Consider the following 115,343-nt stretch of genomic DNA (forward strand, 5'->3'; position numbering starts at 1 on the left):
TTCAGCTTAGTTCAGGATTAAATTGATGGTTATGCGGATGCATGACGGTCAATAACAGAATTTGCCTGGCGGCCGTAGCGCGGTGGTCCCACCTGACCCCATGCCGAACTCAGAAGTGAAACGCCGTAGCGCCGATGGTAGTGTGGGGTCTCCCCATGCGAGAGTAGGGAACTGCCAGGCATCAAATAAAACAGAAAACCTCAGCCTGACGGCTGGGGTTTTTTGTTTATGTGGTATCAGGAAATTATCTGCACGAGCATGGGCATGCGACAAACGTGTCGGGAACACGTTTGAACGCCGTGTGCGGCGGCCCCGAAGGGGCGAGTATCAGGATGATACGAGTACTGTAGGAACTGCCAGGCATCAAATAAAACAAAAAACCTCAGCCTGACGGCTGGGGTTTTTTGTTTTTCCAGTAGTAACAATTTGCGAAAAGCTTAGCCTGCTCACAAAAAACACTGTAACAACTGCGCAACAAGAAACTTCACCTCACGAATTTTGTTTCTCCTGCTTTACTGGATCCTGGGTTATTACGCTCGTTCAGGAAGACAGGAAAATATAATGACTGAATCAACAAGTGAAGAGAGTATTGCGCTAACGGCTGCGGATACCCGTCGTCGCGTCTGGGCCATTGTCGGCGCCTCATCAGGGAATCTGGTTGAGTGGTTTGATTTTTATGTTTACTCATTCTGCTCGCTCTATTTCGCACACATCTTTTTTCCCACGGGAAATACCACTACCCAACTGCTGCAAACGGCGGGTGTCTTTGCCGCTGGTTTTCTGATGCGGCCGATTGGCGGCTGGCTGTTTGGCTATATCGCTGACAAACATGGACGTAAAAACTCCATGCTGATCTCCGTCTGCATGATGTGTTTTGGATCGTTGGTGATTGCCTGCCTGCCAGGATACGCCACCATCGGTACATGGGCTCCTGCGTTATTACTTCTGGCTCGCTTGTTTCAGGGCTTATCTGTGGGAGGAGAGTATGGAACCAGCGCGACATACATGAGTGAGGTGGCGGTTGAAGGTCGTAAAGGATTTTACGCCTCATTCCAGTATGTGACGCTCATTGGCGGGCAGCTTACTGCATTGCTAGTTGTGGTTATCCTGCAGCAAGTGCTGAGCGATGAGGATTTACGAAGCTGGGGATGGCGGATCCCATTCGCGATTGGCGCCGTACTGGCCATTGTTGCCCTTTATCTTCGTCGTTCGCTGGATGAAACGTCAGATAAAGCGACTCGGGCGCACAAAGATGCCGGAACGCTATCCGGGCTATGGAAGAACCGTAAAGCGTTCATTATGGTGCTCGGCTTTACTGCCGGCGGGTCTCTGGCTTTTTATACTTTCACCACTTATATGCAGAAGTATCTGGTAAATACGGCGGGGATGCATGCCAATACGGCCAGCGCGCTGATGACCTTTGCTCTGTTTATTTTCATGGTGATCCAGCCGTTCTTCGGTGCGCTATCGGATAAAATCGGACGGCGTAGCTCAATGCTATGTTTTGGCGGGTTAGCGGCGGTGCTGACTGTGCCTATCTTGACGGCTTTGCAAAATGTTAGCTCGCCGTATGCAGCCTTTGCACTGGTGATGGCGGCGATGATCATTGTCAGCTTTTACACTTCAATTAGCGGCATTCTGAAGGCTGAAATGTTCCCACCAGAAGTCCGTGCCCTGGGCGTTGGGCTCTCCTATGCGGTTGCTAATGCTCTGTTTGGCGGCTCTGCGGAATATGTCGCTCTGTCACTAAAATCGATCGGCAGTGAAACTATCTTCTTCTGGTATGTTTCCGGGATGGGAGCGCTGGCGTTTGTGGTTTCTTTGCTGCTGCACCGCAAAGGAAAAGGCATCAAACTCTAGAAAGAAAAAGCCCTGCAGTGCAGGGCTTAAACATTTAAAGAATGCGGCTTATCAATCGGTCGATACGGATACGACGCAGGCGGCGAATCAGCTTACGAACTTTCACCGGATATTCGGCGATGCTTTGCAGATCGCGATAATGTTGAACGACCGTCGTATGGGTGCGGATAAGCTCCAGCTCTCTGGTACGAATGCCTTCCAGCTCTCTTTTCGGATCGTGGATCAGCAGGGCATTCTCCAGGTCCAGACGCCAGGCGCGCGGGTTAAGGTTATTCCCGGTCAGCAGCATCCACTCGTTGTCCACCCACATTCCTTTCAGGTGATAGCTGTTATCCCCGTCTTTCCACAAACGCACAATCAGTTGCCCGGTATTCACATAATACTGCAGGCGGCTAAGGAAGCGGCGCAGGTTAATCTCGTAGAGGTAAGGCAGGGCACCGATAATCTTAAACGGCTGATCTTCGGGAATATAGAAATCGTTGGCCGTTTTGTCGCCAACGATAATCTCAACCTGTTTGCCATCTCGCAGTAGCTGAATGATATTACGCACCAGCACCGCAGGCAGGTTGAAATACGGCGTGCAGATAGTGAGCTTTTGCTCGGCACACGGCATAAGATGGAAGATGGTTTTATTCAGCAGGCTGGATTTCCCCAGCCCAACCAGCGGCGTAACCGACAGCTGATCGTTGTCCGCATCACCCTGGAAGATAAAGCTGGCATCCCGCAGCTCCTGACGGAACAGGCGAATGTCGTTTTTGATTTCCGGGCTTTTTGGGCGTTCGGCGACGTCCAGTCGATGAACCGCGCGGCCATTCACCAGATTCTGGTTCACCCAACCATACATAATGTCCGCTAACGAGCGATTGCGGATGACCTGATAGCGGTCATAACGATACTTATCATGCTGATGCAGATAGACATCATTGAGGCTGGCACCGCTGTAGAAAACGCTGTCATCAATGATAAAACCTTTGAAATGCAACACGCCAAGCGCTTCGCGAGTATTGACGGGAACGCCGTAGACCGGAATATTTACATCCGGAAACTGCTCTGCCATGCGGTGATACCAGTCCGCATTGGTGTTGGTTGCGGCAACACCAATACGTCCGCGCTGAGCACGGTGCCAGTCAACCAGCACGGTAACTTCCAGGTCCGGCCGCTGCTGTTTAGCCTGATAAAGCGCGGACAGGATCCCATTGCCGCCGTCATCCTGCTCAAGATACAGCGCAATGATGCAGATGCGTTGCGTTGCGCCCGCTATTTTTTTCAGCAGCGTTTCGCGGAAGTCCGCAGGGGAGAACAGGGTTTCTACATCATCAACTGATTGAGAAAGCTTCGGTAACTGGGCAAGGTGTTGTTGATGTTTATTACGTTTAAATTTAGACAACATCACAGTGCTTATCTTCTCTTTTCATTGGATGGCCTTCTGCAAAATCCAGACGTCAGAACCTGCTGATAATACCACTACTGCCACGCAAAGTGAGTATGTTTTCCAGTACGTTACTCACGAATCTGCGCTTTCGCCCAGTGGGAGCATCAGGCTCACAATGCCATCTTCCAGCTGAATATCGACGCTGAAACCCAGTTTACGGGCCAGAGCAATCATGCCCTGGTTATTCGGCATCGTGATGCCATTTAGCTGCTGAATACCGTGTTGTCTGGTGTAGTCGATGAGTTTAGCCAACAGGCGGCGGCCCAGCCCAAGCCCTTTCAGGTCGGAGCGTACCAGCACGGCAAACTCGGCATCCACGTTATCCGGATCGGAAATTGCGCGCGTGACGCCGAGGATCTCATCGCTGCCTTTCATTCGACGAACGGCAACAAACGCCATTTCCCGATCGTAGTCGATCTGCGTCATATTGGCTAAATCTTCGTGGGTAAATTCATTGATCTCGCTGAAATAGCGATAGTAGAGATCTTCTTTAGTTACCTGGGCAATAAAGCGCTGCAGCTGAGGTTCATCTTCGGGAAGGATCGGGCGGAACAGGCAGCGATCGCCATTTTTGAGCTGTACAATCTCTTCCAGTTGATGAGGATAAGGACGAACGGCCAGGCGGGAATCCGCATCTCCGGTAAATTCGGCTAACTCAAGTGTGACATCTAACAAAGTAAAGTCACTGCCGGAGGCTAACAGCGGGTGGATATCAAGCCGGACTATCTCCGGGCAATCGATGATCAGGTTAGAGACCCGCACCAGAACCTCGCTGATGCCGGCGATGTCCAGCGGGCGTAATGCGCTCCTGCTGCGGATCTTGCCGCTTTTAATCGCCTGAATAACAAGATAGCGGGCAAGATTCATGTTTAAAGGAGGGAGAGCCACGGCAGCCTGTCGCTCGGGCCGCCATTCTACGCCGCCTTCCCCCAGCATGATCAATGGGCCAAATACCGGGTCATGCTCAACGACAACCCGAAGCTCCTGTGCCCCCGCGCGGTTTGCCATACTTTGCACCAGCAGGCCATGAATCCGCGCCTGCGGCCAGGTCATTTTTACACGGTCAATAATGGCTTCTGCTGCCTGCTGAACCTCACTGGCCGTCCGTAAATAAAGCATTACCCCCTGAACTTCCGACTTATGGGGAATATCCGGTGAGCGAAGTTTTAACGCCACGGGATAGCCAATTTGCTCGGCGATGTGCACGGCTTCCGCACTGTCACTTGCAATCCATGTTGGCAGCGTCGTTAAGCCATAGGCTTCAAGCACGGGCCTGACTTCATGAGTATCGAGCGTGGTTGCTCCCTGATGCAGCGCCTGCTGGATCAGGTGGTGAGCTTCGCCGGTGTTAGCCGTCAGGTTAGCGGGTAGCGCGGGGATCTCGCGCAGCTGCTTCTGATTACGGCGATACTCCACCATATGCATAAACGCCGTTACCGCCCCTTCCGGGGTTCGGTAGGTCGGGATCCCGGCATCGCTAAACAGGCGTCTGGCCTCCTGGGAGGAAAACTCACCGCACCAGTTGGTAAAAATGGTCAGGTATTTCCCACGAGGGTGCCGCTGTAGCAAATCGATCAACGCGAGAGCGCTTGCGGTTCCGGGAGCGGCGGCGCTGGGAGAATGAATCACCATTAGAGCATCAAAATCATGGCTATCCAGCAATTTTTCTACGGCCAGCAGATAACGGCCGGGCGTTGCGTCATCACGGAGATCTATCGGATTTCCGGCTTCAACACCTGAAGGAAGCACTGCTGCAAGCGCCTTTGTAGTTTCTTCGCTTAACGTAGCCAGCTTGCCGTTTCGCAGCCATAGTTCATCCAGCGCCAGCGCCGCAGGAGCCGCCCCATTACTGACAATCATCAGACGTTCGCCGCGCAGAGGGCGCATATGGCTGAGGGTTTCAACGGCGGAAAACAGTTCATGCGTGTCCTGTACACGCAGTAAACCAGCCCGCTGAATTGCCGCATCCCAGGCGGCATCCAGGCCAGGATGCGTTTTCAGCAGGGTTTGGGCTTTGCTGCTGCGTCCGCTTTTGATAACCAGAATAGGTTTATTACGTGAGGCGCTTCGCGCGGCAGAGACAAAGCGACGGGCATCGCTAAGATGTTCAAGATAAAGCAAAATGGCGCTGGTTTTGGTATCTCTTGCGAGGTAATCAAGCAGCTCGTCCACGTCGATATCCAGGCTATCACCGAGGGCGATAAACCAGGAAAAGCCCATTTCACGTTGCTGCGCCCAGTCCAGAATGGTGTTTGAAACTGCAGCGGACTGGGAAATGAACGCCAGCTTTCCCTTTTGGATCGGCACCGGAGAAAAGCTGGCATTTAATCCCTGCCAGGGCGCTAAAAGACCAAGGCTATTGGGGCCTAGCAGACGAATTTGCCAGCGTGCCGCGCAGGCCAGCAATTCAGGCAGTTGCTCGGGGGGAGCTGATAAGATAATGCAGGCTTTGCAGCCTTTGCTTCCCAGCTCGTCTAGCAGCGTCAGGTTACGGCCTGAATGGGTACAGATAATCGCGAGGTCGGGCGCAAGCGGCAGGCTGGCGATATCCGGCCAGGCCAGCACCCCGCAAACGGCTTTATGGGTTGGCGTGACCGGCATGACCGGGCCGTTGAACCCGCCGGCAAGCAAATTACGCATCATTAAATAACCGGCGCGATCGGGCTTTGCCGAAGCGCCGATGACGGCAATCGATTTTGGACGCAGCAGCGCTTCCAGGCCTCGTTGACTCACGACTCTCTCCCCTGAGTGATGTTCAGGAGAGTCTAAACGTTTTCTTCAACTTCTGCTGTGACGCTGCCCTGATGATGCGGTTTCCCCGCCAGATAACGCTCACGGAAAAGGGTAAAGTGCTGCGTTAGCCCTTCAGATGCAGCGGTATCCCCCGCCAGTTCAAGCAGGGCTGCGGCGACTTCTGCGGTGCAGTACTGGCCCTCGGCGTGCGCTTCTCGCAGGCGATAAGCAGAGGTAATGCTCAGGTCAACGGAAATTACCGGCAGCGCGTCGAGGTAAGGGCTTTTACGGAACATTTTGCGCGCTTCGGTCCAGGTACCGTCAAGCATAATAAACAGCGGTGGTTTCCCGGTGACTGGCGGCGTGGTAAGAACTTCCCGCTCTCCGTTAGCATAGGAAGCGGGGAAAACGACCATCGGCTGATAGTTCGGATTAGCGACAAGTTCCAGCAGCGCCTCTGGCGGCTCCGTGCGTGACCATTGAAACGCCTCTGTGTCCGGCAAAACATCGGCGATTAGCCGGCCAGTGTTGCTGGGCTTCATGGGCTCAGTGTCGAACATGACCAGGCAAAAGCGGCTACGCGCATTTTGCGGCTGAAGCGTCTCGCACAGGCAGTTTTTCAGCGGCAACAGGCAACGCTGGCAGCGGCGAACGCGATTACCACGGGCAAGAAATGGGCGAGTTGCACGGGCCAGGCGAGCAGCACGAAGGCGGAGAACGGCGTTTTCTGTCATTAATTAAGGCGGCTTAGCTAAAAACGCTATTCTAACGTAGATATAAAAGAGGGGGCTAAAAAATGCCCCCGCAGGATCAGATATTTTCGTCCAGCCAGCTATCGAACGGGGCTTTTGGCATCGCGCCATTCAGCATGTCAACGACCTGGCCATTCTTGAAGATCATAATGGTTGGGATGCTGCGAATACGAAAACGGGCGCTGAGCTCCTGTTCAGCCTCGGTATTGACCTTAACAAAACGGACTTTGCCGCTGCGCTCTTCGGCTACATCCTCAAATATTGGTGCGAAGTTAACGCACGGCCCGCACCACGGAGCCCAAAAGTCCACCACGACCGGCAGTTCGTCTTTCAGGAGTTTATCCAGCGTAGCCGTAGTCGCATTGACGACTTCTCCGTCAAACAGTTCATGACCGCAGCGACCGCACTTTGCGCCGTCATCAATACGGTCGTCAGGAATGCGGTTAATGGCCTGGCAGTCGGCGCAAACGGTATTCATAACTAACCTCAAAGAGAATGGTTGAAAATCGGTGTCATGCACCGTGGATGTTTCAAATATGTTACATATTATCGGCGAAGATGGGGAGGCCAACAAAGTGATTTATTCGATGAGTACAATAGTTATTAGCTTTTAAGCAAAGTTAATGGCTAACCCATGCCACATCAGGTAATCTGCGCGCTTCGCGCTCAGCCAGGTGGAGGAAAAATGAACGACGAATTTAAAGGTAAAAGCGGCAAGGTCAAAGTGATGTATGTCCGCGGTGACGACGATAGCGAAAAACGCAGCCAAAACCCGCGTACCGGGAAAGGTGGTGGGCGTCCTGCCGGTGCGTCACGTGGTGAAGGCGGCGGTCGCCGTCCGGCTCGTCACGATGATAAACCTCGCGGCGGGCGCGATCGTAATGAACGTAGCGACAGAGGCGATCGCGGTGAAGCGGCGTCCCCATGGCGCACGGTTTCCCGTGCCCCGGTAGACACTTCACTGTCGGCTTCTGACAATGAAGGTGCAACAAAGCACATCGTTGATCCGGAAGTGATTCGTCGCCAGCGCGCCGAAGAAGCCCGTGTCTACGGTGAGAATGCTTGTCAGGCGCTGTTCCAGAGCCGCCCGGAAAGCATCGTGCGTGCCTGGTTTATCCAGAGCGTTACGCCTCGCTTTAAAGAAGCGCTGCGCTGGATGGCGGCTAACCGCAAGGCTTACCACGTTGTGGATGACGCCGAGCTGGCAAAAGCCTCCGGCACGGAACACCACGGTGGTGTTTGCTTCATTATTAAAAAGCGTAGCGGCATCAGCGTGCAGAGCTGGCTGAATAAAGCCGGGGAAGAAGACTGCGTACTGGCGCTGGAGGATGTGGGTAACCCTCACAACCTTGGCGGGATCATGCGTAGCTGTGCGCACTTCGGTGTGAAAGGTTTACTGATTCAGGATGCTTCTCTGCTGGAGTCCGGGGCGGCAATTCGTACCGCAGAAGGCGGTGCAGAGCACGTTGTGGCGATCAGCGGCGAGACGTTTGGTGATGGGCTGGAAGCTTTCCGTAAAGCAGGCTACACCATCGTGACGACCTCAAGCCATCAGGGTACTCCGCTGTATAAAGCTGAGCTACCTAAGAAAATGGTGCTGGTGCTGGGCCAGGAGCGCGATGGCGTTTCCGACACCACCTTTGAAAATGCTGATATGAGCGTAGCCATTGAAGGTACCGGCAATGTTGAAAGCCTCAATGTATCCGTAGCAACCGGCGTACTGCTGGGTGAATGGTGGCGCCAGAATAAGGCGTAACCCGTTCTCCTGTTATAAAAAAACCAGCTTAATCGCTGGTTTTTTTTCGTCCAGAACTTAGCCATTTGCCTGTGGCAGCTGTGGCATCCAGTCGATGGGCTTTTCCCCGCGCTCTACAATATATTCATTTGCCTTAACGAAATGCCCACAGCCCAGGAAACCGCGATGCGCCGAAAGCGGGGAAGGGTGTGGCGCGGTCAACACGTGGTGACGCTGGCGATCGATAATGCTGCCTTTGCGCTGAGCGTGAGCCCCCCACAGCAGAAACACCACGCCTTCACGGTGTTCATTAATGAGAGCGATAACCTTATCGGTAAACGTTTCCCAGCCAAATTTTGCGTGGGAATGCGCCTTGCTTGCCTCGACGGTCAGCACCGTGTTGAGCAGCAAAACGCCCTGGCGTGCCCAGCTTTCAAGATAGCCGTGGGCTGGGCGGGTAAAGCCCGGCACTGAGGCTTCCAGCTCTTTGTACATATTGACCAGGGAAGGTGGCGGTGCAATGCCCGGAAGCACGGAGAAAGAAAGCCCGTGCGCCTGCCCTGGGCCGTGATAGGGATCCTGGCCAAGGATAACGACTTTGACATCGCCCAGCTCGGTAAACCGAAAAGCGTTAAACACATCCTTCTGCGGGGGATAAACGGTCACGCCCGCAGCGCGCTCTGCGGCAACGGCGCTGAGCGTATTGATAAAGTAGGGCTGCTGTTTCTCTTCTGCCAGCACGTCGTGCCAGGTGAGGTGGGTAGTCATCTCGCTCTCCCGCGAATCTGTAATGTCCGCTAGCTTAACTGCTTCTGCCCCATGAGCAAAATAGTGCGTTGCATCAATGGGCTACGGTACTAAATAAAGTTGAAAATTTACAAAAATTTTAATGACACGCCGTACGTCTAAGTTGATGTAAAACAAATAAAACCAGTAAAACCCTTTTTTGTGGTGTGGATTTAATTGATTTAAATCAAAGAATCGCGCCTGGCGGGCTGATATAAGAACAACAAAGCAACAAAGGTTTTACCAATGAGCCAGAGAGCTGGCCCAAAGAATCAGCACATTACCCTAAGGGAGAAATAAAATGATTACTGGTATCCAAATTACAAAAGCGGCAAATGACGAACTTCTGAACTCTTTCTGGCTGCTCGACAATGAAAAAGGTGAAGCTCGCTGCGTATGCGCGAAAGCGGGTTTTGCAGAAGATGAAGTTGTTGCGGTCAGCAAACTGGGTCAGTTTGAATACCGTGAAATTCCGATGGAAGTAAAACCAGAAGTTCGCGTAGAAGGTGGTCAGCACCTGAACGTTAACGTTCTGCGTCGTGAAACGCTGGAAGATGCGGTTAAGCATCCGGAAAAATATCCGCAGCTGACAATTCGTGTTTCCGGCTATGCGGTTCGTTTTAACTCTCTGACCCCGGAACAGCAGCGCGACGTGATCACCCGTACTTTCACTGAAAGCCTGTAATTCAGTTCCCGCCGTAATAAATAAAGAGCGCCTTCTGGCGCTCTTTTACGTTAGTAAAAAATCCGCACCGCACAGTAAACCAGCATCAACGCCAGAATAATATTCAGCGAACGTCCAAAGCGTTGAAAGACCTTCTGGAACAGATGGCCAGCCAGCGCCCAGCAAAGATTCCCCAAACACCCTATTGCCGCCAGCACCACGCTCATTCCCACGATGCCGCTTATCTCCGCCGTATACGGCAAAACAAAGGTCGACAGGGCTGTGATGCCGTAAAGAATAATTTTTACGTTTAAGAACTGCAGGCCAAAGCTGCCCCAGAAGCCGACCGGCTGAGCTTCAGTCGTCGAGCCCGGCGGCTGGCTGGTGGCAATCTTCAGCGCCAGCCACAAAATGTAAACCGCGCCCACCCAGCTAAGCACGCGGGTAAACCTTGGATCGAGGCTGACGAGTGAGAAGGCGATGCCCGCGCACAGCAGCATGATAATCAGAAATCCAAGACTCATACCCGCCAGCACGCGGGTGCTTTCCCGCAGCCCGTGGCTGGTGGCGGTGCTTAACGCCAGAATATTGTTGGGCCCTGGCGTCAGGGCGGTAATGAGGGTGTACGTCCAAAACGCACTAAAGAAAATGGCGACCACTTGAGTTCTCCTGTGTTTTCGCTGAGAGTACGCAAAGCAGAAACTTTAAAAAAATGAATGTTTCTATACTCAGAGTTCGATGATTTCGATGTAATGGAGGCTGAATGGATTTACGTCGTTTTGTCACGTTAAAAACGGTGGTTGAGGAAGGCTCGTTCCTGCTGGCCTCCCAGAAGCTGTGCTGCACGCAGTCGACGGTCACTTTTCATATTCAGCAGCTTGAACAGGAGCTTTCGCTGCAGCTGTTTGAAAAAATTGGCCGACGGATGCGTTTAACCGAAAGCGGCAAAAAGCTCATGCCTCACGTCTATGAGCTGACGCGCGTCATCGATACCATCAGGCAGGCCGCCAGGCAGGGCTCTGAGCCAGAGGGTGAACTCAGGGTCGCAAGTGGTGAAACGCTGCTGGCGTACAAGATGCCGCGCGTGCTACAGCGTTTTAAGGAGAGGGCGCCTCGAGTCAAACTCTCTCTGCAGTCCTTGAACTGCTACACAATTCGCGACGCGCTTCTGGACGATCGAGTCGATCTCGGCGTGTTCTACCGCGTGGGGAATGACGAAGCGTTGCATATGCAGGCGATTAGTGAGCCTTCGCTGGTGTTGGTGGCGTCGCCGGCACGCCAGGAGATTGACTTCCGACATACGGACAGGCACATCCCGGTCAGTTTTGTGATCAACGAGCCGCAGTGCGTGTTCCGGCAGATCTTTGAAGAACAGTTGAGAAAGCGCAGGATCACGCTGGAAAACACCATTGAGCTATGGAGCATTGAAAGTATTAAGCAGTGCGTGGCCGCGAATCTCGGCGTGAGCTTTTTGCCTCGTTTTACCGTTGAGAAAGAGCTTTTGTCCGGGGAGCTAGTGGAGCTGCCGTTCAGCGAACCGTTGCTGACGATCAATGCGATCTGTGCGCATCATGCGGGGAAGGTGATCAGCCCGGCGATGAAGATTTTTATGGAATGCCTGCAGGAGAACGCTGAGTCGGGGCAATAAAAAACGCCGGGGTTTTCCCGGCGTGGATGTTATCCGTCGACTTTTGTCGATTCTGTCGCAGCAGCCGCACTTGGCTTGCGGCGCTTGCCGACGTTTTTCTTGTCACGGTGACGTACTTTAACGCGCGGCTTCTCTTTGTCTTTCTCTTTCTTCTTCTCTTCGCGCTTGGCCAGTACTTTCTTCGATGGCTTACCGGTCAGCTTCTCGCTTGGCGCGCGCGTGGTTGGGCGCAGCTCATCGAAGACGCGGGACTTCAGCGGCTCTTTCATGTAGCGGGTAATTTTACCCAGCAGCAGATGATCGTGTGCTTCAACCAGTGAAATCGCAGTACCTTTCATACCAGCACGACCGGTACGGCCGATACGGTGCAGGTAGATATCCGCGGTACGCGGCAGGTCAAAGTTGAATACGTGGCTAACGTCAGGAATATCGATCCCACGGGCAGCGACGTCGGTGGCAACCAGGACATTAACGCGGCCGTCGGTCAGACGTTTGATGGCTTCGTTACGCTTGGCCTGCACCATTTCGCCTTCGAGATAGCAGGTGTTGATGCCCGCTTCGCGCAGCCAGGCAACCAGCTCATGCACACGATCGCGCTTACGTACGAAGACGATAGAGCGGGTGGTATCAGGCTGGTTCAGCAAGTGAACCAACAATTTTGTTTTGTGCTCAACGTCATCAGCGCGGTAGTACCACTGATGGATCTTCTTGCGTTCACGGGTGGAAGGCGTGGCGGAAACCTCCACCGGATCTTCCAGCAGGCGCTCAGCAAAGTCTTTAACCGCGTTGCCTTCCAGGGTTGCGGAGAACAGCATGGTTTGCTTGCGCCAGCGGGTTTCTGCCGCGATGGTTTCAATATCCTGAGCAAAACCCATGTCCAGCATGCGGTCCGCTTCATCAAGGATCAGGGTTTCAACCGCGCGGCAGTCGAAGTTTTCTTCCTTAATGTATTGCAGCAGTCGGCCGGTGGTGGCGACCACAATATCCTGGTTCTCGCTGAAAACCTCAGCGTGGTTCATATATGCCACGCCGCCGGTGATGGTCGCAATATCCAGATGGGTATGCTTTGCCAGCTCACGCGCGTGGTCGGCAACCTGCATCGCCAGTTCACGGGTCGGCGTCACGATAAGAATTCGCGGCGGGCCGGATTTTTTACGTGGGAAGTCGACCAGATGCTGTAGCGCTGGCAGCAGGTAAGCTGCGGTTTTACCGGTACCCGTTGGTGCTGAACCCAGCACATCGCGCCCTTCAAGTGCAGGAGGAATGGCCGCAGCCTGGATTGCTGTCGGGCGAGTAAAGCCCTTCTCCTGGAGCGCGTCCAAAAGGCTTTCATCAAGTTCGAGTTCGGAAAAAGTGCTTACAGTCATGGTCTACCTCTATTTGGGACGCCGATTATAGACGTTATGCCCGCGATCTTCATCTGTTTGTGTCTTTCCGTGGTCGCTCGTTTCACTTATGCTACGGCGGTTTCTTTGCAAGGTAGATAAGATGTCGGATCAAAAAGCGGTATTACGTCGGGATGGTTTCACTTTCAAACAGTTCTTTGTGGCACACGATCGCTGCGCGATGAAAGTGGGGACCGATGGGACGCTACTTGGCGCGTGGGTGCCGGTGGTGAACGTGAAAAGCGTTCTGGATATTGGCACTGGCAGCGGATTGCTGGCGCTGATGCTGGCCCAAAGAACCGCCGATGACGTCACGATTGAAGCCGTTGAACTGGATCCGGTGGCCGCCGAACAGGCGGCAGAAAACGCGAAAGGCTGCCGCTGGGCTTCGCGTATTAACGTGCACTGTGCCGATATTCGTGAATGGGCGCAGCAGGCAACCCAGCGCTACTCGCTGATAGTCAGCAACCCACCCTTCTTTGAGCAGGGCAGCAACTGTGCGTCTGCGGAACGCGCTCAGGCTCGCTACACGACGACCCTGGATCATCAGGCACTCCTCAGCAGCGCTGAACAGTTGATCACCGAGGATGGTTTTTTCTGTGTGATTATGCCGGAAACCGCAGGTACGGCGTTCAGCGAGCTGGCGAAATCACAGGGCTGGCATGTACGCTATCGCACCGACGTGGCCGACAATGAAACCCGCCTGCCGCATCGGGTGATGCTCGCACTTTCCCCAACGGGCGGAGAATACTACAACGACCGCCTGGTGATTCGAGGGCCAGACCAGGCCTACTCTGAAGGCTATTGTAGTCTGACCCAGGATTTCTATCTGTTTATGTAAAGCGGCGAGAGTACGCTTGGGCCGGATTCAGCCAGCTGTTCCGGATAATCAAGCGTGTAGTGCAGGCCACGGCTCTCTTTACGCTGCATGGCGCAGCGCACGATAAGTTCGGCAACCTGCACCAGGTTTCTTAGCTCGAGAAGGTTGTTTGAAACCCGAAAGTTGGCATAGTACTCATCAATCTCCTGCTGCAGCATAGTAATCCTCCGCAGCGCTCGCTCGAGGCGACGGGTGGTACGCACGATGCCGACGTAATCCCACATAAATAGCCGCAGCTCATGCCAGTTGTGCTGGATGACGACCTGTTCATCAGGGTTGTCCACGCGGCTGTCGTCCCAGGCGGGCAGGTTTTTACTTTCACGGACATACGGCAAGCGCTTGAGAATATCTTCTGCGGCGGACCAGCCATAGACCAGGCATTCAAGCAGTGAATTTGACGCCATTCGGTTTGCGCCGTGCAGCCCGGTATAGGTTACTTCGCCGATAGCATACAGCCCGTCAACGTCGGTACGCCCATGCTCATCAACCATCACGCCACCGCAGGTATAATGTGCGGCAGGTACGATCGGCACTGAGTCTTTGGTTAAATCGATGCCCAACCCAAGCAGTTTTTCATAAATAGTAGGGAAGTGCTGGCGAACAAACGCTTCTGGCTTATGGCTGATATCGAGGTACATGCAGTCTGCACCCAGGCGTTTCATTTCGTGATCGATAGCTCTGGCGACGATATCTCGGGGGGCAAGCTCTGCGCGCTCATCAAATTCCGGCATGAATCGTGAGCCATCAGGGCGCTTCAGGTATGCGCCTTCCCCACGTAACGCTTCCGTAAGCAGGAAGTTTCTGGCCTGGGGATGGAACAGCGCAGTCGGGTGAAACTGGTTAAATTCAAGGTTGGCAACGCGGCAGCCCGCACGCCATGCCATAGCAATACCGTCACCAGAGGCTATATCCGGGTTGGTGGTGTATTGATAAACCTTCGAGGCGCCGCCGGTGGCTAAAACTACGGCCTTCGCCCGGCAGGTTTCGACCTTTTCAAGATTCCGGTTCCAGACCCAGGCTCCGACCACACGGCGTGTGCCCGGCAGGCCAATCTTGTCAGAGATAATTAAATCGACGGCGTTGCTGCGCTCGATGACCCGAATGTTTGGGTGATTAAGGGCTTTGCTGACCAGCGTGGTCTCAACTTCTTTGCCGGTTGCATCGGCTGCATGAAGAATACGGCGATGGCTATGGCCGCCTTCCCGCGTCAAATGGTAGCTCTCTTCACCATTGGCCAGGGTGTGGGTATCGAACATGACGCCCTGGTCAATCAGCCACTGAACGCAGTGCTTCGCATTGCTGGCGACAAACTCTACCGCATCGCGCTCACAGATTCCGGCTCCGGCAATCAGCGTATCGTCGATGTGGGAAGCAATGCTGTCGGTTTCATCGAAAACGGCGGCGATCCCCCCTTGAGCGTAAAAGGTAGAACCTTCGCTGATTGGACCTTTACTTAACACGATGACGTTGCTGGTTTCAGCCAGACGTAGCGCGAGAGAGAGGCCGGCAGCGCCGCTACCGACGATTAATACGTCACAGACCAGATCGCTATTTGAGTTCATGGTGTTTAATTTACTAAACAAGAATGGCCGCAGCATAGCACCGGGTGGCAATGTGAACACTCTTTTTTTGTTTGAGCGTTGTGTTAACTAAACAAAGCAGCCGATGAATCTCTCGGGGAGAGATGAGTCAAATTCTATAAATAAATCCCCCATAGGTGCGGTAAACGGCAGATTAAATGATGAAATACCTTGATTCATGCGATACTCTGCTCGCTAACTTTTTAAGCATTGATTCAGAAGAATCGGCGTTACCGTTTTGCGAAGCGGAACTTATAATGAAAAGATGCAATCCGCTAAACATGACAGAAAAACAAAGGCGTAACGGAACTTTGCTGGCCTCGGGCACTCCAACTCAAAGCTTGCTCAAAAATGCAGGGTTCGAGTGGCATTTCGATTACGCGTGGAAATTGGGTTTGGGGAGACATTACCTCGGATGAGCGAGCAGTTAACGGATCAGGTCCTCGTCGAACGGGTCCAAAAGGGAGATCAGAAATCATTTAACCTACTGGTGGTGCGCTACCAGCATAAGGTTGCGAGCCTGGTTTCCCGTTATGTACCTTCGGGTGATGTTCCCGACGTGGTGCAGGAATCTTTTATCAAAGCGTATCGCGCACTGGATTCATTCCGTGGCGATAGTGCCTTTTATACGTGGCTGTATCGCATTGCGGTCAACACGGCAAAAAATTATCTGGTTGCTCAGGGGCGCCGTCCACCTTCAAGTGATGTGGACGCTATCGATGCGGAAAACTACGAAAGTGGCAGCGCATTGAAAGAAATTTCGAACCCTGAGAACTTAATGTTGTCTGAGGAACTGAGACAGATAGTTTTCCGTACTATTGAGTCGCTCCCGGAAGATTTACGCATGGCAATCACGTTGCGGGAGTTGGATGGCCTGAGCTATGAAGAGATAGCCGCCATTATGGATTGCCCGGTAGGTACTGTGCGTTCTCGTATTTTCCGCGCAAGGGAAGCTATTGATAATAAAGTTCAACCGCTTATCAGGCGTTGACGATAGCGGATTACTGGAAGGGTATTTAGGCATGCAGAAAGAACAACTTTCCGCTTTAATGGATGGCGAATCTCTCGATAGCGAGCTGCTCAACCGTTTGTCTAACGACAGCGAACTGCAGCAAAGTTGGCAGAGCTACCATCTGATCCGCGACACGATGCGCGGAGATACCAGCGAAGTGCTTCATTTCGATATTTCTGCCAACGTGATGGCGGCTATCGCGAATGAACCAGTGCGTAACGTCGCGCCGCTCATTACTGAATCACAGCCGCAGCCTCAGCAATGGCAGAAAATGCCGTTCTGGCATAAGGTGCGTCCGTGGGCAAGCCAGCTGACGCAGATGGGCGTTGCCGCGTGCGTATCGCTTGCGGTTATTGTGGGCGTGCAGCACTATAACGGTCAATCTGACAGCTCAGCTCAGCCGGAAACGCCGGTGTTTAACACCTTGCCGATGATGGGCAAAGCCAGTCCGGTAAGCCTGGGCGTGCCGTCTGAGACCACGGCGAGCAACAGCAGTCAGCAAGTACAGGAACAGCGTCGTCGTATTAACGCTATGCTGCAGGATTATGAATTGCAGCGTCGTTTACACTCCGAGCAGCTCCAGTTTGAACAGGCGCAAACCCAGCAGGCTGCTGTGCAAGTGCCAGGAAACCAAACTTTAGGAACGCAATCGCAGTAATGAAGCAACTTTGGTGTGCCCTGTCTCTCGTGGCAGGCAGCCTGTTGTTCACCTCCAACGCCTCGGCGGACACTGTTTCGTCCGGGGCGTTGTTGCAGCAGATGAACCAGGCGAGTCAGTCCCTCAACTATGAGCTGGCGTTTATCAATATCAGCAAGCAAGGGATTGAGTCTCTTAGTTATCGCCACGCACGTCTTGATAATCGCCCGCTTGCTCAATTCCTGCAAATGGACGGCCCGCGTCGTGAGGTCGTGCAGCGCGGCAACGAAATCAGCTACTTTGAACCTGGGCTTGAGCCATTTACGCTCACCGGGGATTACATTGTCGATTCTCTGCCCTCCATCGTTTATACCGACTTTAAGCGCCTGACGCCGTACTACGACTTTATTTCTGTCGGGCGGACGCGTATTGCCGACAGGCTATGCGAAGTGATTCGCGTCGTGGCCCGCGATGGTACGCGCTACAACTATATTGTCTGGATCGATACCGAAACCAAGCTGCCGCTGCGCGTTGATTTACTGGACCGCGACGGCGAAACCCTTGAACAGTTCCGGGTTGTCTCTTTTTCCGTGGGCGATCAGGCGAGCGGCCTGATGCAGAATTTAGCGAAGGCGACATTACCGCCGCTGCTGTCCGTGCCGGGAGCAGAAAAAGCGAAGTTCTCTTGGGCGCCTTCATGGCTGCCGCAAGGGTTTAACGAGGTTTCGAGTAGCCGCAGGCCTCTGCCAACCGTCGGCGTGCCTATTGAATCTCGCCTCTATTCTGACGGCCTGTTCAGCTTCTCGGTGAATATTAGCCAGGCGCCGTCGCAGGGCACCAACGGTGAGCAGCTGGTACGCACCGGCCGCCGTACCGTGAGCACGGAAATTCGCGATAAAACCGAAATCACGGTTGTCGGCGAACTACCTCCGCAAACGGCAAAACGCATTGGCGATAGCATCAAGTTCAACGGAGCTGCGCAATGATCAAAGAGTGGGCAACGGTCGTCTCATGGCAAAACGGTGAAGCGTTGCTGCATTGTGATGTCAAAGCCTCTTGTAACAGCTGCGCTTCTCGCTCGGGATGCGGCACTCGCGTATTGAATAAGCTGGGGCCGCAGACCAGTCATCTTTTGACTGTTCCAAGCGAAAAGCCGCTGGTGGCGGGGCAAAAAGTGGAGCTGGGCATTGCTGAAGGTAGCCTGTTAGGTTCGGCTCTTCTGGTTTATATGTCGCCGCTGGTCGGGCTATTTTTGTGCTCCGGCCTGTTCCAGACTCTGTTTGGGACTAACCTGGCTGCGATGTGCGGTGCTTTGCTCGGCGGTGTTGGCGGCTTTCTGCTCGCGCGCGGTTTTTCCCAACATTTCAGCCGTCGTGAAAGCTGGCAACCGGTGATTCTTAGCGTTGCGCTTGGCCCGGATGCCCTGCGCGTCGACACCGCTTCGCCCCCGGCTGAAAATCAGTAAATTCCCTTCGACTGACCTCTCTTTGCACATCCTGCATATGGCTTACCGAAGCTTGCAGGATGAGCAGTTTCCTCACTTTCTGGTTGTAGTGTAGAATGCGGCGTTTCAGGCAGAAGACAGTCACTGACATCCTGCTCCGTACAGCGCGAAGCGCCGAGCTCACAGGCCATTTGTAAGGCATAAAACCTCTAACTATGAAGAATATACGTAACTTTTCTATTATTGCCCACATCGACCACGGTAAATCGACGCTGTCTGACCGTATCATCCAGATTTGCGGCGGCCTGTCCGACCGTGAAATGGCCGCGCAGGTCCTCGACTCCATGGATCTGGAACGCGAACGTGGTATCACCATCAAAGCGCAGAGCGTCACCCTCGACTATAAAGCCAGCGACGGTGAAACTTACCAGCTCAACTTCATCGATACCCCAGGGCACGTTGACTTCTCTTATGAAGTTTCCCGCTCGCTGGCGGCCTGTGAAGGCGCGCTGCTGGTGGTTGATGCCGGGCAGGGTGTTGAAGCTCAAACCCTGGCCAACTGCTACACCGCGATGGAAATGGATCTGGAAGTGGTTCCAGTTCTGAACAAAATTGACCTGCCGGCAGCCGATCCAGAACGCGTGGCCGAAGAAATTGAAGACATCGTGGGCATCGACGCCACCGATGCCGTGCGCTGCTCCGCGAAAACCGGCGTTGGCGTACCGGACGTATTAGAACGCCTGGTGCGTGATATCCCGCCACCGGAAGGTGACCCGGATGCGCCGCTGCAGGCGCTGATTATCGACTCCTGGTTCGATAACTATCTGGGCGTTGTTTCCCTGATCCGCGTGAAAAACGGCACCCTGCGTAAGGGCGACAAAGTCAAAGTCATGAGTACCGGGCAGGTGTACAACGCCGACCGCCTTGGCATCTTCACGCCGAAGCAAATTGACCGTACCGAGCTGAAGTGCGGGGAAGTAGGCTGGCTGGTCTGCGCAATTAAAGACATCATGGGCGCGCCGGTGGGCGATACCCTGACCCTGTCCCGTAATCCGGCGGATAAAGCGCTGCCAGGCTTCAAAAAAGTGAAGCCGCAGGTTTATGCAGGCCTGTTCCCGGTCAGCTCCGACGACTACGAAAACTTCCGTGATGCGCTCGGCAAACTTAGCCTGAACGACGCCTCCCTGTTCTACGAGCCAGAAAGCTCAACGGCGCTGGGCTTCGGCTTCCGCTGTGGCTTCCTGGGCCTGCTGCACATGGAGATCATTCAGGAGCGTCTGGAGCGTGAATACGATCTCGATCTGATCACCACCGCGCCGACCGTAGTTTACGAAGTGCAGACCACCAGCAAAGAGGTTATCTATGTCGACAGCCCGTCCAAGCTGCCGCCGTTAAACAACATTGAAGAGCTGCGTGAGCCAATCGCTGAATGTCACATGCTGCTGCCGCAGGAGTTCCTCGGGAACGTGATTACGCTGTGTATCGAAAAACGCGGCGTGCAGACCAATATGGTTTATCACGGCAACCAGGTTGCGCTGACCTATGAAATCCCAATGGCAGAAGTGGTGCTCGACTTCTTTGACCGTCTGAAGTCTACCTCCCGCGGCTATGCGTCGCTGGATTACAATTTCAAACGTTTCCAGGCTTCCAACATGGTGCGCGTTGATGTACTGATCAATGGCGATCGCGTTGATGCGCTGGCGCTTATCACACACAACGATAACGCGCCGTATCGCGGGCGTGAGCTGGTTGAGAAGATGAGAGAGCTTATCCCTCGCCAGCAGTTTGATATCGCGATTCAGGCGGCCATTGGCAACCACATCATCGCGCGTTCAACGGTGAAACAGCTGCGTAAAAACGTACTGGCAAAATGCTACGGCGGTGACGTGAGCCGTAAGAAAAAGCTGTTGCAGAAACAGAAAGACGGTAAGAAGCGTATGAAGCAGGTCGGTAACGTCGAGCTGCCTCAGGAAGCGTTCCTCGCCATTCTGCATGTCGGCAAAGACGGCAAATAATCTAAGGAGTTGGCATGGCGAATATGTTTGCTTTGATCCTCGTGGTAGCCACGTTGGTGACGGGCATTTTATGGTGTCTGGATAGGTTTATCTTTGCACCTAAGCGTCGTGAAAAACAGGCGGCAGCGCAGGCTGCCACCGGTGATGCACTGGACAAGAAAACGCTCAAAAAAGTGGGCCCGAAACCGGGCTGGCTGGAAACGGGCGCGTCCGTGTTCCCGGTGCTGGCTATCGTGCTGGTGGTGCGTTCATTTATTTATGAACCCTTCCAGATCCCTTCTGGTTCGATGATGCCGACGCTGTTAATCGGCGATTTTATTCTGGTAGAGAAGTTTGCCTACGGAATTAAAGATCCGATTTATCAGAAGACCTTAATTGCAACCGGGCACCCTAAACGCGGCGATATTGCGGTATTTAAATATCCTGAGGATCCACGCCTGGATTATATTAAGCGCGTTGTGGGGCTGCCGGGCGACCGCGTAAGCTACGATCCGCAGTCGAAAGAAGTCACGGTTCAGCCAAACTGCAGTTCCGGCCAGGCCTGTGACAATGCGCTGCCAATCACCTATTCCAACGTGGAAGCCAGTGATTTTGTGCAGACATTTTCCCGCCGCAACGGCAGCGAAGCGACCTCCGGTTTCTTCCAGATGCCGAAAGACCAGACCCGTGATGACGGCGTTCGTCTGAGCGAACGTAAAGAGACGCTCGGCGAAGTCACGCATAACATCCTGACGGTGCCTATTGCCCAGGATCAGGTAGGCATGTACTACCAGCAGTCCGGTCTGCCTTTGGCCACGTGGATTGTTCCACCGGGTCATTATTTCATGATGGGTGATAACCGCGACAATAGCGCAGATAGCCGCTATTGGGGCTTTGTTCCGGAGCAAAATCTGGTCGGTAAAGCGACAGCGATCTGGATGAGTTTCGAGAAACAAGAAGGTGAATGGCCAACGGGTGTTCGTTTGAACCGCATTGGCGGCATTCATTAAACAATTAATCCCACAAACTAACGACATCCCCTGTCGTTGTGTATAGAATATTCCCGCCTTTAAAGATTGGCTCCCGAAAGGGAGCCACGGCACACGAAACAGCGTTGGTTTCCTTTTTTCAGGTCTGTTCCGTGTGCTGAATAGTTGACGCATTCATTAATTTTGGTATCGCATGAATCCCATCGTAATAAATAGGCTGCAGCGGAAGCTGGGCTACACTTTTCAACATCAGGATCTGTTGCAACAGGCATTAACGCACCGCAGTGCCAGCAGCAAACACAACGAGCGTCTTGAGTTTCTGGGTGACTCCATTCTCAGTTATGTTATCGCGAATGCGCTGTATCACCGTTTTCCTCGCGTAGACGAGGGTGATATGAGCCGCATGCGCGCGACGCTGGTGCGTGGCAATACGCTGGCGGAAATCGCCCGTGAGTTTGAACTGGGCGAGTGCCTGCGCCTTGGGCCAGGTGAGCTGAAAAGTGGCGGCTTCCGTCGGGAGTCGATTCTTGCCGATACCGTGGAGGCGCTGATTGGTGGCGTCTTCCTCGACAGTGATATTCAGAACGTTGAGCGTCTGATTCTCTCGTGGTATCAGACCCGTCTCGACGAAATCAGTCCAGGCGACAAGCAAAAAGATCCGAAAACGCGCTTGCAGGAGTATCTGCAGGGCCGCCATCTGCCGCTGCCGTCCTATCTGGTGGTGCAGGTCCGTGGCGAAGCGCACGATCAGGAATTTACCATTCACTGTCAGGTGAGTGGCCTGCCTGAGCCTGTCGTAGGGACAGGTTCAAGCCGCCGTAAAGCGGAACAGGCTGCAGCTGAGCAGGCGCTGAAAAAGCTGGAGCTGGAATGAGCGAAGAAAAAACCTATTGCGGCTTTGCGGCCATCGTTGGCCGTCCGAACGTCGGCAAATCCACGCTGCTAAACCAGCTGCTTGGGCAGAAAGTCTCTATTACCTCGCGTAAGGCGCAGACCACGCGTCACCGTATCATGGGCATCCATACCGAAGGGCCGTATCAGGCGATTTACGTCGATACCCCAGGGCTGCACATGGAAGAAAAGCGCGCCATCAACCGTTTGATGAACCGTGCCGCGAGCAGCTCTATCGGTGACGTTGAGCTGGTCATTTTCGTTGTCGAAGGCACCCGCTGGACGCCGGATGACGAAATGGTGCTGAACAAACTGCGCGACAGCCGTGCGCCGGTGATTCTGGCCGTTAACAAGGTCGACAACGTTCAGGATAAAAGCATCCTGCTGCCGCACCTGCAGTTCCTCGGCAGCCAGATGAACTTCCTGGATATCGTGCCGATTTCTGCGGAAACCGGAATGAACGTCGATACCATCGCCGGGATCGTCCGTAAGCACCTCCCGGAAGCTCTTCATCACTTCCCGGAAGAGTACATTACCGACCGTTCCCAGCGCTTTATGGCGTCTGAAATCATCCGTGAAAAACTGATGCGTTTCCTGGGCGCTGAACTGCCGTACTCCGTGACCGTGGAAATTGAGCAGTTTGTGACTAACGAGCGCGGCGGCTACGACATTAACGGGCTGATCCTCGTTGAGCGTGAAGGGCAGAAGAAGATGGTGATTGGCAACAAAGGTGCCAAAATCAAAACCATCGGCATCGAAGCCCGTAAAGACATGGAAGAAATGTTCGAAGCCAAAGTGCACCTCGAACTGTGGGTTAAGGTGAAATCCGGCTGGGCCGACGACGAGCGTGCGCTGCGCAGCCTCGGTTATACCGACGACCTGAGCTAACCTAATGGAAGGCTGGCAACGGGCTTTTGTCCTGCATAGTCGCCCCTGGAGCGAAACCAGCCTTCTGCTCGACCTGTTCTCCGAAGAGTCCGGACGCGTCCGCCTGATAGCTAAAGGCGCGCGCTCCAAACGTTCTAATCTGAAAGGCACTTTACAGCCTTTTACCCCTCTGCTGGTTCGCTGGGGCGGCCGTGGCGAAGTTAAAACGCTGCGCAGCGCCGAAGCGGTCTCTCTGGCACTCCCCCTTAGCGGTATCACGCTCTACAGTGGCTTGTACGTGAATGAGCTGGTGGCTCGCGTTCTTGAGCAAGAAACCCGCTTTTCCGAGCTGTTCTTTGATTATCTCCACTGTATTCAGGCTTTAGCCGGAGCCATCGGCACGCCGGAGCCTGCGCTGCGCCGTTTTGAGCTGGCGCTGCTGGGGCATCTGGGTTACGGCGTGGACTTCCTGCACTGTGCCGGCAGCGGGGAGAGCGTGGACGACACCATGACCTACACTTATCGCGAAGAAAAAGGCTTCATTGCCAGCGTGGTGATTGGTAACAGCAGCTTTACCGGCCGCCAGCTCAGAGCACTTGCCGAACGCGAATTTCCGGACGCCGACACGCTGCGTGCCGCCAAACGCTTCACCCGCATGGCCCTCAAGCCTTATCTGCAGGGCAAGCCCCTCAAAAGCCGCGAGCTGTTCCGCCAGTTTGTGCCTAAAAAAACGCCACCTAAACCTTCGGATAGCTCACAGTAATCACAGAACGTAGCCAGGCTTTCCCCGGCAGGTGTACACTGCCCGGCATCTGTCTGCGAACTCTGAGGATTGTCATGGCTGAATTACTGTTAGGCGTCAACATCGATCACATCGCTACCCTGCGCAATGCGCGCGGTACGGCGTACCCGGATCCGGTTCAGGCCGCGTTTATCGCGGAGCAGGCGGGAGCCGACGGCATTACCGTGCACCTGCGCGAAGATCGCCGCCATATCACCGACCGTGACGTTCGCGTCCTGCGTGAAACCCTCGATACTCGCATGAACCTTGAAATGGCGGTCACCGAAGAGATGATCGGTATTGCCTGCCAGACGAAACCTCATTTCTGCTGCCTGGTGCCGGAAAAGCGTCAGGAAGTGACCACCGAAGGCGGCCTTGACGTCGCCGGTCAGTTAGACAAAATGCGCGATGCCTGCCAGCGTCTGGCCGATGCGGGCATTCTGGTGTCCTTGTTTATTGATGCCGACCATGCGCAGATTGACGCCGCGGTTGCCGTAGGCGCGCCTTACATTGAAATTCACACCGGCTGCTATGCGGATGCAGAGGATGAAGCGACTCAGGCCAAAGAGCTGGCGCGCATCGCCGAAGCCGCGAGCTATGCTGCTGCTAAAGGATTGAAGGTCAATGCTGGCCACGGCCTGACCTACCACAACGTCCAGGCCATCGCTCGTATTCCTGAAATGCATGAGCTGAACATTGGCCACGCGATTATCGGGCGTGCGGTGATGAGCGGTCTGAAAGAAGCCGTGGCTGAAATGAAACGCCTGATGCAGGAAGCGCGTCGCTAATGGCGATTCTGGGCCTCGGCACGGATATCGTGGAGATTGCGCGCATTGAGAGCGTAATCTCCCGCTCGGGCGACAGGCTGGCGAAACGCGTGCTGAGCCAGAACGAATGGGCTCAATATCAGGCTCATCAGCAGCCGGTGCGTTTTCTGGCTAAGCGTTTTGCGGTAAAAGAGGCGGCGGCTAAAGCGTTTGGCACCGGCATTCGCAACGGGCTGGCGTTTAATCAGTTCGAAGTGTTTAACGACCCGCTTGGCAAGCCTCAGCTGCGGTTTTGGGAAGAGGCGCAGCGGCTGGCGGAAAAAATGGGCGTGCGCTCGGTGCACGTTACGCTGGCGGACGAACGTCATTACGCCTGTGCGACGGTGATAATCGAAAGCTAGAGTTTATCCGCATGGTGGAGCAGCACGAACTTATCCCACAGCTGCTCTTCATTTTCTTTGTGCGCCGGGTCGCTGATAATCGTCCCTGGAATGGGGCAAACTTTCTGGCAGGTCGGGGTTTCGTAGTGGCCAACGCATTCCGTGCAGCGGTCGGTATCGATCTGGTAGATAGAATCTCCCATCGAGATAGCCTGGTTCGGGCACTCCGGCTCGCACATATCGCAGTTGATGCACTTCTTCGTAATTAATAACGCCATTTCAACCTGTTACCTGAACCCGCCGATCTAAAAGATATATTCACATTTCGCGCTCGAAAAATTGCAAAAGCATGTGTATTTAACCAGTATTAAATTTGATTAAACGAAGCTGCTTAAGCAAGGAAGTTTCGATGGCGCGCACTTTACCACAAAAGCAAATCATCCCCAATGACACTGAGCCTTTAAGTTTTGTGCTTTGTGTACTTTCAGTACGTGTTATCATTGAACTATTGGTCACGATAAACACGACAGGATCGTACTTATGGTACAGAGAGAGCAACTGCGCGAAGCATTCTCCCGCAGGCTGGCGCAGGCCTGCAGCGAAGCAAACCTCGATGAGTTTGGGCGCGGTATGGCAATAGCGCGCGCGCTGGGCGTTTCCTCCAAGGCCGTCAGCAAGTGGCTTAACGCTGAAGCTATGCCCAGGCAGGACAAGATGTACGAACTGGCGACTTTTCTCCAGGCCGATGTTCTGTGGCTCCAGCACGGCAGCGAAAGTGGCTATGTTGCCGAAGGGCGTGAAAATGCCGCCCATTCAGAAGAGGCGGCAATCTACGATTTCCAGCCGCGCGAAGAGCAGGGGTTCCGCATCGATGTGCTGGATATAGAAGCCAGCGCCGGGCCGGGGCGGCTGATTTCCAGCGAAGTGACTGAGACAATCAACCATATCGTTTACGACAGCCAGGAAGCGCTGGAACTGTTTGGCCACCGGCCTGCGTCGACGATCAAGGTGATTACCGTCACCGGCGACAGCATGTCCGGTACCATCGAACTGGGCGACTATATCTTTATGGACATCGGCAAAGATTATTTCGACGGGGACGGGATTTACGTGTTCCTCTATAAAGGGCAACTGCTGGTGAAGCGCCTGCAAATGACCCACGACTGCCTGCTGGTGCGTTCGGACAACCCCAAATATGCCGACTGGCGCATCAGCGAAGAGAACGAACAGAATCTCAAAATCATTGGCCGGGTGATGTATAGCCATTCGATTCGCCGTCACGCATGAATCCTTTCTCTCCTGCTGATGTTTCGAATCCCGCGCAAGCGGGTTTTTTTTACTTTGTATTTTAGATGGTTAGCTTACTTTTGCATTTTTTTATCTATAATTCGTACTTTTGGTTCTTGACTGATTTGTACTATTGGTTCAATATCAATTCATCGGCAGGACGCACCGACTCACAAGGCAAGTGAACGCTCCTTAACATCAGGCCCTGAAAAAGGGCACATACACCAAAGCAAGAAGCTTTGGGATATCGCAGAGATATCACCAAAGTTGATTGACAGGAGGTTGTATGGACGCACAGACACGCCGCCGCCGGCGCCGCGAAGCTAAGCAGGCCGTCTGGAAAGCCGCTAACCCGCTTTTCGTTGGGGTGAGGGCAAAACCTGACGCAAGGCCCATTCTCTCGTTAACCCGCAAACCTACGCCCCGGCCTGATAAGGCGCTGGAGGTCATTAACATTTATGGTCTGCAAATAATCCAGCAGGCTGAATACCATTCCCGGCTGCGTCAGAAGCTGGACGCCAGGCAGAGAAGCATTTATCAGGCCGCGCCGATGACGGAGTCCGGCTTACCGCAGGCTTCCGGCAGGCAAACCCGACGTGGGAAATCTATCCCGCTGATTTAATACCGCAGTCCTTCTTTACCCCAACGGCAGTTCGACACTTCAACCGAAGGTTCCCCCATGAATGACCAACCCGCAAATCTGGTCACGCAGTCTTTTGCGTGGCTGGCGGCGCTTGCCGCCGGTCTGGGTATCACGATACAGGATATGGTCTACATGATATTCGGACTGCTTAGCGTACTGATTTCACTGGCTTCGTGGCTGGGAGGCAGGCTGGATGCTCGCCGACAGCGCCTTGAAGACCAAAAGCGCACCCGCATCCTCCAGACGTTGGTGGATGACTTGCAGACCCGAAACCGAGCCGAGCAGATTGAGATTGTCAGGGCAGTCAGCGAGGTACTGAAAAAGGCAGGCAGCTAATGGCTCTTTCTCCCGGACTCAGAAAAGCATTATTCGGATTGTCAGGGGCGGGCGCTCTGACCATCGCCGGCACGCTACTGCCCGAGCTTGAAGGCGTGAGCTACACGCCGTATTACGATGTCGCCGGGGTGCTCACGGTCTGTTACGGCCATACCGGCAATGACATTATTCCCGATAAAACGTACAGCCCATCAGAGTGCCAGACCTTACTTGATAAAGATCTCCGCCCCGCAGCACAGGCGGTATCAAAAGCGGTTACCGTTCCTGTTAGTGAGTACCAACGCGCGGCATTAATCAGCTTTACCTATAACGTCGGGACCACCGCCTTCCTGCGCTCCTCCGTGCTAAGGACGTTAAATGCCGGAAATTACGAGCAGGCCTGCGCCGGGTTGAAAAAATGGATTTGGGCGGGCGGCAAACAGTGGCAAGGGCTAATCAACCGCCGCGAAGTCGAGTACCAGCTTTGTCGCTGGCCGGAGGCGGAAAAATGAAGCCGGTCACCCCGATTGTGCTGGTGGTTTTTGCTCTGCTTATCGCCAGCTGTTGGTGGTTTCATCAGCGCTATGACGCTCAAAAGCAAAGGGCTGAGTCAGCTTTGCAGCAGCTTGCTCAACAGAAAACTGAACTGCAAAACCTTGTGCAACGCCAGCGGGCGGTCGCCGGGCTTGATGCTCACTATAGCGAGGAGTTAACCCATGCCAGGCTCACCATTGAAAATCTGCAGCGTGATGTGGCCGCTGGTGCTCGGCGGCTGCGCGTCAGCGCCACCTGCCAAACAGTGCCTCACCCCACCTCCACCACCGGGCTGGATGATGCAGCCTCCCCCGGACTTACTGACGCCGCTGAACGGGATTATTTCCGTCTCCGGGAGCGTATCGAAACGAGCAACAAGCAGCTAGCGGGGCTGCAGGAGTACATCCGCAATCAGTGCCTGAGATAAGCCTCGAATTTTCGAGGCTTTTTTATTCCTACGTCAAAGAGGTCATTCCTATGTCTACATCCCTGAAGCACCCGATTGTTCTGGTTCACGGCCTGTTGGGTTTCGACAAAATCGGCGGGATCTATCCCTATTTCTACGGCATCAAAGAGGCGCTGGAGAAGGCCGGGGCTAAGGTCTACATCGCCACGCTTTCCGCGCTGAACAGCAATGAGATGCGCGGTGAACAGCTGCTTGAGTTTGTTCGTAAAGTGCAGGCCGAAACCGGTGCGGCGAAAGTTAACCTGATCGGCCACAGCCAGGGCCCGCTGGCCTGTCGTTACGTCGCGGCGACCCATCCGGATCTTATCGCCTCGGTGACCTCCGTGAACGGCGTTAACCACGGCTCTGAAGTCGCAGACCTGGTTCGCCTGGCGCTGAAGCCGGGGCGCTTGCCGGAGTCTATCGCCAATGCAGCGCTGTCGGCCTTTGGCCAGCTGCTTTCTGCCCTGGCCGGTGAGCCTCGCCTGCCTCAATCCGGCGTCGACGCTCTGGATGCGTTGACCAGCGAAGGGGTGGCGGCCTTTAACAAGAAGTACCCGCAGGGGCTTCCGGCAGAGTGGGGCGGCCAGGGTAAAGAGCTGGATAACGGCGTTTACTACTACTCATGGAGCGGGATTATCGACTACAACCCGCTGCATCAGGGGATGAACAACCTGGACCCGCTGCACGTCGCCATGCTGGCATTTTCCATCCTGTTTACCAACGAACGTTTCCAGAACGACGGCCTGGTCGGCCGCTACAGCAGCCATCTGGGCAAGGTGATTGGCTCGGATTATTCAATGGATCACGTTGATGCCATTAACCAGCTGGCCGGCGTGGTCGCCAACAACACCGACCCAGTGAAACTGTACGTCGACCATTTGGCTCGCCTGCAAGCGAAGGGACTGTAAGCCTGAACCTAACCGCCTGCGGGCGGTTTTTCTTTGGAGAAATCAATGAATGACACCACGCGTCCAGGCTTTCTGACGCCGTTGGGGGCATCGCCACACTACGACGATGCACTCGATGCGGATCTTACAGGCTGGATAGTCGGCGTATCAGGCCTGCCGCCGGAAATGGTGATGGCGAAGTGGAGCGATCCACCGCCCGCCACGCCGGAAGCTGGCATTACCTGGTGTGACTTTTTTACCAACGTGAAGCAGGCTGAAGCGCCTTTCTTCCATTCGCAGGACAGCGACCAGAGCGTGCTGCAAAGCACCGAATCCGTTGACGTCACCTGCGGCTTTTATGGTCCAGGAGCTCAGGCTGTGGCTGCTCTATTTCGCGATGGCCTGAACGTGCCGCAAAACAACGCCGAGCTGAACAGGCTGGATCTCACATTTTTGCAGTGCGGTGAAATCACGCCAGACCCTGAATTTATTAACAACCAGTGGCTACGCCGCTACACCCTCACCGTGACGCTGATGAAAACCTCCCCGGTGAACAAAAGCTGATGCAGGCCTACAACGCTCAAACGCTCTCTTCCGCGATGTGGGGACGGAACACTATTGTGGTGCGCAATACGTCATCTGGTGACCTGGTTTCGGCAAGCGGCGGGAGTCTGGGCGGGGGATATTCAGACACCTTCGGTTGAAGCGCCGTCTCAGGGCGGCAAATTCTTTGGTTTTGATATCAACAATCACTATATCGCCGGTTTTGACGACGGCGCATGGGAGAGGAAACTCTAATGGCTACAAATCAGTGTAAACCTTTTACAACCCGGCCTGACGCCAACGTCACGCCGTAAAATGAATGGGAAAATTTGCCCGCGCTGTTAAGCGGCTTTGCCGGCGGTAAGGCCAGCAGCGCTCAGGTGAATAAAGCGTTGCGCCAGGGAACATTTTGCGCGGCTGGGTTAGCACAATTTATCTCAGAAGTAGCCGATGCAGATGTGTTGGATGACGGCGACATTAACAATTTTGCCAGCATATTGAAAAATGCGGTCACCCAGGTGGCAAAACAAGCCACCGTTACGCTTTCAGGCCGGCCATTTGACCCGGAGCAATATCCCAACCTTGCGATTGCCTATCCCAACGCCGTTATCCCAGATATGCGTGGGCAGATGATAAAAGGTAAGCCCGTTAACGGGCGTGCTGTCCTCTGCGCTGAAGCTGACGGTATTAAATTGCATAACCACACGGCGAGTGCAGCGGCTACCGACTTGGGAACTAAAGGAACAGATGCGCAAGGTCAGCATTCTCATGCTATTCAAAATTACCCAGCTTATGAATGGAAGGTACCAGTGAATAACGGGATTTATGATGGGAATAAATACCACAGTATCTTCAACGGATGCTGCCGGTAGCCATGGCCATACCGTCACTGTTGATGCTGTCGGTAATACAGAAAACACCGTAAAAAATATGGCATTTAACTACATTGTGAAGCTTGCATAATTTTCCGGTTATAAATCTGGATAAATAATTATGTCATTTAAAATGAATGAAGCAGCACAAACTATTAAAATTTATAATCTGCGTGCAGATACCCAAGAGTTTATCGGTGCTGGTGATGCTTATATAGCGCCACATACTGGGTTACCAGCATATTGCACAGACATTGAACCGCCGAAAATTCCAGATAATCATGTGGCGATTTTTGATGAAAAAAAATTGCTCTGGACTCTGGTAGAGGATCATCGGAGCAAAACTGTTTATGACACCAGAACAGGCAATGCAATCACTGTCACAGAAATTGGCCCTTTACCTGACCACTCAACCTCTTTATCTCCCGATGGGGTCTATCAGAAATGGAATGGTAAGGCCTGGTGTTTCAGCGTAAAAAATTAATGTTGGATAGGCTATCCAGCATTAGCTTAGATCTCTTTTGTATATAGCAGGTGTTCCAGCATACATGGAGTTAGCGGGAACATTTGTTGTTACAACGCTGTTCGCAGCAATAACGCTGTTATCTCCAATAGTTATGCCGGGCAACACGACGGCACCTGCGCCGATCCATACGTTTTCCCCTATGTTTATCGGAGCTAGAATGTTTACACCATGACGCAAAGCCGGTTCTACATGGTGACTGACCGTGGTTAACGTTACGTTGGGGCCAATCATGGTTCCTGTTTTTATTGTTATCATCTCATTATCAAGGAAGTTACATCCAACATTAACAAGCACTTCACCGGAAAAATGTATATTTCCAAATTCAAAATAAAAAGGTGCTACTATAGATGATTTATTATCAATTTTAATTCCGGCCTTGGAAAGTATCTTGTTTTTCTTTCTCCGAGACGAATATGATGTATTGAAAAATAACCTGGCTTTTTTGGGTTCTAATTTTTTCTTGAGCAAGTAAAAATAATATCTAATCATTTTTGTGTTTAAACCTTAGCACCAATATCGTGCATTTTTCCCAGTATTTTCGAGCCCACTGAGTATCTATGAAGAAGAGGATGTGGAGGGATATGATACGCGGTTTTGTGCCATCTGTGTATTTTCCCCAGCAGTTTTTGCTAGCAACACCTGCCAGATCTGCTATTTGGTTACCAGAGTATCCTGGCTCGATTTCTCGCGCTTAAAGTTGTGCTGGAGTGGGGCGAGTATTCTTCGACTAGCCGTATAATTAACCTCTTAAAAGCCCCCGAAAGAACTCCGTGTCAAATCGGTTTGAGCAGGAAGGCCGTTACGGCTGCATGACAATTGGTACCACGCTGATTTTCTGTTTAGCTTTGAGGTTGATGCTAACCGCTTTGCGATTTCGGCACGAATTTTTCCCAGTTCAACGGTGGTCAGATCGTTTGTGCTCATCCTTCTTCCTTTCGGGTTTGGTTGTGGCTTTTCTACCTTCCTTATGTGATTAACGATAGCGCTATTGATGTTACCTAAAACGAAGGTTTTTTATATGTGATCGTAGATTGAGAATTAACAGCTCTGATGTTGAGTAGCCGGAAACATTGGGTGATATTATCATCCAATAGTATTATTGATTGCCGGGAGTTCTATCCCTGTGTCAATTTCTCCCTAAACCAGCTTCCTCACCAACGCCTCGCTCTGGCGAATCCGCTCCGGCGCGTTTTCCAGATCCTGCTGCACCAGCGCCATAAATAGCAGGTCTGTCAGCATCATCTGGGCGCTAGTGGAGGAGATGGCCGCGCTACGCGTCGCCTGTTCTTCTGCGATGGTGTAGAGACACAGGCTGGCGCGTTGCTGTAAAGCGTTAGGCGTGAATCCGGTAATGGCGAGGATTTTCGCGCCTGCGTTAAGCGCTTCATCGGCGGCCAGATTTATCTCCCGGCGCTCGCCCGAATAGGAAATGGCGAGCAGCACGTCTTCCGGCGTCATTGCCTGTACGGTTGCCAGTAGGGCATGCATATCCTGCTCGGCGACGGCGTGAATGCCAATCTTCATTAACTTCCACGAAAAATTCTTCGCTACAAGGCCAGAGGCGCCTATTCCCACCAGCATCACGCGCCGCGCATTGCGCAGCAGTGAAACGCTCGCCAGCAGCTTCTCTTCCGCATTGATATCCAGCGTGGCGTGCATCGCCGCGATATTCTCTTTAATCAACTTCTCCCCAACAAGCCGCAGCGGGTCATCCCCTAAAATTTGGTTATGCACCGGCACGGAGTTAGGATTTTGGCCGCTGGCGAGCGCTTCGCTGATGGCCAGCTTCATCGCTGGAAAGCCTTTGAACCCGAGCTTCTGCGCGAATTTTACGACGCTGGACTGGCTGACGCCGGCTTCTTCCGCCAGCTGCTGTGAACTGAGATGGCGTGCACGATCGGGCTCGGCGAGCAGAAAGTCGGCCAGCTTGCGGTCACTCTGGGCCAGCATGGCGTAACGGCTTCGAATGCGCAGTAAACAGTTCATTTCACCTCCGGGACGGCAATTCCGATAACGACTTGCCTGTATAAGCATCTGAGCGAATTATAAATTCCATTATAGAGCAATGTTACCGAATTAAATATTCTGATGTGCCGTGGGCTGCGGGCCAGGATTGCTCGCGGAAAACCATGAGGCTATCTGTTAGGCTTTAAGGGAGCATAATTTTGTGAACGCGAGTCTTAAAGGAGCCCGTATTGACTACCCACCACCCGCGCCGCGTCGTCTTTTTTGATTTGGATGGCACCTTACATCAGCAGGACATGTTCGGCAGTTTTCTGTTTTACCTCCTGCGCCGTCTGCCGTTGAACGCGCTGCTGGTGGTTTTACTGCTGCCTCTGGTCGGAGGCATGATGCTTATTCAAGGTAGCGCTGCCCGCCAGCCGATGAGCCTGCTACTGTGGGGCGCGACGTTTGGGCGAAGTGAGGCTCGCCTGCAGCAACTGCAGAGCGATTTCGCAGTCTGGTTTCGCAAGAAGGTGAAGGCATTTCCCGTTGTCCAGCAGCGGCTGACGGACTATTTGCACAGCGCGAATGCTGACGTCTGGCTGATTACAGGCTCGCCTCAGCCGTTGGTTGAGAAGGTCTATTTTGATACGCCGTGGCTGCCGGAGGTGAAGGTGATTGCCACGCAGATTGCACGAGGCTATGGAGGGTGGATTGTTACCCTTCGCTGCCTCGGCCATGAAAAAGTGGTTCAGCTGGAGCAGCACATAGGAGCCCCGCTGCGGCTTTACAGCGGCTACAGCGACAGCCATCAGGACAATCCGCTGCTGTATTTCTGCGAGCATCGCTGGCGCGTCACGCCGCAGGGAGAGTTGCAGCAGCTCGAGTAGGGCGTTTTGAATCCGTTAAGCGGTGTGTATAATGCGCCGCCCACTTATGCCGCGGAGAGCGTTGTGTCAGAGACAGAATTTACCCATGAACACTGGATGCGTCATGCCCTGACCCTCGCTCAGCGGGCGTGGGATGAAGGTGAAGTGCCCGTCGGCGCGGTGCTGGTGCATAACAACCAGGTCATTGGTGAAGGCTGGAATCGCCCTATAGGCCGTCACGACCCTACGGCCCATGCTGAAATTATGGCGCTTCGCCAGGGCGGACTGGTGCTGCAAAACTATCGTCTGCTGGATACCACGCTCTACGTCACGCTTGAACCTTGCGTCATGTGCGCAGGGGCGATGGTGCACAGCCGCATTGGCCGCTTAGTGTTCGGCGCGCGTGACGCCAAAACGGGCGCAATTGGTTCGCTGATGGACGTACTCGGCCATCCCGGGATGAACCATCAGGTGCAGGTCAGTGAAGGGGTGCTCGCGTCAGAGTGCTCAGCCATGCTGAGCGATTTTTTTCGCGCTCGTCGTCTTGAGAAAAAGGCCCTAAAGGAAAAGGCCCATAGGTCGGATTAGCCAGCTCTATCGGGGCGACCGCAGGGTAAGCCTCGGCAAACTTGTCCACCTGAGCCGTTTTTTTCTCTTTCTCCTGTAAATACCCTTCCAGACTAAGCTGATACTTGCGGATGTTTTCCACATACGCGTAAGCCTCGTGTCCACGAGCATATCCATAGGTTGTTTTGCTGTAATAAGGCTTAAGGCTCAGCAGCGGCAGGCGTGTCTTCACATCGGCCCAGCTGTCCGGGTTGCCTTTCTGTTTTGCCGTCAGCTGACGAGCATCGAGCATATGGGCATAGCCCATGTTGTAGGCCGCCAGCGCGAACCAGATGCGTTCGTATTCCGGGACTGAGCTCGGCACTTTGCTCATCATATCTTTCAGATAACGGCTGCCGCCGCTGATGCTTTGCTCTGCATCCAGCCTGTCGACGACCCCAAGACTCTGTGCTGTATTTTTCGTCAACATCATCAGCCCGCGCACGCCGGTTGGCGAAGTAGCGTGGGTATCCCAGTGGGATTCCTGATAGGAAATTGCGGCCAGCAGCGGCCAGTCGATTTCGTCGGCGTATTTTTCAAACAGCGGCTGTAGATCCGGCAGAACTGCATCCACCGCATTCAGGAAGGTTCGGGTATCGACGTAATCAAAATCACCGATATGGCCGAGATATTTTTCCTCAAGCCTTGCCAGCGTGCCGTTGCTGCTAATCTGATTGTAGAAATCGAGCAGGGCGGCGCTCATGCTGTCGTCGCCGTCACGCGCCGAAAACCAGGTAACAGGCTGTTCATCGGTCACGTCCAGAGCGACGGCCAACTGGGGATGTACGCGCTGGAAAATACTGATGGCGATACTATCAGAGATAGTAAAGGCGATATTGCCGTCCACCACCTGCTGCAGAAGCTGATTGCTGGTCTGTTTGGCGTCAATGCTCCAGCTAAGATCGGGATACTGGCTTTCCTTTAGCTTTTGCAGATCGCTGACCACAGCCTGGCCGGAAGAGAGCACCAGCTGCGAAGGTTTAACGCCGCCAAGTGACTTCGGACGTGGGCTGCCCACGCGGTAAACCATTTGCTGCGAAACCGAGTAATAGGTTGGCCCTGCCTGGTAATCGCTGCTGCGGCGCGAGTTATACACCAGCCCGGCGGCAAGCAGGTCGGCTTTGTCATTGTCCAGGTCGTCGAACAACGCGTTGATGTTTGGCCGTACCACGACTTTGAGCTTCACGCCCAGGTAATCTGCAAACTCGCTGGCGAGCTCATAATCAAGTCCGGTCGCCTTGCCGTTAATCATCGTCCAGGTGAGCGGCGATGAAATGGTACTGACGCGCAGAACCCCCCGCGCTTTTATCGCGGCGATACGGTTTTCGGCCTGATTGAAACCTGGAATGGAGGGCCATAATGCCACTGCCAGCAACAAGGTGACGATACCGATAAGCAGATAATTAATCTTTATTCTTTTCAAATAGATAACATTCTGCAGCAGGATAAGCCTTAGCCAACAATAAACATGATTTGTCTGAACCCCGTGAGTGAATGAGGCGCATTTTGCGTAAGAAAACGCCAGTAAGCAACTTTTAAGAATATATCGTTTACTTTTCGTGCAATAAAAACTTCTGCTGTTATTTCTACGCAAACGGTTTCGTCACGGCGGAGGATTCTCTATAATGACGCCCGTTTTCCCCCCTTCGCCCTGAAGACGAGAGATCTTTAATGATGGAAATTCTGCGTGGTTCGCCTGCTCTTTCGGCATTTCGTATTAACAAACTCCTGGCCCGTTTTAACGATGCTAACCTCCCGGTAAGCGACATTTATGCCGAGTATGTTCATTTTGCCGACCTCGAAGCTCCGCTGAACGCTGATGAGCTTGCTCGCCTGCAGCGGCTGTTGAAGTATGGTCCAACTCTCGCAGAACATGCGCCTGAAGGAACCTTGCTGCTGGTCACCCCGCGCCCTGGCACCATCTCCCCCTGGTCTTCTAAAGCCACCGACATTGCCCACAACTGCGATCTGCCACAGATTAAGCGCCTTGAGCGCGGCGTGGCCTGGTACGTTACCGGCAGCACGCTGACCGCCGAACAGCTGCAGGACGTTGCCGCGCTGCTGCACGACCGCATGATGGAGAGCGTGTTTACCTCTCTGAACGATGCGCAGCAGCTGTTTACCCGGCAGCAGCCCGCTCCGGTGCAGAGCGTTGACCTGCTCGGCAAAGGGCGTAACGCGCTGGTGGAGGCGAATATCCGTCTGGGCCTGGCGCTGGCGGAAGACGAAATCGACTACCTGCAGGATGCGTTCAGCAAGCTTGGCCGCAACCCGAACGACATCGAACTGTACATGTTTGCTCAGGCGAACTCCGAACACTGTCGCCATAAAATCTTTAACGCCGACTGGATTATCGACGGGCAGAAGCAGCCGAAGTCCCTGTTCAAGATGATCAAAAATACCTTCGAGAAAACGCCGGATTACGTGCTGTCTGCCTATAAAGACAACGCGGCGGTCATGGAAGGTTCAGCCGTGGGGCGCTTCTTCGCCGATCGTGAGGCGGGGCGCTACGACTTCCATCAGGAAGAGGCGCATATCCTGATGAAGGTTGAAACCCACAACCACCCGACCGCTATCTCCCCGTGGCCGGGTGCAGCAACGGGTTCCGGCGGTGAAATCCGTGACGAAGGCGCTACCGGGCGCGGTGCCAAGCCAAAAGCTGGCCTGGTCGGTTTCTCCGTTTCCAACCTGCGTATTCCAGGCTTTGAACAGCCGTGGGAACAGGATTTTGGTAAGCCAGACCGCATCGTTACCGCGCTGGATATCATGACCGAAGGCCCACTGGGCGGGGCGGCATTCAACAACGAATTTGGCCGTCCGGCGCTGACCGGCTACTTCCGTACCTACGAAGAGCAGGTTAACAGCCACAACGGCGTAGAGCTGCGCGGCTACCACAAACCTATCATGCTCGCCGGCGGCATCGGTAACATCCGGGCCGACCATGTGCAGAAGGGCGAAATCACCCCTGGCGCTAAGCTGATTGTGCTGGGTGGCCCGGCGATGAACATCGGCCTCGGCGGCGGCGCAGCGTCGTCTATGGCATCCGGCCAGTCCGATGCCGATTTAGATTTTGCTTCCGTTCAGCGTGATAACCCGGAAATGGAACGCCGCTGTCAGGAAGTGATCGACCGCTGCTGGCAGATGGGCGAAGACAACCCGATTCTGTTTATCCACGACGTTGGCGCGGGTGGCCTGTCTAACGCCATGCCTGAGCTGGTCAGCGATGGTGGCCGCGGCGGCCGCTTTGAACTGCGCGACATTCTTAACGACGAGCCGGGCATGAGCCCGCTTGAAGTCTGGTGTAACGAATCCCAGGAGCGCTACGTGCTGGCCGTTGCGCCAGAGCAGCTGCCGCTGTTTGACGAACTTTGCCGCCGCGAGCGCGCGCCGTATGCGGTGATTGGGGAAGCCACCACCGAACAGCACCTGACGCTCAACGACAGCCACTTTGATAATCAGCCTATTGATATGCCGCTGGACGTGCTGCTGGGCAAAACGCCGAAGATGGAGCGTAACGTCGAGACGCTGAAAGCCAAAGGTGAAGTCTTCAACAGCAGTGAGATCTCCATTGCCGATGCGGTGAAACGCGTTCTGCATCTGCCGACGGTGGCTGAAAAAACCTTCCTCGTGACCATCGGCGACCGTACGGTAACCGGTATGGTGTCCCGCGATCAGATGGTTGGCCCGTGGCAGATCCCGGTCGCAAACTGCGCGGTCACCACCGCCAGCCTGGATAGCTACTACGGCGAAGCGATGTCTATCGGCGAACGTGCGCCAGTTGCGCTGCTGGACTTTGCGGCTTCCGGTCGCCTGGCCGTAGGCGAAGCATTAACCAACATCGCGGCAACCCAAATCGGTTCCCTGAAGCGCATCAAACTGTCTGCAAACTGGATGGCCGCAGCCGGTCACCCTGGTGAAGACGCTGGCCTGTACGAAGCGGTTAAGGCCGTTGGCGAAGAGCTTTGTCCGGCGCTGGGGATAACCATCCCGGTTGGCAAAGACTCCATGTCGATGAAAACCCGCTGGCAGGAAGGTAACGAGCAGCGTGAGATGACTTCTCCGCTGTCGCTGGTGATTACCGCGTTTGCCCGAGTGGAAGACGTGCGTGGCACCGTGACTCCGCAGCTTGGCACCGAAGATAACGCTCTGCTGCTGATCGATTTAGGCAAAGGTCACAACGCGCTGGGCGCCACCGCGCTGTCTCAGGTTTACCGCCAGTTGGGGGACAAGCCAGCGGACGTACGCAGCGTTGAGCAGCTTAAAGGCTTCTGGGACGCGATGCAGGCGCTGGTTGCAGATCGCAAACTACTGGCCTGGCACGACCGCTCCGACGGCGGCCTGCTGGTCACCCTGGCGGAAATGGCCTTTACCGGCCACTGCGGCGTGGATGTTGACATCGCAGGCCTCGGCAGCGATCGCCTGGCCGCATTGTTTAACGAAGAGCTGGGTGGCATTATCCAGGTTCGTGCCGAAGATCGTGAGGGCGTGGAGGCGCTGTTGGCCGAACACGGCCTGGCGGATTGCGTGCATTATCTCGGTAAGGCCGTTGAAGGTGACCGGTTCACCATCAGCGCTGACGGTCATGCGGTGTTCAGCGAAAGTCGCACCACGCTGCGTATGTGGTGGGCAGAAACCACCTGGCAGATGCAGCGCCTGCGTGATAACCCGGCCTGCGCCGACGAAGAGCACAACGCGAAGGCTAACGACAACGATCCTGGCCTTAACGTGAAGCTGAACTTTGATATCAAAGAAGATATTGCCGCGCCGTTCATCGCAACCGGCGCGCGCCCTAAAGTGGCTATCCTGCGCGAGCAGGGCGTTAACTCCCACGTTGAGATGGCTGCCGCCTTCCACCGTGCTGGCTTTGACGCCATTGACGTTCACATGAGTGACCTGCTGGCGGGCCGCACCGGTCTGGAAAGTTTCCACACGCTGGTGGCCTGCGGCGGATTCTCTTACGGCGACGTGCTGGGTGCAGGGGAAGGTTGGGCGAAGTCCATCCTGTTTAACGCTCGCGTGCGCGATGAGTTTGAAACCTTCTTCCATCGCCCGGAAACGCTGGCGCTTGGCGTCTGTAACGGCTGTCAGATGATGTCCAACCTGCGTGAACTGATTCCAGGCAGTGATTTGTGGCCGCGCTTTGTGCGTAACCAGTCCGATCGCTTTGAAGCGCGCTTCAGCCTGGTTGAAGTGACTTCAAGCCCATCGCTGCTGCTGCAGGGCATGGCTGGTTCCCATATGCCTATCGCGGTTTCTCACGGTGAAGGTCGCGTGGAAGTCCGTGATGCCGCTCATCTCGCCGCGCTTGAGAGCAAAGGGCTGGTGGCGCTGCGCTTCGTGGATAACTTCGCGAACGTGACGGAAACCTATCCGGCTAACCCGAACGGTTCACCGAACGGGATAACGGCAGTGAGTAACGAAAGCGGCCGTGTGACAATCATGATGCCGCACCCTGAGCGTGTGTTCCGCACCGTGAGCAACTCCTGGCACCCGGCAGAGTGGGGCGAAGACAGCCCGTGGATGCGCATTTTCCGTAACGCGCGTAAACAGCTGGGCTGATTACCCTCAGCCCGTCCTCACCCTAAAAGGGAGAGGGGAAAAAAGTTGAAAGGCTCCGATCCGTTTCCCTCGCCCCTCCGGGGAGAGGGCCAGGGTGAGGGGCTTTTTTGTCACTAAATCCCGACACACCCGCTTTTAATGTGTCTCCAAATGGAGACATATAAATCATTGATATTTATTGGTTTGGTGGTTGTTATTAAAGAGTGTTGCAAAATGGCGACACTAAGAATGAAAAACAGTCACAATATATTCTTTGCGAAAATCAATTAATATCAATTAAAACAATGTGTTAATTTTATTTTGTTAAGGTTGGCACGATATCTGCTTAATAACAGCCAGTGGCTCATTCAATCTCTTATGTCAGCGTCTTCTCAGACAGACTACATAAACCGCCGAATGACGCACAAAAAGGTGCCTGCCGTCCAATATTTGATAAATGCCTTCGGGCTTATCATGCTCCGGGCGAAACGTTGAGTAAGGCACCACCTAATTCCTAAGTAAAGGCAGGGTTTTTGACCCTGCCTTTATTGTTTCTGGCAAACTCATCTTTCCACCACGCGCAATCGCGGCTAGCATCGTGTCATACAGGTAATGTGAGATGAAGCTATTGAACCAGTGGCATTTTTTCCCTCGATCTTTGCGCCAGCTTGTCATGATGGCCTTCTTATTAGTGCTGGTACCGCTGCTGGTGCTTGCCTGGCAGGCCTGGCAAAGCCTGAACGCGCTAAGCGCCCAGGCCGCGCTGACTAACCGCACCACGCTGATTGACGCTCGCCGCAGCGAGGCGATGACCAATATTGCTCTGGAAATGGAGCGCAGCTACCGGCAATACTGCGTGCTGGATGACTCCCGTCTTGCTCAGCTGTATCAGGGCCAGCGCCAGCGCTATGCTCAAATGCTCGAAGCCCATTCATCTGTTCTACCCGATCCCAGGCTTTATCAATCGCTCAGTCAGTCATTGAGCGACCTTACCGAACTAAAATGTAAAAACAGCGGGCCAGAAGCCGCGGCGGCGAACCAGCTTGAACAGTTTGCTTCGGCCAATGCCGAAATGGTTCAGGCGACCAGGACGGTGGTGTTCTCCCGTGGGCAACAGCTACAGCAGGAAATCGCCGAGCGAGGCCAGTTCTTCGGCTGGCAGGCGCTGGTGCTGTTTCTGCTGAGCCTTGGCCTGGTTATCATCTTCACCCGCATGATTATCGGCCCGGTCAAAGGCATTGAACGGATGATCAATCGGCTGGGGGAAGGGCGTACGCTTGGCAATAGCGAGGTGTTTAAAGGGCCGAGAGAGCTACGCTCCGTGGGGCAGCGCATTGTCTGGCTCAGCGAACGCCTGGCCTGGCTTGAATCCCAGCGGCATGAATTTCTCCGCCATCTTTCCCATGAATTAAAAACGCCGCTTGCCAGCATGCGGGAAGGGACGGAACTGCTTGCCGATCAGGTTGCCGGGCCGCTGAATGCCGACCAGAAAGAGGTTGTGGCCATACTCGACAGCAGCAGCCGCCATCTGCAAAGGCTGATTGAACAGCTGCTGGACTACAACCGCAAACTGGCGGACGCCGCGGTGACGCTGGAAAAGGTCGAGCTGGCCCCGCTGGTAGAAATGGTTATCTCTGCGCACAGCCTGCCGGCGAGAGCTAAAATGATGCATACCGAGATTCAGCTAAGCCCGAAAGCCTGCCTGGCAGAAACGACTCTGCTGATGAGCGTGCTGGATAATCTCTACTCCAATGCGGTGCACTATGGCAGTGAATCCGGTACCATTTATCTCCGTAGTTCGCAGGTTGGCGCGATGTTGCACATTGAGGTCGCGAATACCGGCGAACCGATTCCGGCTACGGAACAAGAGATGATTTTTGAGCCTTTCTTCCAGGGTAGTCACCAGCGGAAGGGTTCGGTAAAGGGAAGTGGCCTGGGACTGAGTATCGCCAGGGATTGCATTCGACGCATGCACGGAAAGCTTAGCCTGATTAACGCTAACAGCGCGGAAGTTTGTTTCCGTATCGAATTACCGGTTTTCCCTGAGAATGATTAAAACGATGAAAGTACTTTTATTGCGTGAGCCACGCCGCGGGGCTTTGCCTCGCCTCATTTGCTGGGTATCCGGCGCACTGGCAGGTGCCGCACTGCTGACGGGCTGCGTGGCCAAAAGCGTTTCCAGCAGCCTTGACGAGGCCCACAAACCGCATATCCCGGAACAACAAATTCCTGATTACCTGTCCACGGACTGCGCCGAAATATGGGCGCTGACGGGGCATGACGTCAGCAGCAATCCACTTTACTGGCTGCGCGGCATGGACTGCGCCCAGCGCCTGCCGCCGGCAGAAGCCAGGGCGGAAGCTCGGCAGTGGCCGGCAGAAACCTGGCAGGATACGTTCAAGCGCGGCATTTTGCTCTCTACGGCTAAAATTACCCCGACCGAGCGCCGCCGCTACATGACCCAGCTCGACACCATGACCCATGAGGTGCCGGTGCAGGTCCGTTCTCTGTTTGAGATTTGGCGCGACGGCCAGTCTTCTTTGCTCAAACTCTCGGATGAGCGCACGCGCTACAGCAAGCTTCAGCAATCAACCGACGGCGAGCTGGATACGCTGCGCGAGCAGCAGCAGCGCCTGCGCAGCCAGCTTGACCTCACCACGCGCAAGCTGGAAAACCTTACCGATATTGAACGTCAGCTTTCAAGCCGCAAGCCGGGAAGCAATTTAGTGCCGGACACGCACAGTTCGGACGACAACGATGACGACGCTTCAAACAAATCGCAGCCGGAGGCAAAACCATGACGCAAAGGAAACCCGCGCGCTTATTGTTAGTGGATGACGATCCTGGCCTGCTCAAGCTGCTGGGAATGCGCCTTTCGAGCGAGGGCTATACGGTCACCACGGCGGAAAGCGGCGCCGAAGGGCTGAAGGTCCTTGCGCGAGAAAAAATCGATCTGGTGATTAGCGACCTCAGAATGGATGAAATGGACGGCATGGCGCTGTTCGCGGAGATCCAAAAAGGTCAGCCGGGATTGCCGGTGATCATTCTGACCGCCCACGGTTCCATTCCGGATGCCGTGGCGGCGACCCAGCAGGGCGTGTTCAGCTTCCTGACTAAACCGGTAGACAGAGATGCGCTCTATCAGGCCATCGACAATGCGCTGGAGCATACGGTCATTGCCGGAGATGACATGTGGCGGGATACCATTGTGACCCGCAGCCCAATTATGCAGCGCCTGCTCGAACAGGCGCGCATGGTGGCGCAGTCGGACGTCAGCGTGTTGATTAACGGGCAAAGCGGGACCGGGAAAGAGATCCTGGCTCAGGCGATACACAACGCCAGCCCACGCAGTAAAAAAGCTTTTATCGCCATTAACTGTGGCGCGTTGCCGGAGCAGCTGCTGGAGTCCGAGCTGTTTGGTCATGCGCGCGGGGCGTTTACCGGCGCGGTCAGCAGCCGTGAAGGGCTGTTCCAGGCGGCGGAAGGCGGAACCCTGTTTCTCGATGAAATCGGTGATATGCCGATTCCGCTCCAGGTTAAGCTGCTGCGTGTCCTGCAGGAGCGGAAAGTTCGTCCGCTGGGCAGCAACCGCGACCTGGACATTGACGTGCGCATTATCTCCGCCACGCACCGGGACCTGCCTAAAGCGATGGAGCGCGGCGAGTTTCGTGAAGATCTCTTCTATCGCCTTAACGTCGTGAACCTGAAAATCCCTGCTTTGCACGAACGTGCTGAAGATATCCCGCTGCTGGCGAATCATTTATTACGTCAGTCCGCCGACAGGCATAAGCCGTTCGTTCGTAGTTTCTCGACCGATGCCATGAAGCGCCTGATGACGGCGAGCTGGCCGGGTAACGTGCGCCAGCTGGTGAACGTCATTGAGCAATGCGTGGCGCTAACCTCAGCCCCGGTGATTGGCGAAGCGCTGGTGGAGCAGGCGCTGGAAGGTGAAAACACCGCCTTGCCGACATTTGTCGAAGCCCGCAACCAGTTCGAGCTAAACTATCTACGTAAGCTGCTGCAAATTACCAAGGGGAATGTCACCCATGCTGCACGTATGGCGGGGCGTAACCGAACCGAATTCTATAAATTACTGGCCAGGCATGAACTCGAGGCCAATGACTTTAAAGAGTAGGCTGTGATAGTGTGAGCAACCGATTACTAATAGTAAAAACGCCGCGCGGGGATACCGGTAATACCATGAAAAAAATTGATGCGATTATTAAACCTTTCAAACTGGACGATGTGCGTGAAGCGCTGGCTGAAGTAGGCATCACCGGCATGACGGTGACGGAAGTTAAAGGCTTTGGCCGTCAGAAAGGGCACACCGAACTGTACCGCGGTGCCGAGTACATGGTGGATTTTCTGCCGAAAGTAAAAATTGAAATCGTGGTCACCGACGACATCGTTGATACCTGCGTGGATACCATTATTCGTACGGCTCAGACCGGCAAGATCGGCGACGGCAAGATTTTCGTCTTCGATGTGGCGCGCGTGGTGCGTATCCGTACCGGTGAAGAAGACGACGCGGCGATTTGATGTAGATTTTTACCCTCACCCTTGGGCAGAATCTGTCCTTTACCCCCTCGCCCCTTTGGGGAGAGGGCTGGGGTGAGGGGCATCCGTACTGAACTACATCACCTTGTGCGGGCCAAAACACTCATAGTGAATGCTGTCTTTATCCACGCCAATCTTCACCAGCTGTTCTGCGGCAAAACGCATAAAGTTGATCGGGCCGCAGAGATAAAACTGCATCGCCGGGTCGCTTAATTTCCCTTCAATTTCCAGCAAGTTCATCAACCCCGTGGAGTTAAAGCGCGCCAGTTCACGATCCTCTGCGGACGGCTCGCGGTACCAGACGTGGCTTTCAAACTTCGGCAGCTTAGCGCCAAGGCCTTTCACTTCCTCGTCAAACGCATGGACCCCACCGTGTTCGGCAGCGTGCAGCCAGTTTACCTGTGCCTGATGGCCGCTGTTCGCCAGCGTATCCAGCATCGCAAGCATTGGCGTCTGGCCCACGCCTGCGGAGATCAGCGTCACCGGCGTTTCTGGTTTAACGTCCATGAAAAAATCCCCTGCCGGCGAGGCAAGATGCACCCGATCCCCGGCCTGAGCGTGATTGTGCAGCCAGTTTGAGACCATGCCCTTATCTTCACGCTTAACGGCGATACGGTAGCTTTTACCGTTCGGCTGGCGGGTCAAAGAATACTGGCGAATTTCCTGATGCGGGAAACCGGCGGGCTTCAGCCAGACGCCAAGGTATTGTCCCGGCTGGTAATCTGCCACCGGGCCGCCGTCGAGCGGAATCAGTTCAAAGCTGGCGATCAGCGAGCTTTGTTCCTTTTTCTCAACGATGGTGAACGGCCGAGTGCCTTCCCAGCCGCCCTGCTTAGCGGCGTTATCCTGGTAAATCTCCGACTCGCGGTTAATGAAGACCTGAGCCAGCACGCCGTAGGCTTTACCCCATGCGTCCAGCACTTCCTGCCCCGGGCTGAACATCTCGTCCAGGGTTGCCAGCAGGTGGCCGCCCACGATGTTGTACTGCTCGGGTTGGATCTGGAAGGTGGTGTGCTTCTGGGCGATTTTCTCCACGGCAGGCAGCAGCGCGGCCAGGTTTTCAATGTTTGCCGCATAGGCGCAAATGGCGTTGAACAGCGCTTCACGCTGATCGCCGTTGCGCTGGTTGCTCATATTAAAAATCTCTTTCAGCTCAGGGTTATGGCTGAACATACGCTCGTAGAAGTGGGCGGTGAGCTTGGGGCCGGTGGCGGCCAGCAGAGGGATAGTCGACTTAACAACGGCGATGGTTTGTGCGTCTAGCATGGCGGTCTCCATAAACAGCGTAGTGTATAAATTGCATTTTAAATGCATCTTATAGAAATGGCCTTATGTTGTAAATGGGTTATCGTTGTTAACGACTGAGGTCACAGAACATGAAAAATACGCATCTCGTTGATGAAGAAATATCCGGCAAAAAAGCGCTTATTTTATTGCCTGAAAGCCTGATTTCATGCCTGGGTAATCGTTTGCGTAAAAACCTCTGTCAAGCCCTATCACCGGGAAGGGTTTCGGTTTACACTGTTGCCCGTCGCCCAAAAGGGCCCCCTCATTGCAGTAAAATTTTTACCGTTAGCTGAGTCAGGAGATGCGAATGTTAAAGCGTGAAATGAACATTGCCGATTATGATGCCGAGCTGTGGCAGGCCATGGAGCAAGAGAAAGTACGTCAGGAAGAGCACATTGAACTGATCGCCTCCGAAAACTACACCAGCCCGCGCGTGATGCAGGCTCAGGGTTCTCAGCTGACAAACAAATATGCTGAAGGTTACCCAGGCAAGCGCTACTACGGCGGTTGCGAATATGTGGATATCGTCGAGCAGCTGGCTATCGACCGTGCCAAAGAGCTGTTTGGCGCAGACTATGCGAACGTGCAGCCGCACTCCGGCTCCCAGGCTAACTTCGCGGTATACACCGCGCTGCTGCAGCCGGGCGATACCGTGCTGGGTATGAACCTGGCGCAGGGCGGCCACCTGACTCACGGCTCCCCGGTTAACTTCTCCGGCAAACTGTACAACATCATTCCTTACGGTATTGATGAGTCCGGTAAAATTGACTACGAAGACATGGCTAAGCAGGCTAAAGAGCACAAGCCGAAGATGATCATCGGCGGCTTCTCTGCCTACTCCGGCGTGGTTGACTGGGCAAAAATGCGTGAAATCGCAGACAGCATCGGTGCTTACCTGTTCGTTGACATGGCACACGTTGCGGGTCTGATTGCCGCAGACGTTTACCCGAACCCGGTGCCACACGCTCACGTTGTGACCACCACCACCCACAAAACCCTGGCGGGTCCACGCGGTGGCCTGATCCTGGCGAAGGGCGGCGACGAAGATCTTTATAAGAAACTGAACTCTGCCGTGTTCCCAAGCGCACAGGGCGGCCCGCTGATGCACGTTATCGCGGCCAAAGCCGTGGCGCTGAAAGAAGCCATGGAGCCAGAGTTCAAGGTTTACCAGCAGCAGGTTGCCAAAAACGCCAAAGCGATGGTGGAAGTGTTCCTGAACCGTGGCTACAAAGTGGTCTCCGGCGGGACTGAAAACCACCTGTTCCTGCTGGATCTGGTGGACAAAAACCTGACCGGTAAAGAAGCTGACGCTGCCCTGGGCCGCGCCAACATCACCGTGAACAAAAACAGCGTGCCAAACGATCCGAAGAGCCCGTTCGTGACTTCCGGTATCCGTATCGGTTCTCCGGCTGTCACTCGCCGCGGTTTCAAAGAAGCAGAAGTGAAAGAGCTGGCTGGCTGGATGTGTGACGTTCTGGACAATATCAATGACGAAGCGGTGATCGAGCGCGTCAAAGGTAAAGTGCTGGATATCTGTGCCCGCTTCCCGGTTTACGCATAACCGTTAAGCTGAAATGTAGAAAGGCTCCCAGGCGGGAGCCTTTTTTATTTCTGCTGGCTGAGCGTCAGCCCCACATCCCCGCCGGGATGAACCGCCAGCAGCGTCTCTTTCGAGTAGCCGCTCTCGCTCATCAGGCAGGCGCAGGCGGCATCAAAGATCGCCAGCACCAGGATTATCGACGTGGTCGCCAGCATGTTCAGCGGATCCATTTCGTTCTTCACGCCGGTGGATATCACCAGCCTGGCCGCCGTGGCTATGGCCGAGTTCGGGTTTTCCGTTACGCTGATGAGTGGCACGTTTCTGGTTGCCAGCCCCGGCAGCAGGCGCGTTAGCTCATCAGAATTTCCGCCGCGCGAAAGCATAATCATCAGATCGTCTTCACGTAAAAAACCTAAATCGCCATGGGCTGCATCGGTCGCGCTGAGATAAATCGCCGGGCGCTCCACGCAGGCGAGCATATGGGCAATTTTTCTCGCCGCGATACCGGAAGTGCCTACGCCGGTGACCACAATCTTGCCTTTACAGTTTCTCAGTTCGGCCAGCAAGGCGAGCCACTGCGGCTCATCCAGATGGTGTTCCAGCGCCGCAAGTTCGCGGCTGCAGGTTTCCCACGCGTTTACGGCCTGTTGCCAGGAGGCACTCATGCATCCTCCTGCATCAGTTGGCGATACTTCATGTGGTCGAGATACATCTCGTGGAACACTTTGTATTTGCGGTCGTAGTACTGCTTGATGCGGTTGGTTTGCGGCGTGACCGTTTTACCGATGCGGCTCATCACCGACATGGCTTCGGGGAAGGAGTCAAACACGCCTGCCGCCACGGTGCCCATCATTGCGCTGCCCAGCAGCATCGCCTCGCTCTCTTCCGGCAGCAGCATGGCGCAGCCGGTGGCGTTGGCGTGTTCCTGAACGAAGATTGGATTTTTGGTGCCGCCGCCGCTCGCCATGACGGTGTCGATGGTGTAGCCGCTGTGGTTCATGGTTTCGATAATATGGCGGGTGCCGAGCGCGATGGCCTGAATCGTGGCCAGGTATTGCAGGGCCATATCTTCCGGCGTGCGGGAAAGTTTCAGCCCGCTGATGACGCCGGTCAGCGTCGGGTTAGCGCGCGGTGAGCGGTTGCCGTGGAAGTAGGGCAGGATGTGCATATCCTTCGTCAGGAAGGCGATGTTCTCCGGCTCACCGGCCATTTTGCGCAGCAGGGCGTTCAGCTGTTCATAAATAGTCTGGCCCTGAGCCTTCGCCTGGGCAAGCAGCGTTTCATAGCATGGGTGAGACTGAATAATATGGTCGATCAGCGCCCCGGTAGCCGACTGGCCGCCTTCGTTGAGCCAGTAACCCGGCAGCACCGCAGAATAATACGGCCCCCAAACGCCGTTGATAAAGCGCGCCTCTTTTGAAATCGCCATATGGCCGGTAGAGGTGCCTCCGATCAGCGCCACGCGGCGGTCAAAGTCTGCCACTTCACCTGAAACGCCGCAGGCGCCGAGTGTGCCGAGCGTGCCCGCATGAGCATCGATAATAGAAACGCTGACGGCGGTGCCGGCAATCAGCCCCATTTCGCTTGCGGCACGCTGGGTCAGGCCGTGGCCCAGCGGTTCGCCCATGGTTTTCACATAGCGACCAATTTTTTCCGCATCATGCTCCAGCAAATCTTCCAGCCCAATCTGGCGGAAGTAGCTGCTGTCCCATTTGTCTTCGTGGCCCATATAGGTCCATTTACAAACGGTGGAGCAGAGCGAGCGGGTATCATCCCCGGTGGCGCGCCAGGTCAGGAAATCCGGCAGGTCAAAATAGTAGCCCGCGTTCGACCAGGTATTCGGCATGTGCTGCTTGAGCCACAGTAGTTTTGGCGTTTGCATCTCCGGGGAAATAATCCCGCCCACGTAATCCAGCACGCGGTGGTGCAGGGCATTAATCCTGTCGGCCTGGGTAATGGCGCGGTGATCCATCCACACGATGATGTTTTGTTCGCTGCGCCCGGAAGGGCTGACGGTCAGCGGTTTGCCTTCTTTATCCAGCACCACCAGAGAACAGGTGGCGTCGAAGCCCAGCCCCTTAACCTGAATCGGGTTAATATCGGCCTGGTTTACCGCATCCCGCACCGCGTTGCAGACCGCCTGCCAGATATTGTCCGAGGATTGCTCGACGAAATCCGCCTGCGGGCGATAAAGCTCTATTGCCCGGCTGGCCTGGCCTACCATTCTGCCATTCAGATCAAAGACGCCCGCGCGGGCGCTCCCCGTCCCTACATCCACCCCAATGAAGTAACTCGCCATAATGATTCTCCTGAACTCAGGCTTTACGATTCTGTAATGCGATAAAGAGGATCAGCACCGCGCCCCAGAGCGCCATGGTCAGATAACTGCTAATCCCCAGCAAATTAAAGCCACTTTCCAGCATTTGCAGCACGATGAGCGCCAGCACCAGGCCGATAACGCGGCCAAAACCGCCGTCCGGGTTAATGCCGCCCAGCACCGAGGCAAGGATGGTCACCAGCAGGTAAGACTCGCCGTACCCGGCTTTGGCCGAGTTGAATTTAGCCATCATCAGAATGGCGGCCACCCAGCCGAGCAGGGCGGAAATAACGTACACCGATATCTGCACCCGCACGGTGTTAACGCCGCTGTAGCGGGTCGCCTGTTCGTTGGAGCCGACAAGATACAGGCTGCGCCCGAGCGTGGTGTGCTCCAGCAGCACCCAGAGTAAAACGGCAACCAGCAGGAACAGCAGCAGCGCGACCGGGATCCCGAGCAGCGTGGCGTTGCCCAGGTACTGAATTGCCGCTGGGAAGCCGGAAATCACCGTGCCGTTAGACAGCAAAATGTTGAGGCCGGAAATCAGCGTCATGGTGCCGAGCGTGGCAAGGATAGGCGAAACGCCGACCCAGGCGACCAGCGCGCCGTTCAGCGTGCCGATTGCCACCGCCACGGCAATACCGGCGAGTAAAGCCAGCGCGAAGAACAGCGGGTTATCCGGGTGGCTGACGATAATCGCCGCCATCACCAGCGAACAGGCGTTCGCCCCGGCAATAATCGACAGGTTGATGCCGCCGGTCAGCATCGTCATCCCCATGCCCAGCGCCAGCATGCCAAGAACAGGCAGCTGCGAACCGATAGACTGGAAGTTGGCGAGGCTAAAGAAACGCCCGCCCAGCAGCAGCGAAAACGCGACGGCAACCACCACAATGATCACGCACTGCAGCCGGATGATGGCATCACCGGGTAAAAATCTGGCGAAGGTTTTCATCTCAAAGCTCCCTTGCGAGTTTGCGTTTTTCATTCCAGGCCGTGGCGCTGATGCTGACCAGGATAATCACGCCGCTGAACACGGCATGCCAGTAAGAGGACACGCTCAGCAGCGTCAGGCCGTTTTGTAAGAAGGCCAGCAGGATAACCCCGAGCAGGGTGCCGGTGAGCGTCCCGCGCCCGCCGCTCATGCTTGTCCCGCCGAGAACCACTGCCGCCAGCACCGTCAGCTCAAAGCCCAGCAGCGAGTTAGGGGCGACGGACTGGGTTATCTGCGCCTGTACCACGGCGGCGATGCCGGCCAGAATGCCCATGTAGCCGTAGACGTAAAAATGCAGCTTAAGCAGGTTCATCCCCAGACGAGATGCCGCCTCGCGGTTGCCGCCCATGGCATAAATCTGGCGGCCAGGGCGGGTGTAGTTCATCAGCACGGCGGTGAAGATAATCACCGCTGCCAGGCACAGCAGCGGCAGAGTTAACCCGTACTGATAGCCGTCTTTGGCGGTGAAAGAGAACCAGTTAATGCCGTTCATAAACCAGTCCGGGAAGCCGTACAGCCACGTGCCTTTGGTGAGGTAAACCAGCAGGCCGTAGTAAAGGTTGAGGGTGGCGATGGTAATGATGATCGCCGGCACCCGCAGCCAGTAAACCAGGAAGCCGTTGATAAGCCCGAGCAGCAGCCCGACGGCGATAGACATCACCAGCGCCAGCGCAAAGTTGCCGCCGTGGGCGATAACCCAGCTTGCCATGACGTATTGGGCAATCGCGGTCATCGCCGGGAACGAGATATCAATCCCCCCGGAAATAAGCACCACGAACAGCCCACAGGCCAGAATGCCGAGAATGGCGTAGCTAGTGGCGACGTCGGTCAGGTTACCGAGCGACAAAAACTCATCGGTGCTGATGCTCAGGCCAACGGCCAGCGCAATCACCAGCAGCCCAAGCCAGAATTCATGTTGCCCGAGCAGGCGGGAGAAACGAGGGTTATTCATTGACCACCTCAGCAATGTCCTGTTCGCTACAGCGATGAGGAGTAAACTCTGCGACCAGTTCGCCCCGGCGCATCACCAGCACGCGGTGGCTGTTGTAATACGCCTCCGGGATTTCATCGCAAATCATCAGTACCGCCAGCCCCTGTTCTGCCAGGGCGCGGGCGATTTGGTAAATGCCTTCTTTGTTGGCGATATCCACCCCCACCGTGGGTGAGTCGAGAATTAATATTTGTGGATTAGTCGCCACCCATTTGGCGATGGCGATCCTCTGGGCGTTGCCGCCTGAAAGTGTTTTTACCGGTAGCCCGGCATCGGAGACTTTAATGTTCAGTTCGCGAATGAGATCGGCCACCAGGGTTCGGGCTTTGGCGTGATCGAGCAGCCCGGCGGGGGTATGGAGCCGATCGAAAACCGTCACGATGGTATTGTCGTAGATCGACTGTTCCATGATCAGTCCCTGGGTCAGGCGATCTTCAGAGACGTAGCCGATGCCGTGTTTTATCGCATCGTGATTGTTGCGAAACCTCACCGGCACGCCGTCGATCAGCATCTCACCGCTTTGCGGCTGCGTCATGCCGAACAGGCTCATGCACAATTCGGTACGGCCAGAGCCGAGCAGGCCGACGATGGAGACAATCTCGCCGCTGCGCAGCGCCAGACTAATGTTGTGGTATTTGCCTTTGCGGCTGAGGCCACGCAGCTCCAGCATCGGCTGTTTTTCTGTCGGTGGCTTTTCCGGGAGAGGGCTGTAGTGGAAGCGCTGCCCGGTCATCAGGAAGGCAAGCTCATTGCTGTCCAGCTCGCTGGCTTGCCAGGTCCCGACCAGCTTCCCGTCGCGCATCACGCTGATGCGGTCGGCGACTTCCATCACCTCGTCCAGCCGATGGCTGACAAACACCACGCAGATACCGTCCGCTTTGAGTTCATTTACCACGCGCAGCAGGCCGTTAACCTCCAGGCGAGTCAGAGAAGCTGTCGGCTCGTCCATGATAACCAGCCGGGCATCGGCGGCAATGGCGCGGCAAATAGCGACCAGCTGGCGGTCGGCTATCGACAGCTTTTCCACCTTTTTGTCAGGATCGAGCGACACGCCGATGCGTTTCATGGCCGCCAGCGCCTGGGCTTTCATCGCGCTACGGTTAACCCACAGGCTGCCGCCGGGCTGGTAGCGGTGCACGGCGATATTCTCGGCCACGCTGAAATTGGGGAACAAAGAGAGATCCTGGTAGATCACCTGGATGCCGTAATGAGCGGACAGCGTGGGCGTCAGGCTGTGGAACAGTTTGCCGTCGAGGGCAATCTGCGCTCCTTTTTCCGGGTGATAGACGCCGGAAATCACTTTAATAATCGTGCTTTTACCGCAGCCGTTTTGTCCGGCCAGGCAATGGACTTCGCCTTTTTTGAGCGTCAGATTGACGTTATCCAGCGCCCGCACGCCCGGGAATTCCTTGCTGATATTCTCAAGAGTGATAAATGCGGAAGTGTCGGTCATGGGTAATGCCCCTGCCTGCGCCCGACGTGGGCGCGACAAAATAATCTTGTTGGAGAAGGCCGGCCAATTGACCGGCGTTCCGGTTTCCCTGGTGTTGGCTTAAGTGCCTTAGAAACCGAGTGACTGAGCGTTATCTTTGGTGACTTCGAGGATCTTGTTAAAGCGGATCACTTTCTTATCCATGTCGACATCGGCCTTGCCCAGACCGTCAATGGTCAGGTCTTTGGTGACGGCTTTGCCCTGCAGCAGCTGGTCGGCCACGGTGACAAGCGCATAACCGGCATCTTTAGGATCCCAGAGCAGCGCCTTTTTAATGTCGCCGCGCATCAGGTAAGGCGCGGCCTGGCCCGGCATGGCAATGCCAACTACCGCCAGTTTATCCTTCGCGCGTTTCTTCTGAACCGCCTGGCCCGCGCCGATTGGGCCGAGGGAACCAAAGCCGATCACGCCTTTCATCTGCGGGTAGGTTTTCATCAGGTCGAGCGTGGTGGAGTAGGATTTGTCGATGCTCTCAGCCACCGGCAGGCGCGAAGTTACTTCAAACATATCCGGGTATTTTTCTTTCTGGTACTTAATCGCGGAGTCTGCCCAGGCGTTATGCAAAGGCACGGTCAGCGAGCCGACGTAAATCGCGTAGCCGCCTTTGCCGCCCATGTCTTTCGCCAGCTCATCCATGTTGGCCTGAGCGTATTTCTCGCTGTCGATGGTTTCGATATCCCACTGGCCGATTTGCTGGTCAGGTGATTCATGGGTCAGCACCACGATGCCCTGATCGCGCGCTTTTTTCAGCACCGGCTCCAGCACTTTAGCATCGTTAGGCACCACGATGATGGCGTTCACTTTCTTGGCGATCAGATCCTCAATCACCTTGACCTGCTGAGCGGGATCGGGCGTAGCGGCACCGGTCTGGTACGCGTTAACGTTGAGTTTTTTCGCTGCTTCATTGACGCCGGTTTCCATCCGGTTGAACCATGGGATCCCGGTGACTTTCGCCACCACTGCGATTTCATACTTATCCGCCGCAACGGCCGTACCGGACAACATGCATGCAGAAATCAGGGTTGCACTGAGTAATGCGAGTTTGAATTTCATAGGTGTACCTTTTTATGAGGGACTGAGGCATGTCACGGAGAGGAGACTAGCAACGAAGGGAAGAGAGAATGAATCGCAGTTTTTCTAAATGTGATTGGTGCCCATTATTGTTTGTTTTTGGATCTTATTTGGTTAAAAAATGGTTAAATATATGATGTTTTTTTATACTGGTCGGGTTTGTTGGTGTTAATTAAACGCCATTTGGCAACTATAAATTAACAAAAATAAAACAATTTGGCTTAAAGATGGCGTGTGGGAGGAAAGAGAAACCGTCAGCCAGCGAAAGAATGTTACGAATTTGTGAGCTGAAGCGAGTCAAGCGGGATGGGTGCGGAGACGAATGAAAAAGGCCGCATAAGCGGCCTTTAAGCGAGGAAGGGATTTAGCGCTTGTCGACGGAAATAGCGCCGGGGCCAGTCACCGCCAGCAGCAGGAATCCGCCAGCTATACTGATGTTTTTATAGAAATTAATCATATTCGGCATCACCGCGTCGCCGGTCATATTCCAGTAGTGATGGCCGATAACCGCCGTCCCGAGGGTATAAAACACAAACAAAATGGCCAGCGGGCGGGTAAAGAACCCGATGATGACCAGGATAGCGGCAGCAACTTCCATAAACACCGCAATCACCGCCGCAAGCGTTGGCAGGGGAGTACCAAGATGCTCCATATAGGCAACGGTGTCGCTGAATCCGCTGATCTTCGGCAAGCCGAAAATAATGAACAGCAGAATCAACGCAATACGAGCAATAAGCAGGATCAGGGCACGTGATTGACCAAAATCGAAATAGCGTAGTGTGTTCATAGCGGGCTCGCCTGTAGTGGACTCAAGTTAAAGTTAATACACAAAACCGGAGCCTGCCATTGCCGCTGCGCCTGTACCACGCTGTTTGTGTTAGTGAATGTTTTTTATTTTACGACGCTCAGTCCGCTTCATCCGAAAATGGTGAACGGCATGATAACGTTGAATTTAATGTCTATTTCGTCCTGGAACATATTGTTATACCCGCCGCCGTAGTTAGGGTTGCTGCCGTGGTTGTCGTAATTGATGTAATGCAGATTGAAGAGCGAGCCTTTCAGGCGACCGGTTTGCACGGTATGGGCGATATTCAGCGTCCAGGCCGACTCATTGATTCGCTGGCTTTGATCGGCCAGCACGCCGTCTACTGTACAGGTGGTGCAAGGTTTCGCGCCCCAGGCATAGACATAGCCAGCGCCAACTGACCAGCCTGGCAAATCATAGTTTTTCAGGTCGTAAGTCACGCCGCCAAACACTGAGGTTTCTCCGTTAGCGTTGAAGTCGGAGGCCGCATCCCACCAGATATCCATGCGCCCGTTAGAGCTGGCGTAAGCCGGGGTAATGCGCTGCAGAAAGAAGCCCTGATTGCCTGGGGCGTGAACCGTTTGAGCTTCAAGACGAAAATCCAGCGCATCCACGGTATAACCAAGGGTGATGCCCTGCAGCCACGCCAGCCCGTCATACTCATCGTTTATCGAACCGTAGGCGGCAGGGGTATTATTGCCGACCTTATCTTTGGCCCCGTAAAACTGGTAGCTGACGCGCAAATCCCGCTCTGCAACCGGGAAGCTGTAGGAAATCTTGCCCATATACTGATCCATAAAATCAGCGGCCTGCGCCCATGAGGCCTCCAGGACAAGCTTGTTTTTGAAGTCGTAACGCAGGCCCAGCGCCTGGAGGTAATTGACTTTGGTGGTGTTGTCGGCGGCGCGGAATTCGTACATTTCCGTATACCAGGGCGCTTTATATTGATTGGCCCAGAAATAAGAGCCGGACAGCACGCCCGATTCACCGAAGTCCCACCGACCGCCAGCTTCTGCACCCTGATAAGCGCCAGGCACGAAGCCCCAGTGAACCCCGACCAGCGTCTGCCCGGTGGGCTGAATGTATCCCGCATGAAGCCAGTAATTATCATATTTGAACTTCAGGGCCGCTTTATAAAGATTAAAGCCGCCTTTATCGCCCGCCCAGTGCTCGCCCCAGCGCTGGTTGGCCGCACTCAGGCCGATTTCATTCGGGTGTGCCGCATCGCCGGTGGCAAGATTTTCAGCCACAAAACCCGCTACGTCGAAGCCAACGGTATCGGCGATATAGCCGGAACTAAAATCGAGATTAGCGTTAAACGTAGCGTGATGAAGATCTTCCACGTAGTGGCCGTAATTTGGGCTACCGGGGGTCATATCTCGCTTATCGCGGTAGCGCTGAGAGTAATAGACTCCTCCCATTAGGATAGAGTCATCGACGAAGCCAGCGGCGTGAGCTGGGGTGCAAACGGGTAAAACAAATGTGGCTGTTAAACAGAGAGGGCAACAAACAGAGGTTAAATAACGCATAGGGGAATGCCTCTTCCTTGTGAAGATAACAATACAACGCGTGAAAATTGGGGGCATTAGCCCCCGCAGGTTATGGAAGGCGAGTTAGATGCCAGATACGGCTAACGTAGTCGCGGCTGAGGGGAGGATCGATATAGATTCCCCGATACATCAGCTCGTCACCGCCGTGGGGACTCTCTGCCTGGTCTATCTGATACCGGCCTGAGGGATCCAACCCGGCGAGGCGAAGTTTACGCAGCGGCGCAGAGGCCTGGCTGACGAGAGAAAAAGCCATCAAAAGGGCCTCGCTTTTGTTCGGCGACACGAACATCCATGCGGCAAAATCGGGGTTATCCCAGGGGCTGATCAGTCGCCAGAAGGTGCCGAACTGCAGCAATTGCCGATGCTTTTTATAGAAGGCGATTTGCTGAGTAACGGCCTGGTCGCGCTCGCTGTCACTGCGCATCAGGTCGAGCATCAGCCCATAGTTGCCGCTCATGGCAACCGCGCCGCGCATGTCCATGCTGGTGGAGCGCCCCATTTGGTGATTGGGCACTTCTGAAACGTGGGCGCATTGCATAATGGGCGGGTAGAGCAGGCTGGTGGAGTATTGAATATGCACCCTTGAAGCGGCATCGGTATTGTCGCTGACCCAAGCCTGAGGCATGTAATACAGCATCCCCGGATCGAAACGGCCCCCGCCCCCGGCGCAGCATTCAAAAAGAATATGCGGGTAGCGTGCGATCAGGGCCTCAAGCAGGGCATAAAGCCCCAGCATATAGCGATGCGCGGTTTCCTGCTGCTGGCCCGGTAGGGCGGAAGCTGAACCCACTTCGGTCATATTACGGTTCATATCCCATTTGATGTAGTCCACCGGATGCGTGTCCAGGAAGGTACTTAGCTGGGCAAGAATATTCTCGCGCACCTCGTGGCGTCCCAAATCTAAGATGTACTGATTACGCCCTTCGGACAGCGGCTGTTTGCCCGCATGAATCACCCAGTCCGGGTGGCTGGCAAACAGCTCGCTGCGGCGGGAAATCATCTCAGGTTCAAACCACAGGCCGAACTTCATCTCCAGCTGATGCACCTTGTCGATGAGCGGCCGCAGGCCGTGAGGGAATTTCTGGCTGTTGATGAACCAGTCCCCCAGTGAAGACGTGTCGGCATCTCGCTGCCCGAACCAGCCGTCGTCGAGCATCAGCAGTTCAACGCCCAGCCGTTTGGCGTTTTCCGCAAAGTGCAGCAGTTTTTGCTCGTCAAAATCGAAGTAGGTGGACTCCCAGTTATTGGCGAGGATAGGGCGAGTCCGGTGCCTGTGTTCTCCACGCACCAGGTTATCGCGGTACAGCCGATGCAGCGCCTGCGACAGGCCATTCAAGCCTTTATCCGACCATGCCAGCACCGCTTCAGGCGTCTGGAACGTTTCGCCCGGCGCTAATTGCCAGCCAAATCCGTGCGGATTAATGCCCAGCAAAAGCCGGGTCTGGCGGTAGGCATCTACTTCGGTGCGGGCGGTAAAATTGCCGCTGTAAACCAGATGTAAGCCCCAGGCTTCGCCCTGCATTTCGGTGGTTTCCGGGCGGACGAGGCCGATAAAAGGCTGCTGGTGGGTGCTGCTCGCCCCACGCTTGCTGTCCAGCACCGTAATGCCGGGGTGCAGCGGCTGGCGGTGAAGCTGGCGCTCTCTGGCCCAGGTCCCGGGGAACTGAATTTGCTCAAAATCAGCGTCAGGGAGATCCAGCGCGCAGCTCAGGGCCCGCAGTAAGCGCAGAGGCTCCCCTGCTTTGTTGGTGATACGTGCGCTGCGAGTGACGATCGGCTGGTCGCTAAAAATGCTGTAGCTCAGTTCAACCTGCAAATGCGTAACCGGATCGGCGAGAGTGATGACCAGCGTTTCCACGTCCCGCTGTTCGCTAGCCCAGGTGGCGGGCAGGCCTTCAAGCGTTGGTTTACCTGCCTCTATGCGGTGAGAAAGATAATGCAGATTGCTGACCTGGTTGCCGTCCGCATAGCGTACTTCGAAAGCCGGTTCCCGATAATCTCCCGCACCGTGGCCCGGATATTCCTGCAGCACGGTGTCCAGCGAAAACGTTCTGTCAGGCCAGCCGGAAGGCGTTGGCGAAAACGAGGAGCGATCCAGCTTTGGGTAATCATGCGGCTGGCTACAGCGCGCAATGCGCTTGCCCCAGTAGCAATGCACCAGATATCGATCGTGCGCTATGCCCAACACATAACTGATTTGGTCGTTATGCAGATGAAAACTCTGTAGCTCAGCGTTCCAGCTAATCATACTTTTGCCTCCAGGGCAGATGCGGCATTGCGTTGGTGAATATCGTCGAGGATTTCGTAGAAGCGCTTCTCGGTTATTTCGTAGCGCGCCAGTGGGATCAGGCTTAGAAGGGTTAGCAGGCCGGGAATTAAGGTAAACAACAGCCCAATCCACATGGCGGTTTCGACGGCCTGAACTTGGTGAGGTATATAGCCCGCCCAGGAAAGCATGAAGCCGCCGATCGCGCCGCCAATGGCACCGGAGAGTTTGGTTTTGAAGATATTGAGGGAGAAAACCATGCCTTCCGAACGGTTGCCGCTGCGCCATTCGCCGTATTCAACGCAGTCTGCCACCATCGAATAAAGCGATATCTGACCAATGCCGCCGCAGAACGGTGCCAGGGCGCCGACGGCGAAAATCAAAATTATATTGCTCTGGAAAAAGAACAGCGTCATACAGGCGAGGCCCATCAGCGCGCTGCTATAAAGCGCGGTATTCTTTTTGCCTATTTTGGCCGAGATAAACGGGGAGCAAACCGCGCCTAGCACCTGGGCCACCATCGACACCGTGAGAAACGCGCCGAGCATCATTTCGGCGTTCAAATTATAAATGAAGAAATAGAGCTGGAAAGTGCCGCGAATAACGCCGATCATTTCCAATAAAAACATGCCGGCGAGCAATAAACGCAGCGGTCGATGCTGTTTTAGCAACGTCCAGAAGCCTTTAAAACTCTGCCGTTCTTTACGCGGCACAACGTGTTTTTCCTTGACGCCAAAAAAGGTAATCAGCATACAGGCGAGAAAAACCAGGCTATAAATCAGCGCCACGCCCCACCAGCTGCCAACGAATTTTACCAGCCATAGCGTGGCCGCACTGACGGACAGAAAACCGAATGTCGCAATGGTCCGTGGAATGGTAATAACCTTGGTTCTTTCGGTGGGGTTCTGCGTTATTGCCGCCGACAATGACCAATAAGGAATGTCGATAATGGCAAAGCAAATGCTCCATAAAATATAGGTTGAATAGGCGTAAACCAGCTTTCCGGCTTCCGATAAATCAGGGCTGAGGAAGCAGGCTACGGTCGTCAGCGAAACTAAAATACTGCCCACTAAAATCCATGGACGAAATTTTCCCATGCGGGTATTAGTATTATCAACCAGGATCCCTAACGCGATATCCGTTGCGCCGTCAACCAGTCGTGCAATCAAAAATAATAGACCTACGGCTGCGGCTTTAATACCAAAGCTGTCGGTATAATAGAGCATCAGGTAAATAGCAATAAAGGCATACATCACGTTGGCACCAAAGCTACCCATGCCATACGAAATGGCGGTAGACCATGAAACCTTATCGCGGGGCAAGGCTGTTCGTTCCGGTTCCCTTTCTTCACTTGCGCGGGCTAATTCCATTTGGAGTTCTCCTGAGTATAGGAATTGTTAATCGCGGTAAATTCAGTTCAAATAAGCAATAGCGAACGAGGCTCATTGTAGGTAGCTACTTTGAGCCAGACCTTGCGCGAGGATTTATAATTCAGTAAACATAAATTACTAAGTGACCAATTAATCAATTAGCCATATCTTGCATGTGGATTTGTTGTTGGTATTTTGGTTTTGAATGAAAGTAAATATAGGCTTTAACGTTACCTGATTTATTCATTAATCAGCCCGGCCTCGACATATAAATAACCAATCCCCATGACCTGTTGGGCACGCGTTAGCTGGCCGAAGTTTATTTGCGTGGCGTTGCTTTTTAAGGCGTCGCCGTGGTCGAACGGATTAAAACCGATGCGCTGTTTAATAGAGTTCAGCCAGTTCTCGCCAAACTCGCAGCTGCGGCCGTAAAACCAGATTTGATTAATATTGAGAATATTAAGGAAGTTATACAGGCTAAGCCCAATAGCATTGGCCGAATCTTCCACCCAGCGAGCCACTCTTTCATCGCCCGCATGCAGCGCCTGAACCAGCTGCCGGGAGGTTAGCCTTTCCGGATCTTGATGCTGCGCTTCAGGATGTGTTTTAAGCCAGATACGCGCCTGCTTTTTTAGCGCGCTTAATGAGGCCACGGTCTCCAGGCAGCCGTAGCGCCCACAGTCGCAAGCCATGCCGTCGGGGTTGACGATGGTGTGGCCAATTTGCCCACTGCCGTAGAGATTGCCGCGATAAATTTGCCCGTTGATAACGAACGAAGAGCCGATGCCGTAATCGACGTTGAGCACGCAAAAATCCTCCCGATTCCCGGCGTTCTGCCATTTTTCCGCCAGCGCAAGCATCACGCAGTCGTTATCCAGCAGCACCGTGACGCCGAGCTTTTCTTCCAGCAGATACTTAATTTCCACCGCTTCGCGCCACGGCGCCTGGGGCATGGTCTGCGACACGCCGGTCACGGGATCGACCTGCCCGTGGATCCCCAGCGCGAGGTTGATGGTTTTCTTCGGCCAGCTTTTGCGCCGCTGATGCCAGATGGCTTCAATGGCGGCTAATAAAGCCTGGGGAGACGGGGCGGAAATTGAGCGGCGCTCGAACTCCTCTATCGGCGACAGCTGCGCGTTGCACAGCTGGCTTTCAATGCTGGTGGGGGTGACGTTCATGCAAAGAATGTAATTCCCTTCCGGCGGGATCTGATAGCTGCCGCCGTTAAGCCCCCGGCTGCTGAGGTTTTCGCTGGAATGGCTGAGTTTTCCCTCTGCCACCAGCTCTTCCAGAATGTTGCTGACCGCCGGAATCGACAGCCCTGTGTGCTGAGCAAACTGCGATTTACTCAGCCGCTTGTGCCGCCATACCAGCTTCATCAGGGTTTGCCGGTTAAGCTGGCGCACCCGCTGATTGTTGAGACCTGACTCCTGCATTTCACTAAACCTCGTTAACTGTATTGCGTGAGCATTAAGCGATTAAATCATAAACGGCTGTTTCAAACTGTTGGCAACACCCAATTCACTGTTATTTGTTTACTGGAGAGTTGCTATGTACGGAGCGGTAAAAGTCTGGCAGGAAACCCTTTCACTCCCCACATGGACCACCGGCGCAGAAGACCCTAACCCGATGTTCCTCGAGCATCGCGTCTACCAGGGCTCTTCCGGGGCGGTTTACCCTTATGGCGTGATTGATACGCTGACCGGCAAGCGCGAAATGCGTGAGTATCAGGCGGTATGGCTGGAGAATGATTTTATTCGCGTCATGCTGCTGCCGGAGCTGGGCGGACGTATTCACCGCGCCTGGGACAAAGTGATGGAGCGCGACTTCGTTTACTACAACGAAGTGGTTAAACCCGCGCTGGTGGGCCTGGTCGGGCCGTGGATTTCCGGCGGGATCGAATTTAACTGGCCGCAGCACCACCGCCCGACGACCTTCATGCCGGTGGACGTCACCTTCCAGCAGCACGAAAGCGGGGCGCAAACCGTCTGGTTGGGTGAAGTTGAACCTATGCGCGGTCTGCAGGTGATGACCGGCTTTACGCTTTACCCTGAAAAAGCGCTGATTGAAATTACCGGTAAAGTCTTTAACGGCAACGCCACGCCGCGCCACTTCCTGTGGTGGGCTAACCCGGCGGTGAAGGGCGGTGACGAGCACCAAAGCGTGTTCCCGCCTGACGTTACCGCAGTGTTTGACCACGGCAAACGCGACGTTTCCGCTTTCCCGATTGCCCACGGCACCTATTACAAGGTGGATTACTCCGCAGGCGTGGATATCTCCCGCTACAAAAATATTCCCGTGCCAACGTCCTTCATGGCCGATAAGTCCGATTACGACTTCGTGGGGGCTTATCATCACGGCGAGCAGGGGGGGCTGCTGCACATTGCCGATCACCATGTGTCAACGGGCAAGAAGCAGTGGACCTGGGGCAACTGTGACTTTGGCCTGGCCTGGGACCGCAACCTTACCGACAGCAACGGCCCTTACATTGAGCTAATGACCGGCGTGTTCACCGACAACCAGCCGGACTTCACCTGGCTGGCGCCGTTTGAAGAAAAAGTGTTTGTGCAAAACTTCCTGCCTTACAGCAAGCTGGGCACGCTGCAAAATGCCAATACCGAGGCTGCAATCAAGCTCGAACGCCAGCAAGGGAAGTTAGCGCTTGGCGTCTATGCGATTTCACCGCTGGAGCAGGCCACGCTGCGCCTTGAAAGCGACGGTCAAATCCTGTGGCAATCTCCGTTGAGCCTGAAGCCGGCGGAAGCCTGGCAACATCAGCTGGCGGACGACTGGCCGCAGCGTCTGACGCTGACTCTGCTTAACGAACGTGGTGAAGCGCTGCTGAGCTATCTTGAGCACGTCCCTGAAGAGCTGCCTCTGCCGCAGGCGGCGCAGGCTCCGGCTAAGCCCGAACAGATTGATAACTGCGATGAGCTTTATTTCATCGGGCAGCATCTGGAACAGTATCTGCACGCCAGCCGTTCGGCCTTCGACTATTACCAGCGAGCGCTGGACATTGACCCGCTCGATTACCGCAGCAACGTCGCGCTGGGGACGCTCGAATTCAACCGGGCCAACTGGCAGAAGGCGAAAGAGCATGCTGATGCGGCGCTAAAACGCGCCCATCGCCTGAACAAAAACCCGCAAAACGGCGATGCCAGCCAGCTGCGCGGCTCGGCGAAAGAGCGTCTGGGCGACTACGAAGGAGCCCTCGACGACTACTACAAGGCGAGCTGGAGCGGCAACTGCCGGGATGCGGCCTTTTATGCCCTGGCACGCCTGGCGATGCGCAAAGGGGAAACCGCTCGGGCGTTAACGCTGGTGTCCCAAAGCCTACAGTTCAACGCCTCCAATAACCTGGCCATGGCGCTAAAAGCGCTGGCGCTGCATCAGCAGGGTGAAAAAGCCACCGCGCTGGCGTGGACTGAGCAGCAGCTTGCCGTCTGGCCGCTGAGCTATGCCCTGCATTATGCCCGCTGGGCCATTACCCAAAACGAAGGCGACAAGCAAAAGCTGCTGCAGGTCACCGGGCAGCGTGGCACTAACGCCAGCGTTTTGGCCGGATGGCTGATGAGCTTTGGCGCAGAAACCGCTGCTCGTGAGCTGCTGGCGGTGCTCAACGCTCAGGAAGCAATGCCGCTGCTGTGGCAGGCCTCGCTGGAAGCTGATCCTCAGCGCCAGCAGAGCTATCTGGCGCAGGCTCGCGAAAGATTTACCGCCCGAGTTCGTTTCCCTAACACGCTGGATGAAGTGCAGATGCTGATGCGCCTGCCGCAGGATGGCTTTGCGCAGTATCTGCTGGGCTGCTTCTGGTACAGCAAGCGCCGCTACGATGAAGCCCTTAGCTGCTGGGCGTTCTGCGCCGAACAAATGCCGGAGTTTGCCTCCGTGCAGCGCGTGCTGGCCATTCATGCCTGGAATAAAGAGCAGGACGCTAAACGAGCTGAAACTCTGCTGCAGCGTGCGGTAGAGCTTGAGCCAGAGAATGCCCGCTTCCTGTTCGAACTCGATTTCCTGCTGAAGCTGAACGGCCGCTCGTCGGATGAGCGTCTGGCTCGCCTTGAGGCGAAACGTGAGGTGGCGCTGAAGCGTGACGATCTGACCGCTGAATTACTCGGCCTGTGGAACCTTCACGGCAAGCATGGTGAAGCCGCTAAAGTCCTGACTGAACGCAAGTTCCATCCGTGGGAAGGCGGCGAAGGCAAAGTGACGGGGCAGTATCTGATCAACCAGCAGCGCCGTGCCCTCGCAAACATGGCTGACGGCGAATATGGCCAGGCGGAGGAGCTGCTTCAGCAGGCGCTACGTTACCCGGAAAACCTCGGTGAAGGCCGCCTGGTCGGGCAAACCGACAACGATATCTGGTATCTGCTTGGCCGCTGCGCACAGCTTCAACAGCGTAACGAGATGGCCAAATCATGCTACCGGGAAGCGTTGAAAGGCGGCACTTCTTTAGCCGCAGGGCGCTATTACAACGATCAGCCGGTAGATTACCTCTTCTATCAGGCCATGGCCCGCAAGCAGCTGGGCGAGCTCGAAGCGGCTCACCAGCAGTTCAGGACGTTTATCGACTGGGCTCAGGAGCACAGGGAAGACGTGGTTGAGGCCGACTTCTTCGCCGTTTCTCTGCCTGACCTGATTGCGCTTAACGGGGATTCGCGCAGGCAGCATCGCCAGCACTGCCTTTTTGTTGAGGCGCTCGGGCACCTTGGCCTGGGGGATATAGCCACGTTCAATCAGCTGGTTGAGGAGTTACTGGCGCTTAACCCGGCCCATGACAAAGCGCATCTGCTGCGTCAGGCCCTTAGCTCCGGCGTGTTCTAACCATAATTCGCGGGCGACGATGAGCGCCCGCTCTTTACCCTACAAATACAAGATGAGGATCGACCATGGAACGTATGCAATCGCAATTACGCATGGGTTACGTCTGGACCATCTGTCTGGTGGCCGCCTGTGGCGGGCTGTTGTTTGGTTATGACTGGGTGGTTATCGGCGGGGCAAAACCTTTTTACGAAGCCTATTTCTCGATTACCGATCCGGCCGTTTCCGGCTGGGCGATGAGTTCAGCGTTAGTGGGCTGTGTCATCGGGGCGCTGCTCTCCGGCTGGTGCGCCGATAAGTTTGGCCGAAAAATTCCCCTTATTATCGCGGCGCTGCTGTTTACCGTCTCAGCCTGGGGCACGGCGGTTGCCAGCAACTTCGACCTGTTTGTTGCATGGCGTATTGTCGGCGGGGTAGGCATTGGCCTTGCTTCGGCGCTTAGCCCGATGTATATCGCAGAAATTAGCCCGGCCGCGCAGCGTGGGCGCTTTGTCGCGGTCAACCAACTCACCATCGTTATCGGGGTGCTGGCGGCACAGCTTATCAACCTGATGATTGCCGAACCGGTGGCCAGCCACGCAACGATGCAGGAAATCAGCGCGAGCTGGAACGGGCAGGCGGGCTGGCGCTGGATGTTTGGCTCGGGCGTAGTGCCTGCGGCGGCGTTTTTGATCCTGATGTTCTTTGTCCCTGAATCACCGCGCTGGCTGGTGCGAGCCGGGAAAAGCGAACGTGCTCACCAGATGCTGAGCCGCATCGGCAGTAAAAGCTATGCCGATGAAACGCTGAAAGATATTCAGGAAACGTTAAGCAAGGACACACAAAAAGTATCGTGGTCGACGCTGTGGGAGCCAAAGGTTCGCCCGATCATCGTGATTGGTATGGTGCTGGCGGTGTTCCAGCAGTGGTGCGGGATTAACGTTATCTTCAACTACGCGCAGGAGATTTTCGCCTCTGCCGGATTTGATATTAACAGCACGCTGAAATCGATTGTGGCTACCGGCCTGATTAACCTCGTGTTTACCATTGCCGCGTTGCCGCTGGTGGACAAAATCGGCCGTCGTAAACTGATGCTGTTCGGTGCCGCCGGGCTGACCATTATCTATGCGCTGATTGGCGCGGCTTACGGCCTTGGCATTCTGGGCCTGCCGGTGTTGATTCTGGTGCTGGCCGCTATCGCTACCTATGCCCTGACGCTGGCGCCGGTGACCTGGGTGCTGCTGTCGGAAATTTTCCCCAACCGCGTTCGCGGCCTGGCGATGTCGCTGGGCACATTAGCGCTATGGGTGGCCTGTTTCCTGCTGACTTACACCTTCCCTCTGTTGAATGCAGGCCTGGGCGCATCCGGTAGCTTCCTGCTTTATGGCGTAATCTGCGCCGCTGGCTTTATTTACGTGCGCCGTTTCGTGCCGGAAACCAAAGGCGTGAGCCTTGAAGCGCTGGAACAGCAGCTGGCCGAAGGGCGAGTGCATGCCTCGCCAGCGCCTGCGGCAAAGGCGCTGCGTTAATGGACGCGCTGCATCTGCAAAATGCTTTTCTCCGTTTAGCCGTCGCCCCGCAAGGGGCGTCAGTCCTCAGCTTTGAATCTCTGACGCACGGAAAAGCGGTCTTTCATCCCGCTGAACCGGCTCTGTTTCCTATGCTGCCGCTGGCGAACAGGGTGGCCGGAAATGCCTTTCAACTGCACGGCGAGCGAGTTTTGTTGCCTGACAGCCCTGTCGATGAGCATTTCTTTCTGCACGGAGACGGCTGGCTAAAGCGTTGGGACGTAGAGCATCACGATGAAGAGCGTTTGACGTTAAGCCTGCGTAGTCAGCATGCCTGCGGCTTTCACTACCTGGCGAAGCTGACCTGGCGGCTGGCGGGCAACAGGCTGTTAACCCAGCTTGAGTTAACGCACGTAGGCGAGAAGCCGATGGTTTATGGTCTTGGGCTGCATCCGTATTTTGCGCTGGAGCCGGGCAGCCGGGTGCAGTTTTCCGCCAGCGGCTTCTGGCCTGAAGGCGAGCAGCATCTGCCTTTGGCCTGGGAAGGAACGTTCACCGCTCAAACTGATTTTTCCCGCGCCAAAACGCCGGAGAACAAGTGGCTTAACGTGGGGTACTCCGGCTGGAGCGGGCTGGCTCTGATTGAGCATTCGGACATGCGAGTTTGCCTACGCAGCCCAACGCCTTATTTAATGGTGTTCAGCATGGCGGACCAGCCGTTTATCTGCCTGGAGCCGCAAACGCACCCGGTCAACGCGCATAATCAGGCGGGAATGCCCGGTTTAGTGATGCTGGAGCAAGGTCAGTCAACGAGCCTGTCGATGGAGGTTGAGGTGAGCTAGCGCGCAATATCCATTATTTTGATGTGTGTTATTGCTCTGTTAATGTTTGCTTGCATGCCGGCCGGCTATCCCCGACACTATCGCCTCCAAAACGGGAGGGATCATGGTTTTGCATTCCACGCGCTGGCTGGCGCTCAGCTACTTTACCTATTTCTTTAGCTATGGCGTGTTTCTGCCCTTCTGGAGCGTCTGGCTCAAAGGCGTCGGGCTTCCCCCTGAAACCATCGGATTACTGTTAGGCTCAGGGTTAATCGCCCGTTTCCTCGGCAGTTTGTTATTAGCTCCACGCGTGACCGATCCTTCCCGTCTTGTTTTTGCCCTCCGTTTGTTAGCCCTTGCCACCTTGATTTTTGCCGCCGGTTTCTGGCTGGGTCATACCGCATTATGGCTGCTGCTCACGATGATTGGCTTTAACCTGTTCTTCTCGCCTCTGGTGCCGTTAACCGATGCGCTGGCGGGTACCTGGCAGCGGCAAATGCCGCTGGATTATGGCCGGGTGCGCCTCTGGGGATCGCTGGCGTTTGTCATCGGCTCGGCCGTTACCGGCAAGCTGGTGAGCGAGTTCAGCTCTCAGGCTATTTTGGTGCTGTTGACCATCGGCGCGGCGTCGATGCTGATTGGCATGATGCTGCGGCCTTCAATCATGCCGCAGGGGGAAGTCCGTCATCAGACGTCGGCAGGCTGGCCGGCCTGGAAAGGGCTGATTATCAGCGCGTGGCGTTTCCTGGCCTGCGTTTCCCTGCTGCAGGGGGCGCATGCGGCCTATTACGGCTTCAGCGCCATTTACTGGCAGGGGGCGGGCTATTCCGCTTCGGTGGTGGGCTATTTATGGTCGCTTGGCGTAGTGGCGGAAATCGTTATTTTCGCCCTCAGTAACAAACTGTTCCGCCGCTGGAGCGCCCGCGACCTGCTGCTGCTGTCTACCGTCACCGGCATTATCCGCTGGAGCCTGATGGCTACTACTACCGAACTTCCGTGGCTGATTGTCGCGCAGATCCTGCACTGCGGCAGCTTCACCATTTGCCACCTCGCGGCGATGCGCTATATCTCAGCCCGAAAAGGCGGCGAAGTGATTCGCCTGCAGGCCGTTTATTCCGCGGTGGCGATGGGCGGCGGTATCGCGGTGATGACGATTTTCTCCGGCTTCCTCTACCAGCACCTGCAGGGGGGAATGTTCTGGATCATGGCATTGGTGGCGGTACCGGCGCTGTTCCTGCGGCCAAAAGTGACCGCAGTTAATTCCGCTGCGGAAAGCTAAGCTTCGAGCAGCGCTTTTATACGCTGTTGCTGGTGGTCTCCCAGCGGCAGCGTGGCGTGAATGAGCGGAGGGGAAAACAGCGGCAGGGAAGTGGAATAGGGCGTAATCACCAGCACCACCTCACGCGGCGCGCCCTGGCTTTGAAACTGCTGTACCGCAAGGTACTTAATGTTCAACGGCAGCAGAGTCAGCTCGCGCAACTGCTGCTCAATTTTTTGCTCCAGATCGACATCGTCCCCGGTCAGCAGCAGCACCTGCTTTTCCTGAATATCACTTTCCTGCATCAGCCAGGCGCCGAAAATTACCGCCACCAGGCCCGTTTCCGCATCGGAAAAGTGAATCCCATAATGCTGTTCAAATTCGGCAAGTACCTCTCGCGAGGTTCTCATCAGGCGCGGGTAGAGGCGCGTTATCTCTTCTGGCAGATTGCTATCGATGCCGATATTAAACTGGCTGCGATTAAGCGCCTGGGCGAGGTGAATATAAAGCTGGTCGCTCAGCCCCTGCTCGTCGCTAAAAGAGAGCCCGGCCTGCTGGCGAAACCGCTCAATCATCCGCGCTATCTCGTTGTGTAAACGCGCATCCTGTTCGTGCTCATCATTAATCGGGTCAGGGATCCTGAGCAGCTGAAACAGCAGCGCCAGGAAATGCTGTTCGTCGACGTCCGCCGGACGCATTACCCGGCGCTTCCAGTGGCGCGCTATTTCCTGCGCGACAACAAATTCAGGCCGCAGCTGGCTCCATTCGCGCTGCTGCTGCGTCAGGATGGGGGCGTTGCCGGAATGATGCTGATGCAGACAGTACTGTAAAAAAAGCGTCAGGAACTGACTGTCCCGGCTGTCGTACTGCCTTTTTAAACGCCGGGCGCACAGATTAACCAGCGCCCGTAAATTGGTTTCGTCATACAACGCCTTGATAAGCCCCAGCTGATTTAGCTCAGACTTGAGCGCCGGGCTGAAGTGATGCTGCACAAACTGAGGGCAAAGGCGCAGCGAGCGCCGCAGCCAGTGCAGCAGGCAGAGGCGGCGGTCGAGGGCTGTGCCTTCAATCCGATAGCTGCCGTCCTGCTGCTGAGTCAGGGAGAGACGGTGATAACTCTGGATCTCGTGGCCCGTGTCGGCTATATCTTGCAGGGTTTGCGTCTGGTCCACGCCGTTAACGCCGGCAATCACCTCCGGCGTAACGATCTGTTGCGGAAGATAGAGCATCAGAAGCAGGTGGCAGCGGCGCTGCGAACTGGAGAGCACAGAGGGTGGCGGCGTCAGTAAAGTCATCATCTGGCTGTCCCAATGTGGTGTCAGAAGTTAAGAATAGCTAAAGGTTTCGACGCATATATCGACCTTTTTAGTTTTTCATCACGGAATTTAGGCTGGCTCACAGAATTTAAATCTTGAGGGAAGCATGAGCGACAAAAGAATCAGCCTGAAGGGAGTAACCATGCTGGTGGTAGGGCTTTCGGCGGCGGGCGTGCAGGCACATCCCCACAGTTTTATCTCTATCATTACCACGCCGGTGGTTGAGCAGGGACAGCTGACGGGGCTAAAAATGCAGTGGACGATGGACGACATTACTTCAGCGGATCTGTTGTATGACGCCGGTGACGCTAAACCGGATTCTCCGGTGTGGAAAAAGCTGGCCGCCGAGGTGATGGCCAACGTGCTGGGGCAGCACTATTTTACCGAGTTCTGGCATAACAAAGAGAAGGTGAAGTTTGGCAATTTGCCGCCGCAGTATGGCCTGAGCCGCAGCAATCATCAGGCGGTGCTGACGTTTGTGCTGCCGCTGGCGCACCCGCAGCCGCTGAAAGGGCAGACTTATCGCTTCTCGACCTTCGATCCGACCTATTTTGTCGACATGAGCTACGACCACGATACGGACGTGCATTTGCCGCAGACGCTGGCCTCAAGCTGTAAAATTTCCGTTCATACGCCGAAACCGAGCGAAGAGACGCTGCTGTTCGCGCAGTCGCTGGATAAAGCCGATGCGCCGCCGGAGGACATGGACCTTGGCAAGCAGTTTGCTCAGGAGGTGACGCTAACATGTCAGTAATTGCCGTATCTTCTCCCGTCCGCCGTTGGGCCCATCTGTGGCCGCTGGCGCTGTTTATTCTGCTTGCCGCCGCCGGGCTTTACGCCCTGTGGCTCTACTGGCCGCAAATCCTGCTTAGTTCCGCCGGCTGGCAGCGCTCAATCAATCAGGAATTGAGCGGGCTGCTGCGCCAGGTGGCCGAAAACCCTGCCCGGGCGGGCCTGTCGCTGCTCTCGTTCAGCTTTGTGTATGGCGTGCTGCATGCGCTGGGGCCGGGACACGGAAAAATTGTTATTACGACCTGGCTTGCTACGCACCCTTCAAAGCTCAAAAGCAGTCTGGGGCTGACTTTTGCCGCCTCTTTATTACAGGGGCTGGTGGCTATTGTGCTGGTGGTTGTGGTGCTGGGCGTGTTGGCCCTGCCGTCGCGCCAGCTTCATCTCAGCAGTTTTTGGCTTGAGAAAGGTAGCTATCTGCTGGTTGGCGCGCTGGGCGTTTTGCTGAGCTGGCGTGCTTTACGCCGCTTACGCGTTCAGCTGCGCCGCAAACCTAAATTTACCTCGTTTACGCCGCATCATGTGCATGACGCTAACTGCGGCTGTGGGCATCAGCACGTCCCGGATGAAAAACAGCTGGCAGCGGGGAGCGACTGGCGGGCCAGGCTGATGATCGTCCTGTCCATGGGCATGCGTCCTTGTTCAGGCGCGATTATGGTGCTGCTGTTCAGCAAGGTTATCGGAGTCTTTAGCTGGGGCGTGCTTTCTGCGCTGGTGATGGCGGCGGGCACCTCAATCACGATTTCCGGCCTGGCGCTGCTGGTGCACAGCTTCCGCTCGCTGGCGGTTCGGTTAAGCGGCAATCGGGCGCCGGTACTTTGGCGGCAGGTGGGCTGGTCAACGCTGGCGCTGGCGGGCGGCGTGATTCTGGTGGTGGCGGCGCTTATCATGTGGCTGAGCGTTCAGCCGATGGCGAGAGGCATCCGGCCTTTCTGACCGTACTTGAGAATAAGGGCATAAAAAAATCCCCTCGCCGCAAAGGCTGAGGGGATTTTTGTTTTTGCCTCTTATCTGATAACGAAGGGGAGGCAAAAAAGCTTAGCGCTTCAGCGCCTCGCTCAGTTCATCACGCATGGTTGCCAGCATGGCTTTCACTACGCGCGGGTTACCTGCCACGATGTTGCCGCTTGTCAGGTAGTTATGGCCGCCGGTGAAATCACACACGATGCTGCCCGCTTCACGAGCCAGCAGTTCGCCTGCGGCGAAATCCCATGGCTTCAGGCCAATTTCGAAGAAACCGTCCACGCGGCCAGCGGCAACGTAGGCCAGGTCCAGCGCAGCGGAACCGGTGCGACGGAAGTCTGCACACTGGGTGAACAGTTTGCCAACGATGTTGATGTAAGAAGGAGCGTGCTGCTTCACTTTGAACGGGAAGCCGGTCGCCAGTACGGTGCCGTCCAGGTCGCGAGCGTTGCTGCCGCGCAGACGGTAGCCGTTAAGCTGAGCGCCCTGGCCGCGGGTAGCGGTGAACAGTTCGTTACGCATTGGATCGTAAACAACGGCAACTTCAGTGCGGCCTTTAATACGAACAGCGATAGAAACGGAGAAGTGTGGCAGACGTTTGATGAAGTTGGTGGTGCCATCCAGCGGATCGATAACCCATTGCACGTCCTTATCTTCGCCTGCATGTTCACCGCTTTCTTCGGTGATGATGGTGTGCTGCGGGTAAGATTTGCGGATTGTTTCGATAATAATCGCTTCCGCGGCTTTATCGACGTTAGTCACAAAGTCATTGCTGCCTTTCTGACTGCTTTCTACGGAGTCTGGTGTTTCGTAGTGTTTGGCAATTACATTACCCGCCTTGCGCGCAGCACGCACGGCGATGGTCAACATAGGATGTTGCATCGGTCTCTCTCGCTGGATGTTAAAGAACGGAAATCGCGGCGGAGTATAGCAGAGCGTTCGGAATATGTCCCAGGGATATGATAAGATATTGCGATATTCTTCCCAGGCTGTGAATGATAATGCTGCAAAACGTACGAATCGTGCTGGTTGAAACCTCCCATACCGGCAACATGGGCTCCGTGGCTCGTGCTATGAAAACCATGGGCTTAACTAACCTTTGGCTGGTCAATCCGTTGGTAAAACCTGACTCCCAGGCCATCGCCCTGGCGGCCGGTGCCAGCGACGTGATTGGTGATGCTCAGATTGTTGATACCCTCGATGAGGCGCTGGCAGGATGCAGCCTGGTAGTCGGCACCAGCGCGCGCTCCCGTACGCTGCCGTGGCCGATGCTTGACCCACGCGAATGCGGCCTGAAAAGCATCAGCGAAGCGCAGCATGCCCCGGTCGCTATCGTGTTTGGCCGCGAGCGCGTGGGCCTGACCAACGAAGAGCTGCAGAAGTGCCATTACCACGTCGCCATTCAGGCAAACCCGGAATACAGCTCGCTTAACCTGGCTATGGCGGTGCAGATCCTCGCCTATGAAGTGCGTATCGCCTGGCTTGCTACCCAGGAGCAGCCGGAAGCCCCTAAAGAAGACGAAGACGCGCCTTATCCATTAGTGGATGACTTGGAGCGTTTCTACGTGCATCTCGAAAAAGCGCTGCAGGAAAGCGGTTTTATTCGCCCAACCCATCCGGGGCAGGTGATGAGCCGACTGCGTCGTCTGTTTACCCGCGCACGCCCGGAAAGTCAGGAATTAAACATCCTGCGCGGCATGCTGGCGTCGTTGGAAAACCCGAAAAAATCGGGCCAATAATACTTGAGTAAAATGGTAGGTTAAATAGTTGACCATTTTACTCAGGAATGTCAGACTTGCGTCCTGCTATGTGACAATCACACTTTTAAAAACCCCCGGGTCGAGGGGCTATTTGAGGTTAAGTAAGACATGAGACTGACATCAAAAGGGCGCTATGCCGTAACCGCGATGCTTGACGTTGCGCTGAACTCTGAATCGGGCCCGGTTCCATTGGCTGATATTTCTGAACGTCAGGGTATTTCACTCTCCTACCTGGAGCAGCTGTTCTCCCGCCTGCGTAAAAATGGCCTGGTAGCCAGCGTGCGCGGTCCTGGCGGTGGTTATCTGTTAGGTAAAGACGCGGGCAGCATCGCCGTGGGCGAAGTGATCAGCGCCGTTGATGAGTCCGTAGACGCTACCCGTTGTCAGGGTAAAGGTGGCTGCCAGGGCGGCGATAAGTGCCTGACCCACGCGCTGTGGCGCGATCTGAGCGACCGCCTGACCGGCTTCCTGAACAACATCACCCTCGGTGAACTGGTGAATAACCAGGAAGTTCTGGACGTGGCCGACCGTCAGCACAATGAAAACCATCGCAGCACCCGTTCTCAAGACGCGATTGACGTCAAACTGCGCGCATAAGCAGAAGAACAAGAATTTTAGAATCAGGTTGGGGGAGCGGTGCTCCCTGTCTATAACGGCAGCATATTTTAAGCCTGATTCTTCGCATTGAAGTGATGTACGGAGCTTAAGAGCAATGAAATTACCGATTTACCTCGACTATTCCGCAACCACGCCGGTTGATCCGCGTGTTGCTGAGAAGATGATGCAGTTTTTAACGATGGACGGAACCTTCGGTAACCCGGCCTCCCGTTCCCACCGTTTTGGCTGGCAGGCTGAAGAAGCCGTTGATATCGCCCGTAACCAAATCGCTGAGCTGGTTGGTGCCGATCCGCGTGAAATCGTTTTCACCTCCGGTGCGACCGAGTCAGACAACCTGGCTATCAAAGGTGCCGCCAACTTCTATCAGAAGAAAGGCAAGCACATCATCACCGTAAAAACCGAACACAAAGCCGTGCTGGACACCTGTCGCCAGCTTGAGCGTGAAGGGTTTGAGGTGACTTATCTGGCGCCGCAGAGCAACGGTATCGTTGACCTGAAGCAGCTGGAAGCCGCCATGCGTGAAGACACTATTCTGGTGTCCATCATGCACGTGAATAACGAAATCGGCGTGGTGCAGGATATCGCGGCTATCGGCGAAATGTGCCGTTCCCGTGGCATTATCTTCCACGTTGACGCCACGCAAAGCGTGGGCAAACTGCCTATCGACCTGAGCCAGCTTAAAGTGGACCTGATGTCCTTCTCTGGCCACAAAATTTACGGGCCGAAAGGTATCGGTGCGCTGTACGTGCGTCGTAAACCGCGTATCCGTATCGAAGCACAGATTCACGGCGGTGGTCACGAGCGCGGTATGCGTTCCGGTACGCTGCCTGTGCACCAGATCGTCGGCATGGGCGAAGCTTACCGTATCGCAAAAGAAGAGATGGAGACCGAAATGGCCCGTCTGCGCACGCTGCGTAACCGTCTGTGGAACGGCGTGAAAGATATGGAAGAAGTTTACCTGAACGGTGACCTGGAGCACGGCGCGCCAAACATCCTGAACGTCAGCTTTAACTACGTTGAAGGTGAGTCGCTGATCATGGCGCTGAAAGACCTCGCGGTTTCTTCAGGTTCTGCCTGTACTTCCGCTAGCCTCGAGCCATCCTACGTGCTGCGCGCGCTGGGAATGAGCGATGAACTGGCTCACAGCTCTATCCGTTTCTCTCTGGGTCGTTTTACCACTGAAGAAGAGATCGATTACACCATCGAGCTGGTACGTAAATCCATCGGCCGTCTGCGCGACCTTTCTCCGCTGTGGGAAATGTTCAAGCAGGGCGTGGATATTAATTCCATCGAATGGGCTCATCACTGATCGTTCGTCAGGACGTCGATTTCAGATTCTGGAGAAGTAAAAATGGCTTACAGCGAAAAAGTAATTGATCACTACGAAAACCCACGCAACGTCGGTTCTTTCGACAACAGCGACGATAGCGTTGGTTCCGGCATGGTGGGTGCACCGGCCTGTGGCGACGTGATGAAGTTGCAGATCAAAGTCAACAATGAAGGTATCATTGAAGACGCGCGTTTCAAAACCTACGGCTGCGGCTCGGCGATTGCTTCCAGCTCGCTGGTGACCGAGTGGGTGAAGGGCAAGTCCCTGGACGAAGCGCAGGCGATCAAAAACACCGACATCGCAGACGAACTCGAACTGCCGCCGGTGAAGATTCACTGCTCAATCCTTGCAGAAGACGCAATTAAAGCGGCTATCGCGGATTACAAAAGCAAACGTGAAACAAAATAACTCTCACTAATTCGAGCTTGCTGCCCGGCAGCGGCTCGAAGTATGACGAGTTAAATATCTGATTGAGGTTGTTGTATGTCGATTACCCTTAGCGACAGCGCTGCTGCCCGTGTAAATGCCTTCCTGACCAACCGTGGTAAAGGGTTTGGTTTGCGTCTGGGCGTGCGCACTTCAGGCTGCTCTGGGATGGCTTATGTTCTCGAATTTGTAGACGAACCGCTGGTGGATGACACCGTGTTCGAAGACAAAGGCGTGAAGGTGGTTGTCGATGGTAAAAGCCTGCAATTTTTAAACGGGACAGAGCTCGACTTCGTGAAAGAAGGCCTTAACGAAGGGTTTAAGTTTACTAACCCTAACGTGAAGGACGAGTGTGGCTGCGGCGAAAGCTTCCACGTCTGATCCTGCGCATCTCCCCACCGGCTTTGGCCCGTGGGGATTTTGCTTTACCACCCAGCATTTACCTGACATGAACCCGAGTCTGTTATGGATTATTTTACCCTGTTTGGGCTAACGCCAGGCTATACCCTGAACACCGAGCTTCTGGCTAGCCGTTACCAGGAGCTGCAGCGCCAGTTCCACCCGGACAAATACGCCAGCCGCCCTCAGGCGGAACAGCTTCTGGCCGTTAGCCAATCCGCAACCATCAACCAGGCCTGGCAGACGCTGCGTCACCCGCTTGCCCGCGCCGAATACATCCTGTCCCTGAACGGCTTCGATCTGGCTAATGAACAGCATACCGTGCGCGACACCGCGTTCCTGATGGAACAGCTGGATCTGCGCGAAGAGCTGGATGATATCGACCAGGCTAAAGACAGTGACAGGCTTGAAAGTTTTGCCTCTCGCGTAAAAACGATGGTGAAAAACCGCAGCGCGCAGATGGTACAGCAGCTGGATGACCAGCAGTGGGAACAGGCGGCGGACACCGTTCGCAAGCTGCGTTTCCTCGATAAATTACAGAGCCAAATTGAACAACTAGAAGAAAAGCTGCTCGACTTTTAACGCCTGAACTCAGGCCCGATTTTTGGAAGCGATACATGGCCTTATTACAAATTAGCGAGCCCGGCATGATGGCTGCGCCGCACCAGCGCAGGCTGGCCGCAGGCATCGACCTTGGCACCACCAACTCGCTGGTGGCTACCGTTCGTAGCGGCCAGGCTGAAACCCTTGCTGACCACGAAGGCCGCCACCTGCTGCCTTCTGTCGTTCACTACCAGCCGCAGGGACATCTGGTCGGTTTTGACGCGCGCGCGCTCGCCGCTCAGGATCCTGCTAACACTATCAGCTCGGTAAAACGCATGATGGGCCGCTCTCTGGCGGACATTCAGACGCGTTATCCTCATCTTCCTTATCGCCTGCAGGCAAGTGAAAACGGCCTGCCGATGATCGAAACGCCCGCCGGCCTGCTTAACCCGATTCGCATTTCTGCCGATATCCTGAAATCACTCTCTGCCCGCGCCACTGAAACGCTGGAAGGGGAGCTTGATGGCGTGGTTATCACGGTTCCCGCGTATTTTGATGACGCACAGCGTCAGGGTACCAAAGATGCCGCACGCCTCGCTGGCCTGCACGTTCTGCGCCTGCTGAACGAACCTACCGCGGCGGCTATTGCCTATGGTCTGGATTCAGGTAAAGAAGGCGTCATTGCCGTTTACGATCTGGGTGGCGGAACTTTTGATATCTCTATTCTTCGCCTGAGCCGCGGCGTGTTTGAAGTGCTGGCAACGGGCGGTGATTCCGCGCTTGGCGGCGATGACTTCGACCACCTTCTGGCCGACTGGCTGCGCGAACAGGCCGGTATTGCCGATCGCAGCGACGACCGCGTACAGCGCCAGCTCCTGGACGCAGCCATCGCCGCCAAAATCGCCCTCAGCGATGCCGCAACCGCCCGCGTCGAAGTGGCGGGCTGGCAGGGGGAAGTGACTCGCGAGCAGTTCAACGACCTTATCTCTTCGCTAGTTAAACGTACTTTGCTGTCCTGTCGTCGCGCGTTAAAAGACGCGGGCGTTGAAGCAGAAGAAGTGCTGGAAGTGGTGATGGTCGGCGGTTCGACCCGAGTACCTTTGGTGCGTGAGCGCGTAGGGGAATTCTTTGGTCGCACGCCGCTAACGTCCATCGACCCGGACAAAGTCGTTGCCATCGGCGCGGCAATCCAGGCCGACATTCTGGTGGGGAATAAGCCGGACAGCGAAATGCTGCTGCTGGACGTGATCCCACTGTCGCTTGGCCTGGAAACGATGGGCGGGCTGGTTGAGAAAGTCATCCCGCGTAACACCACCATCCCGGTAGCGCGTGCGCAGGAATTCACCACCTTCAAAGACGGCCAGACCGCTATGGCTATCCACGTGCTGCAGGGCGAGCGTGAACTCGTTCAGGATTGCCGTTCGCTGGCTCGCTTTACGCTGCGCGGCATTCCAGCCATGTCCGCTGGCGGGGCCCATATTCGCGTCACCTTCCAGGTAGACGCCGATGGCCTGCTGAGCGTAACGGCAATGGAAAAATCCACCGGCGTTGAATCCTCAATCCAGGTGAAACCTTCTTATGGCCTGAGTGATGGCGAAATTGCCAGCATGATTCAGGACTCCATGAGTTACGCCGAGCATGACGTGCAAGCACGTATGCTGGCCGAGCAAAAAGTCGAAGCTGCCCGCGTGCTGGAGAGTTTGACCAGCGCGTTGACGGCGGATGCCGCGCTGCTAAGCGCCGCAGAGCGTGCCGACATTGATGCCGCGATGGCCGCGTTAAGCGCTGCCGCCGCGAGTGACGATGCCGACGCTATTCAAAATGAAATCAAAAACGTAGACAAGCAAACCCAGGAATTCGCCGCGCGCCGTATGGATCAATCGATCCGTAAAGCGTTGACCGGCCATTCCGTGGACGAGGTTTAATATGCCAAAGATTGTTTTTCTGCCTCATCAGGACCTGTGTCCGGATGGCGCAGTTCTGGAAGCGAAGCAAGGTGAAACCATTCTCGACGTTGCGCTGCGCAACGGTATTGAGATTGAACACGCCTGTGAGAAGTCCTGCGCCTGCACCACCTGCCACTGCGTTGTGCGTGAAGGTTTTGATTCACTCGCGGAAAGCACCGAGGACGAAGACGACATGCTGGATAAAGCATGGGGTCTGGAGCCGGAAAGCCGCCTGAGCTGCCAGGCTCGCGTCAGCGACGAAGACCTGGTGGTTGAGATGCCGCGTTACACCATTAACCACGCACGCGAACACTAACGGGAGTCGCCATGGGACTGAAGTGGACCGACAGCCGCGAAATCGGCGAAGCGCTGTACGACAGCCGTCCGGATCTCGATCCTAAGACGGTGCGTTTCACCGATATGCACCAGTGGATCTGCGAGCTGGAAGAGTTTGATGACGATCCGAGCGCTTCTAACGAGAAAGTACTGGAAGCGATTTTGCTTGTCTGGTTAGATGAAGCTGAATGATACACGGGCTGCCTTGGGCGGCCCGTTGTACTGATGACCAGGTTCATTGCCCTAAAATGTTCGGATCGCGATCGAATAAAAGCAATGAATTGTGTTCTCTGGTTTGCCCCAAACAGTCGAAAATCCCATTTTTCGGCTGTTTGACATCAATCTAACGGGCTGCCTTGGGCGGCCCGTTTTTGCATTTTGCCTGTGCTGAACAATGAAGGATTGGAAAATGACTGAAGCCATGAAAATCACCCTTTCCACGCAGCCAGCGGACGCACGCTGGGGCGAAAAGGCGACGTATAGCATTAACAATGACGGCATTACCCTACACCTGACCGGCAAAGACGATCTCGGTCTTATCCAGCGCGCAGCGCGCAAAATTGATGGCCAGGGGCTGAAGCACGTTCAGCTGGCTGGCGAAGGCTGGGACGTAGAGAAGAGCTGGGCCTTCTGGCAGGGCTATCGCGCACCAAAAGGCACCCGCAAAATTGACTGGGCCGTGCTGAGCGAAACCGAGCAGAAAGAGCTGGATAGCCGCCTGAAAGTGATTGACTGGGTTCGCCACACCATCAACACCCCGGCAGAAGAGCTGGGCCCGGAGCAGCTTGCTTCCCGCGCCGTTGACCTGCTGTGTGACGTTGCCTGTGACCACGTTTCTTACCGTATTACCAAGGGCGAAGACCTGCGTGAGCAGAACTATGCCGGGATCCACACCGTTGGCCGTGGCTCTGACCGTGCACCCGTGCTGCTGGCGCTGGACTACAACCCAACCGGTAACCCGGACGCGCCGGTTTACGCAAGCCTGGTCGGGAAGGGCATCACCTTTGACTCCGGCGGCTACAGCATCAAACAGACCGCGTTCATGGATTCTATGAAATCCGACATGGGCGGTGCAGCGACTATTACCGGCGCACTGGCTCTGGCCATCACCCGTGGCCTGAACAAGCGCGTGAAGCTGTTCCTGTGCTGCGCGGATAACATGATCAGCGGCAATGCAATGAAGCTGGGTGACATCATCACCTACCGTAACGGTAAAACCGTTGAAGTGATGAACACCGACGCCGAAGGGCGCCTGGTGCTGGCCGATGGCCTGATTGACGCTGCCGCTCAGAAACCAGAGCTGATTATCGACTGCGCCACCCTGACCGGTGCGGCGAAAACGGCGCTGGGTAACGATTACCACGCGGTATTCAGCTTTGACGAAAAGCTGGCCGCTCGCCTGCTGACCAGCGCCGCCGAAGAAAACGAGCCGTTCTGGCGCCTGCCGCTGGCGGAATTCCACCGCAGCCAGCTGCCGTCTAACTTCGCCGAGCTGAACAATACCGCCAACGCCTCTTATCCGGCGGGTGCAAGCACTGCGGCAGGTTTCCTGTCTCACTTTGTGGAAAACTACCACCAGGGCTGGGTACACGTGGACTGCTCTGCAACCTACCGTAAGGGCGCGGTTGAGCAATGGTCTGCCGGTGCCACCGGTCTGGGCGTACGTGCGATCGCCAATCTGCTGTTAGCTAAGTAATACTGCCTCTCACCCCGGCCCTCTCCCCATAGGGGAGAGGGGGAAAGACGGTCCTGAACTGTCCCCTCTCCCTTCCAGGGAGAGGGTTAGGGTGAGGGTAAAACCTCTTAAGCTTTACCCCGGAATCACAATGTCAGACACAAAAAATGAACTAGAAACCCTGCTTGAGCAGGCGGCAACCGAGCCGGCCCACCGCCCGGCATTTTTCCGTACCCTGCTGGAATCCACCGTTTGGGTGCCGGGCAACGCGGCGGAAGGTGAAGCTATCGACGCCGACAGTGCGGTTGAACTGCAGCACTGGGAAAAAGAAGATGGTACTTCGGTGATCCCTTTCTTCACATCCCTGGAAGCTCTGCAGGAAGCTGTAAGCCATGAGCAGGCGTTTGTGGTGATGCCCGTGCGCACTTTGTTTGAAATGACGCTGGGCGAATCTCTGTTCCTTAACGCCAAACTGCCGACCGGCAAAGAATTTACGCCAAACGAAATCAACCATTTGGTCAGCGCAGAGAGTGACCCTCTGAGCCAGCAGAAAGTGCTGGAGGGCGGCACCTCGCTGCTGCTTTCAGAAGTTGCCGAGCCGCCAGCACAGATGGTCGACTCGCTGACGACGCTGTTTAAAAAACTGAAAACGGTTAAACGGGCGTTTATCTGCTCCATCAAGGAACAGGCAGACGAAGAACCAAACCTGCTGATCGGTATTGAGGCTGACGGCGACATCGAGGCAATCATTCGCCAGGCCGGGAGCGTGGCAACCGATACGTTACCGGGCGATGAGCCAGTTGATATCTGCCTGGTCGTTGAGGGTGAGAAGGGCATCAGCCACTTTATGATTGCCCACATAACCCCGTTCTACGAACGCCGTTGGGGTAGCTTCCTGCGCGACTTTAAGCAAAACCGTATTATTTGACGGCTGTTTGCCATCAATTTGAAGGGAGGCGCTTATGCCTCCCTTTTTGTTTTACTGCGCAGGCTCAACCGGCAGGTCAGGGCGAGCGCCCCATTCACTCCACGAACCATCGTAAAGCGACACGCCGTTCACGCCCAGCGTCGTCAGTGCCAGTACCACGACGGCAGCCGTGACGCCGGAGCCGCAGCTGGCAATGATTGGCCGCTCGAAGCTTACGCCCTGGCGCTCGAAGATTTCGCTCAGTTTGTCCGTTGTCTTCAACTGGCCGTTTTCCACAAGGTCCACCCACGGCACGTTAAGTGCGCCTGGGATATGGCCGCGTTTCAGGCCCGGGCGCGGCTCATCTGCCAGCGCATTAAAGCGTGGTGCCGGGCGAGCATCCACAATCTGAGCGGTGCCTTCGTGGCTGACCAGCAGCACGTCGGTAAGGCGTTTGATCACCAGCGGATCGAAGTTAACCTCGAACTCACCTTCCTGCAGCTCCACGTCCCCTTGTTCCAGCGGCAACGCTTCACGTTGCCATTCCGCCAGCCCACCGGCCAGAATCGACACTCTTTCGACGCCGAAGGTGCGCAGCATCCACCAGGCACGAGGCGCGGAGAACAGATTACCTTCGTCGTAGACTACCAGGTGCTTATCGCTGCTGACGCCCAGCTCGCGCATAGCAACGGCAAATGCTTCGGCACGCGGCATCATGTGGGGAAGGGGGCTGGTGTGATCGGAGAGCGCCTCGATGTCAAAATAGACCGCACGTGGCAGATGCCCGGCCCGGTATTCGCCCGGCAGGTCGCGGTGCTCCTGCCCTGGCGGTGCCATACGGGCATCTAAAATCTGGATATCGTCATCGTTAATGTGTTCTGCGAGCCAGTCGCTCGCGACGAAGAAAGAGGTGGACATAGTGAGCCTCCGGTTCATCAAAGAAAATCGGATTGTCGGTGTTTTTCCAGAACCCGGCAAGCAGCCTTGCCTGACATCGCGAGATACTTCGTAAAACTTATTGAATGCAGTCGCTAATTTACCGTTGCCTGCGAGACATCTCGCAAGGCAGAGGATTCCTACTTTCGCTTTTCTGGCTAATCCGCATAATACTTGCTCTACGTAATGTTTAGCGGCCCTTATTGGCCAGGGATGAAAGAATGAATGCACTACGTTTGACGAGCCTCGCCGCGCTGGTTTGCGGCCTGCTGGCGCTTTCGGGCTGTGACGATAAAAACAATCAGCAAACCGTTCAGCCCACCGCCTCTGCGGCGGAACAAAGCAGCAAAGCTGAAACTAAACCGGATACCGCCCAGCTAGAAAAACTGGCGCAGCAGTCCGCAGGGAAGCCGCTGAAACTGCTTGATGCCTCCGAAGTTCAGCTGGACGGTGCCAGCACGTTAGTGCTGACGTTTTCCATTCCGCTCGATCCCAATCAGGACTTCAATAAAGTCGCCCATCTGGTGGATAAAACCAGCGGCAAAGTGGACGGTGCCTGGGAGCTTTCCCGCGACCTGAAAGAGCTACGCCTGCGCCACCTTGAGCCAAAGCGCACGCTGATCGTGACCGTAGAAAGTGGCCTGCTTGCACTGAATAAAGCGACGCTGGACGCCAGCTTCGAAAAACAGATCGCCACGCGTGACGTGCAGCCGAGCGTAGGCTTTGCCAGCAAAGGCTCGTTACTGCCGACCAAAGTGATTGCGGGTTTGCCTGTTATGGCACTCAACGTCGATAAAATTGACGTCAACTTCTACCGCATTAAGGACAGCTCGCTCAGCGCGTTTGTCAGCCAATGGCAGTATCGCAACTCGGTCTCTAACTGGGAGTCCGACAATCTTCTGAAACTGGCCGATCTGGTTTACACCGGTCGTTTTGACCTCAACCCTGCACGCAACACTCGCGAGAAGCTGATGTTGCCGCTGGGCGATATCAAGCCCCTGCAGCAGCCCGGCGTTTATCTGGCGATCATGAATCAGGCGGGTCATTACGCCTACAGCAATGCCGCGACGCTCTTCACGCTGAGCGATGTGGGCATTTCGGTGCATCGCTATCACGACAGGCTGGACGTCTTTACCCAGAGTCTGGAAAACGGTGCCGCGCAGTCGGGCGTTGAAATTGTGCTGCTGAACGAAAAAGGGCAAACGGTTGGGCAAGGTAAAAGCGACGGTGACGGGCATACCACGCTTGAGAAGCTGAATAAAGGCACGTTACTGCTGGCGCGCAATGGCGAGCAAACCACGCTGCTGGATCTCAGCCGCCCGGCGCTGGACCTGGCCGAGTTTGATATCGCCGGTGAACAGGGCTACAGCAAACAGTTCTTTATGTTTGGCCCAAGAGATCTCTATCGCCCGGGAGAGTCGGTCATCGTTAATGCCCTGCTCAGAGACGGAGACGGCAAACCGCTGCCGCCGCAGCCGGTGAAGCTTGAGGTAGTGAAACCGGACGGCCAGGTTGCCCGCACCGAAGTCTGGCAGTCGGCCAACGGGCTTTATCAATTTACTTATCCTCTGAGCGACAGCGCGGCAACCGGGAACTGGCAAATGCGGGTCAACACCGGGGATAACCAGCCTCGCAGCTGGGCATTTAAAGTTGAAGACTTTATGCCGGAGCGTATGGCGCTGAATCTCACGGCGCAGAGTGCGCCGATATCCCCTGAAGATACCGTCAACTTTGACGTTGCCGGGCGCTATCTCTATGGGGCGCCAGCCGCGGGTAACAACCTTCAGGGGCAGCTCTTCCTGCGTCCTTTACGTGAGGCCGTTGCCGGGCTTCCGGGGTTCCAGTTTGGCGATATTAATGAGCAAAACCTTGCCCGTAGCCTGGATGCCGTTGAGCTAACGCTCGATGAAAAGGGGCATACGACCGTCAGCGCGGAAAGCCAGTGGGGAGACGTGCATTCTCCGCTTCGCCTGATTTTGCAGGCCAGCCTGCTGGAGTCCGGCGGTCGCCCGGTGACACGCCGCGTAGAGCAGGCCATCTGGCCCGCTCAGGCATTGCCGGGGATCCGCCCTCAGTTTGCCAGTAAAGAGGTCTATGACTACCGGACCGACACTACCCGCACGCAGCCGATCGTTGATGAAGACAGCAGCGCAGGCTTTGACATTGTCTATGCAGATGCACAGGGAGAGAAGCTGGCGGTAAGTGACCTGGACGTGCGCCTGATTCGCGAGCGTAGGGATTACTACTGGAGCTGGGAAGAAAGCGAAGGCTGGCAGTCTCAGTATGACCAAAAAGATCTGGTGGAAGCCGAGCAGAAGCTAACCCTTACCGCAGGGGAAACGGGCAAGGTGGCCTTCCCCGTAGAGTGGGGCTCCTACCGCCTGGAAGTCCGTGACCCACAAAGTAATCTCGTCAGCAGCCTGCGTTTTTGGGCAGGCTATAGCTGGCAGGACAACAGCGACGGAACCGGGGCGGTACGCCCGGACCGGGTGACGCTAAAAATAGACAAGCCTTCCTATAAAGCGGGCGATACCATCAATCTACATATCGCCGCACCTGCAGCGGGTAAAGGGTATGCGCTGGTGGAGTCCAGCGATGGGCCGCTGTGGTGGAAAGAAATAGACGTTCCGGCAAGCGGCATGGATCTCGCTATCCCGGTGGATAAAAGCTGGCAGCGTCACGATCTTTACCTGAGTACCGTGGTTATTCGCCCCGGAGACAAGGCTCGTTCCGCCACGCCTAAGCGCGCTGTCGGGATCCTTCACCTGCCGCTAGGAGACGAGAGTCGCCGCCTCGATCTTACGTTGCAAAATCCAGCCAAAATGCGCCCCAACCAGAACCTGACGGTTAAGGTGAAGGCCAGCGTGAAAAATGGCGAAGTGCCGAAGCAGATCAACGTGCTGCTGTCCGCCGTGGACAGCGGCGTGCTTAACATCACCGATTACAAAACGCCGGATCCGTGGGATGCCTTCTTTGGGCGCAAGCGCTATGGCGCTGACATTTACGACATTTACGGCCAGGTGATTGAAGGCGAAGGGCGGCTGGCTGCGCTGCGCTTTGGCGGTGACGGAGATGAAGGTGATGAGCTAAGCCGTGGTGGTAAAAAGCCGGTAAACCACGTGACCATCATCGCGCAACAGGCTCAGCCCGTAGCGCTAGATGAAAACGGTGAAGGAACGGTGACGCTGCCCATTGGTGATTTCAACGGTGAACTGCGGGTCATGGCGCAGGCCTGGACCGACGATCGCTTTGGTAATAGCGAAGAAAAAGTCACGGTTGCCGCGCCGCTGGTGAGCGAGCTGGCCGCGCCGAGATTTATGGCCGGTGGAGATACCAGCCGCCTGGCGCTGGATCTCACTAACCTGACGGACAGACCCCAGCAGCTTAGCGTGGCGCTCAGCGCTCAGGGACTGTTAGCGCTAAACGGAGCGTCGACGATGGACGTGAAGCTGGCCCCTGGTGCTCGCGGCACGCTGTTCATCCCTGTTCGCGCGCTGGAAGGTTTTGGTGACGGTGAAATCAAAGCCGTGATTAACGGACTTTCACTGCCGGGCGAGACGCTGGCGACCCCGGATAAACAGTGGAAAATCGGCGTTCGTCCTGCGTTCCCTGCGCAGACGGTGAACAGTGGCGCGGTGGTTAAACCGGGCGAAGTCTGGACGCTTCCACCTGCGCATCTGTCAGGGATTGCTGCTTCGACGCTGGAAGGTCAACTGTTGCTGAGCGGGCGCCCGCCTCTGAACCTGGCGCGCTACATTCGCGAGCTAAAAGCCTATCCGTACGGCTGCCTGGAGCAGACGACCAGCGGCCTGTTCCCGTCGCTGTACACTAACGAAGCTGAACTTAACGCATTGGGTATCAAAGGGATAACCGATCCTCAGCGTCGCGCTGCCATTGATGTGGGCATTGCCCGCCTGCAGGAAATGCAAAGCGACAATGGCGGCTTCGGGCTGTGGGATAAATCAGGGCCGGAAGAATACTGGCTGACGGCCTATGTTACAGACTTCCTGGTTCGGGCCAGCGAGCAGGGCTACAGCGTTAATGGCGACGCGCTCGGCAAGGCTAATCAGCGCCTGCTGCGCTATCTTCAGGATCCGGGCATGATCGCCTTGCGCTATACCGACGATGCTCCGGCCAGCCGCTTCGCGGTTCAGGCCTATGCCGGGCTGGTGCTGGCTCGTCAACAAAAAGCGCCGCTTGGGGCATTGCGTGAACTGTGGCAGCGTCACGAACAGGCTCGTGCCGGACTACCGCTGGTGCAGCTGGGTATTGCCCTGAAGCTTATGGGCGATGAGCCGCGTAGCCAGCAGGCGATTGCTCTGGGGCTGAAAACTCAGCGCAGCGATAAACAGGTCTGGATGGCGGATTACGGCAGCGAGCTGCGGGATAAAGCAATGATGCTGAGCCTGCTGGAAGAGAACAAGCTGTTGCCGGATAGCCAGAATCAGCTGCTGCTTGAGCTGTCCGATATGGCCTGGAGCCAGCGCTGGTTATCCACTCAGGAAACGAACGCGTTGTTTATTGCCGGCCACGGTCTGCAAAACGTGAAAGGTGACTGGCAGGCGCAGACATCGTTGGGCGCGGAGCCGCTGGCTTCCAGCCAGGCGGTAACGCGTAATCTGACCGCACAGCAGCTTTCTGGCCTGCAGGTGACCAACACCGGGATGTCCAGCCTCTATTTACGCCTGGACAGCGCTGGGTATCCGCAGCAGGCGCCGGCTGCCTACAGCAACGTGCTGCATATTGAACGTCACTTCCTTGATGCGAAAGGCAATACACGGTCACTTTCATCGTTGAAAAGCGGGGAATTGGTGATGGTGTGGCTGGACGTTTGGGCTGACAAAAACGTGCCGGATGCGCTAGTGGTGGATTTATTGCCTGCCGGGCTGGAGCTGGAAAACCAGAATCTGGCGAACAGCAGCGCCAGCCTGAGCGACAGCGCGAGCGGAGTACAGACGTTGTTGAACCAAATGCAGCAGCAGGACATACAGCATATGGAGTTCAGGGATGACCGCTTTGTGGCCGCGCTGCCGCTGAACGAGGGCCAGCATGCAACCCTTATCTATCTGGCTCGAGCCGTTACGCCGGGAAGCTACACCGTGCCTGTCCCGCAGGTGGAATCAATGTACGTCCCGCAGTGGCGGGCAACCGGTAACAGTACCGGCACGTTGACCGTTGTGCCGTAAGCAGAGCGTCGGTGCTTAACGGATCAAGGCTACGCTGGCGGCGGCGCTATCTCTGGTTGATAGTGCCGCTGCTGGTTGCCTCTCTCATCTGGCTGGCGGATAAGCTCTGGCCTCTGCCTTTACATGAGGTCAACCCGGCTCGCGTAGTGGTCGCTGAAAACGGTACTCCTCTATGGCGGTTTGCGGATGCGGAAGGGATCTGGCGTTATCCGGTGGAGCTGAATCAGGTTTCTCCTCGTTACCTTGAAGCGCTTATTGGCTATGAGGATCGCTGGTTTTGGGATCATCCCGGCGTAAATCCTTTCTCGATTTTGAGAGCGGCCTGGCAGGATCTGCGTCATGGAGAATTGATCTCCGGGGGCAGCACGTTGACGATGCAGGTTGCGCGTCTGCTGGATCCTCATCCTCGTACTTTCGGCGGTAAAGTTCGCCAGGTCTGGCGCGCCTTCCAGCTCGAATGGCATCTTTCCAAAAAGCAGATCCTGACCCTCTACCTCAACCGTGCTCCCTTCGGCGGCACGCTACAGGGCGTCGGCGCGGCAAGCTGGGCCTATCTCGGGAAAGCCCCTGAAAAGCTAAGTTATTCAGAAGCTGCGCTGCTGGCGGTACTTCCGCAGGCACCAAGCCGCCTGCGGCCTGACCGCTGGCCTGAACGCGCGCAGCTAGCACGGGATAAGGTACTCCGTCGCATGGCGGAACAGGGCGTGTGGTCACAGAAACAGGTTACAGAGTCTTTGCAGGAGCCTGTCTGGCTGGCACCCCGCCAGATGCCGCAGCTCGCCCCGCTGCTGTCCCGGTATCTGGCATCGCGCACTAAAGATACGCTGATCTCTACCACGCTGAATGCTTCTTTGCAGCGTCAGCTGGAAGAGCTGGCCCTGGGCTGGAAATCACGTTTACCGCCTCGATCTTCACTGGCCATGCTGGTGGTTGACCACACCACGATGCAGGTTCGCGCGTGGGTTGGCTCGGCGGATATCAACGATGACAGTCGATTCGGGCATGTCGATATGGTCACCGCCGTTCGATCGCCGGGCTCCGTGCTGAAGCCTTTTGTTTATGGCATGGCAATGGACGAAGGATTAATTCATCCGGCTTCTTTATTGCAGGACGTGCCGCGTCGATTCGGCGACTATCGTCCGGGAAACTTTGATACGGGTTTTCACGGGCCGGTGAGCATGAGCGATGCTCTGGTGCGTTCGCTGAACCTGCCCGCTGTTCAGGTGCTCGAGGCCTACGGGCCGAAGCGTTTTGCCGGGCAGATGGGTAATGTGGGGCTCAACCTTCGCTTCCCTCAGGGAAGCGAGCCCAACCTCTCGCTTATACTTGGCGGCGGTGGTGCGAGGCTGGACCAGATAGTTGCGGCCTACAGCGCGTTTGCCCGTCATGGCAAAGCCGCTCAGCTGCGGGTATTGGCGAATGATGCGCTGCGGGAGCGTCCGTTGATGTCGTCGGGTTCGGCCTGGATTATCCGCCGAATTCTTGCCGGAGAAGCCCAGCCTCAGCCTGATGCTTCTTTACCTCCCGTCGTCCCTCTGGCGTGGAAAACCGGGACCAGCTACGGCTATCGTGATGCCTGGGCCATCGGCATCAACTCGCGTTACCTGATTGGCATCTGGACCGGCAGGCCTGATAGCACGCCGGTGGCGGGGCAGTTTGGCTTAGGGAGTGCCGTACCGCTGCTTAATCAGGTAAACAATCTGCTGCAGGCTAATTCACGCGTGCAGCAGCTTCATTTGCCGACGGATCCTCGCCCGGCCTCGGTCAGTGCCGCAGAGATCTGCTGGCCCGGCGGGCAGGCATTGCCGCCGGGGGATAGTAATTGCCGCCGACGCCTGACGACCTGGCTTCTGGATGATGCTCAGCCGCCCACGCTGCTGGCTCCGGGGCAGGAAGGCGCGCAGGGCACGCGTCAGCTTATTTGGGTTGATGCGCAGGGTAAGCGAGTGGCACCCGATTGCCCGGGGGCTCGTCAGCAGACTGTCGCACTCTGGCCGCTGCCTCTTGAGCCGTGGCTGCCACAGGCTGAACGCAGGGCGGAGCGTCTTCCGCCGCCTTCTGAAATCTGCCCTCCGCTGCAGAAAGAGAGCGTAACGCCATTATTACTGCTGGGGGTACGAAACGGCACGATATTGAAACGTTTACCGGGGCAAATGCAGCTTCCTCTACGGCTTTCCAGCCAGGGGGGGCAAGGCCAGCGCTGGTGGTTTATTAACGGACAAAGCGAAGAGAGTCAGGGCGATGGGCTGGCGTTAATGCTTAATAAACCAGGAGAATATCAGGTGCTTGTGATGGATGAATCCGGGCAGGTAGCCAGTGCGAATTTCATTCTACAGTAACGGCAAAAGATGAAATACCGCCTGCTGCATCGATTGTGTTGCCAAAACTAATCTTATTTTAAAAAAATGTTATCTCCATCCATAGGCAACGGCAAACTTGCTCTTTATAATCTGCGCCAATTTCATAACCGGGTTTCCCGGACACACAGAACATCTACAGAGGTAATCATGGCTATTGAACGTACTTTTTCCATCATCAAACCAAACGCGGTGGCAAAAAACGTTATTGGTAACATTTATGCTCGTTTTGAATCTGCAGGGTTTAAAATCGTTGGCGCAAAAATGCTGCATCTGACCGTTGAGCAGGCTCGTGGTTTCTACGCTGAGCACGACGGTAAGCCGTTCTTCGACGGTCTGGTTGAGTTCATGACCTCCGGCCCAATCGTGGTTTCCGTTCTGGAAAGCGAAAACGCAGTACAGCGTCACCGCGACCTGATGGGCGCAACTAACCCGGCTAACGCGCTGGCAGGTACTCTGCGTGCAGACTACGCTGACAGCTTCACCGAAAACGGCACCCACGGTTCTGACTCCGTAGAATCCGCAGCCCGTGAAATCGCTTACTTCTTCGCCGAAGGCGAAGTGTGCCCACGCACCCGTTGATATTTCCAAATCTGTAAGCGAATTTACACTTAATATCTCCGTTGTTCGCTTTCAGTCGTGGCATCTATGCCCTAGAATTTGTACAATGCAACGCCCCCGGAAGAGCCAGCTCACCGGGGCGTTTCTTTTTCTAACCCTCCAGGGGCCATAACGTGTAACAACGAGGCCGGAAAACATTATGTCTGAAATGAACACGCCTGAAGCGACACCTGTTGTTGTTTCCAATAAAGCCGAAAAAATTAACCTGCTCGATCTTAACCGCCAGCAGCTGCGCGAGTTTTTCGCCGAGCTGGGTGAAAAGCCGTTCCGCGCCGACCAGGTCATGAAGTGGATGTATCACTATTGCAGTGATGACTTCGACGAAATGACGGACATCAACAAAGTGCTGCGCAACAAGCTAAAAGAGATTGCCGAGATTCGTGCTCCGGAAGTTGCAGAAGAGCAACGTTCTGCCGATGGCACCATCAAATGGGCAATCAAAATAGCCGATCAGCTGGTTGAAACGGTATACATCCCGGAAGAAGACCGCGCTACGCTGTGCGTCTCTTCACAGGTAGGTTGTGCGCTGGAGTGTAAATTCTGTTCCACCGCGCAGCAGGGCTTTAACCGTAACCTGCGCGTGTCAGAAATTATTGGTCAGGTCTGGCGTGCGGCGAAGATTATCGGTGCGCAGAAGAAAACCGGCGTGCGTCCTATCACCAACGTGGTAATGATGGGCATGGGCGAGCCGCTGCTGAACCTGAACAACGTGGTTCCGGCCATGGAAATCATGCTGGACGACTTCGGCTTTGGCCTGTCTAAACGTCGCGTAACGCTTTCCACCTCTGGCGTTGTGCCAGCGCTGGACAAGCTCGGGGATATGATTGACGTCGCGCTGGCTATCTCCCTGCACGCGCCTACCGATGATATTCGTGACGAAATCATGCCGATCAACAAAAAATACAACATCGAAACCTTCCTGGCGGCCGTTCGTCGTTACCTGGAGAAATCCAACGCCAACCAGGGCCGCGTGACGGTGGAGTATGTGCTGCTGGATCACGTTAACGATGGTACAGATCACGCGCATCAGCTGGCCGAATGCCTGAAAGATACGCCATGCAAAATCAACCTGATTCCATGGAACCCGTTCCCGGGCGCACCTTATGGCCGCAGTTCTAACAGCCGTATCGATCGTTTCTCTAAAGTACTGATGAGCTATGGTTTTACTACCATTGTTCGTAAGACCCGCGGCGACGATATCGATGCAGCATGTGGCCAGCTGGCCGGTGAAGTTATCGACCGTACCAAGCGTACTATGCGTAAGCGTATGCAGGGTGAACCTATTGCCGTGAAGGCCGTCTGATAATAGATGGCTATTTACCGCGCTGGGCGAGGGTGCTCTGCGCGGTATAAAAAACGGGCAAAAGTGTATGGGCAGTCAATAACGTGGCCTAATACATCATTCAGCATAATAATTACGGTGCGTTTCGGGCGGCTTTAAGGCAGTATGTAGCCGCACAACAACAGTTTAGTTGTTCCCATTTCGTAAAGTTAACGGACAGTTTGCCGAAGGGTGGCTATGGTTAACTTACCGGCAGGTCCGGTAGCCCAGGAAAACGCCAGCTCAGCGTGAATTACGCTGCTGACATCGGGTATTTTTGCTGAGGGTTTGCCTTCAGGTATCAGATTTGTTTCGCGGTGCGAGTCAATCTGACGTAGCGGAGACGTTGCGGTACAGGACTCGTGCCAAATTCTTTAATTTGAACAGTACCAGCAGTTGTAGCTAATGAATACTGAAGCCACTAACGAATCAAATGCAGCACAAACAACAGGTGAGCGTTTACGTAACGCGCGTGAACAGATGGGTCTCAGCCAGCAGGCTGTGGCTGAACGCCTGTGCCTGAAAGTTTCCACCGTCAGGGATATAGAAGACGACAAGGCGCCTGCCGAGCTGGCCTCTACGTTCCTGCGTGGCTATATCCGCTCTTATGCGCGACTGGTTCGTATTCCTGAAGAAGAGCTGTTGCCGATGATGGCGAAACAGGCCCCGATTAAGGCGGCCAAAGTTGAGCCTATGCAAAGCTTCTCACTCGGTAAGCGCCGTAAAAAGCGCGACGGCTGGCTGATGAGTTTTACCTGGCTGATTCTGTTCGTTGTCATTGGCCTGACGGGCGCATGGTGGTGGCAAAACCACAAGGCGCAGCAGGAAGAGCTGTCTACGATGGCCGACCAGTCAACCACTGAACTTTCTACCAGCAGCGGCCAGTCTGTGCCGCTGAATACCGGCAGTGATACCTCTACCGATGCGGCGGCGACCTCGCCTTCCGCAGCGGCCGTTGAACAGCCTGCGCCTGCTGCAAATAGCGTGGCTCCGGCGCCATCTCAGCAAACTGCCGCTGCGGATGTCACTCAGCAGCCGGCCGTGGTTGCGCCAGGCCAGGCACCAATTGATAACGCACAGACTACGCCAGCAGTGACTGCCGGGCAGCTGCCAACCGATCAGGCTGGTGTGAATCAGGCGGCGGATGCCGCTCAAGGTCTGGCGCTGAACTTCACCGCTGACTGCTGGCTGGAAGTCACCGACGCCAGCGGTAAAAAGCTGTTTAGCGGCCTGCAGCGCAAAGATGCGAAGCTGAATTTAGCGGGCAAAGCGCCTTATAAACTGAAAATTGGCGCGCCGTCGGCAGTACAGGTTCAATACCAGGGCAAACCTGTGGACCTGAGTCGTTTTATCAGAACTAACCAGGTTGCACGTCTGACCGTCGGTGCTGAATAATCAGCGCCAGTCCAGACGCGTAATTGTGGAGATTTACCATGCATAATGCCGCACCCATCCAACGTCGCAAATCCAGGCGGATCTACGTCGGTAATGTGCCAATCGGCGATGGTGCCCCTATCGCCGTTCAGTCGATGACCAATACGCGTACCACCGATGTGGAAGCCACGGTTAATCAAATCAAAGCATTAGAACGCGTAGGCGCCGATATCGTTCGCGTATCCGTGCCAACGATGGATGCTGCCGAGGCTTTTAAGCTGATTAAGCAGCAGGTCAACGTTCCGCTGGTGGCCGATATTCACTTCGATTACCGCATCGCGCTCAAAGTTGCAGAATACGGTGTCGACTGCCTGCGTATTAACCCCGGCAACATCGGCAACGAAGAGCGTATTCGCACCGTGGTTGACTGCGCGCGCGATAAAAATATTCCTATCCGCATCGGCGTTAATGCCGGTTCCCTGGAAAAAGATCTGCAGGAAAAATACGGTGAGCCAACGCCTCAGGCGCTGCTCGAATCCGCTATGCGCCATGTAGATCATCTTGATCGTCTCAACTTTGATCAATTCAAAGTCAGCGTAAAAGCCTCTGATGTCTTCCTGGCAGTTGAGTCTTATCGCCTGTTGGCTAAACAGATCGATCAGCCGCTGCACCTCGGGATCACCGAAGCGGGTGGGGCGCGTGCTGGTGCAGTAAAGTCAGCGATCGGCCTGGGCCTGCTGCTTTCTGAAGGGATCGGCGACACGCTGCGTATCTCTCTGGCGGCGGATCCGATTGAAGAGATCAAAGTCGGCTTCGACATCCTTAAGTCGCTGCGTATTCGTTCCCGTGGGATCAACTTTATTGCCTGCCCAACCTGTTCTCGTCAGGAGTTTGACGTTATCGGGACGGTTAACGCGCTCGAACAGCGTCTGGAAGACATTATCACCCCGATGGACGTTTCCATCATCGGCTGCGTGGTTAACGGGCCGGGCGAAGCGCTGGTCTCCACGCTTGGTGTGACCGGCGGTAATAAGAAAAGTGGTTTCTACGAAGATGGCGTCCGCCAGCGAGATCGTATGGACAACGATGACATGATTGCGCAGCTTGAAGCGCGTATTCGTGCCAAGGCCAGCATGCTGGATGAAAAGCAGCGTATTGATATCCAACAGCTGGAAAAATAATGCGAAGCATGGGAAGCACAGGGCTTCCCGTGTATGATTGAACCCGCACGGCCGTTTACCTGAGTGAATGGCCTGATTTCGGGTTCATTTTTTGTATATAAAGCAGAGAAAAAACGTGGCAAAAAACATTCAAGCCATTCGCGGCATGAACGATTACCTGCCGGGCGAAACCGCCATCTGGCAGCGTATTGAAGGCATTCTTAAGCAGGTGCTCGCGAGCTACGGTTACAGCGAAATCCGTTTGCCGATTGTAGAGCAGACCCCGTTATTCAAACGCGCTATCGGTGAAGTCACCGACGTGGTTGAAAAAGAGATGTATACCTTTGAGGATCGCAACGGCGACAGCCTGACCCTGCGTCCTGAAGGCACCGCGGGCTGCGTGCGTGCCGGTATCGAACATGGTCTTCTGTACAATCAGGAACAGCGCTTGTGGTACATCGGGCCGATGTTCCGCCACGAACGTCCTCAGAAAGGGCGTTATCGCCAGTTTAACCAGCTGGGTGTTGAAGTCTTTGGCCTGAACGGCCCGGATATCGACGCCGAGCTTATCATGCTGACCGCTCGCTGGTGGCGCGCGCTGGGTATTGACCAGCACGTGAGCCTGGAGCTGAACTCTATCGGCTCTCTGGAAGCTCGCGCTAACTATCGTGATGCGCTGGTTGCTTTCCTGGAGCAGCATAAAGAGAAGCTGGACGAAGACTGCCAACGCCGCATGTACAGCAACCCGCTGCGCGTGCTGGACTCCAAAAATCAGGACGTTCAGGCTCTGCTGAACGATGCGCCTCAGCTGGGTGATTACCTTGATCAAGAGTCTCGTGAGCACTTCGCTGGTCTGTGCCAGTTCCTCGATGCTGCAGGCATTGCCTACACCGTAAACCAGCGTCTGGTTCGCGGCCTGGACTACTACAACCGCACCGTATTTGAGTGGGTTACCAACAGCCTGGGCTCTCAGGGCACCGTGTGTGCAGGTGGCCGCTATGATGGTCTGGTTGAGCAGCTTGGCGGGCGCGCGGCGCCGGCGGTTGGTTTTGCCATGGGCCTTGAGCGCCTTGTTTTACTGGTTCAGGCGATTAATCCTGAATTTAAAGCAGAATCCGTTGTCGATATGTACCTGATCTCCTCGGGTCAGGGAACGCAGGGCGCGGCAATGCTGCTGGCTGAAAAGCTACGTGACCAGGTGCCGGCACTGAAATTGATGACTAACTACGGTGGCGGTAACTTCAAGAAGCAGTTCGCTCGTGCCGACAAGTGGGGCGCTCGCGTTGCACTGGTGCTGGGTGAAGATGAAGTCGCTAAAGGCGAAGTCGTGGTTAAGGATTTACGCACAGGTGAGCAACAAAACGTCGCACAGGCCGACGCTGCCGCCCATCTGCAGGCGTTACTGGGTTAATCACCCGGTGATTATTCGTTAAGGAGAAGGACTGCGTGGAAGTTTACGAGAACGAAAACGATCAGATGGAAGCGGTAAAACGCTTCTTTGCAGAAAACGGCAAAGCGCTGGTAGTCGGGGTTGTGCTGGGTATCGGCGCTCTGGTGGGCTGGCGTTACTGGAACGGCCATCAGGACGACTCCATGCGTGACGCTTCTCTGGCTTATCAGAACGTCACCAGCGCGGTGAAAGCAGACCAGCCCCAAACGCTGGAAGCGGTAGAAAAATTCGCTGCTGACAACAAAAACACCTACGGTGCGCTGGCGGCGTTAGAGCTGGCTCAGCAGTTCGTTGATAAAAACGATTTAGGCAAGGCGGCCACCCAGCTGCAAAACGGCCTTAGCAGCACCAAAGACGCGAACATGCAGGCGCTGATTAACCTGCGTCTGGCTCGCGTTCAGATCCAGCAGAAGCAGGCTGATGCCGCGCTGAAAACCCTGGATAGCGTGAAAGGCGAAGGCTGGGTAGCGATGGTTGCCGACCTGCGCGGTGAGGCGTTGCTCAGTAAAGGGGATAAGCAGGGGGCACGTGATGCGTGGAGCAAAGGTTCTCAAACCAATGCTTCTCCTGCCCTGCGTGAAATGATGCAGATGAAAATCAATAATTTGTCCAGCTAAGAGGGACCCGATGCAATTGCGTAAACTATTTGTGCCTGGGCTGCTCTCTTTGACGCTGCTCAGCGGCTGCTCTCTGTTCAGCGGCGAAGAAGATGTGGTTAAAATGTCCCCGCTGCCAACGGTGGAAAACCAGTTCACCCCGGAGAAAGCGTGGAGCACGTCCGTGGGTAATGGAATCGGTGATTTCTACTCTAACCTGCATCCGGCATGGGAAGGCAGCACCATCTATGCCGCTGACCGCCGTGGTACCGTAAAAGCCGTGAATGCGGATGACGGTAAAGAAGAGTGGAAAGTCGATCTCTCTGAGAAAACCGGCTTCTTCTCCAGCAATATTCCTGCTCTGCTGTCCGGCGGTCTGACCGTTGACGGTGGGCACGTTTATGTGGGCAGCGAAAAAGCGAAAGTCTTCGCGCTGAATACCTCGGACGGCAGCATTGCCTGGCAGGCGAAAGTGGCGGGCGAAGCGCTTTCTCGCCCGGTTGTGAGCGATGGCGTTGTGCTGATTCATACCAGCAACGGTATGCTGCAGGCGCTGAACGAAGCTGACGGCGCGGTAAAATGGAGCGTTAACCTCGATATGCCTTCGCTGTCTCTGCGCGGTGAATCGGCTCCGGCAACCGCCTTTGGCGCAGCTATCGTCGGCGGTGATAACGGCCGCGTTAGCGCCGTGCTGATGCAGCAGGGCCAGATTATCTGGCAGCAGCGTATCTCCCAGGCAACCGGTGCGACGGAAATCGACCGCCTGAGCGACGTTGATACTACTCCGGTTATTGTTAACGGTGTGGTTTATGCTCTGGCTTATAACGGCAACCTGACCGCGCTGGATCTGCGTTCCGGCCAGATCATGTGGAAACGTGAGATGGGCTCGGTGAACGACTTCATCGTTGACGGTAACCGCATTTATCTGGTGGATCAGAACGACCGCGTTGTTGCCCTGAACGTGGACGGCGGCGTGACCCTGTGGACGCAAAGCGATCTGCTGCACCGCAACCTGACCGCGCCAGTGCTGTACAATGGCTATCTGGTGGTCGGCGACAGCGAAGGCTACATGCACTGGATCAACAATGATGACGGGCGCTTTGTTGCCCAGCAGAAAGTGGACAGCTCCGGCTTCCAGACGACGCCGGTTGTTGCCAGCGACAAACTGCTTATCCAGGCAAAAGACGGCACGCTGTACGCCATCAAACGCTAAATTTGTCGGATAATCGTCACGTTTGAAACGGTTCCCTTAGTCCGGGAGCCGTTTTGGTTTTTTTAAAACGGCCGAAAATTGACGCCGTTTTGCTAATAAATTTTGAGTAATGAGGCTTTTATAATGGTACCTGTGGTCGCGCTTGTTGGGCGCCCTAACGTCGGTAAATCGACCCTGTTTAACCGCTTAACGCGTACCCGCGATGCGCTGGTTGCGGATTTTCCGGGGCTGACTCGCGATCGCAAGTACGGTCGTGCGGAAGTCGAAGGCCGTGAGTTTATCTGCATTGATACCGGCGGTATCGACGGCACCGAAGACGGTGTGGAAACGCGTATGGCCGAGCAGTCGCTACTGGCGATTGAAGAGGCAGATGTTGTGCTGTTCATGGTGGATGCGCGCGCGGGCCTGATGCCTGCCGATGAAGCCATCGCTAAGCACCTGCGCTCTCGTCAGAAGCCTACTTTCCTGGTAGCGAACAAGACCGATGGTCTTGACCCGGACCAGGCGGTTATCGACTTCTATTCCCTGGGCCTCGGCGAAATCCACCCGATTGCTGCCTCCCATGGTCGCGGCGTAACCAGCCTGCTGGAGCACGTTCTGGTGCCGTGGATGGACGACGTCGATCCGCGTGAACAGCCGGAAGAAATCGACGAAGACGAAGCCTATTGGGCCGCGTTTAACGCTAAAAACGGCATTGTTTCCGATGACGAAGAGCTTGAGGAAGAAGAGGAAGAAGAAGCCTTCAACCCTCAGGATCTGCCGATTAAGCTCGCTATCGTTGGTCGCCCTAACGTAGGTAAGTCCACGCTAACTAACCGTATTCTCGGTGAAGAACGCGTGGTCGTTTACGACATGCCGGGCACCACTCGCGATAGTATCTACATCCCGATGGAGCGTGATGAGCGTGAATTCGTGCTGATTGATACCGCGGGCGTACGTAAGCGCGGGAAAATTACCGATACGGTAGAAAAATTCTCGGTAATCAAAACCCTGCAGGCAATTGAAGACGCGAACGTGGTGCTGCTGGTTATTGATGCCCGCGAAGGCATTTCCGATCAGGATCTCTCGCTGCTGGGCTTCATCCTGAATAGTGGGCGCTCACTGGTTATCGTGGTCAATAAATGGGATGGCCTGAGCAATGAAGTTCGCGAGCAGGTGAAAGAGACGCTGGACTATCGTCTGGGCTTTATCGACTTCGCCCGCGTGCACTTCATCTCTGCCCTGCACGGCAGCGGCGTAGGTAACCTGTTCGAGTCCGTTCGTGAAGCCTATGACAGCTCCACGCGCCGCGTAAGCACCGCGCTGCTGACCCGCATCATGAACATGGCGGCAGAAGACCATCAGCCGCCGTTGGTTCGCGGTCGTCGCGTTAAGCTGAAATATGCTCACGCCGGTGGCTATAACCCGCCAATCGTGGTGATTCACGGCAACCAGGTAAAAGACCTGCCGGACTCCTACAAGCGCTATCTGATGAACTACTTCCGCAAATCGCTGGACGTCATGGGTACGCCAATCCGTATTCAGTTCAAAGAAGGGGAGAACCCGTTCGCCGGGAAACGCAACACCCTGACGCCAAACCAGATGCGTAAGCGTAAGCGTCTGATTAAGCACATCAAAAAGGGCAAGTAAGCCCTGATTGATAGCCGATGAGCTCCCCGGCAGAAGGGGAGCTCATCGGTTTAAAGGTTAAACTGCCAGCGCGGATGTTTTGCTGGCAAGCCCTTCCAGTAAAACCTCTGAACTCGCCACTGCACCAAAAATCCCGCCCTGCATATGAATCATGCTTAATGCCGCTTCGTGGTGTTTCCGTTCCGTGGCCGCACAGCAATCGGTCAGTACCAGACATTCAAAGCCTCTGTCGTTGGCTTCACGCAGCGTGGTATGCACGCAAACATCCGTCGTAATGCCGCTCAGAATCAGGTTGCGGATCCCCCGGCTGCGCAGAATCAGTTCCAGATCGGTGGCGTAAAACGACCCTTTTCCAGGCTTATCAATAATCACTTCCCCTTCGAGCGGGGCCAGTTCCGGAATGATTTCCCAGCCAGGCTCCCCGCGCACCAGAATGCGGCCACAAGGGCCCGCCGCGCCGATTTCTGCGTTCATCCGTTTTGAACGCCAGCGCTTATTCGCCGGTAGATCGCTTAAATCAGGGCGATGTCCCTCGCGGGTATGAATAATCGGAAAGCCCAGATCGCGCAGGCGGGCCAGTACCTGCTGGAGCGGTTTTATCGGTGCCCGCGTCAGCGCAATGTCATAGCCCATACTGTCGACGTAACCACCTTTGCCGCAAAAATCGGTCTGCATATCGATGGCGATCAGCGCGGTGTCGTGGGCGCTGTAGTGGCCGTCAAAGGGCCAGGCGTACGGCGTTGAGTTAACGGTGTAATCAGGCATTTTTTCCCTCCATGATGCTCGCCGGGGCTTCATTTTTAATCTTCATTATCAGGGTGTAGCTGATTGCTGCGGTGACCAGGCCAATGACCGCTTCGCCAAACTGCGGGAACAGCAGGTGAGCGACCACTGCGCAAAGGCTGCCGATAGCCCAGGCCACAAAGGCGCTGCCACGCATGCGGCTTGTTTTACGGGTTTCGCTAATTTTGGCCATAAAAATCAAATCGACGATCATCACGGCGCCAAACGGCGGCACGACAATGCCGAGCAGGCTCAGCCATTCAAGGAAGTAAGACCACACGCCCGCTAACGCCAGCGCGCCGCCCGCAACGCCCAGAATAAGCGTCCAGAGCCGCATTTTGCTGTGGAACAGATGGCTGTAGCCCACGGCACCGTTGTAGAGGCAGTGCGTACAGACGGAGCCAAGGTTGATAAAAACGAACAGGCAGGCGATGGCCGACAGCAAAGCGCCGTGCCCCATCAGGATCGGCAGGAAGTTCCCGCCGTTGGTCGCCGGGTCGACGGCCGCGCCCACCGCCACGATAACCACGCCAAAAAGATAAGAAATGACGTTGGCGACGGGGAATGCCGAGAAGGCGGCAATCACGGCGGATTTACCGTTTTTTGACCACCGGGTGAAGTCGGCGGTCATGGTACCTGAATCAGCAAAGCCCGCCACCACCATGGTAACGGCAGTGCCCATACTCATGGTGCCCACAGCGGCGGGGCTGCCGTGCCACTGAACGACAGCGCTGAAATCATGCTGCTGGCTAATCAGCCACAGCGCCACCAGGCCAAGCACCACAAACAGCGGGGCAGCAACCATGCCCAGAATCGACAGCGCGCGAACGCCCAGGAACGTGACGCCGGTGTAGAGCACGATGGCGAACGCCGTCACCGCCAGCGCGTTCCAGCCGAAGGTCTGATTAATCACCGTGCCGGTAAGGCCGGTCTGGAAGGCATACCAGCCAATCACCACCGTGGAAAGAAAACCAGAAACCAAAATGTAGCCTTTGGTGCCGAAGGTTCGTTTTGCCTGTAAGGCGAAGTTCATGCCCGTCTGCCCGGCAAACCAGCTGAGGGAGCCCACATAGGCAAACAGCACCAGGTTGCCCAGAAGAATGGCAATAATGGCCGGCCAGAAGCCGAGAGACCAGGTGATGATGCCCCCAAACAGCGCATTGGTGAGGATCATAGGGAAACCAAACCACACCGCCGAGACGGAGCCTGTAGAATGGCGATGGCTAAGCGGCACGGGCTCGTGCTCAAATTCCTGCTCCAGGGCAGGGGACGATTTCTTATTCATGGACAACTCCGAGTGAAGCAGGGCTGATGTGATTCCATGGTTGAATGCGCTCGAAAGCGGCGCTTGCCGCGAGCACCAGGCCATCGTCCAGGTGACGACCCACGATTTGCAGCCCGACGGGCAGGCCGTCTGCGGTAAAGCCTGCGGGCACCGAAGCAGCCGGCTGGCCGGTAAAGTTGAACGGGAAGCAGAACGACAGCCAGTGGTCGCTTCTCACCATGCGCCCGTCGATGACCTCCGGGCCCTGCATGTTGAGCGGAAACGGCGGCACGGCGAGCGTTGGGGAAAGCAGCAGGTCATAGCGCTGCATAAAACGCCAAAGCTGATTGCAGATTTTTTTACGCCGGGTATTCGCGTCGGTGAATGTTTCGGCCCGCCACGTGTGATGCAGCATGGCGCTCAGGTGCGGCGACATTCGCGGCCCCAGTTCGGCCTGCATTTTTCGCATGCCGGTCAGATCGCTTTCAAAGGCAACCAGAGCGGCAAACGTCGAGACTTCATCGGCGATGCCGGGGTCAACTTCTTCCAGCTCCGCGCCCAGCTCACGCGCGAAACGACGCGCAGCTTCCGTCGTTATCCGGCGAACTTCGCTGTCCACGGCGACGTAACCAAAATCGGCGCTAAAGGCGATCCTCAGGCCGCTCAAGGGCTTATCTAACGAGGTCAGCCAGTCAACGTCAGAGCTGGGAATAGAGTGGCGGTCGCGCATATCCGGGCCGGCCAGCAGTGACATCATCAACGCAGCATCCCGCACGGTGCGGGTCATCGGCCCAATGTGCTCCAAAGACTCCCAGCTGGAAACGCCCGGATAACGTTCGTCGCGGCAGCCGGGCCAAAGTGGCACACGCCCCATAGAAGCTTTCAGGCCATAGACGCCGCAGTGAGCGGCCGGAATGCGCACCGAGCCTCCGCCGTCACTGCCTAGCGCAATCGGGCACATCCGGGCAGCGAGCGCTGCACCTGAGCCTGCGCTGGAGCCGCCGGGCGTTTTGCTCAGATCCCAGGGGTTACGCGGGGAAGGAAACAGAGGATTGTGCCCCACGCCGCTGTAGCCAAATTCGGGGGCGGTGGTTTTACCCAGCAGGATGGCATCCGCAGCCAGCAGGCGCTCCACGGCGATATCGTCCTCTTCCGGCACAAAGTCCTGGTAGGCGGCAGAGCCGGAGGTGGTTTTCACCCCGGCGGTACAAATCAGGTCTTTCACCGCCAGGGGAACGCCCGCCAGCGCACCTAATGTTTGCCCGCTGGCACGCCTGGCATCGACGGCTTTCGCCTGAGCCAGAGCGAGTTCCGGCGTTGGGGTACAAAACGCCTGAATTAAGGGCTCACGCGCCTGCTGGCGATCGATGGCTGCCTGAGTAACTTCCCGGGCTGAAACCTCGCCACAGCGAATCAGTGCGGCAAGCGCAGTGGCATCTTTATCTAACAGCTCATCAAACATGAAAATCCTCCCCGATTGACCACGTAAAGGGAGTGATTCAATTATCATGCCAATGACTTCAAAAAATTGAAGGTTCAGCCGCAGCGCCGTCTGGGATACCAGTCTGGATACAAGCGTTAATCAGCGAGGGAACAGGTTGGGCAAAAACGGTGCATTAATGCGCTAAACTTGCCAGCCTTTTGCACAATAGCGAAGTGAATCCATCTGAACGTTATGGGTATATAATGGGGCCCATTAATGACTTAGCGGGAGGGAAGGATGATGCTTAATTGCCCCGAGTGTAGAAACGAACTGAGACAAACGGACGGCGGCGCGCACTGTGATGCCTGCGGCAAAGATTTCCGTCTGGAGGCGCTTTGCCCGGACTGCCATAAACCGTTGCAGGTGCTGAAGGCGTGTGGGGCGGTGGATTATTTCTGCCAGAACGGCCACGGGCTGATTTCTAAAAAGCGCGTGGAATTTATTTCCACCGCGCTCTGAACTGTTTATTCGCCTTTCGCCGCTGGCTTGCGCTTACGCGGCGCTTTCACCGGTTTAATGCCCGTCACCTGACTTTCAACCCAGCCGTCATCCAGGCGCGTGGTCAGCGTGTCCCCGGACTTCACCTGTTTGGTTTTCTTCAGCACTTTGCCGTCTTCGGCGGTCGTCACGCTGTAGCCGCGCGCGAGCGTCGCCAGCGGGCTGACGGCTTCCAGTTGGGCGAGCGCGGTGCCGAAGCGCTGTTTTGTCTGGCTGAGCTGAGCGCTCACTAACTGCGACAGGCGGTATTCAAGCTGCTGTAAGCGAGACTGGGCGCGGTGAATGCGTGGCTGAGGCTGCTGCTGGTTAAGGCGCTGGCTAAGGCGTAGCTGCTGCTGGGTTGCCCGGCGCATTTTGCCGTCGATGGCCACGTTCAGGCGCTGGCGCAGGCGTTCAAGCGTGGTTTGCTGGCGAGCTAAACGTAGCTGAGGATGCTGCTGCTGCAGGCGATGGTGCAGCTGGGTAAACCGCCGCGAGCGCTGGGCGAGGTAATAGTCCATCGCCATTTCCATACGCTGCTGTTGAGACTGGATTTGGCGCAATAATTCGAGCTGATTGCGGCTGACGATTTCCGCCGCGGCAGAAGGCGTTGGCGCCCGTAAATCAGCGACAAAATCGGCGATCGTGACGTCAGTTTCATGCCCTACGGCGCTAACGACCGGGATCTTGCTTGCGAAAATTGCCCGCGCAACTCGCTCATCGTTAAAGCTCCACAAATCTTCCAGCGAGCCGCCGCCGCGTCCGACAATCAGCACGTCACACTCGTTGCGCAGGTTAGCAAGTTCAATAGCTCGCACGATTTGCAGCGGGGCGTCTGCGCCCTGAACGGCAGTCGGGTAAATGATGACCGGCAGGGACGGATCGCGGCGCTGTAATACGTGCAGAACGTCGTGCAGGGCCGCGCCGGTTTTAGAGGTAATAACGCCGACCTGGCGAGCCGGAGCGGGCAGGGCCTGCTTGTGCAACTGGTCGAAAAGACCTTCAGCGCTCAGCTTCTGCTTGAGCTGCTCGTACTGCTGCTGCAACAGCCCTTCACCGGCGGGCTGCATGCTTTCGACAATAATCTGATAGTCGCCGCGTGGTTCGTAAAGGGTGATGTTAGCGCGCACTAACACCTGCTGCCCGTGCTGCGGGCGGAAGGTCACGCGGCGATTGCTGTTACGGAACATCGCGCAGCGAACCTGGGCGGTATCGTCTTTTAGCGTGAAGTACCAGTGGCCCGAAGAGGGCTGGCTGAAGTTGGAGATTTCACCGCTGATCCAGACCTGCCCCATTTCCTGCTCCAGCAGCAAACGCACCGTCTGATTCAGGCGAGAAATGGTAAAAATTGAAGGGGGATTCAGTGTCGACATGTGAGCTGGATCAAATTCTAAATCAGCAGGTTAATAGGTCGATACTACAGCCCGGTGCGCTATTAGCAAGGAGTTTTGCGAAAAAAGTGTGGATGCAATCGCTTACGCTCTGTATAATGCCGCGGCAATATTTTATCTGTTCTCATTCACCCCCAGGTTGAGATATTGCCATGCTACGTATCGCTAAAGAAGCACTGACGTTTGACGACGTTCTCCTCGTTCCAGCTCACTCTACTGTTCTGCCGAACACGGCCGATCTCGGCACCCAACTGACCAAAACTATTCGTCTGAATATCCCTATGCTGTCCGCAGCGATGGATACCGTGACGGAAGCGCGTCTGGCTATCGCCCTGGCGCAGGAAGGCGGTCTTGGTTTCATCCACAAAAATATGTCGATTGAACGCCAGGCAGAAGAAGTAAAACGCGTTAAGAAACACGAAAGTGGCGTCGTAACTGACCCGCAAACCGTGCTGCCAACGACCACCCTGCGTGAAGTGAAAGAATTAACCGAGCGTAACGGCTTTGCCGGTTACCCGGTAGTGACCGAAGAAAACGAACTGGTCGGCATCATCACCGGCCGTGACGTGCGCTTCGTGACCGACCTGAGCCAGCCTGTTAGCGTGTACATGACTCCGAAAGAGCGTCTGGTTACCGTGAAAGAAGGCGAAGCGCGCGACGTCGTGCTGTCTAAAATGCACGAAAAACGCGTTGAGAAAGCGCTGGTTGTTGACGGCGGGTTCCACCTGCTGGGCATGATCACCGTTAAAGACTTCCAGAAAGCAGAGCGTAAACCTAACGCCTGTAAAGACGAGCAGGGCCGTCTGCGTGTTGGGGCTGCGGTTGGCGCAGGCGCAGGCAACGAAGAGCGTGTTGACGCTCTGGTCGCCGCTGGCGTTGATATTCTGCTGATTGACTCCTCTCACGGCCACTCCGAAGGCGTTCTGCAACGTATTCGTGAAACCCGTGCTAAATATCCTGACCTGCAAATCATCGGCGGTAACGTAGCAACCGCCGCTGGCGCACGTGCTCTGGCGGACGCTGGTTGCAGCGCGGTTAAGGTCGGCATCGGTCCTGGCTCCATCTGTACCACTCGTATCGTAACCGGCGTTGGCGTTCCGCAGATTACTGCTGTGGCCGACGCGGTTGAAGCGCTGGAAGGTACCGGCATTCCGGTCATCGCCGACGGCGGGATCCGCTTCTCCGGCGACATCGCTAAAGCCATCGCCGCTGGCGCAGCTGCGGTAATGGTTGGCGGCATGCTGGCAGGTACCGAAGAGTCTCCGGGCGAAATCGAACTCTACCAGGGCCGTGCTTTCAAATCCTACCGCGGCATGGGTTCTCTGGGCGCGATGTCCAAAGGCTCTTCCGACCGTTACTTCCAGACCGATAACGCAGCAGACAAACTGGTGCCGGAAGGTATCGAAGGTCGCGTAGCGTATAAAGGCCGCCTGAAAGAGATCGTTCACCAGCAGATGGGCGGCCTGCGTTCCTGTATGGGCCTGACCGGCTGTGGTACTATCGACGCGCTGCGTACCAAAGCGGAATTCGTACGCATCAGCGGTGCGGGTATTCAGGAAAGTCACGTTCACGACGTGACCATCACTAAAGAGTCTCCGAACTACCGCATGGGCTCCTGATTTCACTAGCCCGGCCACGCGCCGGGCTCTTTATATTCTCGTTTCACTTGCCTCGGAATTAACGTCAATGACGGAAAACATTCATAAACATCGCATCCTGATCCTCGACTTCGGTTCTCAGTACACTCAGCTGGTGGCGCGCCGCGTCCGTGAGCTGGGCGTTTACTGCGAACTGTGGGCATGGGATGTTACCGAAGCTCAAATTCGTGAGTTCAACCCAAGCGGCATCATTCTCTCCGGTGGCCCGGAAAGCACCACCGAAGAAAACAGCCCGCGTGCGCCAGAGTATGTGTTCACCGCCGGCGTACCGGTGTTCGGCGTTTGCTACGGCATGCAGACCATGGCCATGCAGCTGGGCGGCCACGTTGAAAGCTCTACCGAGCGTGAGTTTGGCTACGCGCAGGTTGAAGTGAAAACCGACAGCGCGCTGGTTCGCGGCATCGAAGACTCCCTGAGCGCAGCAGGTCAACCGCTGCTGGACGTCTGGATGAGCCACGGCGACAAAGTCACCGCCATCCCGTCCGACTTCGTGACCGTTGCCAGCACCGAAACCTGTCCGTTTGCCATTATGGCCAACGAAGAAAAACGCTTCTACGGCGTGCAGTTCCACCCGGAAGTGACCCACACCCGTCAGGGCCAGCGTCTGCTGGAGCGTTTTGTACTGGAAATCTGCGGCTGCGAAGCGCTGTGGACCCCGGCAAAAATCATCGAAGATGCGATCGTCCGCATTCGCGAGCAGGTCGGTAACGACAAAGTTATCCTCGGCCTGTCCGGCGGCGTTGACTCCTCCGTGACCGCGATGCTGCTGCACCGCGCCATCGGCAAAAACCTGACCTGCGTATTTGTGGATAACGGCCTGCTGCGCCTGAACGAAGCCGCTCAGGTAATGGACATGTTCGGCGACCACTTCGGCCTGAACATCGTTCACGTTGAGGGCGAAGAGCGCTTCCTGACCGCGCTGGCGGGCGAGAACGATCCGGAAGCCAAGCGTAAGATCATCGGTCGCGTGTTCGTGGAAGTGTTCGACGAAGAAGCGCTGAAGCTGGAAGACGTTAAATGGCTGGCGCAGGGCACCATCTACCCTGACGTTATCGAGTCTGCGGCCTCCGCGACCGGCAAAGCGCACGTCATCAAATCTCACCACAACGTGGGCGGCCTGCCGAAAGAGATGAAGATGGGCCTGGTTGAGCCGCTGCGTGAGCTGTTCAAAGACGAAGTCCGCAAAATCGGCCTCGAGCTGGGCCTGCCGTACGACATGCTTTACCGCCACCCGTTCCCGGGCCCGGGCCTTGGCGTTCGCGTGCTGGGCGAAGTGAAGAAAGAGTACTGCGACCTGCTGCGCCGCGCCGACGCTATCTTCATCGAAGAGCTGCACAAAGCCGACCTGTACAACAAAGTGAGCCAGGCGTTCACCGTGTTCCTGCCGGTCCGTTCCGTGGGCGTAATGGGCGACGGCCGCAAGTACGACTGGGTTGTTTCCCTGCGTGCGGTAGAAACCATCGACTTCATGACCGCGCACTGGGCGCACCTGCCGTACGACTTCCTCGGCCGCGTGTCCAACCGCATCATCAACGAAGTGAACGGCATCTCCCGCGTGGTTTACGATATCTCCGGTAAACCGCCGGCGACGATCGAATGGGAATAAGTTTTTAGCACTGACTAAAAACAATTAACACCAAAAATCGCCAGTAAAATCGAAGGATTTTCTGGCGATTTTCTTTTGCTCCGTGCACTACAAAACTCTCTCCGTAATCATTTCCCCTTAATCATCTTCGTACCGCAAAAAACTAACGCATGTGACTCATAGTCCGTGGAGTATGCAGCTAACAAAGGCGATGCTTATTCGTGTTGAAACATTCAATACGGAGGTAGAGATTTGGCCTTCGCGCTATCCGGTCTTGAATACTGGCGCTGTGGAAGAGGGGGATATCCACTCCCACAGCGATTGATCGTAAAAACAGGTCGGTTTCCACTGAAAGAGCTGGCCTGCCATAAAGCCTGAACGCTACTCGATGCCATAGAAAAGGAAGTTAAGCGCCGCTTTTATTGTATTTTCATGTTCAGCCGCGCTGCAGTGTTCTGCGCCGAGGACCCGTTCAGGGATGCTCGCGAGTTCATGAGTCATCACAATAAAATCCTCACCGGCCAGGTTAATGGATGGGGTGAGTTTGTCCGTGCGTGGCCCTTTATAGTTTTCAGCTGGAAATAAAGGAATGACGACTCGGGTGTTTCTGCGCCCAATGATGTTGCTCTGAACATTCAATAAATACGGGTAAGCCGTGGGCTTGCCCGTATTTTTGTAGACGGTGAATTGCATGATCAGAACGTCCTGTAGGTGTCGGATAAAAGCCCGTTTTCTTCCGTGAGCTGGTTCAGATAGTCGATTGCGGCTTCGTTTTCTTTCTTCCAGCGAGCGGCTTCAATCTCCTTGATTTCGGCCTTTAGAGCATTACGCAACGTTTGTGACAAGTTGATTCCTGCCGCCCTGGCTTCCTGAATCAGCTCTGGCTCTAGTGTGACAGTGACCGTTTTTTTCACTCGTATACTTGCTGATGCGGGCATGGCTCCTCCTCAATATCTGCGCATTTCTATGTGCAATTAACACATACGGTAGCACATATACAGTATGGCGAAAATATCATCAAAATATCTTTGGCTAAAAATCGACTTCCTGCCTTCGTTAGCAAAGCCTCACGCCGTAAGCCGCTATATAAATCCCGATTGATCTGCTAAAACATCTGGCGATCCGACTACGGCAAAAGTTAAACAAGACTGAGGTAAAGAGCACCATGAATAAAGCAGATCATCTCCAGGCGGTCACGGCCAAAGCCAGAGCAATCATGGCCCGGAACAATATTGAGGCTTTGGTGGTGACCACCCCGGACAACTTTTGCCATGTCACCGGGTTTGCCAGTTTCTTTATGTACACCTTCCGCCATACCGGCGCGGCGCTGGCGGTCATTTTCCGGGATGAAAAGCTGCCATCTTTGGTTGTGATGAACGAGTTTGAGGCGGCAGGCCTGCAGTTTGAGCTGGCGAACTATGAGCTGAAGACCTTCCCGGTTTGGGTCGATGTCGATGAGCCTTTCAACCCGCAGCGGGTGATTAAAGAACGGCCGATTGGCCCACCGGTTGAAGCTGTTTTCACGCTGCTCAAATCCACTTTAGCGGACGCCGGCGTGCTGGATAAAAACATCGCTATCGAGCTGAATGCGATGAGCAATGGCGGCAAGCAGACGCTGGATAAGGTGCTTCCGAATTTACGGCTGGTGGATTCCACGGCAATCTTCAATGAGCTACGAATGGTCAAAAGCCCGTGGGAGATAGCCTTCCTGCGTAAAAGCGCGCAGATTACCGAGTATGGGATCGGTGAAGCCTTTAAGGCGATTGGCGAGGGCTGTTCGGCGTGGGATCTCACTGCCGCCTATAAAGCGGCCGTTATGCAGCACCCGGAAACAAACCTTTCGCGCTTCCATTTGATCTCGGTAGGGGATGACTTTGCCCCCAAACTCATCCCGAGCCGTGAACCCGTTAAATCGGGAGATTTAATCAAGTTTGACTGCGGCGTGGACGTCGCTGGCTACGGCGCGGATTTGGCGCGTACCGTGGTGTTCGGTCAGCCAACGGCAATGGCGGAGAGGATCTACCAAACGATTTTGCAGGGCCATGAGCATATGCTGAGCCTGATTGGCCCTGGCGTGAAGCTCAGTCATGTGTTTAACGACACGATGAGCAAAATCAAAGCCAATGGCTTACCGCACTATAACCGGGGTCATTTAGGGCACGGCGACGGGCTGTTTTTAGGCCTGGAAGAAGCGCCATTCGTGAGTGCTGCGGCCACCGAAACCTTTGAACCGGGCATGGTCTTTAGCGTGGAAACGCCTTACTACGGCATCGGGGTCGGGGCGATCATGCTGGAAGATATGCTGCTCATCACCGATGACGGCTATGAGCTGTTTAGCCAGTTACCCAGAACGTTACAGCGTTTTGAGTAAGCTTAATCCGGGGCATTGAGTTGCCCCTTTTTTCGCTTAATTATCGATCTCAGCTAAAAAACGCCAGCTTAAAAGCAAACAGCGCCAGGAACAGGCCGGTGGCTTTTTCCAGCAGATAAACCATGCCGGGACGGGTGCGGACCTTCTCGGCAAGCGAAGTCGTCAGGAAGATCATTATCGAACAGTAGATAAAGGTCAGTGCAGCCGCCGTGCCAGCCAGAATAGCGAACGTCGGGATCCCAAGGCTGCGAGCCGGGTCGATGAACAGCGGCAGGAACATCACGTAGAACAGAATGGGTTTGGGGTTCATCAGGGTGATAACCATGCCCTGTAAAAACGGCGTTCTTTTGCCCGTTACCGGCGGCGGCGAAGCGCCGGATTTCGCCTTCAGCAGCAGCTGCGCGCCCATCCACAGCAGGTAAGCTGCGCCCAGCCACTTGATGACCTGAAAAACATGCGGTGAGGATTCCAGCAGCGCCGCCACGCCCGCGATAGCCAACCACAGCAGCACCTGGTCACCCAGCAATATTCCCATCAGGCAGAGATAACCGCTGCGCGCCCCGCCTTTGCTGGCGCTGGTGATCAGGATCAGATTGCCGGGGCCGGGAATGATTAACAGCAGAATGAAAGAGACGACAAAGGTGCCGTAATGGATGATGCCGGGCATGCTCAGGTTTTCCTTAAAAAGTGCTTGGTTCAGGTGGTGCGTTCTTGCTTTTATGCGCCGTACTGACTGGCTTTATGATGGGAAGGAAGGCCGGTAGGCGGCAACCGAAAACAGTGATATGTTTTCCTTATCTATGAAGAAATTCGATTTGTCGAAACCTGTCCTTTCCAATAACTGACTGAAAATATGGCCGGAATAAAGCTTAATCAGCTGGAAATGCTGATAGCCGTAGTTGAAAACAATGGTTTCAGCGCCGCAGCCGCAGCAATGGGCTGTACGCAGTCGCGCATCAGCCATGCCATTGCCGAGCTGGAGCAGCACCTGAACGTGCGTCTGCTGCATCGCTCGCGCAGCGGCTGTATTCCGACTGCTGCCTGCTCGCAAATCCTCAAAGATGCTAAAAAAATCATGCAGCTGCTGGATGGTATTGAGCAGACGGCGGCGGAAGCGCCACAGCTTGCCGGGCGTGTGCGGGTGGCCTGCTTCCGCAGTGCGACGGCGAACCTGCTGCCGCCGTATTTTGAGGCGCTCGCCACGGCCTTGCCCGATATCCATCTGGATATTGATGACAGCGCGACGGAATACCATCACCTCAACGACGCGGTGGTGTCCGGGCGGGCGGATATCGGTATTACCATTCAGGGCTACCCGGACTCGCTGCACGGCGTGCCGTACATCAGCGACCCTTACGTGCTGATGTTGCCCCGCAGTTTCCGTCTGCAGCAGCCTTTTAGCTGGCATCAATTGGAAAACCTGCCGTTTATTCAACCGAACGCCAACACGTTAAGCCCCGCCGTGGAACGCTGTCGTGAGATGGGGTTACGTAACGAGGTGGTGCATAAGCTGGCCAGCGACAGCGGCATTGTCGGGCTGGTAAATCAGGGCCTGGGGTTCTCCATTATGCCGTGGCTTTCGGTGCTGCCGGTGCCGGAGAATATGCGCATTCTGGATTTGCCCCAGCCTCTGCGCCGCCATCTGTTTATCGTCACGCGCCCGGAACTGCGCCATGACAAAGTGATCGCCACGCTGATTAATTTCCTGCGCGATAAGGCGCTGATCCGCACGACCAGCGTCTGGCGCTCGGGCATGCTGGCTTTCGATTACTGATCGGCTTCCAGCCATTGGCTGGTCAGTGAGATGGTCTGAAAGTCAAAGTCGATGCGCATCCGCACGCCGAGCGGGAGCGTCAGCATTGGGTGCGTGTGGCAGCAGTCGAAATCGGACACGACTGGGATCTCGCGGTCGTTCAGCACTTCCCTCAGGATCTGCAGCGGCGTTTTTCCGCTGCCCTGGTCGTCAAACAGCTCGTGCCTGCCGAGCACAATGGCGGCGATGCGGTCGAACACGCCGCACAGCAAAAGATGGGAAAACTCTCGCTCCAGCTCAGCCGCGTTGTGCAGGCTGTCCTCAATAAACAGAATATCGCCCCGGTTGATATCGGGCATGTATTCGCTGCCCCAGATGCCGTAAAGCGTATTCAGGTTGCCGCCAATGACGCGGCCTTCCACGTTGCCCGTGCCCTCGAAGCGCCAGCGACCTGGCCGCAGGGTCTTCGCCCGGGATTGCGTTTCCCAGTCGAGCATCTCGTCGGTCCATGCAGCGGGCGGGCTTAGCGCATACGGAAGCGCCTGCTGTCTGCTGAGAATACTGAGGAAATAGTCAAACGTGCTGTCGACAAGGGGAGGGAGTTCACCAAAAGAAGCGACTACCGCCGGGCCATAAAAAGTAATCAGCCCAATTCTCTGATAGATGCCCGCCAGCAGCGCGGTCACGTCCGAATAGCCGATGATAATTTTGGGATCTTTCATCAGCTGTGCGTAGTCGATATAAGGCAGCAGCGAGTTGCTGTTTAAGCCGCCGATGGCCGAGATAATGCAGCGCACGTTAGGGTCATGCAGCAGCGCATTAAACTCATCCGCCCGCTCGCGAATGGAGCCAGAACGCCAGAAATCCTTTTTGCCCGTCAGGCTGCCTTCCTGCAGATAAAATCCTTTTGACTCAATAAAAGCCTTCGCCCTTTGATAACGCAGCGGGGCAAACGCGGTGGCCGCCGAGGAAGGGGAAAACACGGCGATCGTATCGCCGACGGCTAAAGGACGAGCATAAATCTGTGGCATGGCGTCTTCTCCCTGTTGATCATCGCTTTGGAGCATGCTCGCCGATAGTAGCGCGTAGAAATGATTTTAAATAGCTACCTTATTTGTTGTTTTTATATGAAATAACCCGATGATTGCTGATAGTTATTTTCCGGCAATTCTTAGCATCATGTTGAATTTGTGAACGCATTTCCCTCTGCAATACTGCCCTGACGTGTGCTGAAACGTATAAGCCTGAAGGGCAAAAATTGCGCGGTATGAGGAAGTGCAGAAGCATCATGATTCAACTAGAAAACATCAATAAGATCTATCCGGGCAACGTGCAGCATGCGATCAACTCGCTGAATATGACCATCAACGAAGGGGAGTTTTGCACCTTTGTTGGCCCCAGCGGCTGCGGGAAAACCACCACGCTGCGGATGATTAACCGCCTGGACATCCCGGACAGCGGCGAAGTCTATATTCAGGGCCAGCCGCTTTCCCGCGCCGATATCATTCAGGTTCGCCGCAAGATTGGCTTTGTTATGCAAAGCCCGGCGCTGTTTCCCCATCGCACCGTAGCGGAAAACATCGCCACCGTGCCTCGCCTGCTTGGGTGGGACAAGCGTGCCATTTCCCGCCGCATAGACGAGCTGGTGGCGCTGATGTCGCTGAACCCGCTGGTGCTCAAGCGCTATCCGCATCAGCTTTCGGGCGGGCAGCAAAGCCGGGTTTCTATCGCCCGCGCTCTTGCGGCCGATCCGCCTATTTTGCTGATGGACGAACCCTTTGCTGCCATTGACCCGGTCGTGCGGGACAGGCTGCAGGGCGAGCTGCTGGCGCTGCAGGCCCGGCTGCATAAAACGATTATTCTGGTGACCCACGATATCAACGAGGCGATTCGCCTTGGCGACCGCATTGCCATTTTCCGTGAAGGCGGGCACCTCGAGCAGTTCGATACCCCGGACAACATTCTTTCCTGGCCCGCCAGCGACTTTGTTCGTGATTTCATTGGCCCTGAACCTAATCTCAAACGCCTCGGCATGATGCGCGTGGGCGATCTACCGCGCCGCGATGTGCCGGTTGTAACTCATGGCGAGCCACAACTTTCCGATGTCAGCCAGCGTGCGCTGGTTCTGGATGCCGACGGGCGCCCTCAGCACTGGCAGGAAAACGGTCAGCAGACAGCGATACGTATTGCCCGGGAGAGCGAGTCGCTGCGTCACGTTTACAGCGCCTTGTTGGACGTGCCGCAGGGCGTGCTGGTGCGCGTAACGGAGGAAGGGCATTACGCCGGCGCCGTTGATAGCGGCCTGCTCAGCGATGCGCTTAACCGCCATCAGGAGCTGCACCGTAATGATTGACTGGCAATGGGTGACCGACAACCTCGAGATGATAGGCGAGCTGATGCTGCAGCATTTGCAGATGGTACTGATATCGCTGGCGATGGGTACGTTGCTGACCGCCGCGATGCTTTTGCTGTCCATCGTCTGGCCCGCGCTCTCCGGCCCGCTGATTTCCCTGAGTGGGGTGCTTTTTACCATTCCGTCGCTGGCGCTGTTTATTCTGCTGCTGCCGTGGACCGGGCTGTCCGTTACCACGGCGGTTATCGGCCTGACGCTTTATTCGCTGCTGATCCTGCTGCGTAACGTGCTGGCGGGGATGCAAAAACTGCCCGCTGACGTGCTGGAGTCGGGCAGGGCGCTGGGCTACACGCGCTTTGGCAGATTTATCGAAGTGGAGCTGTTTCTGATCCTTCCCGCGCTGTTTGCCGGGCTGCGCATCGCTTCCGTGACGCTGGTGGGCCTGGTTATCGTGACCGCGCTGATAGGCCAGGGCGGGCTGGGGCAATTAATGATCCTTGGGTTTAACCAAAACTTTTTAA

Annotated in this window: 101 protein-coding genes, 1 rRNA gene and 4 pseudogenes (1 of these 106 running past the window's edge); 71 read left to right on the top strand and 35 right to left on the bottom strand. The window is 55.5% G+C overall.

Translation table 11 applies throughout. The features are described 5' to 3' along the window. The first annotated feature begins 64 nt into the window (after nucleotides 1-64). Nucleotides 65-180 (top strand): 5S ribosomal RNA (gene rrf / locus HX778_RS10130). 381 nt (nucleotides 181-561) lie between these two features. Further along, entirely contained in the window at nucleotides 562-1,860 is a 1,299-nt protein-coding gene (locus tag HX778_RS10135; RefSeq protein WP_038479747.1) for an MFS transporter, read from the top strand. 34 nt (nucleotides 1,861-1,894) lie between these two features. Here HX778_RS10135 and pssA read toward each other — a convergent pair whose 3' ends face one another. The 4 genes from pssA to trxC form a co-directional block, all read right to left on the bottom strand. Continuing rightward, the gene (gene pssA / locus HX778_RS10140) at nucleotides 1,895-3,250 is read right to left on the bottom strand and encodes a CDP-diacylglycerol--serine O-phosphatidyltransferase (protein ID WP_176981910.1); all 1,356 of its coding nucleotides are present in this window, start codon (nucleotides 3,248-3,250) and stop codon (nucleotides 1,895-1,897) included. Between the two features lie 114 nt (nucleotides 3,251-3,364). Next, nucleotides 3,365-6,025 carry a protein lysine acetyltransferase gene (gene pat, locus HX778_RS10145; protein ID WP_038479753.1) on the bottom strand — a complete coding sequence of 887 codons (2,661 nt, stop codon included), beginning with the start codon at nucleotides 6,023-6,025 and terminating at the stop codon, nucleotides 3,365-3,367. A 32-nt stretch (nucleotides 6,026-6,057) separates the two neighbouring features. Then, nucleotides 6,058-6,759, bottom strand: a complete 702-nt coding sequence (locus HX778_RS10150; RefSeq protein WP_176981911.1) for a tRNA-uridine aminocarboxypropyltransferase — start codon at nucleotides 6,757-6,759, stop codon at nucleotides 6,058-6,060. A gap of 76 nt (nucleotides 6,760-6,835) precedes the next feature. Further along, nucleotides 6,836-7,255 (bottom strand): thioredoxin TrxC, encoded by a 420-nt coding sequence (trxC, locus tag HX778_RS10155; RefSeq protein WP_038479759.1) that lies wholly within the window; start codon nucleotides 7,253-7,255, stop codon nucleotides 6,836-6,838. Between the two features lie 207 nt (nucleotides 7,256-7,462). Here trxC and HX778_RS10160 point away from each other — a divergent pair, with 207 nt between their 5' ends. Continuing rightward, nucleotides 7,463-8,533 (top strand): tRNA/rRNA methyltransferase, encoded by a 1,071-nt coding sequence (locus tag HX778_RS10160; RefSeq protein ID WP_038479762.1) that lies wholly within the window; start codon nucleotides 7,463-7,465, stop codon nucleotides 8,531-8,533. Between the two features lie 57 nt (nucleotides 8,534-8,590). Here HX778_RS10160 and ung read toward each other — a convergent pair whose 3' ends face one another. Beyond that, a complete protein-coding gene (ung, locus tag HX778_RS10165; protein ID WP_176981912.1) occupies nucleotides 8,591-9,280 on the bottom strand; it encodes a uracil-DNA glycosylase in 690 nt (229 codons plus the stop codon). Between the two features lie 319 nt (nucleotides 9,281-9,599). On the opposite strand from ung, the gene grcA reads away from it, so the two are divergent. Beyond that, complete coding sequence (gene grcA / locus HX778_RS10170) at nucleotides 9,600-9,983, top strand: autonomous glycyl radical cofactor GrcA (protein WP_016537828.1); 384 nt, start codon at nucleotides 9,600-9,602, stop codon at nucleotides 9,981-9,983. A gap of 50 nt (nucleotides 9,984-10,033) precedes the next feature. Here grcA and eamB read toward each other — a convergent pair whose 3' ends face one another. Further along, entirely contained in the window at nucleotides 10,034-10,621 is a 588-nt protein-coding gene (gene eamB, locus HX778_RS10175) for a cysteine/O-acetylserine transporter (protein WP_370527383.1), read from the bottom strand. Nucleotides 10,622-10,725: 104 nt separating this feature from the next. Here eamB and HX778_RS10180 point away from each other — a divergent pair, with 104 nt between their 5' ends. Further along, nucleotides 10,726-11,610, top strand: a complete 885-nt coding sequence (locus tag HX778_RS10180; protein ID WP_038479772.1) for a LysR family transcriptional regulator — start codon at nucleotides 10,726-10,728, stop codon at nucleotides 11,608-11,610. 29 nt (nucleotides 11,611-11,639) lie between these two features. Here HX778_RS10180 and srmB read toward each other — a convergent pair whose 3' ends face one another. Then, the gene (gene srmB / locus HX778_RS10185) at nucleotides 11,640-12,977 is read right to left on the bottom strand and encodes an ATP-dependent RNA helicase SrmB (protein ID WP_176981913.1); all 1,338 of its coding nucleotides are present in this window, start codon (nucleotides 12,975-12,977) and stop codon (nucleotides 11,640-11,642) included. Nucleotides 12,978-13,098: 121 nt separating this feature from the next. On the opposite strand from srmB, the gene HX778_RS10190 reads away from it, so the two are divergent. Next, on the top strand, nucleotides 13,099-13,836 hold the full coding sequence (locus tag HX778_RS10190; protein ID WP_176981914.1) for a tRNA1(Val) (adenine(37)-N6)-methyltransferase: 738 nt from the start codon (nucleotides 13,099-13,101) through the stop codon (nucleotides 13,834-13,836). Here the strand turns inward: HX778_RS10190 and nadB are convergent. Further along, nucleotides 13,821-15,437 (bottom strand): L-aspartate oxidase, encoded by a 1,617-nt coding sequence (nadB, locus tag HX778_RS10195; RefSeq protein WP_176981915.1) that lies wholly within the window; start codon nucleotides 15,435-15,437, stop codon nucleotides 13,821-13,823. The two genes, HX778_RS10190 and nadB, sit on opposite strands and share 16 nt — an antisense overlap. 299 nt (nucleotides 15,438-15,736) lie before the next feature. Here nadB and rseD point away from each other — a divergent pair, with 299 nt between their 5' ends. The 12 genes from rseD to acpS all read left to right on the top strand — a co-directional run bounded on the left by rseD (nucleotide 15,737) and on the right by acpS (nucleotide 25,238). Next, a complete protein-coding gene (gene rseD / locus HX778_RS25305) occupies nucleotides 15,737-15,874 on the top strand; it encodes a rpoE leader peptide RseD (protein WP_370527387.1) in 138 nt (45 codons plus the stop codon). Further along, entirely contained in the window at nucleotides 15,871-16,446 is a 576-nt protein-coding gene (rpoE, locus tag HX778_RS10205; RefSeq protein WP_016537822.1) for an RNA polymerase sigma factor RpoE, read from the top strand. Before rseD ends, rpoE begins: the two co-directional genes overlap by 4 nt. A 31-nt stretch (nucleotides 16,447-16,477) precedes the next feature. Next, on the top strand, nucleotides 16,478-17,125 hold the full coding sequence (rseA, locus tag HX778_RS10210) for an anti-sigma-E factor RseA (RefSeq protein ID WP_176981916.1): 648 nt from the start codon (nucleotides 16,478-16,480) through the stop codon (nucleotides 17,123-17,125). After that, the gene (gene rseB, locus HX778_RS10215; RefSeq protein ID WP_176981917.1) at nucleotides 17,125-18,090 is read left to right on the top strand and encodes a sigma-E factor regulatory protein RseB; all 966 of its coding nucleotides are present in this window, start codon (nucleotides 17,125-17,127) and stop codon (nucleotides 18,088-18,090) included. Before rseA ends, rseB begins: the two co-directional genes overlap by 1 nt. Further along, nucleotides 18,087-18,569: a SoxR-reducing system protein RseC gene (gene rseC, locus HX778_RS10220; RefSeq protein WP_176981918.1), complete on the top strand. Its 483-nt coding sequence runs from the start codon at nucleotides 18,087-18,089 to the stop codon at nucleotides 18,567-18,569. The genes rseB and rseC overlap by 4 nt, the downstream gene beginning before the upstream one ends. 194 nt (nucleotides 18,570-18,763) lie before the next feature. Further along, nucleotides 18,764-20,563, top strand: coding sequence for a translation elongation factor 4 (lepA, locus tag HX778_RS10225; RefSeq protein ID WP_038479793.1), 1,800 nt, complete (start codon nucleotides 18,764-18,766; stop codon nucleotides 20,561-20,563). A 14-nt stretch (nucleotides 20,564-20,577) separates the two neighbouring features. Further along, nucleotides 20,578-21,552 (top strand): signal peptidase I, encoded by a 975-nt coding sequence (gene lepB, locus HX778_RS10230; protein WP_176981919.1) that lies wholly within the window; start codon nucleotides 20,578-20,580, stop codon nucleotides 21,550-21,552. 172 nt (nucleotides 21,553-21,724) lie between these two features. Continuing rightward, nucleotides 21,725-22,405: a ribonuclease III gene (gene rnc, locus HX778_RS10235; RefSeq protein ID WP_008459505.1), complete on the top strand. Its 681-nt coding sequence runs from the start codon at nucleotides 21,725-21,727 to the stop codon at nucleotides 22,403-22,405. Next, nucleotides 22,402-23,310: a GTPase Era gene (era, locus tag HX778_RS10240; RefSeq protein ID WP_038479801.1), complete on the top strand. Its 909-nt coding sequence runs from the start codon at nucleotides 22,402-22,404 to the stop codon at nucleotides 23,308-23,310. The genes rnc and era overlap by 4 nt, the downstream gene beginning before the upstream one ends. Nucleotides 23,311-23,314: 4 nt before the next feature. Further along, nucleotides 23,315-24,052 carry a DNA repair protein RecO gene (recO, locus tag HX778_RS10245; protein WP_176981920.1) on the top strand — a complete coding sequence of 246 codons (738 nt, stop codon included), beginning with the start codon at nucleotides 23,315-23,317 and terminating at the stop codon, nucleotides 24,050-24,052. 74 nt (nucleotides 24,053-24,126) lie between these two features. Continuing rightward, on the top strand, nucleotides 24,127-24,858 hold the full coding sequence (gene pdxJ, locus HX778_RS10250; protein WP_038479807.1) for a pyridoxine 5'-phosphate synthase: 732 nt from the start codon (nucleotides 24,127-24,129) through the stop codon (nucleotides 24,856-24,858). After that, the gene (acpS, locus tag HX778_RS10255; RefSeq protein ID WP_038479810.1) at nucleotides 24,858-25,238 is read left to right on the top strand and encodes a holo-ACP synthase; all 381 of its coding nucleotides are present in this window, start codon (nucleotides 24,858-24,860) and stop codon (nucleotides 25,236-25,238) included. The genes pdxJ and acpS overlap by 1 nt, the downstream gene beginning before the upstream one ends. Here acpS and HX778_RS10260 read toward each other — a convergent pair. Further along, the gene (locus HX778_RS10260) at nucleotides 25,235-25,495 is read right to left on the bottom strand and encodes a YfhL family 4Fe-4S dicluster ferredoxin (protein ID WP_038479813.1); all 261 of its coding nucleotides are present in this window, start codon (nucleotides 25,493-25,495) and stop codon (nucleotides 25,235-25,237) included. The genes acpS and HX778_RS10260 overlap by 4 nt on opposite strands. A gap of 262 nt (nucleotides 25,496-25,757) precedes the next feature. On the opposite strand from HX778_RS10260, the gene HX778_RS10265 reads away from it, so the two are divergent. The 10 genes and pseudogenes from HX778_RS10265 to HX778_RS10310 all read left to right on the top strand — a co-directional run. Beyond that, nucleotides 25,758-26,504: a helix-turn-helix transcriptional regulator gene (locus HX778_RS10265; RefSeq protein WP_176981921.1), complete on the top strand. Its 747-nt coding sequence runs from the start codon at nucleotides 25,758-25,760 to the stop codon at nucleotides 26,502-26,504. Nucleotides 26,505-26,790: 286 nt separating this feature from the next. Beyond that, the gene (locus HX778_RS10270; RefSeq protein WP_038479819.1) at nucleotides 26,791-27,126 is read left to right on the top strand and encodes an antitermination protein N; all 336 of its coding nucleotides are present in this window, start codon (nucleotides 26,791-26,793) and stop codon (nucleotides 27,124-27,126) included. 57 nt (nucleotides 27,127-27,183) lie between these two features. After that, nucleotides 27,184-27,483: a hypothetical protein gene (locus HX778_RS10275; protein WP_176981922.1), complete on the top strand. Its 300-nt coding sequence runs from the start codon at nucleotides 27,184-27,186 to the stop codon at nucleotides 27,481-27,483. Next, entirely contained in the window at nucleotides 27,483-27,974 is a 492-nt protein-coding gene (locus tag HX778_RS10280) for a lysozyme (protein WP_038479825.1), read from the top strand. The genes HX778_RS10275 and HX778_RS10280 overlap by 1 nt, the downstream gene beginning before the upstream one ends. Next, on the top strand, nucleotides 27,971-28,423 hold the full coding sequence (locus tag HX778_RS10285; RefSeq protein ID WP_176981923.1) for a lysis protein: 453 nt from the start codon (nucleotides 27,971-27,973) through the stop codon (nucleotides 28,421-28,423). The genes HX778_RS10280 and HX778_RS10285 overlap by 4 nt, the downstream gene beginning before the upstream one ends. A 50-nt stretch (nucleotides 28,424-28,473) precedes the next feature. Beyond that, complete coding sequence (locus HX778_RS10290) at nucleotides 28,474-29,352, top strand: triacylglycerol lipase (protein WP_176981924.1); 879 nt, start codon at nucleotides 28,474-28,476, stop codon at nucleotides 29,350-29,352. 495 nt (nucleotides 29,353-29,847) lie between these two features. Further along, nucleotides 29,848-29,993: pseudogene (locus HX778_RS25110) on the top strand (phage protein); the annotation flags it as partial. Continuing rightward, nucleotides 29,989-30,129: pseudogene (locus tag HX778_RS10300) on the top strand (DUF2612 domain-containing protein); the annotation flags it as partial. The pseudogenes HX778_RS25110 and HX778_RS10300, both read left to right, overlap by 5 nt. 287 nt (nucleotides 30,130-30,416) lie before the next feature. Next, a pseudogene (locus HX778_RS25115) lies at nucleotides 30,417-30,837 on the top strand (phage tail protein); the annotation flags it as partial. Between the two features lie 30 nt (nucleotides 30,838-30,867). Next, nucleotides 30,868-31,209 (top strand): annotated as a pseudogene (locus HX778_RS10310) (phage tail protein); the annotation flags it as partial. A gap of 42 nt (nucleotides 31,210-31,251) precedes the next feature. Here the strand turns inward: HX778_RS10310 and HX778_RS10315 are convergent. After that, a complete protein-coding gene (locus HX778_RS10315) occupies nucleotides 31,252-31,761 on the bottom strand; it encodes a DapH/DapD/GlmU-related protein (protein ID WP_176981926.1) in 510 nt (169 codons plus the stop codon). Between the two features lie 648 nt (nucleotides 31,762-32,409). Beyond that, nucleotides 32,410-33,258 carry a MurR/RpiR family transcriptional regulator gene (locus HX778_RS10320; RefSeq protein ID WP_176981927.1) on the bottom strand — a complete coding sequence of 283 codons (849 nt, stop codon included), beginning with the start codon at nucleotides 33,256-33,258 and terminating at the stop codon, nucleotides 32,410-32,412. Between the two features lie 209 nt (nucleotides 33,259-33,467). Here HX778_RS10320 and yfhb point away from each other — a divergent pair, with 209 nt between their 5' ends. Both yfhb and tadA read left to right on the top strand, forming a co-directional pair. Then, nucleotides 33,468-34,106: a phosphatidylglycerophosphatase C gene (gene yfhb, locus HX778_RS10325; protein WP_038479880.1), complete on the top strand. Its 639-nt coding sequence runs from the start codon at nucleotides 33,468-33,470 to the stop codon at nucleotides 34,104-34,106. Between the two features lie 96 nt (nucleotides 34,107-34,202). Next, a complete protein-coding gene (gene tadA / locus HX778_RS10330; protein WP_218167090.1) occupies nucleotides 34,203-34,673 on the top strand; it encodes a tRNA adenosine(34) deaminase TadA in 471 nt (156 codons plus the stop codon). Here the strand turns inward: tadA and mltF are convergent. Next, nucleotides 34,564-36,114, bottom strand: a complete 1,551-nt coding sequence (gene mltF, locus HX778_RS10335; RefSeq protein WP_038479885.1) for a membrane-bound lytic murein transglycosylase MltF — start codon at nucleotides 36,112-36,114, stop codon at nucleotides 34,564-34,566. The genes tadA and mltF overlap by 110 nt on opposite strands. 248 nt (nucleotides 36,115-36,362) lie before the next feature. Here mltF and purL point away from each other — a divergent pair, with 248 nt between their 5' ends. From purL to glnB, 5 genes are all read left to right on the top strand, one after another. Continuing rightward, nucleotides 36,363-40,250, top strand: a complete 3,888-nt coding sequence (purL, locus tag HX778_RS10340; protein ID WP_176981929.1) for a phosphoribosylformylglycinamidine synthase — start codon at nucleotides 36,363-36,365, stop codon at nucleotides 40,248-40,250. Nucleotides 40,251-40,848: 598 nt separating this feature from the next. After that, nucleotides 40,849-42,285, top strand: a complete 1,437-nt coding sequence (locus tag HX778_RS10345; protein ID WP_038479891.1) for a HAMP domain-containing sensor histidine kinase — start codon at nucleotides 40,849-40,851, stop codon at nucleotides 42,283-42,285. After that, complete coding sequence (gene qseG / locus HX778_RS10350; RefSeq protein ID WP_038479894.1) at nucleotides 42,278-43,030, top strand: two-component system QseEF-associated lipoprotein QseG; 753 nt, start codon at nucleotides 42,278-42,280, stop codon at nucleotides 43,028-43,030. The genes HX778_RS10345 and qseG overlap by 8 nt, the downstream gene beginning before the upstream one ends. Further along, nucleotides 43,027-44,364, top strand: coding sequence for a two-component system response regulator GlrR (gene glrR / locus HX778_RS10355; protein ID WP_038479897.1), 1,338 nt, complete (start codon nucleotides 43,027-43,029; stop codon nucleotides 44,362-44,364). The genes qseG and glrR overlap by 4 nt, the downstream gene beginning before the upstream one ends. Before the next feature lie 65 nt (nucleotides 44,365-44,429). Beyond that, entirely contained in the window at nucleotides 44,430-44,768 is a 339-nt protein-coding gene (gene glnB / locus HX778_RS10360) for a nitrogen regulatory protein P-II (RefSeq protein WP_002438074.1), read from the top strand. Between the two features lie 93 nt (nucleotides 44,769-44,861). Here the strand turns inward: glnB and hmpA are convergent, their stop codons facing one another. Beyond that, nucleotides 44,862-46,052, bottom strand: a complete 1,191-nt coding sequence (hmpA, locus tag HX778_RS10365; protein WP_176981930.1) for an NO-inducible flavohemoprotein — start codon at nucleotides 46,050-46,052, stop codon at nucleotides 44,862-44,864. Nucleotides 46,053-46,162: 110 nt separating this feature from the next. Between hmpA and HX778_RS10370 the strand changes: the two genes are divergently transcribed. Continuing rightward, entirely contained in the window at nucleotides 46,163-46,366 is a 204-nt protein-coding gene (locus HX778_RS10370) for a hypothetical protein (RefSeq protein WP_176981931.1), read from the top strand. Nucleotides 46,367-46,380: 14 nt separating this feature from the next. Beyond that, entirely contained in the window at nucleotides 46,381-47,634 is a 1,254-nt protein-coding gene (gene glyA, locus HX778_RS10375) for a serine hydroxymethyltransferase (RefSeq protein WP_038479905.1), read from the top strand. Nucleotides 47,635-47,678: 44 nt separating this feature from the next. On the opposite strand, the gene HX778_RS10380 is transcribed toward glyA, so the two are convergent. From HX778_RS10380 to HX778_RS10430, 11 genes are all read right to left on the bottom strand, one after another. Next, nucleotides 47,679-48,278, bottom strand: coding sequence for an SIS domain-containing protein (locus HX778_RS10380; RefSeq protein WP_176981932.1), 600 nt, complete (start codon nucleotides 48,276-48,278; stop codon nucleotides 47,679-47,681). Next, the gene (locus tag HX778_RS10385) at nucleotides 48,275-49,912 is read right to left on the bottom strand and encodes an FGGY-family carbohydrate kinase (RefSeq protein ID WP_038479911.1); all 1,638 of its coding nucleotides are present in this window, start codon (nucleotides 49,910-49,912) and stop codon (nucleotides 48,275-48,277) included. The genes HX778_RS10380 and HX778_RS10385 overlap by 4 nt, the downstream gene beginning before the upstream one ends. 16 nt (nucleotides 49,913-49,928) lie before the next feature. Beyond that, nucleotides 49,929-50,882, bottom strand: a complete 954-nt coding sequence (locus HX778_RS10390; RefSeq protein WP_038479914.1) for an ABC transporter permease — start codon at nucleotides 50,880-50,882, stop codon at nucleotides 49,929-49,931. A 1-nt stretch (nucleotide 50,883) separates the two neighbouring features. Then, nucleotides 50,884-51,873: an ABC transporter permease gene (locus HX778_RS10395; protein ID WP_038479917.1), complete on the bottom strand. Its 990-nt coding sequence runs from the start codon at nucleotides 51,871-51,873 to the stop codon at nucleotides 50,884-50,886. Continuing rightward, complete coding sequence (locus tag HX778_RS10400; protein WP_176981933.1) at nucleotides 51,866-53,365, bottom strand: sugar ABC transporter ATP-binding protein; 1,500 nt, start codon at nucleotides 53,363-53,365, stop codon at nucleotides 51,866-51,868. Before HX778_RS10400 ends, HX778_RS10395 begins: the two co-directional genes overlap by 8 nt. A gap of 108 nt (nucleotides 53,366-53,473) precedes the next feature. Next, nucleotides 53,474-54,457, bottom strand: a complete 984-nt coding sequence (locus tag HX778_RS10405; RefSeq protein WP_038479923.1) for an autoinducer 2 ABC transporter substrate-binding protein — start codon at nucleotides 54,455-54,457, stop codon at nucleotides 53,474-53,476. Between the two features lie 382 nt (nucleotides 54,458-54,839). Continuing rightward, the gene (locus HX778_RS10410) at nucleotides 54,840-55,262 is read right to left on the bottom strand and encodes a DoxX family protein (RefSeq protein WP_176981934.1); all 423 of its coding nucleotides are present in this window, start codon (nucleotides 55,260-55,262) and stop codon (nucleotides 54,840-54,842) included. A 128-nt stretch (nucleotides 55,263-55,390) separates the two neighbouring features. Beyond that, nucleotides 55,391-56,809, bottom strand: a complete 1,419-nt coding sequence (locus HX778_RS10415) for an OprD family outer membrane porin (RefSeq protein WP_176981935.1) — start codon at nucleotides 56,807-56,809, stop codon at nucleotides 55,391-55,393. 70 nt (nucleotides 56,810-56,879) lie between these two features. Next, the gene (locus HX778_RS10420; RefSeq protein WP_176981936.1) at nucleotides 56,880-59,078 is read right to left on the bottom strand and encodes an alpha-galactosidase; all 2,199 of its coding nucleotides are present in this window, start codon (nucleotides 59,076-59,078) and stop codon (nucleotides 56,880-56,882) included. Further along, nucleotides 59,075-60,466: an MFS transporter gene (locus tag HX778_RS10425; protein ID WP_176981937.1), complete on the bottom strand. Its 1,392-nt coding sequence runs from the start codon at nucleotides 60,464-60,466 to the stop codon at nucleotides 59,075-59,077. The genes HX778_RS10420 and HX778_RS10425 overlap by 4 nt, the downstream gene beginning before the upstream one ends. 239 nt (nucleotides 60,467-60,705) lie before the next feature. Next, the gene (locus tag HX778_RS10430) at nucleotides 60,706-61,902 is read right to left on the bottom strand and encodes an ROK family protein (RefSeq protein WP_176981938.1); all 1,197 of its coding nucleotides are present in this window, start codon (nucleotides 61,900-61,902) and stop codon (nucleotides 60,706-60,708) included. Nucleotides 61,903-62,017: 115 nt separating this feature from the next. Here HX778_RS10430 and HX778_RS10435 point away from each other — a divergent pair, with 115 nt between their 5' ends. The 4 genes from HX778_RS10435 (at nucleotide 62,018) to HX778_RS10450 (ending at nucleotide 68,874) form a co-directional block, all read left to right on the top strand. Next, the gene (locus HX778_RS10435) at nucleotides 62,018-65,290 is read left to right on the top strand and encodes a DUF5107 domain-containing protein (protein ID WP_176981939.1); all 3,273 of its coding nucleotides are present in this window, start codon (nucleotides 62,018-62,020) and stop codon (nucleotides 65,288-65,290) included. A 65-nt stretch (nucleotides 65,291-65,355) separates the two neighbouring features. Next, on the top strand, nucleotides 65,356-66,795 hold the full coding sequence (locus tag HX778_RS10440) for a sugar porter family MFS transporter (protein WP_038479935.1): 1,440 nt from the start codon (nucleotides 65,356-65,358) through the stop codon (nucleotides 66,793-66,795). Beyond that, nucleotides 66,795-67,616 (top strand): aldose 1-epimerase, encoded by an 822-nt coding sequence (locus HX778_RS10445; protein ID WP_176981940.1) that lies wholly within the window; start codon nucleotides 66,795-66,797, stop codon nucleotides 67,614-67,616. The genes HX778_RS10440 and HX778_RS10445 overlap by 1 nt, the downstream gene beginning before the upstream one ends. A gap of 103 nt (nucleotides 67,617-67,719) precedes the next feature. Next, nucleotides 67,720-68,874: a 3-phenylpropionate MFS transporter gene (locus HX778_RS10450; protein ID WP_038479940.1), complete on the top strand. Its 1,155-nt coding sequence runs from the start codon at nucleotides 67,720-67,722 to the stop codon at nucleotides 68,872-68,874. Here the strand turns inward: HX778_RS10450 and csiE are convergent. Beyond that, nucleotides 68,871-70,151 (bottom strand): stationary phase inducible protein CsiE, encoded by a 1,281-nt coding sequence (csiE, locus tag HX778_RS10455; RefSeq protein WP_038479943.1) that lies wholly within the window; start codon nucleotides 70,149-70,151, stop codon nucleotides 68,871-68,873. The two genes, HX778_RS10450 and csiE, sit on opposite strands and share 4 nt — an antisense overlap. Before the next feature lie 160 nt (nucleotides 70,152-70,311). Between csiE and HX778_RS10460 the strand changes: the two genes are divergently transcribed. Beyond that, nucleotides 70,312-70,923, top strand: a complete 612-nt coding sequence (locus HX778_RS10460; protein WP_071842985.1) for a DUF1007 family protein — start codon at nucleotides 70,312-70,314, stop codon at nucleotides 70,921-70,923. Next, nucleotides 70,914-71,894, top strand: a complete 981-nt coding sequence (locus HX778_RS10465) for a nickel/cobalt transporter (protein ID WP_038479949.1) — start codon at nucleotides 70,914-70,916, stop codon at nucleotides 71,892-71,894. Before HX778_RS10460 ends, HX778_RS10465 begins: the two co-directional genes overlap by 10 nt. Before the next feature lie 102 nt (nucleotides 71,895-71,996). Here HX778_RS10465 and suhB read toward each other — a convergent pair whose 3' ends face one another. Continuing rightward, nucleotides 71,997-72,803, bottom strand: a complete 807-nt coding sequence (gene suhB, locus HX778_RS10470) for an inositol-1-monophosphatase (RefSeq protein ID WP_144244060.1) — start codon at nucleotides 72,801-72,803, stop codon at nucleotides 71,997-71,999. A gap of 119 nt (nucleotides 72,804-72,922) precedes the next feature. Between suhB and trmJ the strand changes: the two genes are divergently transcribed. The 11 genes from trmJ to sseB all read left to right on the top strand — a co-directional run bounded on the left by trmJ (nucleotide 72,923) and on the right by sseB (nucleotide 81,882). Further along, nucleotides 72,923-73,660, top strand: a complete 738-nt coding sequence (gene trmJ, locus HX778_RS10475; RefSeq protein ID WP_038483263.1) for a tRNA (cytosine(32)/uridine(32)-2'-O)-methyltransferase TrmJ — start codon at nucleotides 72,923-72,925, stop codon at nucleotides 73,658-73,660. A gap of 129 nt (nucleotides 73,661-73,789) precedes the next feature. Next, the gene (gene iscR, locus HX778_RS10480) at nucleotides 73,790-74,278 is read left to right on the top strand and encodes a Fe-S cluster assembly transcriptional regulator IscR (RefSeq protein WP_038479956.1); all 489 of its coding nucleotides are present in this window, start codon (nucleotides 73,790-73,792) and stop codon (nucleotides 74,276-74,278) included. A 115-nt stretch (nucleotides 74,279-74,393) separates the two neighbouring features. Then, on the top strand, nucleotides 74,394-75,608 hold the full coding sequence (gene iscS, locus HX778_RS10485) for a cysteine desulfurase (RefSeq protein WP_038479958.1): 1,215 nt from the start codon (nucleotides 74,394-74,396) through the stop codon (nucleotides 75,606-75,608). 42 nt (nucleotides 75,609-75,650) lie between these two features. Next, nucleotides 75,651-76,037, top strand: coding sequence for a Fe-S cluster assembly scaffold IscU (gene iscU / locus HX778_RS10490; protein ID WP_038479961.1), 387 nt, complete (start codon nucleotides 75,651-75,653; stop codon nucleotides 76,035-76,037). Nucleotides 76,038-76,112: 75 nt separating this feature from the next. Continuing rightward, nucleotides 76,113-76,436 carry an iron-sulfur cluster assembly protein IscA gene (iscA, locus tag HX778_RS10495; RefSeq protein WP_038479966.1) on the top strand — a complete coding sequence of 108 codons (324 nt, stop codon included), beginning with the start codon at nucleotides 76,113-76,115 and terminating at the stop codon, nucleotides 76,434-76,436. A gap of 84 nt (nucleotides 76,437-76,520) precedes the next feature. Then, nucleotides 76,521-77,036, top strand: coding sequence for a co-chaperone HscB (hscB, locus tag HX778_RS10500; RefSeq protein WP_176981941.1), 516 nt, complete (start codon nucleotides 76,521-76,523; stop codon nucleotides 77,034-77,036). Between the two features lie 35 nt (nucleotides 77,037-77,071). Then, nucleotides 77,072-78,922, top strand: a complete 1,851-nt coding sequence (gene hscA / locus HX778_RS10505; RefSeq protein WP_176981942.1) for a Fe-S protein assembly chaperone HscA — start codon at nucleotides 77,072-77,074, stop codon at nucleotides 78,920-78,922. Nucleotide 78,923: 1 nt separating this feature from the next. Next, nucleotides 78,924-79,259 carry an ISC system 2Fe-2S type ferredoxin gene (fdx, locus tag HX778_RS10510; RefSeq protein WP_008459424.1) on the top strand — a complete coding sequence of 112 codons (336 nt, stop codon included), beginning with the start codon at nucleotides 78,924-78,926 and terminating at the stop codon, nucleotides 79,257-79,259. Between the two features lie 11 nt (nucleotides 79,260-79,270). Then, nucleotides 79,271-79,471, top strand: a complete 201-nt coding sequence (gene iscX / locus HX778_RS10515; protein ID WP_038479976.1) for a Fe-S cluster assembly protein IscX — start codon at nucleotides 79,271-79,273, stop codon at nucleotides 79,469-79,471. Between the two features lie 217 nt (nucleotides 79,472-79,688). Then, nucleotides 79,689-80,975 carry an aminopeptidase PepB gene (gene pepB, locus HX778_RS10520; protein ID WP_038479979.1) on the top strand — a complete coding sequence of 429 codons (1,287 nt, stop codon included), beginning with the start codon at nucleotides 79,689-79,691 and terminating at the stop codon, nucleotides 80,973-80,975. Nucleotides 80,976-81,105: 130 nt separating this feature from the next. Further along, on the top strand, nucleotides 81,106-81,882 hold the full coding sequence (gene sseB / locus HX778_RS10525; RefSeq protein WP_176981943.1) for an enhanced serine sensitivity protein SseB: 777 nt from the start codon (nucleotides 81,106-81,108) through the stop codon (nucleotides 81,880-81,882). Between the two features lie 51 nt (nucleotides 81,883-81,933). Here the strand turns inward: sseB and sseA are convergent, their stop codons facing one another. Further along, entirely contained in the window at nucleotides 81,934-82,779 is an 846-nt protein-coding gene (gene sseA, locus HX778_RS10530) for a 3-mercaptopyruvate sulfurtransferase (RefSeq protein WP_176981944.1), read from the bottom strand. A 239-nt stretch (nucleotides 82,780-83,018) separates the two neighbouring features. Here sseA and HX778_RS10535 point away from each other — a divergent pair, with 239 nt between their 5' ends. From HX778_RS10535 to der, 10 genes are all read left to right on the top strand, one after another. Then, complete coding sequence (locus HX778_RS10535) at nucleotides 83,019-87,983, top strand: alpha-2-macroglobulin (RefSeq protein WP_176981945.1); 4,965 nt, start codon at nucleotides 83,019-83,021, stop codon at nucleotides 87,981-87,983. An 11-nt stretch (nucleotides 87,984-87,994) separates the two neighbouring features. After that, nucleotides 87,995-90,322, top strand: a complete 2,328-nt coding sequence (gene pbpC, locus HX778_RS10540) for a peptidoglycan glycosyltransferase PbpC (RefSeq protein WP_176981946.1) — start codon at nucleotides 87,995-87,997, stop codon at nucleotides 90,320-90,322. A gap of 168 nt (nucleotides 90,323-90,490) precedes the next feature. Then, nucleotides 90,491-90,922, top strand: coding sequence for a nucleoside-diphosphate kinase (gene ndk / locus HX778_RS10545; protein ID WP_038479994.1), 432 nt, complete (start codon nucleotides 90,491-90,493; stop codon nucleotides 90,920-90,922). Between the two features lie 178 nt (nucleotides 90,923-91,100). Next, nucleotides 91,101-92,264 (top strand): bifunctional tRNA (adenosine(37)-C2)-methyltransferase TrmG/ribosomal RNA large subunit methyltransferase RlmN, encoded by a 1,164-nt coding sequence (locus tag HX778_RS10550; RefSeq protein ID WP_038479997.1) that lies wholly within the window; start codon nucleotides 91,101-91,103, stop codon nucleotides 92,262-92,264. Nucleotides 92,265-92,687: 423 nt separating this feature from the next. Beyond that, complete coding sequence (gene rodZ, locus HX778_RS10555; RefSeq protein ID WP_176981947.1) at nucleotides 92,688-93,677, top strand: cytoskeleton protein RodZ; 990 nt, start codon at nucleotides 92,688-92,690, stop codon at nucleotides 93,675-93,677. 38 nt (nucleotides 93,678-93,715) lie between these two features. Further along, a complete protein-coding gene (gene ispG, locus HX778_RS10560) occupies nucleotides 93,716-94,837 on the top strand; it encodes a flavodoxin-dependent (E)-4-hydroxy-3-methylbut-2-enyl-diphosphate synthase (RefSeq protein ID WP_038480003.1) in 1,122 nt (373 codons plus the stop codon). 115 nt (nucleotides 94,838-94,952) lie between these two features. Next, nucleotides 94,953-96,227, top strand: coding sequence for a histidine--tRNA ligase (gene hisS / locus HX778_RS10565; protein WP_176981948.1), 1,275 nt, complete (start codon nucleotides 94,953-94,955; stop codon nucleotides 96,225-96,227). A gap of 35 nt (nucleotides 96,228-96,262) precedes the next feature. Further along, complete coding sequence (locus HX778_RS10570; protein ID WP_038480009.1) at nucleotides 96,263-96,883, top strand: YfgM family protein; 621 nt, start codon at nucleotides 96,263-96,265, stop codon at nucleotides 96,881-96,883. A 10-nt stretch (nucleotides 96,884-96,893) separates the two neighbouring features. Beyond that, complete coding sequence (bamB, locus tag HX778_RS10575) at nucleotides 96,894-98,075, top strand: outer membrane protein assembly factor BamB (protein ID WP_038480010.1); 1,182 nt, start codon at nucleotides 96,894-96,896, stop codon at nucleotides 98,073-98,075. 123 nt (nucleotides 98,076-98,198) lie between these two features. Continuing rightward, nucleotides 98,199-99,704, top strand: coding sequence for a ribosome biogenesis GTPase Der (gene der, locus HX778_RS10580; RefSeq protein WP_038480012.1), 1,506 nt, complete (start codon nucleotides 98,199-98,201; stop codon nucleotides 99,702-99,704). 57 nt (nucleotides 99,705-99,761) lie between these two features. Here der and HX778_RS10585 read toward each other — a convergent pair whose 3' ends face one another. Genes HX778_RS10585 through HX778_RS10595 form a run of 3 tightly spaced genes read right to left on the bottom strand, consistent with a single transcriptional unit; the run spans nucleotide 99,762 to nucleotide 103,213 of the window. Beyond that, complete coding sequence (locus HX778_RS10585; RefSeq protein ID WP_176981949.1) at nucleotides 99,762-100,469, bottom strand: cysteine hydrolase family protein; 708 nt, start codon at nucleotides 100,467-100,469, stop codon at nucleotides 99,762-99,764. Further along, nucleotides 100,462-101,772 (bottom strand): cytosine permease, encoded by a 1,311-nt coding sequence (locus HX778_RS10590; RefSeq protein WP_176981950.1) that lies wholly within the window; start codon nucleotides 101,770-101,772, stop codon nucleotides 100,462-100,464. The genes HX778_RS10585 and HX778_RS10590 overlap by 8 nt, the downstream gene beginning before the upstream one ends. Then, nucleotides 101,765-103,213 carry an amidase gene (locus tag HX778_RS10595; protein ID WP_176981951.1) on the bottom strand — a complete coding sequence of 483 codons (1,449 nt, stop codon included), beginning with the start codon at nucleotides 103,211-103,213 and terminating at the stop codon, nucleotides 101,765-101,767. The genes HX778_RS10590 and HX778_RS10595 overlap by 8 nt, the downstream gene beginning before the upstream one ends. A 258-nt stretch (nucleotides 103,214-103,471) precedes the next feature. Here HX778_RS10595 and HX778_RS10600 point away from each other — a divergent pair, with 258 nt between their 5' ends. Further along, nucleotides 103,472-103,693, top strand: a complete 222-nt coding sequence (locus HX778_RS10600) for a zinc ribbon domain-containing protein (protein ID WP_038480024.1) — start codon at nucleotides 103,472-103,474, stop codon at nucleotides 103,691-103,693. Nucleotides 103,694-103,698: 5 nt separating this feature from the next. On the opposite strand, the gene xseA is transcribed toward HX778_RS10600, so the two are convergent. Next, nucleotides 103,699-105,084 carry an exodeoxyribonuclease VII large subunit gene (gene xseA, locus HX778_RS10605; RefSeq protein ID WP_176981952.1) on the bottom strand — a complete coding sequence of 462 codons (1,386 nt, stop codon included), beginning with the start codon at nucleotides 105,082-105,084 and terminating at the stop codon, nucleotides 103,699-103,701. A gap of 170 nt (nucleotides 105,085-105,254) precedes the next feature. Between xseA and guaB the strand changes: the two genes are divergently transcribed. Further along, nucleotides 105,255-106,721 carry an IMP dehydrogenase gene (gene guaB, locus HX778_RS10610; protein WP_038480030.1) on the top strand — a complete coding sequence of 489 codons (1,467 nt, stop codon included), beginning with the start codon at nucleotides 105,255-105,257 and terminating at the stop codon, nucleotides 106,719-106,721. A 67-nt stretch (nucleotides 106,722-106,788) separates the two neighbouring features. Then, nucleotides 106,789-108,366 (top strand): glutamine-hydrolyzing GMP synthase, encoded by a 1,578-nt coding sequence (gene guaA / locus HX778_RS10615; RefSeq protein ID WP_172569206.1) that lies wholly within the window; start codon nucleotides 106,789-106,791, stop codon nucleotides 108,364-108,366. 360 nt (nucleotides 108,367-108,726) lie between these two features. Here guaA and HX778_RS10620 read toward each other — a convergent pair whose 3' ends face one another. Further along, complete coding sequence (locus tag HX778_RS10620) at nucleotides 108,727-109,038, bottom strand: CcdB family protein (protein WP_176981953.1); 312 nt, start codon at nucleotides 109,036-109,038, stop codon at nucleotides 108,727-108,729. 2 nt (nucleotides 109,039-109,040) lie between these two features. After that, complete coding sequence (locus tag HX778_RS10625) at nucleotides 109,041-109,283, bottom strand: type II toxin-antitoxin system CcdA family antitoxin (RefSeq protein ID WP_038480039.1); 243 nt, start codon at nucleotides 109,281-109,283, stop codon at nucleotides 109,041-109,043. A 227-nt stretch (nucleotides 109,284-109,510) separates the two neighbouring features. On the opposite strand from HX778_RS10625, the gene HX778_RS10630 reads away from it, so the two are divergent. Continuing rightward, nucleotides 109,511-110,716 (top strand): M24 family metallopeptidase, encoded by a 1,206-nt coding sequence (locus tag HX778_RS10630; protein WP_176981954.1) that lies wholly within the window; start codon nucleotides 109,511-109,513, stop codon nucleotides 110,714-110,716. A 49-nt stretch (nucleotides 110,717-110,765) separates the two neighbouring features. Here HX778_RS10630 and HX778_RS10635 read toward each other — a convergent pair whose 3' ends face one another. After that, nucleotides 110,766-111,383 carry a LysE family transporter gene (locus HX778_RS10635; protein ID WP_176981955.1) on the bottom strand — a complete coding sequence of 206 codons (618 nt, stop codon included), beginning with the start codon at nucleotides 111,381-111,383 and terminating at the stop codon, nucleotides 110,766-110,768. 186 nt (nucleotides 111,384-111,569) lie between these two features. Between HX778_RS10635 and HX778_RS10640 the strand changes: the two genes are divergently transcribed. Next, on the top strand, nucleotides 111,570-112,490 hold the full coding sequence (locus HX778_RS10640) for a LysR family transcriptional regulator (protein WP_038480049.1): 921 nt from the start codon (nucleotides 111,570-111,572) through the stop codon (nucleotides 112,488-112,490). Here the strand turns inward: HX778_RS10640 and HX778_RS10645 are convergent. Then, entirely contained in the window at nucleotides 112,484-113,500 is a 1,017-nt protein-coding gene (locus tag HX778_RS10645; protein WP_176981956.1) for a S66 peptidase family protein, read from the bottom strand. The genes HX778_RS10640 and HX778_RS10645 overlap by 7 nt on opposite strands. 257 nt (nucleotides 113,501-113,757) lie before the next feature. Between HX778_RS10645 and HX778_RS10650 the strand changes: the two genes are divergently transcribed. Then, nucleotides 113,758-114,822: an ABC transporter ATP-binding protein gene (locus HX778_RS10650; RefSeq protein ID WP_176981957.1), complete on the top strand. Its 1,065-nt coding sequence runs from the start codon at nucleotides 113,758-113,760 to the stop codon at nucleotides 114,820-114,822. Next, nucleotides 114,815-115,343 carry the 5' portion of an ABC transporter permease gene (locus HX778_RS10655; RefSeq protein WP_038480057.1) on the top strand. 101 nt of this gene lie beyond the right edge of the window, so 529 of the gene's 630 nt are visible here — the first part of the coding sequence; its start codon is at nucleotides 114,815-114,817; its stop codon lies off the right edge, out of view. Before HX778_RS10650 ends, HX778_RS10655 begins: the two co-directional genes overlap by 8 nt.

The sequence above is a fragment of the Cedecea sp. P7760 genome (genome assembly GCF_013386425.1).
In the GTDB taxonomy this organism is placed as follows: Bacteria; Pseudomonadota; Gammaproteobacteria; order Enterobacterales; family Enterobacteriaceae; genus Cedecea; species Cedecea selenatireducens.

Bases quoted from the DNA above. Each gene is read 5' to 3' on its own strand.
- HX778_RS10135 (WP_038479747.1), top strand. From the start codon at position 562: ATGACTGAATCAACAAGTGAAGAGAGTATTGCGCTAACGGCTGCGGAT.
- pssA (WP_176981910.1), bottom strand. From the start codon at position 3,250: ATGTTGTCTAAATTTAAACGTAATAAACATCAACAACACCTTGCCCAG.
- HX778_RS10150 (WP_176981911.1), bottom strand. From the start codon at position 6,759: ATGACAGAAAACGCCGTTCTCCGCCTTCGTGCTGCTCGCCTGGCCCGT.
- trxC (WP_038479759.1), bottom strand. From the start codon at position 7,255: ATGAATACCGTTTGCGCCGACTGCCAGGCCATTAACCGCATTCCTGAC.
- HX778_RS10160 (WP_038479762.1), top strand. From the start codon at position 7,463: ATGAACGACGAATTTAAAGGTAAAAGCGGCAAGGTCAAAGTGATGTAT.
- ung (WP_176981912.1), bottom strand. From the start codon at position 9,280: ATGACTACCCACCTCACCTGGCACGACGTGCTGGCAGAAGAGAAACAG.
- grcA (WP_016537828.1), top strand. From the start codon at position 9,600: ATGATTACTGGTATCCAAATTACAAAAGCGGCAAATGACGAACTTCTG.
- HX778_RS10180 (WP_038479772.1), top strand. From the start codon at position 10,726: ATGGATTTACGTCGTTTTGTCACGTTAAAAACGGTGGTTGAGGAAGGC.
- srmB (WP_176981913.1), bottom strand. From the start codon at position 12,977: ATGACTGTAAGCACTTTTTCCGAACTCGAACTTGATGAAAGCCTTTTG.
- HX778_RS10190 (WP_176981914.1), top strand. From the start codon at position 13,099: ATGTCGGATCAAAAAGCGGTATTACGTCGGGATGGTTTCACTTTCAAA.
- nadB (WP_176981915.1), bottom strand. From the start codon at position 15,437: ATGAACTCAAATAGCGATCTGGTCTGTGACGTATTAATCGTCGGTAGC.
- rseD (WP_370527387.1), top strand. From the start codon at position 15,737: ATGACAGAAAAACAAAGGCGTAACGGAACTTTGCTGGCCTCGGGCACT.
- rpoE (WP_016537822.1), top strand. From the start codon at position 15,871: ATGAGCGAGCAGTTAACGGATCAGGTCCTCGTCGAACGGGTCCAAAAG.
- rseA (WP_176981916.1), top strand. From the start codon at position 16,478: ATGCAGAAAGAACAACTTTCCGCTTTAATGGATGGCGAATCTCTCGAT.
- rseB (WP_176981917.1), top strand. From the start codon at position 17,125: ATGAAGCAACTTTGGTGTGCCCTGTCTCTCGTGGCAGGCAGCCTGTTG.
- rseC (WP_176981918.1), top strand. From the start codon at position 18,087: ATGATCAAAGAGTGGGCAACGGTCGTCTCATGGCAAAACGGTGAAGCG.
- lepA (WP_038479793.1), top strand. From the start codon at position 18,764: ATGAAGAATATACGTAACTTTTCTATTATTGCCCACATCGACCACGGT.
- lepB (WP_176981919.1), top strand. From the start codon at position 20,578: ATGGCGAATATGTTTGCTTTGATCCTCGTGGTAGCCACGTTGGTGACG.
- rnc (WP_008459505.1), top strand. From the start codon at position 21,725: ATGAATCCCATCGTAATAAATAGGCTGCAGCGGAAGCTGGGCTACACT.
- era (WP_038479801.1), top strand. From the start codon at position 22,402: ATGAGCGAAGAAAAAACCTATTGCGGCTTTGCGGCCATCGTTGGCCGT.
- recO (WP_176981920.1), top strand. From the start codon at position 23,315: ATGGAAGGCTGGCAACGGGCTTTTGTCCTGCATAGTCGCCCCTGGAGC.
- pdxJ (WP_038479807.1), top strand. From the start codon at position 24,127: ATGGCTGAATTACTGTTAGGCGTCAACATCGATCACATCGCTACCCTG.
- acpS (WP_038479810.1), top strand. From the start codon at position 24,858: ATGGCGATTCTGGGCCTCGGCACGGATATCGTGGAGATTGCGCGCATT.
- HX778_RS10260 (WP_038479813.1), bottom strand. From the start codon at position 25,495: ATGGCGTTATTAATTACGAAGAAGTGCATCAACTGCGATATGTGCGAG.
- HX778_RS10265 (WP_176981921.1), top strand. From the start codon at position 25,758: ATGGTACAGAGAGAGCAACTGCGCGAAGCATTCTCCCGCAGGCTGGCG.
- HX778_RS10270 (WP_038479819.1), top strand. From the start codon at position 26,791: ATGGACGCACAGACACGCCGCCGCCGGCGCCGCGAAGCTAAGCAGGCC.
- HX778_RS10275 (WP_176981922.1), top strand. From the start codon at position 27,184: ATGAATGACCAACCCGCAAATCTGGTCACGCAGTCTTTTGCGTGGCTG.
- HX778_RS10280 (WP_038479825.1), top strand. From the start codon at position 27,483: ATGGCTCTTTCTCCCGGACTCAGAAAAGCATTATTCGGATTGTCAGGG.
- HX778_RS10285 (WP_176981923.1), top strand. From the start codon at position 27,971: ATGAAGCCGGTCACCCCGATTGTGCTGGTGGTTTTTGCTCTGCTTATC.
- HX778_RS10290 (WP_176981924.1), top strand. From the start codon at position 28,474: ATGTCTACATCCCTGAAGCACCCGATTGTTCTGGTTCACGGCCTGTTG.
- HX778_RS10315 (WP_176981926.1), bottom strand. From the start codon at position 31,761: ATGATTAGATATTATTTTTACTTGCTCAAGAAAAAATTAGAACCCAAA.
- HX778_RS10320 (WP_176981927.1), bottom strand. From the start codon at position 33,258: ATGAACTGTTTACTGCGCATTCGAAGCCGTTACGCCATGCTGGCCCAG.
- tadA (WP_218167090.1), top strand. From the start codon at position 34,203: ATGCGTCATGCCCTGACCCTCGCTCAGCGGGCGTGGGATGAAGGTGAA.
- purL (WP_176981929.1), top strand. From the start codon at position 36,363: ATGATGGAAATTCTGCGTGGTTCGCCTGCTCTTTCGGCATTTCGTATT.
- HX778_RS10345 (WP_038479891.1), top strand. From the start codon at position 40,849: ATGAAGCTATTGAACCAGTGGCATTTTTTCCCTCGATCTTTGCGCCAG.
- qseG (WP_038479894.1), top strand. From the start codon at position 42,278: ATGATTAAAACGATGAAAGTACTTTTATTGCGTGAGCCACGCCGCGGG.
- glrR (WP_038479897.1), top strand. From the start codon at position 43,027: ATGACGCAAAGGAAACCCGCGCGCTTATTGTTAGTGGATGACGATCCT.
- glnB (WP_002438074.1), top strand. From the start codon at position 44,430: ATGAAAAAAATTGATGCGATTATTAAACCTTTCAAACTGGACGATGTG.
- hmpA (WP_176981930.1), bottom strand. From the start codon at position 46,052: ATGCTAGACGCACAAACCATCGCCGTTGTTAAGTCGACTATCCCTCTG.
- HX778_RS10370 (WP_176981931.1), top strand. From the start codon at position 46,163: ATGAAAAATACGCATCTCGTTGATGAAGAAATATCCGGCAAAAAAGCG.
- glyA (WP_038479905.1), top strand. From the start codon at position 46,381: ATGTTAAAGCGTGAAATGAACATTGCCGATTATGATGCCGAGCTGTGG.
- HX778_RS10380 (WP_176981932.1), bottom strand. From the start codon at position 48,278: ATGAGTGCCTCCTGGCAACAGGCCGTAAACGCGTGGGAAACCTGCAGC.
- HX778_RS10385 (WP_038479911.1), bottom strand. From the start codon at position 49,912: ATGGCGAGTTACTTCATTGGGGTGGATGTAGGGACGGGGAGCGCCCGC.
- HX778_RS10390 (WP_038479914.1), bottom strand. From the start codon at position 50,882: ATGAAAACCTTCGCCAGATTTTTACCCGGTGATGCCATCATCCGGCTG.
- HX778_RS10395 (WP_038479917.1), bottom strand. From the start codon at position 51,873: ATGAATAACCCTCGTTTCTCCCGCCTGCTCGGGCAACATGAATTCTGG.
- HX778_RS10400 (WP_176981933.1), bottom strand. From the start codon at position 53,365: ATGACCGACACTTCCGCATTTATCACTCTTGAGAATATCAGCAAGGAA.
- HX778_RS10405 (WP_038479923.1), bottom strand. From the start codon at position 54,457: ATGAAATTCAAACTCGCATTACTCAGTGCAACCCTGATTTCTGCATGC.
- HX778_RS10410 (WP_176981934.1), bottom strand. From the start codon at position 55,262: ATGAACACACTACGCTATTTCGATTTTGGTCAATCACGTGCCCTGATC.
- HX778_RS10415 (WP_176981935.1), bottom strand. From the start codon at position 56,809: ATGCGTTATTTAACCTCTGTTTGTTGCCCTCTCTGTTTAACAGCCACA.
- HX778_RS10420 (WP_176981936.1), bottom strand. From the start codon at position 59,078: ATGATTAGCTGGAACGCTGAGCTACAGAGTTTTCATCTGCATAACGAC.
- HX778_RS10425 (WP_176981937.1), bottom strand. From the start codon at position 60,466: ATGGAATTAGCCCGCGCAAGTGAAGAAAGGGAACCGGAACGAACAGCC.
- HX778_RS10430 (WP_176981938.1), bottom strand. From the start codon at position 61,902: ATGCAGGAGTCAGGTCTCAACAATCAGCGGGTGCGCCAGCTTAACCGG.
- HX778_RS10435 (WP_176981939.1), top strand. From the start codon at position 62,018: ATGTACGGAGCGGTAAAAGTCTGGCAGGAAACCCTTTCACTCCCCACA.
- HX778_RS10440 (WP_038479935.1), top strand. From the start codon at position 65,356: ATGGAACGTATGCAATCGCAATTACGCATGGGTTACGTCTGGACCATC.
- HX778_RS10445 (WP_176981940.1), top strand. From the start codon at position 66,795: ATGGACGCGCTGCATCTGCAAAATGCTTTTCTCCGTTTAGCCGTCGCC.
- HX778_RS10450 (WP_038479940.1), top strand. From the start codon at position 67,720: ATGGTTTTGCATTCCACGCGCTGGCTGGCGCTCAGCTACTTTACCTAT.
- csiE (WP_038479943.1), bottom strand. From the start codon at position 70,151: ATGATGACTTTACTGACGCCGCCACCCTCTGTGCTCTCCAGTTCGCAG.
- HX778_RS10460 (WP_071842985.1), top strand. From the start codon at position 70,312: ATGCTGGTGGTAGGGCTTTCGGCGGCGGGCGTGCAGGCACATCCCCAC.
- HX778_RS10465 (WP_038479949.1), top strand. From the start codon at position 70,914: ATGTCAGTAATTGCCGTATCTTCTCCCGTCCGCCGTTGGGCCCATCTG.
- suhB (WP_144244060.1), bottom strand. From the start codon at position 72,803: ATGCAACATCCTATGTTGACCATCGCCGTGCGTGCTGCGCGCAAGGCG.
- trmJ (WP_038483263.1), top strand. From the start codon at position 72,923: ATGCTGCAAAACGTACGAATCGTGCTGGTTGAAACCTCCCATACCGGC.
- iscR (WP_038479956.1), top strand. From the start codon at position 73,790: ATGAGACTGACATCAAAAGGGCGCTATGCCGTAACCGCGATGCTTGAC.
- iscS (WP_038479958.1), top strand. From the start codon at position 74,394: ATGAAATTACCGATTTACCTCGACTATTCCGCAACCACGCCGGTTGAT.
- iscU (WP_038479961.1), top strand. From the start codon at position 75,651: ATGGCTTACAGCGAAAAAGTAATTGATCACTACGAAAACCCACGCAAC.
- iscA (WP_038479966.1), top strand. From the start codon at position 76,113: ATGTCGATTACCCTTAGCGACAGCGCTGCTGCCCGTGTAAATGCCTTC.
- hscB (WP_176981941.1), top strand. From the start codon at position 76,521: ATGGATTATTTTACCCTGTTTGGGCTAACGCCAGGCTATACCCTGAAC.
- hscA (WP_176981942.1), top strand. From the start codon at position 77,072: ATGGCCTTATTACAAATTAGCGAGCCCGGCATGATGGCTGCGCCGCAC.
- fdx (WP_008459424.1), top strand. From the start codon at position 78,924: ATGCCAAAGATTGTTTTTCTGCCTCATCAGGACCTGTGTCCGGATGGC.
- iscX (WP_038479976.1), top strand. From the start codon at position 79,271: ATGGGACTGAAGTGGACCGACAGCCGCGAAATCGGCGAAGCGCTGTAC.
- pepB (WP_038479979.1), top strand. From the start codon at position 79,689: ATGACTGAAGCCATGAAAATCACCCTTTCCACGCAGCCAGCGGACGCA.
- sseB (WP_176981943.1), top strand. From the start codon at position 81,106: ATGTCAGACACAAAAAATGAACTAGAAACCCTGCTTGAGCAGGCGGCA.
- sseA (WP_176981944.1), bottom strand. From the start codon at position 82,779: ATGTCCACCTCTTTCTTCGTCGCGAGCGACTGGCTCGCAGAACACATT.
- HX778_RS10535 (WP_176981945.1), top strand. From the start codon at position 83,019: ATGAATGCACTACGTTTGACGAGCCTCGCCGCGCTGGTTTGCGGCCTG.
- ndk (WP_038479994.1), top strand. From the start codon at position 90,491: ATGGCTATTGAACGTACTTTTTCCATCATCAAACCAAACGCGGTGGCA.
- HX778_RS10550 (WP_038479997.1), top strand. From the start codon at position 91,101: ATGTCTGAAATGAACACGCCTGAAGCGACACCTGTTGTTGTTTCCAAT.
- rodZ (WP_176981947.1), top strand. From the start codon at position 92,688: ATGAATACTGAAGCCACTAACGAATCAAATGCAGCACAAACAACAGGT.
- ispG (WP_038480003.1), top strand. From the start codon at position 93,716: ATGCATAATGCCGCACCCATCCAACGTCGCAAATCCAGGCGGATCTAC.
- bamB (WP_038480010.1), top strand. From the start codon at position 96,894: ATGCAATTGCGTAAACTATTTGTGCCTGGGCTGCTCTCTTTGACGCTG.
- der (WP_038480012.1), top strand. From the start codon at position 98,199: ATGGTACCTGTGGTCGCGCTTGTTGGGCGCCCTAACGTCGGTAAATCG.
- HX778_RS10585 (WP_176981949.1), bottom strand. From the start codon at position 100,469: ATGCCTGATTACACCGTTAACTCAACGCCGTACGCCTGGCCCTTTGAC.
- HX778_RS10590 (WP_176981950.1), bottom strand. From the start codon at position 101,772: ATGAATAAGAAATCGTCCCCTGCCCTGGAGCAGGAATTTGAGCACGAG.
- HX778_RS10595 (WP_176981951.1), bottom strand. From the start codon at position 103,213: ATGTTTGATGAGCTGTTAGATAAAGATGCCACTGCGCTTGCCGCACTG.
- HX778_RS10600 (WP_038480024.1), top strand. From the start codon at position 103,472: ATGATGCTTAATTGCCCCGAGTGTAGAAACGAACTGAGACAAACGGAC.
- xseA (WP_176981952.1), bottom strand. From the start codon at position 105,084: ATGTCGACACTGAATCCCCCTTCAATTTTTACCATTTCTCGCCTGAAT.
- guaB (WP_038480030.1), top strand. From the start codon at position 105,255: ATGCTACGTATCGCTAAAGAAGCACTGACGTTTGACGACGTTCTCCTC.
- guaA (WP_172569206.1), top strand. From the start codon at position 106,789: ATGACGGAAAACATTCATAAACATCGCATCCTGATCCTCGACTTCGGT.
- HX778_RS10620 (WP_176981953.1), bottom strand. From the start codon at position 109,038: ATGCAATTCACCGTCTACAAAAATACGGGCAAGCCCACGGCTTACCCG.
- HX778_RS10625 (WP_038480039.1), bottom strand. From the start codon at position 109,283: ATGCCCGCATCAGCAAGTATACGAGTGAAAAAAACGGTCACTGTCACA.
- HX778_RS10630 (WP_176981954.1), top strand. From the start codon at position 109,511: ATGAATAAAGCAGATCATCTCCAGGCGGTCACGGCCAAAGCCAGAGCA.
- HX778_RS10635 (WP_176981955.1), bottom strand. From the start codon at position 111,383: ATGCCCGGCATCATCCATTACGGCACCTTTGTCGTCTCTTTCATTCTG.
- HX778_RS10640 (WP_038480049.1), top strand. From the start codon at position 111,570: ATGGCCGGAATAAAGCTTAATCAGCTGGAAATGCTGATAGCCGTAGTT.
- HX778_RS10645 (WP_176981956.1), bottom strand. From the start codon at position 113,500: ATGCCACAGATTTATGCTCGTCCTTTAGCCGTCGGCGATACGATCGCC.
- HX778_RS10650 (WP_176981957.1), top strand. From the start codon at position 113,758: ATGATTCAACTAGAAAACATCAATAAGATCTATCCGGGCAACGTGCAG.